Here is a 114130-nt window from a genome sequence, read left to right on the forward strand (position 1 = left end):
CATCGAGGCCAACGTGCCACCCCAACTGGACGTGCATCTGGTGATGGACAACTACGGTACGCACAAGACCTCCTCGATCAATACCTGGCTGGCTCGCCATCCGCGTTTCCATGCGCATTTCACTCCGACCTCTGCTTCCTGGATTAACCAGGTCGAACGATGGTTTGCCACGCTCAGCGAGACAGACATCCGCCGTGGCACTCATCGCTCCACCCGGCAACTCGAACAGGCTATTCGCCAATACATCCAGATCAACAACACTGATCCGAGACCTTTCAACTGGACCAAATCGGCCGACGACATCCTCGCCAGCGTCAAGCGATTTTGTCTACGAATTTCTAACTCGGGACACTAGCACGTGTGCTGCAAGTGCGCGTTCTTACTGCATGAATACTTCCGCTTCAAATCTCCTCGCTGGCCCACCGGTCATTCATGATCTGACCGACGAGCAATGGCACCGCATCGTGCCGCTGCTGCCTGAAATGAAGGACCTTGGACCACGGCGCGGCCGTCCCTGCATCGATATCCGCTGCGTGGTCGACAGCGTGCTGTGGGTGCTGCGCACGGGCAAGGCGTGGAAAGCGCTGCCTGAGCGGTATCCGCCTTATCAAACCTCGCATCGCTACTATTTGCGCTGGAAAAGGTCAGGTGTGCTGGCCAGCATCGCCTTCGCGCTATTCAATAGCGATGCGGTGTTGACCCGCCAGGATTCGCGCAAAGGCAGCGCGAGCACCGTCTGAATCCCGCTTGTGCATCGCAAATGAAAAAAGGCCGTCACTGGGTGGCGGCCTTGGTTTACCGGCGCTGCAAGTACGCCTGTCAATCAGGCCTGCTGTTCGACTTTGAACACCGAAACTGCACGCCGCGGACGGTCGGTCTGCTCATCGAGTGAGCCCCGGCCGTGGCGGCGGATTCTTTATTCCGTTGCTCAATATTCAGGCCGACACGCAGGGCCGACATGCCAAGCCGACATGAGAGACGGCCGCCCCCTTGCGGCCGTTGGAAGAGCGAGAAAGTGCCTGCGCGCCCGCCCTAGATCTGCTCCCGGCCGAACGCGCCCAGACGCTCGAGGTCTAGCACATCGATCTGGTTGTACGAGAGGCGCAAAATTTCCAGTTTTTCGAGGTTTTGCAGCGCCTGGTTGATCCGTTGCCGCGACACGCCGGCCAGCAGGCCGACTTCTTCCTGCGAAATGGCCAGCGTGCGGCCGGTGTCGGGGTACAGATCGGGATTGAACAGTTGCGCGAGCGACTGGGCGACACGCGCATCGACGTCCAGCAGCCGGCTATTCTGGATGGATGCGATGAACTCGCCCATCCGGTTATTCAATTGACGGATCACGAAGCCGGTGAACGGCAGGCTCGATTCGAGCAGCGCATGGAACGTCGCCGACGGCACGAACATCGTGAGCGAGGGTTGAATCGCGGCTACATCATATTTGCGCAACTCGCGCTTGATGACGCTGCCTTCGCCGAACCAGCCGCCGGGCGGTACGCCGGAGAGCGTGCAACTGCGTCCGGAAGCGTTGTAGATGGCGAGTTTGATCAGCCCCGAATGCACACCGATCCAGTAATCCGACGGTTCCTGGCGGCGCGCGATCCACGCTCCGCCTTCCAGGCGCTGCGCGTGCGAACTGGCGAGGACCATTGCCTGGTGTTCGTCGGCCAGCGCCCGGAACCACGCACAGGTGGCGAACAGTTGCGGCAGGTCGGCGTGCGCGACGCGCTCCGGCCGGTGCGAGCGTGCGCCTGCGAGGGGAGTGAGCTGAACGTCGTCCATAGGCGGCTCGGGGGGTGTCCGGGTTTAGGGCAAGGGCGGAAACTGAGGGCAACATGTAGCCGCTCAAGGTCGACCAGGGCGTACCACTCTGTCATTTGAACGACAGACAGTTCAGCATGACAATTGCTAGGCTAGTTCATCAAACAGAATAACCGACGGCGCGGTCCGCGCCTCAGGAGACGATGCCATGAAGCACATGTTCGAAGAAGGGCTCGAGCGCCGCGAGGCCAACTACGTCCCGCTGACGCCACTCGATTTCATCGTACGCGCCGCGGAAGTCTATGGCGAGCGGCCCGCGGTCGTCCATGGGGAGATTCGCCGTAACTGGCGCGAGACCTACGAGCGTACGCGGCGGCTGGCCAGCGCGTTGCAGCAGGCCGGTATCGGGCGCGGCGACACGGTCGCGGCTTTGCTCCCCAACATTCCTCCGATGATAGAAGCGCACTTCGGCGTGCCGATGGCCGGGGCCGTGCTCAATACGCTGAATACGCGACTCGACGTGTCGTCTTTACTGTTCATGCTGCGGCATGGCGAGGCGAAGGCGCTGATCGTCGATACGGAGTACAGCGAGTTTGCACATCGCGCGGCGCTGGAATTCCCGGCGTTGCGGGTAATCAGCGTAGCCGACGCTATGCCTGCCGACGCGGACAAATTCATCCGCGCGACCGATTACGAAGCGTTCCTGCAATCCGGCGACCCTGAGTTCGCGTGCCTGCCGCCCGCCGACGAGTGGGACGCCATTGCGCTGAACTACACCTCGGGTACGACTGGCGATCCGAAGGGCGTGGTCTACCACCATCGCGGCGCCTATCTGAACGCGCTCAGCAACATCCTCGAGTGGGACATGCCCAAGCATGCGGTCTATCTATGGACGTTGCCGCTCTTTCATTGCAACGGCTGGTGTTTCGCGTGGACCGTCGCCGCGCGTGCCGGCGTCAACGTCTGTCTGCGTAAATTCGATGCGAAGACGGTGTTCGACCTGATTCGCCGCGAAGGCATCACGCATTATTGCGGCGCGCCGATCGTGCAGAGCGCGCTCGCCAATGCGCCGGCTGAGTGGCGCGAGGGCATCGCGCATCGTGTGTCGACGATGGTGGCGGGTGCGGCGCCGCCGCCCGCGGTGATCGCGAAGATGAAGGAGATCGGTTTCGACCTGACGCACGTGTATGGACTCACGGAAACCTATGGGCCGGCCGCGGTCTGCGCGAAACAGGATCACTGGGAAATGCTCGACGACAACGCGCGCGCCGAACTGACTGCACGGCAAGGCGTGCGCTATCACCTGCAAGCAGCAGTGGCGGTACTCGACCCCGACACACTCGAGCCGGTGCCGAACGACGGCGACACGCTCGGTGAAATCATGTTCCGCGGCAACATTTGCATGAAGGGCTATCTGAAGAACGAGCGCGCCACGGAAGCGACCTTCCGCGGCGGCTGGTTCCATACCGGCGATCTGGGCGTGCGGATGCCTGACGGCTATATCCGAATCCGCGATCGCAGCAAGGACATCATCATTTCGGGGGGCGAGAACATCTCGAGCATCGAGATCGAAGACACGCTGTACCGGCACCCTGCGGTCTCGGTGGCCGCCGTGGTGGCGATGGCCGATCCAAAATGGGGCGAAGTGCCGTGCGCCTTCGTCGAACTCAAGGAAGGCGCTCAGGTCACCGCGGAAGAGATCATCGCGCACTGCAGGCTGTTTCTTGCGGGATACAAGCTGCCAAAAGCAGTGCGCTTCGGCGAATTGCCGAAGACGTCGACGGGAAAAATCCAGAAGTTCGAGCTGCGTGCGCGGATCAAATCGGAAGGAACCGAATAGATCGCGCGTGATTTTCTAGCGCGCCCGATGGCGCGCAAAGTCGTGCTTAAAGGGGGCACACGCGGAGGCACACGCGCTTAACCGCGCGTGTCGACCCAGTTGCGTGCCCAGCGTGCCGAGTGCTGCAACGCCTGCTCTTCGTTCGCGAAGTAGTCGAGCGAATAGAACTGGTAGCGCCCTTCGGCACGCGCACTGTCGGCGCGTTCGAGCAGCAGGTTGGATGAAAAGCTACCGTCGGGCAAACGATGCGCCGAGGGTTGGACGGCATAGCCGTTGTAGTGATGAATATGTTTGTTTTGCATTTTAATTTTAATGATGTTCGAGTGCGCGCATGCCGTGCGAATCCTGCACGGACGAGCCGATTCAAGCCATTGCGAGCCGAATCTGAACGCAGTCGGAAAGCGAAAAAAGGGCGTTGAAGCCAGAGGGAGAATGAGGTGCAACGAGGCGTTTGGCGCTTGGAGCTTGCTGCTGAAAACCGATGCAGCTAAAAGCGATCGCGCCAACTGTGGGAGACAAAAGCTCCGCGAGGATGTCGCTGCAACCCGGTGTCCGTTGCCGGACACCGAGCCCTTCAAACTTACAGCGGCTTGATGTTAGCCGCTTGCAGACCCTTCGGGCCTTGCTTCGTTTCGAAGCTCACCTTCTGATTTTCAGCCAGCGTCTTGAAGCCGTCGCCGCTGATTTCGGAGAAGTGCGCGAACAGGTCGTCGCCGCCCTTGTCCGGGGTGATGAAGCCAAAGCCTTTGCTGTCGTTGAACCACTTAACGGTACCGGTATCCATGAAGAATCCTTGAGAAAAGAAATAGAAAGATTTGCTCTGCTGAGAGCGAGTGAAGCATCAAGGAGGGAGAGGACAACGAATACCGCTGAGGGAGCGAGCAATTGATGAACAGCAATCGAACTTCTTGAACTTCGGACGTCACAGTAACCGCCCGGCCGTGTCAGCGTCAACATTTAACTTGTAACTGTTTTGCCGCGCACGTCGTATTGCACGCGCCGGCTCGCCCGACGATGTGGCCCTGGTTGCCGGCTTGTCATGTCTGGCGGGACAAGCCGGTGACACACAGACGATGCTTCAGATGCCCGTTTTGTGTGCCGTCAGGATCAGGCGCAATCCGAGCGCCGCAACCGCGCCCGCCGCGACGCGATCGATCCAGGCCTTCCATGTCAGATAGATTTCGCGCGGCCGTTTGCTTGAAAAGCAGAATGCGACCACGGTGTACCAGCCGGCTTCGATGGCGAATATGGCAGGCGGCAGTGCGAAGTAGCACCACAGCGGGGGATGTTGCGGGAGCAGGGCCGCGAAAATGCTGCCGTAGTAGACAGCTGTCTTCGGATTGCTGAGTTGTGTGCTCAAGCCGATCCAGAAGGATTTGCGCACATTGGTGGCGTCGGCTTGTGCGCCGTCGAACGCGAGCGGTTTGGCGGCGCCGCGCCAGATCTTCGACGCGAGGTAGATCAGATACAGGCCACCCGCTACTTTCAAACCGACGTATAGCCACTCGACCGTGGCGAGCAAGGTGTAGAGGCCGAGCAGTGCGATGCCGCTAAAAAATACGCCGCCGATGCCCATACCCGCGGCTGTTGCGAGGCCGTCTCCGCGGGATAGGCCGATGGCATTGCGGGCGACGATCACGAAGCTGGGTCCGGGGCTCATGGCGCCCAATAGCAATGCGGCCAGAATGGTGGCGATGGCGGTTGATGCGGACATTTTGCGTTTCCCCCGACGGTTGAAGGCGATGAGTCACTGGAAAATAGCATGATCGGGAGAGGTTAGGGTCTTTCCCGCATAGCACTAAGAGTTGTACAACCGCCCCGGGCAGGCTGCACTGCGGGCGTCACAAAATGGATGCTAGAATTCCCTTCCATACGCTGAAGCAGCCTCGGAACACCGAGGCGACCAGGGCGCGATTCGAGCCGTTTGAGCTGTTTGAGCCGCTTGCCGGCGAATTCCCCAGAATCCATGATTTGTTGAGCATGATTTCCAGATGCGAATTTCGCGCATCGGGGAGCGGCATCGCGAGTTCGATTTGCACCCACTCATCCGATTCATGCAAAGGCTTCGCGTTGTTTAGCGAAGCCTTTGTTTCTCGAACACGAGCATTATCAGCCGCGAAACCGGGACGTTATGAAAGAGCGAGAAGAACAACGGCTGTTCGACCTCGACGGGAATGCGCGTGAGCGCCTGATCCTGTGGATACGACGCCGCATGGACGAATACGGCATCACAATGGAAGCACTCGCAGATGCGATCGAAAGAGACGCTGCCGCGACCAAAGCCGTGATGTATCGCGATGCCTTCGGCAATACATGGGACGGTTATGGCGATAAACCGGATTGGCTAGCGCGCGCGATTTACGCCGGGCAAAACATCGATCATTTCCGTTGCTAACGGCGCGATTGGGTCTGCGCCGCGCGCTGTTTTCCTGCGTTGCTTCGCTGCGCTTGATGTCCGTATGCCTGCGGGCGGTGGCGTACGGCCCATAGCACCGCCAAAGGCGAAAACCTCAAAATCGCCGAACAAGAAATACAAACCACAAAAACTTAGTTCACCCGCGAGGGCGCCATCTCTATGCTGTGGATCATCTTGTCATAACAAGTGAACAAGGCAACAGCATGCCGAAATCCCCAGCGGGCATTGTGCTCCACCTATCGAAGCCCCCGCTCTACGAGCAGATCAAAGCCGAACTTCGCGCTCGCATTCTGAGCGGCACGTACGCCGCTCACACTCAGATGCCGTCCGAAAACGACCTCTGCGCAATGTTCAGCGTCAGTCGCATCACCGTGCGGCAAGCCTTGGGCGATCTGCAAAAAGAAGGCCTCGTTTTCAAACTTCACGGTAAGGGCACCTTCGTCGCCAAGCCGAAAGCCTTCCAGAACGTCAGCGCACTGCAAGGCTTCGCTGAAGCCATGTCGTCGATGGGCTACGAAATCGTCAACCTGCTCAAACATATCCGTTTCATTCCGGCCACCGCGCGAATAGCCAGTCGCCTGAGCTTGCCGGAAGGTGCGAAAGTCGCCGAAATCCAGCGTGTGCGCCTGCTCAATCGCGAACCGGTTTCGCTCGAAGTCACCTGGGTACCCGAAGCATTGGGCAAACGCCTGGCAAGCGCGGACCTCGTGACCCGCGACATCTTCCTGATCCTCGAGAACGATTGCGGTGTGCCGCTCGGCCATGCCGACGTTTCGATCGACGCCATCCTCGCCGACGATGAAATCGTCGAAGCGTTAAACGTTGAAGAGGGCAGCCCGGTGTTGCGCATCGAACGCCTCACGCATGACGTGGACGGTACGCCGATCGATTACGAATACCTCTATTTCCGTGGCGATGCGTTTCAGTATCGCTTTCGCATCGACCGTCAGAAAGAGAAGAAAGTCGCAAGGAAGACGAAATGAATACGCATGTGATCGAGTACGACCTGGTCGTCGTCGGTGGCGGAACCGCTGGTCCGATGGCTGCGGTCAAAGCCAAAGAGCAGAACCCGAATCTGCAGGTCTTGCTGCTGGAGAAGGCCAACGTCAAACGCAGCGGCGCGATTTCGATGGGCATGGACGGTCTGAATAACGCGGTCATCCCAGGTCACGCGACGCCCGAGCAATACACCAGGGAAATCACCATCGCCAACGACGGCATCGTCGATCAAGCTGCCGTCTATGCCTACGCGCGACACAGCTTCAAGACCATCGAAGAACTCGACCGCTGGGGCGTGAAGTTCGAAAAGGACGGCACCGGCGACTTCGCGGTCAAGAAAGTGCATCACATGGGCTCGTATGTGCTGCCGATGCCCGAAGGTCACGACATCAAGAAAGTGCTGTACAGGCAGCTCAAACGTGCGCGCATTGCGATCACCAATCGCATCGTCGTCACGCGCGTGCTGACCGACGCACAAGGGCGCGCCTGCGGCGTGCTGGGTTTCGATTGCCGCACCGCGGATTTTTATATCGTGCGCGCGAAAGCGGTGATTCTCTGCTGCGGAGCGGCGGGCCGGCTCGGTTTGCCGTCGTCCGGCTATCTGATGGGCACCTATGAAAATCCCACGAATGCCGGCGACGGCTACGCGATGGCCTATCACGCCGGGGCCGCGCTCGCGAACCTCGAGTGCTTCCAGATCAATCCGCTGATCAAGGACTACAACGGTCCCGCGTGCGCGTATGTGACGGGGCCGCTCGGCGGTTTTACCGCGAACGGAAAGGGCGAACGCTTCATCGAATGTGATTACTGGAGCGGCCAGATGATGTGGGAGTTCTATCAGGAATTGCAAAGCGGTAACGGACCCGTGTTTCTGAAGCTCGACCATCTCGCCGAAGAAACCATTCAGACCATCGAACACATCCTGCACACGAATGAGCGGCCCAGTCGCGGACGTTTTCATGCGGGACGCGGCACCGATTATCGACAGCAGATGATCGAAATGCATATCTCGGAGATCGGTTTTTGCAGCGGTCATAGCGCTTCCGGCGTCTACGTGAATGAGCGAGCCGAAACCACGGTGGACGGTCTCTACGCCGCCGGCGATATGGCCGCGGTGCCGCACAATTACATGCTGGGCGCGTTTACCTACGGCTGGTTCGCGGGTCGGAACGCGGCGCAATACGTCGCTGGCCGCGAGCATGCGCCGCTTGATAACGAACAGATCGAGGCGGAGTGGCGCCGTATCTATGCGCCGCTCGAATGCGAGACGGGACTTGCGCCGGCGCAAGTCGAATACAAGTTGCGCCGCATGGTCAACGACTATCTACAACCGCCGAAGGTTACGCGCAAGATGGAAATCGGCCTGCAACGTTTCGCCGAAATCGCCGACGACATCGATCAAGTCAAAGCCGCTAACCCGCACGAACTGATGCGCGCAGCCGAGGTCCGGGCGATTCGCGACTGCGCCGAGATGGCGGCTCGCGCGTCGCTATATCGCACGGAAAGCCGTTGGGGGCTGTACCACCATCGCGTCGACTATCCGCAGCGCAACGATGCCGAGTGGTTCTGCCACACGCATCTGAGGAAAGACGAAACGGGCTGCATGGTCAGCGAAAAGCGCGCGGTGCAACCGTACATCGTGCCGCTCGACGATCAGGACAGCCACGCTTATCAGAATCTGCGTATCGGCGAGCCCGCGCTCGCCGACGCTTGAGGAGCCGCCATGCCCACGACGCCGCACGACATTTTCCAGCGTAGCGCCGCGCCCGTCACGATCGATGAAGACAAATGCATCGCCGACAAGGGCTGCACGGTCTGCGTCGACGTATGCCCACTCGATCTGCTCGCGATCGATCTGAGCAAAGGCAAGGCGTATATGAAGTTCGACGAATGCTGGTACTGCATGCCTTGCGAAAAAGATTGCCCGACCGATGCTGTCAGGGTCGACATTCCTTATCTGCTGCGCTAATCGCCGGACTTACCTCATGACCGACAATTCGCTTCCGTTGACCTTCGACCCCAACGCCCTCGATCCGGAAGCCGCCGAACTCTTGCCGCGTTTGGCGTCTCCTGACGCCGCGGTGCGCCGTATTGCGCTGCTCGCGCTGGCCGATCTCGAAGACGAAACCATGCTCGCGCCGATTGTCGCCGCGTTACGCGACGACATATCCATCGACGTGCGCACCGAGGCGGCGCAGGTGCTGGGCGCATGGGAGCGCGCCGACGTGGTTCAGGCGTTGTGCGCGGCGTTGACCGACCACGCGGACGAGGTGCGCGAGGCCGCCGCGCAGAGTCTCTCGCAACTGAAAGAGCCGCAGTCCGGGCCGCTGCTCGCACCGTGGACTTCGCATGCCGACCCTTTTGTGCGCCGTGCCGCGCTGCGCGGCTTGCGCGAATTGCGCTGTGCCGGTGCGCTCGAACCAGCGCTGGCCGCTTTGGGCGCGGGCGAAGCCGCCGTACGGCTGGAGGCGGTCAGCGTGCTCGGCTGGTTGAAGAACGCCGGCGCGCTCGCTCCGCTGACCACGCTTGCCACCCACGACCCCGACGCGGACGTACGGCGCGCGGCGATCGGCGCGCTAGGTGTCGCGACCGCAGCAAGTGAGCTGACTGTCGCCGCGTTGCTGAGCGCATTGCGCGACGCCGCATGGCAGGTCCGCGAACAAGCGGCGGCGACGCTCGGCAAACTGCGCGCGTCGAGCGCTCGCGACGCGCTGATCGCCGCACTCGGCGACGACTACTGGCAAGTGCGTCTGCAAGCCGTCCGCGCGCTCGGCAAGCTACGCGATGCGCAAGCCGTTGCCGCGGTGGCCGGTTTGCTGACACACCCGATCAGCAACTTGCGCAAGGAGGCGGCGTTATCGCTCGGCGAACTCGGCGACGCGCAGGCGTTGCCGGCACTGCGAACAGCTGGCGCCGACGCCGACCCGGAAGTGCGCAAAGCCGTGCGGATTGCACTGAGCCAGATCGCCGGCGCCAGGCGATGAACGTCCCCGAGCGCATTGGGATCGATGTGGCCGCGCGTCGACTGTCGCTGACATGGAGCGCCGGGCAAACCCAACACATCGACAACGCCACGCTAAGAGAACGTTGTCCGTGTTCGCTTTGCCGCAGGCTGTCGCTGACAGGAGCGCTGGTGCGCCCCGACAAGGACATCGCGATTGTCGACGTGCAAGCGATGGGCTACGGCGTGCAGCTCGTATTCAGCGATGGTCACGATCGAGGCGTTTATCCTTGGGCCTACCTTGCCGCGCTGCCGTAATGGATGGAGCCGGATCGAATACGACCGGCGCACAAAAAAAGCCCGCACGATGCGGGCTTTGAGTTTCACTCGGAGTTTCGCGATGCAGTCGCCAGACGGATCGTATTCAGTGTATGCGGAAGCAATATGCAAGCATAGGCATTCCGCGTTACAGGTCGAAGAACACGGTTTCCTCGTCGCCCTGCATATGAATGTCGAAGCGGTACACATTCGCCATTTTCGGTTCGGGCCGGGCGATCAGCGTGCCGCGGCGGTCCTCGGGCACGGAAGCCAGTACGGGGTCGCGCTCGTTGGCTTCGGCTTCGTCCTCGAAATAGATGCGCGTGAAGGTGTGCAGCAGGATGCCGCGCATCGTGACGATCACATTCAGATGCGGCGCTTCATCCGGGCTCACACGACCGGGTTTCACTGTCTCCACGACAAAGCGCAATTGCGGATCGGTGCCCGTGCCGACCCGGGCGAAGCCGCGAAAACCGCTTGCCTCGACTTCAGCGCGCGATTCCGGATAGCGGCCCTGCGCATCCACTTGCGACACTTCCAGCATCGCATCGCCGACCACCTTGCCGTCGCCGTCGAACACCTGGCCGACAATCGTGATGTGCTCGCCGGCCGCTTCGCGGTCAGCCAGAACGGGCGTGAACAGGCTCTTGAAGGGGAAGTCGTATTGCTGCGGGCACAGACCGTAGGCGAAGTAAGGTCCAACCGTTTGAGAAGGCGTTTGCTTGAGAGTCGTCATGGCTTAGCGCTCCATCGGAGTTTCATTGCGGCCGCGCAGCACGATGTCGAAATCGTAGCCGAGTGCATAGGCCTCTTGCGTCGTATCGAGCGAAAAGTTCGCGATCAACCGGTCGCGTGCATGCTCGGGCGTGCCCTGGAAGATCGGGTCGAAGGCAAGCAGCGGGTCGCCGGGGAAGTACATCTGCGTGACGAGGCGCGAGCCGAAATGATCGCCGAACAGCGAGAAGTGAATGTGGTTCGGACGCCATGCGTTCGGGTGATTGCCCCACGGATAGGCGCCCGGTTTGATGGTCAGGAAGCGATAGCGGCCGTCGTTGTCGGTCACGCAGCGGCCTGCGCCGAGAAAGTTGGGATCGAGCGGTGCGTCGTGCTGATCGTTCTTGTGCACGTAGCGGCCGGCGGCATTGGCTTGCCAGATTTCGACCAGCGTATTGCGCACCGGACGGCCGCCTTCGTCGAGCACCCGCCCTGTCACGATGATGCGCTCGCCGAGCGGTTCGCCGTTGCGCACGGCATTGCGCGTCAGATCGTTATCGAGCGCGCCGAGGTCTTCTGTACCGTAGACGGGCACGCGCTGGTCGCGCAGCTTTTCCTTCAGCGGAATCAGCGGGCGCGTCGGGCCGCGTTTGACCGACGAACCGTAGCCGGGATAGATGTAGGGCGGGTGGGACGCGAAATCGCGGGCGTCGAGAACAGACTCGTCCATCAGTGCCTCCTTCGGGGAATTGTGGGATACAGCGTGTGCAGCGACTTTATCCAATCCTAGAAGTTATGCAAAATGACGTTTTCGCTCTTTTCGTATAACCTTTCGTTATGCAACGCAGCCTCGCGGACAGCCGCGTCAAATTCCGTCATCTCCAGTGCTTTCTGGCCGTCGCGCAGTTCGGCGGCGTGCAGCGGGCGGCCGAAAGTTTGTCGATCACGCAACCCGCGGTCTCCAAGACGGTCGCCGAACTGGAAGCGATACTCGGCGTGAAGCTGTTCGAGCGCGGCCGTCACGGCGCTGTCACGACTCGCGAGGGGCAGCTCTTCATGCCGCATGCGAGCGCTTGTGTCAGGGCATTGCGGCAGGGCGTCGACTTGCTGGCGCGCGCGGAAGGCGCTGCCGCGGCCACGCTGGAAATCGGCGTCCTGCCGACCGTCGCGGCTGCGCTGATTCCGCCCGTGCTCAAGCTCTTTGCCGGGCAGTGGCCGCGCGTGATCGTGCGTCTAGCGACCGGCGCCAACCCTGAATTGCTGGAGCGTCTGAAAGCCGGTGCGATCGAATTTGCGATTGGACGTCTGGCGGATCCGGAGCGTATGGTTGGGCTCAGTTTTGAGCAACTCTTCAGCGAGCCGCTGATTGCCGTCGTACGCGCCGGGCATCCGCTGGCAACGAGTTCCGGCTTGCCGGCCGCTTCGCTGGAAGATTTTCCAGTGGTGCTGCCGCCGTTGGGCACGCTGATCCGGCAATCGGCTGAGAGCCTGTTGAGCGCGTGGGGCGTGCCGCCGTTGTCGGCGTATGTCGAGGTGCTGTCGGTGTCCACGGGGCGCGCGTTGACGCTCGAAAACGACGCGGTCTGGTTCGTGCCGCTGAGCGCGGTCGAATACGAACTGGCGCGCGGTATGCTGGTGCGTCTGCCATTGCCGTTCGCCGGCACCGACGAACCGGTCGGCTTGATCCGGCGTTCGGACACGCAGCCGTCGCCGGTGGGCCGGGCGCTGATCGACGCGGTGCGCGAGGTGGCGCGTCAGCGGATGAGCGCCGCTGCGGATAAGTCCGGCGGCAAGCCTGCGCCGAGGCGCAGCCGTAAGGCGCGCTGAAACGCCCCTTGATGGTCGCGGGGTGGTTCCGGCGCGATTCCGTGGCGATTCCGGCGCGATGGTGCCATGAACCATTCAGTACAAAATGCAGGTTGCGAACGCCCTGCTACACGGTGTACAAACACGGTGCGAAAGCCGTCGCTGAGCGTGTCGTTGCGGCACACCACGACCGCACTGCCGCGTTGCACGCGTATGACGGCCCGCACCGGACATCTGCAAAAGCGTCGAAAGACTGTACAAGGAGAATGCCATGCCCAGCGACTTGCCCACCCCGGAGGCCGCGCTGCGCGCCGTGTCGGTTCCTGAGCACAATCCGCTCGGCACCGCGGGCCTCGAATTCGTGGAGTTCGCCGCGCGCGAGCCGCAGGTGCTCAGCGAGACGTTCACGCAACTCGGCTTCAAGGCGATTGCGCGCCATATCAGCAAGGACGTCACGCTGTATCGCCAGGGCGAGATGCACTTTCTGCTCAACGCCGAGCCGGACTCGTTCGCCGCGCGCTACGCCGAAGAATACGGCGTGGGCATCTGCGCGATCGGCATCCGCGTGGCCGACGCGCAGCGCGCGTTCGACCGCGCGATCGAACTCGGCGCATGGGCGTTCGAAGGCGAGAGGATCGGCGCGGGCGAACTGCTGATCCCGGCGATCCAGGGCATCGGCGATTCGCACATCTATTTCGTCGACCGCTGGCGCGGCCGTGGCGGCCAGCGCGGCGGCCTCGGCGACATCTCGATCTTCGATATCGACTTCCGGCCGATCGAGATCGACACCGCGCACGCCGACTTGAGCCATGCGGGCATCGGCCTCGTGGCGGTCGATCATCTGACGCAAACGGTCGGCGCGGGCCGGATGCAGGAATGGCTCGACTTCTATCGCGATCTGCTGAATTTCCGCGAGATTCACGAACTGCACGCGAACTGGCATGTGTCGGCGGAATCGCGCGTGATGGTGTCGCCGTGCGGCGCGATCCGCATTCCGTTGTATGAAGAAGGCACGCGCCGCACGAATCTGATGCACGAGTATCTGCCGGATCATCCGGGCGAAGGTGTGCAGCACATCGCGCTCGCCACCGACGATATCTTTGCGTGCGTCGAGCAATTGCTGGCGAACGGCGTCGAATTCGTCGAGCCGCCGCCGCGTTACTACGAGCAACTGGATGCGCGTCTGCCGGGCCACGGGCTCGACATCGAACGGCTCAGGCGCACGCACGTTCTGGTGGACGGCGAGATCGGACCCGACGGCGTACCGCTGCTGTTTTTCCAGACTTTTGTGCGGCGTCGCGCGGGGGAAATCTTCTTCGAGATCGTGCAACGGCAGGGCCACCACGGTTTCGGCGAAGGTAATCTGAGCGCCCTCGCGCAGGCGCGCCAGGCTACCGGCGCCTAATCGGCATCGCTCTGGCCGGCCAGTTCGGGATTCACCGCGCTGTAGCTGGCCGCTTCTTGCAAGAGCCATTCACGGAAGCTGGCAAGCGGTTTGCCGTGGCTCAATTCGGTCGGATAGACGAGGTAATACGCCGAGTCCGCGACCGCCGGTGCGTCGAGCGGTATGACGAGTCCAAGCTGCTCGAGTTGCGCGTCGACGAAAAAGCGCGGCACCAGCGCGATGCCGAGGCCGGCCGCGGCGGCGCTGATCAGCATGGTGTGCAGCTCGTAGCGGACCCCTTGCATGGTCCGGTTGTCTTCCACGCCCAGCTTGGCGAACCACGACGCCCAGCCGTCCGGACGAGTAGTGGAGTGCAGCAGCGGATAGCCGAGCAGATCGGCGGCTGACTCGAGCGGCTGCGTCAGCAGACTCGCCGCGCACACCGGCACCACTTCTTCGCGAAACAGAAAATCCGCCGACGTGCCCGGCCATGTCGGTTTGCCGTAGTGAATCGCCGCTTCGAAATGCGTGTCCGCGAAAGGGAAGGTGCCGGTGCGCACGCCCATGTTGACCCGCACGTCGGGGTACTGCGCGTTGAATGCCGCCAGCCGCGGAATCAGCCATTGCGACGCGAAAGTCGGCAGCACCGCCAGTTCCAGATAACCGCCGCCGCTGCCGTGCGCGATGATCGACAGCGTGTCGCGGTCGAGTTGTTCCAGCGAGCGCCGCACCTGCGCGCTATAGACCTTGCCCGCCTTCGTCAGCACGACGCGCTGTTTGACCCGCACGAACAGCCGCACGCCGAGATTGCTCTCCAGCGTATTGATTTGCCGGGACACCGCGCTCTCGGTGAGGGACAACTCACGCGCCGCATGCGTGAAGCTTTCGTGCCGCGCGGCGGCCTCGAAAGCCAGCAGCGCGCCCATGTTGGGGATCTTGAACTTTCGCACGTTGATTCCAAAAACGCATCAAGTGGCGATTTTATCTCGCTTTACGCGAGGCCGGCGAATTTGAATAATCTCGCTCGAAAGATGCCGCGCTTGCGCCTTGAAGCCGCGCCGGCAGGTCCCCTTAAGCACGTGAACGCACGCCTCGAAGCGCCACCTGGAAAACCGCTATGCGAAACATCAAGAATGCGAATGTCGAACAACTGTTGCTGAAACTGCTCGGCGCCGAGCGGACGGCGACGCTGTTCGCCACGTTGAACCATCCGCAGGTATTGAACGAATGGGAAGACGGCGTCGTGACGCGTGCCGAACTCGCCCAGACGCTGAATATGGTGTTGTTCGAAGACCTGCTGGCGCGCTCCGCCAACGGCCGCCAATACACGCAGGAGACGATCGCCGCCGGCGGCAGCGTGTACTTCGACCACGGCGCGCTGCGCACGGTGCGCTGGCCGCACAACGGCGCGCTGCCGCCGGGAGAAGCCGCGTTCGCGCGGATTCTCCGTCCGCTTGGCTTCAGCATCAACGGCCGCTATCCGCTCGACCGTCTCGCCATGACCGGCCGCGCGTGGACCCATGACGACGCGCCCGACGAGATCGCGCAGTTCTTCGTCAGCGAATTGCACCCTGAGCGTTTCTCGGCGGAATTCCAGCAGGCGGTGACGAACGTGCTCGGCGCGTCGCGCGATCCGTTGACGCCGCAAGCCGTCGGCCAGTTGTGGGAGCTCGAGCGCGAAGGCGTGTTGCCGCTCGACGCGGCCCATGCGTTGCTGCCGGTGATCGTCGGTGCGTTTGCGCGGCAGCACGAGATGCCCCGCGAAGCCGATTACGACGTATTGTTGAAGGAATCGGCGGAAATGGCGTGGATCGCGACCGAGGGCAATGCGTTCAATCACGCCACCGACCGCGTCGCGGACGTGTTCAAACTCTCCGACGACGAAAAGGCGAAGGGTCGTCCGATGAAGCCGGAAGTCGAGCGTTCGCGCTCCGGCCGCGTGTTTCAGACCGCGTACCGCGCGGACATCGTGAGACGGGAATTCCGCGCGGCCGATGGCAGCACCGTGACGCGCGACGTGCCGGGCTCGTTCTACGAGTTCATCACGCGTAAGCGCACCTTCGATCAGGACGCACGCCGCTGGGAAACGGACCTGCGTTTCGACGCGGGCAACGCGCAGGGCATCTTCAAGATGACCGCTGGCCAGGCTGCGTGAATGCAGGGCGAGCGTTGGGCACAGGACATGAGAGACGCGGTGGGAACCTCAATCGATGACGAGCAGGGCGCGAGTGTGAACGCGATAGGCGCCGCAGAGCGGCGCGTCGCGCCGCTCGCGCGGCCGTTCAAAGGCACCGCCGCCGTGATGCAGGCGCTCGAAGCCGATCTGCGCCGCAGCGTGCGTGGCGAAGTACGCTTCGATCAGGGCGCGAAAGCGCTGTATGCGTCGGATGCGTCGAATTATCGGCAGGTTCCGCTCGCCGTCGTCGTGCCCGCGGATGTCGACGATCTGCTGGAAACACTCGCCGCCTGCCGCCGCAACGACGTGCCGTTCCTCCCACGCGGCGGCGGCACTTCGCAGAATGGCCAATGCGTGAATGTCGCCGTGGTCGCCGACGCGAGCCAATACGTGAATCGCGTGGTGTCGGTGGATCCGGCGGCGCGCGTGGCGATCGTCGAACCGGGCGTGGTGTGCGACACCTTGCGCGACGCCGCCGAACAGCACGGTCTCACGTTCGCGCCCGATCCGGCCACGCACAGCCGCTGCACGCTCGGCGGCATGATCGCCAACAACTCGTGCGGCGCGCATTCGGTGATGGCCGGCAAGACGGTCGAAAACGTCGAGGCGCTGGAAATCGCGACCTTCGACGGCGCGCGTTTCTGGGTCGGTCCGACTTCGGACGATGAACTCGCGCGCGTCATCGCCGCCGGCGGTCGGCAGGGCGAAATCTACGCCGCCCTCAAACACTTGCGCGACACCTATGCCGATCTGATTCGCGCAAAATTTCCGCGGATCAAGCGGCGCGTGTCGGGCTTCAACCTCGATCAACTGCTGCCGGAAAACGGCTTCAACGTCGCGCGTGCGCTGGTCGGTACCGAGGGCACTTGCGCGGTGACCTTGCAGGCGAAAGTGCGGCTCGTGAAGAGTCCGGCGAAACGCGTGATCGTCGTGCTCGGCTTCACCGACATCTACACCGCCGCGGATGCCGTGCCGCATTTCATGCGCTTTTCGCCGATCGCGATCGAGGGACTCGACCGCGCGATCATTCGCGGTTTGCAGGCGCGCGGTTTGAAGAAGGACGAGATCGCGTTGCTGCCGGAAGGCGACGCCTGGGTCGTGCTCGAATTCGGCGCGGACACGCACGAGGATGCGGTGCGCGAGGCGCAAGCGGCGGCTGCCTGGTTCGCGTCCGGCGAGGCAGGGCCGAACGTCTCGGCGATGCTTGTCGAAGATCGTGCGTTGCAGGCGAAGGTATGGTCGATCCGCGAAACGGGGGCATCGGCGGTGGCGTTGTCGATCGATCCGCGCACGCCTGATCCGGTGGTCGGCTGGGAAGATGCGGCGGTCGATCCCTTGCGCCTCGGCGATTATCTGCGCGCGTTCCAGGCCCTGGTGGATCGCTATGGCTACGAGACGAGCCTGTACGGCCATTTCGGCGACGGCTGCGTGCACGCGCGCATTACCTTCGACTTGCGCAGCGCGGCAGGCGTCGCGACGTGGCGCAAGTTTCTGCGCGAAGCGGCGGATCTGGTGGTCGAGTTCGGCGGCTCGCTGTCGGGCGAACACGGTGACGGCCAGGCCAAGGCCGAGTTTCTGCCGATCATGTACGGCCCCGAACTGATGCAGGCGATGGAGGAGTTCAAAGCGATCTGGGATCCGGCCAATCGATTGAATCCCGGCAAGGTCGTGCACGCCTATCGCGCCGATGAAAACCTGCGCGTGGGTCCGGCCTACCAACCGGTGAGCCTGCAAACGAAGCTGACCTTCGCCAGCCGGGAAGGCGACGGTTTCCAGCGCGCGATCGAGCGCTGTATCGGCATGGGCAAGTGCCGTTCGTTACAAGGTGGCACGATGTGCCCGAGCTATCGCGCGACCCGTGAAGAGAAATATTCGACACGTGGCCGCGCGCATCTGTTCTGGGAAATGCTGCAAGGCGACGTGATCGCGGACGGCTGGCAAAGTCGCGAAGTGAAAGAGGCGCTCGATACGTGCCTCGCGTGCAAGGGCTGCAAATCCGATTGCCCGACGCATACGGATATGGCCTCGTACAAGGCGGAATTTCTCTCGCATTACTACGAGACGAAGCGCCGCCCGCGGCAGGCGTTGTTCATGGGGCGGATCGGCGAATGGGCGCCGTGGGCGGCGCGCTTTCCGCGTTTGACGAACTTCATGACGTCGGCGCCGGGTTTGTCTTCGGTGGGCAAGTGGGTCGCGGGCGTGGCGCAAGCGCGGCAATTGCCGAAGTTTGCGACGCGAACGTTCAGGCAGATTGCGTGGCGCTCGCAGCAGACTGAACGTGCCACTCGCAGAGGCGACGCAGCGAAGAAAGTCATTCTGTGGGTCGATACGTTCAACGATCATTTCACGCCCGACATCGCGCAAGCCGCCGCCGACGTACTGACGCAAATGGGCTGGCACGTGGTGCTGCCGAAGAACCGTTTGTGTTGCGGCCGTCCGTTGTATGACTTCGGCTTGCTCGAACGCGCGCGCGAGTTGCTGACGAACATTCTCGACGACCTCGCCGATGACATCGCTGCGGGCGTGCCGCTGGTCGGACTCGAACCCGGCTGCTTATCGGTGTTCAAGGACGAACTGCTGAAGCAGCTGCCAGATCATGCTTTAGCCAAACAACTGTCGGCGCAGACTTTTCTCTTCTCCGATTTCGTTGCTCGCCAACCGTTCGATTGGCCGAGGCTCGACGCGGACGTGGTCGTGCATGGGCATTGCCATCAGAAGGCGCTGTTCGGCATGCAAGGCGATACCGCGTTGCTGACGAAGCTCGGGCTCAGATGGACGTTGCTCGATACGGGATGTTGCGGCATGGCGGGATCGTTCGGCTTCGACGCCGAACATTACGCGCTCTCGGGGAAGATCGGCGAAGATAAACTGTTTCCTTTAGTGCGTGGCGCGCCGAAGGAAACGATCGTGCTGACCAACGGTTTCAGTTGCCGCGAGCAGATCGAACAGGGCACCGGACGTCACGCGCTGCATATCGCGCAATTGGCGCAAAGGGCGTTGGCCGGCGGCGCGCTCGCAGGCGGCAAGGCGGGTTAGCGCCGCTGATGCGCTGGCGTTACTTCTTCGGCGAGTCGGCGGCGGGCGGTGCCTGGCGGATGTCGACACTGGTCGCCATCCATAGCACTTCGGCGTCTTCTTCGCTGGTGGAGACCGCGGCGTGGCCAGTGCGGCTGTCGAAGTAGAGGCTGTCGCCGGCGTTCAGATGCGTGGGTGCGTATAACTCGGAATAGAGGCACACGCTGCCGCTGATCACATACAGGAATTCTTCGCCTTCGTGGCGGCCCCAGTCGTCGAACGCGTCGAGCGTGTGCGCGGAGATGCGGATACGGAACGGCAGCATCGCTTTGTGCGCGAGGTCCGTGGCGAGCAACTCCATCTGATAGCCGCGGTACGCGTGACGCTGGCCCCCGTCTTTGCGGGTCAGCGCGCGGCGCCCGCTGGCGTTGACTTTCGGCGTCGAGCCGAACAGTTCGCCGATTTCGATCTTCAGACCGAGGACGATTTTCTGCAAGACGTCGAAAGTGGGGGACATCAGGCCGTTTTCGACCTTCGAGAGCGTCGAGCGGGAGACGCCGCACAGGCGGCTCGCGGTTTCCAGCGTCAGATCTTGCGCCTGGCGTGCAGCGCGCACGCGCCGGCCGAGGTCCGTGGTGGATTGCTCAGGCGGTTTGGTGAGATGCGTATCCATGGGGTGTGGGGTCAAATGCGCGCTTTGGGAGGCGTTTGGTGTTTCCGATCATAACATTTGGGCTGGGGTGGAGAGGCTGGCAGGGCTTGGGAGGGAAATGGCCGGCAGCTGTCAGGCGGATCGTCTGATGGTTCACGTGCTGGCTGGATGGCGGCTGAGCCCTACGCCAGGTGGCGCGGGGTGATCGGGTGGCGCGGTGCGAGTGGCTTGCGTGATACGCCTGCGCGTCGCTGCTTGGAACACGCTCGTTCGTCCGACGTATCGACGGATTTTTCCCATCGGAAACGCTCTTCTTCGAGATTCACTTGCCGGACTCGTTTGGCACGCTGTCGTCGCACACCCTATCGGATAAGATACGGCGCGCCACGCATTTTTCCGAACAGAAGGAGTGTTATTAGTGATTCAACCGACCAACGCATTCAAGGATAACCTCGCCCAACTGCCGGCCATAGACGGTATCGAGCGTATCGATCTGGTCGACGGCAAGGGCGCCTTGGTCGCGAGCATCGAGAACAAGCCGGGCAAGCAGGGCTCACTGGCCGTGTACCACTATCTGCGGCAGGTATTCGGCGCACTGGATGCCAAGGCCGCCGAGCACGGCCTCGCGGTGTTCGCCGAGCATACGGCCGACGCGCGCAACCGTCCGGGTGCGCACCCGAACGTCGATCGCTTGCTCGCGATCGCAGCCGGCGGGGCAGCGTTGCGAATCGAAGTCGTCGCGGCAGCCTGAGCGCTTAAACGGACACTCGAACGTCAGGTCCTCAGATGGCGGACATTCATGTTTCCACTCGGACGACTGTGGTAGGTTTGTTCGCCGTGGGCGACACACCTGCGGACAAGGCGATCAACTAGATGCGCCGCTCCTCGATCAACGCCCTGACGAGGTCGTCCGCAGTAGGCACAATCTTGCCGAAGTAAAGCCCGAAGTTCGACAGCGCGGCGTCATGCATGACCGGATCGCAGTCGGCGCATGCGTCCGAAACCAGCACGCAGCCGAATCCGCGGTCCGCCGCATCCCGGGCTGTTGTCTCGACGCAGCAGCTCGTCACCACCCCGGTGAATACCAGGTTTTTGATCCCCATACGATCCAGTACGTTCTGAATCTCGCTACCGTTAAACGCGCCTTGCGTTGTCTTGCGAATCACAGTCTCTCCATCCAGAGGGGCGACCTCCTTCAGGAACGCGTAATCCGGATTTCCCGTCCACCATAAGTGCTCGATACCGCTGGCCCTTTCCAGCATGCGCGACCATTCTCGAAACCGTGCCGGGCAATCGCGCATATCTCTGTATGCCGAACCAATTGCAAGGTGAATGACCGGCCTTCCCGTCCGGCGAAACGCATCGAGCAACGTTCGAATGGCGGGGAGGGTCGTGCGCTCGAGTCTTTCGACGTAGTAATGCATCGAGCCGGGCTCGATCGCCTCGCATGCCTTGACCCAGCCGCGGTCGGGCGCAGCGTCGCTGTACTGAACGTCGACCACGACTAGCGCCGTGGCTGTCCGGTCTGTGACGTCGATGCCCGGGATCGTCGATGACAGGCTTTCAAACGCGGTCTGCGCGGGTACTTGCATGTTCGAGTTCTCCATTCAGGTGGATGTACCGCCGTCGTGCGAGGCAGTACGTGTTGGTCGGCCACGCGGGACATCTGGCCCGCGGCAGCCATTGTGGATGGAGCGGTTGACGCAGGCATGCGGGAAAGCGACGGCCAGTTACGTCGCAGCGACACCCCTACCGGCCGGTTTTGATGATCGACGCGGCCGTGTCGCGAATCATCAAGTACCCGCTTTTTGAGCCTGGGCCTCTTCGAACGCGTCGCGATCGACACTGGCCCAGGCTTTCGACGACCTCGACGGACTTTGGCGGATCAGCGTCCGGTGCGCTCGGCCTCATCCGCCGCCTCGTAGCTGGCGAACAACTGGCATACGGCCCGCGCGTCGAGACAGCCATGTAGCAGTTCGCGAAACTGGTGGTCGCAGAAACGCTGGGCCACATTGGCCAGCAAGCGCAGATGCGTGCTGTTTGCCCATTCCGGAACTAGCAGGACCACCACGTCGCTCACAGGTTTGCCGTCCGGGGCATCGAACGGAATCGGCTTCGCGGGGCGAACATAAAACGCCATGGCTCGGCGCAGCGTTTTGATCTGACCGTGCGGCACGGCTACGCCCTGGCCGAGGCCAGTCGAACCTAGCGCCTCACGTGCCGCGAGCCCCGTCGTCACGCTCGTTGCCGGCAGCCCGTAGTGCTGCTCGAAGAAGTGGCCAAACTGCGTGAATAGCGTCTCCCGGTCTGCGACGTCGAGACCGAGCAGAACATGGTCCGGAGAAAGCAGCTGGGCAACGGTGTCGCCTTCTGCGGCCGTGTCGATTCGATGGCCGGGCGAATCGGCGCGCGGCGGAGACTCGGCATGAATCAGATCGCTCCAGGCGTCGGTGGGCGCTTCGGGGATTTCAAGCAATTGCCCGACCTCGGCGGCCGGCGCCAGATGCGCGACCCGCTGAATGGCGGCGTTGACTGCGTCCTTGGGCAGATAGAGCGATAGCTGCACGCGCCCCGTTCCGTGCAGAGGCGCGACGCGAATGGTCCACGGCTGATCGCCGCAGTCGCGAATCAGCGCCTGACGAAGCGGTGTGGCGTGTTGGGCGTCCAGGGTGACGCGCATCATCACATTGCGGCCCGGCGCGGACCGCGATGGGCCATGGGGCGGGGCTTGGCCCAGCCCAAGAAGAGTCCGCAGACCAACCCGTGCGCGCGTCATATCGGCCCCCCGTCCGCTGCTTGCTATCAGACTAGCCAAATCGGCGTTAAGGCGGCGTAAAAATCGCGGCTACTTGCAGCCGAACGTTGTTCGGCATCGCGTGCGCCGCCTCTTCAGCCGACTCGTTGTGACTGGCTACCTCACTCAGTTCACATCGTGCCGCCGGTGGCGTTGGCTGTGCCGCCCGTGCCGGCTGAAGTTTTGGCCGTCGTCGTGAACGGATGAGCGAGACCGGCCGCTGACAGCAGCGAGACGGCGGCCGGATCGGGCATGCCATTGGTGTCGATCGCGCCTGCTGTCGCCAGTGCGCCGAGGTCGCTGTCGACGCCCGCTTGCCCAACGATAAACGGCGTCGACAGAAACGCCGGTGCCGTCAGCGTGACCGCGTAGTGCTGCTGCAGATTCGTGACGACCGCCGATTGCGCAGCCAGCACATCGGTCTGGTTGACCAGCACCTGCTGGAACTGTGAGTTGTTCGGCAAGTCCGCAATCAGACTGGCCTCGCTCGTGCCAAGTTGCGAAGCGAGGTAGACGAGCATCAGCTCGGTCTCGGGCGTCGTATTGAAGGTGCCGCCGGCAAATGCCAGCGAATGCAGCGTCGTGCCGCCGGAGGTTACGGTGAGGATGCAGGGAAGGGTGGCGTTGAACGTGATGCTGTAGTGTCCGCCGCCGTCCGACAGGGTGGCGCCCGAACTCCGTGCACAACTGAAGCTGACCGCCGCGCTGGCGAGCGCCTTGCCGGTGGCGGCCGTGCCGGATAGCGCGACGTTTTGCAACCCGTTTCCGCCGCCGCAGTTGTCGAAGCCAACACAGAAGCTGCCGCCGCACGCGACGAGCGTTGCGAGCGAAGCCACGCAGAGTGCAGCCAGCACCGGGCGAACGAAACGCGCATGGTGAGTGTTCATGGCTGCCAGCCGTTGATGGAAGGAGATAAGGCGACCGACACCCCACGCAAAGGGACGGCGCTATGCTTAATTCTAGGCCCGATGCGCCGAAACCGTGTGTCGCGTCAATCGCATTTGGCGCGCTATCGGTGCGGATTCAACCGGTGGATGCGACACACTAACGACTGCACGAGCAGCAGGCGTGTTGCAGATGCAGCAAAACGCGGTTCGAACTTACGCCGATCGTAAATTGGCTCCAGTGGAGGGGATTCGTGACGCTTTTCGACGAGATTGCTGGCACGTCTCTGAATAGAGGTCAAGCAAGCAGACGCCTGAACTATCCTCGATTTCTGATTGGAAACTTCCTGATCCTTACGGGTGCCCGAGATAAGGGGCACTCGCATTTGCAGACCACTGGGAGTCTGGTGTCGACTACGGCTTAAGATGGTCAAAGGCTAGAGCGTAAGGGGCGTGGCCGTAAGGCCACGTCTCGCGGTTGGCGAGGGGCGTGCGTAATCCGCTGCGCCGCGTCTCGGTAGCATCGAGGGAGATGCAATCAATGGACACAAGAAAATCCTCGGCATTCAGCGCGCTCCTGCCAGTCAGGTCGGCACGCGATGGCGGCAACGACTCGAACAGCGGCCTGACTGGAACTGACCCAGTCGACATCCCAGCCCCAATCATCCCAGCCCCAATAGTCAAAGGCACCCATACCTTTTCTTTCAGCCTGGACGGCGCAAGCTTCCTGCTCGACGGCAAGCCCTTCCAGATCCGCAGCGGCGAGATGCATCCTGCCCGCATCCTCGCCGAATACTGGCAGCATCGCATCCTGATGGCCAAGGCGATGGGGATGAACTGCATCGCGCTCTACGTCATGTGGAATTACCACGAAACGAGTCCAGGTGTTTTCGATTTCCGCACAGGGAACCGCGACATCGAGGCATTCATTCGACTGTGCCAGCAGGAGGGGATGTGGGTATTGCTGCGGCCGGGTCCCTATATCTGTGGCGAATGGGATCTGGGCGGCATTCCGTCGTACCTGTTGAGTTATCCGGACATTCAGCTCAGGACCGACTCCGCCAACGATCCTCGCTACATGTCGGCGGTAGCTCGCTACATCAGCGAGCTGAGCACGCGCATCGGACCACTGCTGGTGAGTCGCGGTGGACCGATCCTGATGATCCAGATCGAGAATGAATTCGGCTCATACACCAGCAACCCGGCTTATCTCGAAGAGATACGGCAGCTCTGGCTTCAGGAAGGGATACAGGGGCCGTTCTATACCGAAGACGGCATCAGGCAGCTTGAACAGAATCGCACGAACGTCACCGGTGGCGCGATTGCATTGAGCAATGGCGATGCAGCGCAAATCGCGGCTGTCCGGCGGGAATTTCCGGCCGTTCCGGCGATGGCCGGTGAAGTGTATCCAGGGTGGCTCACCCATTGGGGCGACGAGACGCTCAAAGGTACGGCCGTCGATATCTCCGGCACGCTGGACGTGCTCATGCAACTGAAGCTGTCGTTTAACCTCTATGTCATTCACGGAGGCACCAGCTTTGGCTTCTATGCCGGCGCAAACGTGGATGCCGATTCAGGCGAATATCAACCCGACATTACCAGCTACGATTACGCAGCACCCATCAGCGAGCAAGGCGTGGCGACGCCGAAGTACATGAAGTACCGCCGCGTCATCGCCCGCTATCTCGCGACGCCGTTGCCCGATATACCCAAACCTGTCCCGACGATCAGCCGCCAGGGAGGTCGGGCCTTGATGCCGGAACTGTACGCGTCCATTTGGGACAACCTGCCTGCCGCGCTCCCAACCGCGCAAACGGTCGACCCACAGCCGTTCGAGCTGTACGGCCAGGCGTTTGGTTTCGCGCTGTATCGCAAGAAGCTGCAGGGTCATCGCGGTGGTGTGCTGGATTTCAAGGAGGTTCACGACTACGCGACCGTTTTCGTCGGCGAACAATACGTAGGCGGCGTGTCGAGAGCGCTCATGCCGGAGCACTGCGCGCAGCCGCTGAATGTCATGCACCACGCGCCGCTTACGGTTCCGTTTGTGTCGTCGTCGCCGGACAGCGGCGTATCATTGGAAATCCTCGTCGAGGGAATGGGGCGCGTCAACTATGACCACGCGATCATCGACCGCAAAGGCCTTCTCGAACCCGTCACGCTGCAGGATGCGGGAGGCTCGAGCGACACGCTCACCGGCTGGGAAGTCTTCCTGTTGCCGATGGATACCGCCTTTATCGCGAACTTGCGCACCGTCTGTTCGAACCTCCTTAAGGCCGGACTGTTCTTCAAGGCGACCTTGCCGTTGGATACAGTCGGCGACACCTATGTCGACATGAGCGGCTGGACCAAAGGCGTGGTCTGGGTCAATGGGCACAATCTCGGCCGCTACTGGAATATCGGTCCGCAAAAGCGCCTGTATTGTCCAGCACCCTGGCTGAGGCAGGGTGACAACGAGATCCTCATCTTCGATCTCCATCAGATTGAAGCGAAGCCGGTTGAACTGGCGCGCACGCTATCGTAAAGAAGGCGCCTTAAGCCAACACCGGGACATCCGCGGCCACTTCGATTACCCTTCGCCACCGGCCGGCACCAGCTCCAAAGTGAGTACTTCGAAAGGCCCGAGTGGGATAGTGTGCGGCTGGTCCGCGTCTAGCACCGGCGGAACATGCGAGGTATGGCCATGCCATAAGCTGCGCGTCGCGAATCGTCCCGCCGCGCCGGCCGGCAACTCCAATTGGCGCTGCAAATCGAGCACAAAGCGCTTCGCTCGGCGGTCGGGATTGCGCAGCGTGATGATCGCCTTGACCGGCGACCATGCGGCCCAACCGTACACCTCGAGCCGGTCCGGCGCACCGCCAATCCAGTGGCTGTCGCGCAGCACGTCGGCGTTCGCCCGGGCCCACCTGGCAGACTCGGCGAGAACGTCCCAGTCTCCGTCGCTCAGCAGCGACGGCGTGATGTACAGCTCCTGCAGTTGTACGCCGCTGCCGAAGTACGAATGCACTTCATTTGCGAAGTCCTGGGCTCGAGCGGTGTTCAACCGTTCGTTGCATTGCGCGTAGATGACGCCGTGGAGCATCAGCGAGTTAAGCGGAAACAGCGGACTCCCGAGTACGACGTTGCGATAGGTCTGTGCGTCGCGATAGGTCGTCCAGCGTTCGCGGTTGCTGCCTACGCCGTCCAGGTCGTCATCCTTGCCGCCGCGCCAGATCGAGTCGGTGTGGCGCAGCCAGAACGGCGACGGATACGTGCCGACGGTGAGGTTGATGAATGTATCGGGTCTGGCGTCGCGGATGTCCTCGATCAACTGGATCGCCGCGTCCCAGTCGCTGCTGAAGTTGCTGCCTGGGATTACCTTGTCGACATTGCCGGCGCCATCGAACTTGAACTGATTGATGCCGTGCTGCGTGAGCAGTTCCATCACGGCTTCATGGAAGCGTCGATAGTAGATCGGCCCGGACAGCGCGAAGCAGCCATCGATGATCTCGTATCCGGCGGCGCGGCCCCGCGTCACGCGTTCCTGCCGCGTCGCGCCATAGCCACCCCACGGCGATAGCCACACGCCTGGCGCCGCGCCGTACCGGGCGGCGGCGTCGCGCAGCGGCACGAATCCATGCGGAAAATCCTTGCCGAAATGCCAACTGCCGCTGTAGTCGTCCCAACCGTCATCGAACAGGAAGGAGTCGAGTTGTACGCCGCGCTTGTCGTGCAACTCGCGGCCGATGTCGTCGATGCGTTCGAGCGCTTGCTGCTGCGTGTACGGCGTGAGGTAACCGATGTCGTACCAGCAGTTGTAGTGCAGGAACGGGCGGTACGGATGGGCTCGTTCGCGTTCGAGATAGGCCGCGAAATCGCGGCGTAGCTGGCCGTCGCGAGCCACACCCGCCACCGCCGAGAAGACTCTGGTCTTGCCTTTTTCGAGCGGCAAGGCCGGCGACAGGGTGAACCTGACGGTGTTGCCGCGTACCTGGCTTTCCGACAACGGAAGCTCGAAACCGAGGTAGACGTTGCCCGCGACCACAGGTGTTCCCCTGAACTCGCCGGCGGTTTGCGCACCGGACGCCTGCGTCTCCAACAGCGAAACGGTGGCAATGTGTTCGTCCTTGCTGATTGCGGTAATCGCCACTTGCAAGCGCAAGTACTGCGAGCTTTCGCGTTGCTCCACGCTCCACTCCACTCGCAGACGATCCTGTTCGTCACCGAGGATGGCACGCACGCGTCTGCCGACGATCCGTTCGGCCAGTCGAGACGCTTTGGGATTGGCCGTCAGCATTTCTTCGCGCAACGGCGCAAGCAGCTTCAGGTCGGCAATGCCCAGTGTGCGACCGTCGGCCAGCGAGAGCGCGAACGGCGCGGTGACCGTCAGCGTGCGCGAATGCATGCGGTCGGTCAGGGTGAAATCGGCCAGATGCTGTTGCCTGACGGTCCAGTTCAAGGCGATCGCCGCGTTACCGAAAGAATGCCAGGCACCGTTCGTCTGGGACGCGGGCATGCCCGGATGCGTGGACACAGTTTCTTTGGCGTGCATGGAAGGAGCCCAGGATAAGGCGGGTGCCTGATCCATAGAGTACTTCGGGTGGATTCGGCAAGTGCATGAATTCTTGCGGTTTGCATGACTTGGGTGTCTCGAAGCAGTACCCGGCCGCGCTCGAGCAGCTGCACATTTGCTCATCCCTACCCGCCTGTCACTGCACAGTTCATCTGAAAACAGGTATCGCGTGGAGCACCCTTGTTCACATTTAGCGCTGCTCGGGCTGCGGTTTAGCGCGTTTGCCTGTACTGGAAGCGCGAACAGTTCAACTTTTCCCGCGGATCGCCGATATACCGCTCGAGCGTGGCGTTGAGCTGGACGGACGTGACACTTGCTGGAGCGTCGAGCGGACAAGGACAGTTTCCTGCGAAACGCCGCTCGCGGAACGGGCGAGCGGCACCACGCACGCCTCGAAGACGCCTTTTCCCGATCGAAGAATATTCCAGCCCATAGCGCGCATGTCCGCACGACAAGGAAGGCGGCCACAGGAACAATCAGGAAGGCTCATCAGGTTGTCAACGCTGCGAGCATGGGCTAAACAACCGTAATCCCCCGATTCAGGTGCCTCTGGAGGGCACGCTTCACGATCATGAAACGAATCTATGCTACGTTGCTCGCCGCATTGCTGATCGCTACGCTTGCGCCGGAGTGCCAGGGACAGTACACCACCGACTGGGTGGCGAACACATTTGGGACCAACGCCACCCGCGTGGGTAGCGTCGCGCGCTCCATGTGGATAGCGCCCGAGGGCGTCATCTACACGGCTTCCATGTGGGACGAAAACGAAGGTGGGGTCGCGATATACCAGAACGGGCAAAGCCTGGGGTCCATAGGAGGTCACGGCGATTTTCAGGGCAGCGCCATTACGGGTAATGCCACTTCGATCTTCGCCGCTCTGCATTTCACGACCACCAATGGCAGCGGCACGGTGGGACGGTACAACCGAACCACTCAATCTCGCGACTTCCTCATATCGGTCAGCGCGACAACGACTGAGCAGCGGGCTGACGTAATCACGGGACTCGCGACGTCGGGCGCGCTCCTTTATGTGAGCGACTTTCCTGGCAATCGCGTCCGCATCTACACCACCGACGGCGTCTGGCGGCAGGATGTCGCCGTCTCAGGCCCTGGCGCGCTCGCGGTGGACAGCGCAGGAAACATCTGGGTTGCGCAGAAGAGTGCGGGTGCGATCCTCGAATACAATCCGGCCGGCGTGCTCGTGAACACTATCCAGATGTCCGCTGCCTCCCGGCCGTCCTCGCTGTATTTCGATTCGTCCACCGGGTATCTCATGATCGGCGACCAGGGGCCCGACATGAACATCAAGATCTATAACATTTCGGGCACTCCATTTCTGGTCAGTACATTTGGCATTCAGGGGGGATATCTCGATACGACAACGGGAATCAAAGGTCAGGTTGGTGACAAGCGTTTTACCCGCGTCACCGGTATCGGCAAAGACGCCGCCGGCAACGTGTACGTGCTCAACAACCCGTGGGGCGGCAGTTGGGACCTCGGCCGCGACGGCGGCACCGACATTCACTCTTACGACAGTTCTGGCCACCTGCGATGGACGCTTCAGTCTCTCAACTTCGAGGGCGTCGCCGCTTCCGACCCGTCTACTGACGCCGCGTACTTCTATGGAGGCACCCACATCTACGCAGGCACCGCTGGGGGAACCTTCGTAGCGAACACAGTCGATCCGATCGACTATCCATCCGATCCACGCATCAACATCAACGATCGCTCACGGGATGAGCACTTCGGTCAACTTGCCACTGTCGGCACCAACCGGATCCTCGTGGCGTCCGGCCAGAATCCCGATACGTTCTACTTTTTCCACTTCAATGCCGCGAATGGCTACGTCGCCATACCGGACGCCACGCTTCCGGGTACCGCGTTTTATACGACCGCACCGGCCAGGGACGGGTTCTGCCTCGACAGCAAAGGGGACGTCTGGGCCGGTTTGGACAAGACGAATGCCATCTGGCACTATCCGCTGACCGGCTTCGATGCCAACGGCCAGCCGAGTTGGGGAGCAGGAGTCGCAACGCCCATTCCGGGCACGATCACGCCATTGACGCGGATCATCTACCTGCCGGAAAGCGACACGATGATCCTGGCACAGGGCGTTGTCGGCAGCACGGACTGGACGTCGATCGGAACGCGGATCGAGGTGTATCACGGCTGGCTTGCAGGCAACACGATCGTTCCCAATCCGGTGATCAACCTCACCAGCCCCAATCCCAAGTCGATCACGGCGGCAGGCAACTATCTCTTCGTCGGATACGTACACACCGTGCCCAACGTCGATGCCTTCAATCTCATCACAGGCAGCCTGGACACCACGTTGACCAACAGCAACCCCAACGCCGTGTACGTCGGCAATGACGTGGATTCGATGTACGGCCTTAGGTCGTACCGTCGGTCGACTGGGGAGTATGTGATCACGAAGGACAACTACAACGGGTCCAGCGTCATCATTTATCGCTGGACACACTGATTAACCGTGCTCGTCGTGGCGACGCCCCGGCGGGCACCTCACGTCATGTCAGCTTATTGACGTTGTTTCTTTCCACTGGCGGCTGGTCGCGACGGGTCATTTCCCACGCGTAGCGAAGGTCCGTTTGCAGGTGAGAAAAACCGGAGGCGACCCGAAGCGGTCCTTCGGTTTTGCAGATAGCGGAATGCTCAACGGATCGTCGACGCCTTACCGGGGAACCTCTCCTCGAACGACACCTATCTCTTTTCGCGGTCCTTCTCAAAGGCTAATCGCGTCCAGGTCACTCCCATGTCACGGTTCGCTTGCTGAATGGATTGGGTACGGAGATTGAGCACGGGTTGCAAATCCTGGATCCTCGCGAGCTGGATGGTTTCTTCCGCCGAAACGTCAAACATGCGCCTGCCTTGCGGAACGGGCCCATGTCGCAGCGACATGATCAGCACACCACCTGCGCCCACAAGAGAACTTACGTTAGGCATCGCCCGACGACGCTCTTCCTCATCAAGGTGCATCCAGACCGCTGTGAGCATCACCACGTCAAATGTTTCGCTCCTCGAAAGCAGGATGGCAAGATCGGGGAGGCTGTCATCGATCCATTCAATCTCCGTCGACGGATGCAGATCGATTCCGGCGACGCGCAGTTCGTCGACCGGTTCAACGGCTACGACGGTGTGACCCATTGCCGCGAACGCGGCCGCATCCACTCCCACTCCTGAACCAACGTCGAGAATTCTCGACGGGATCTCTGGTATCAGGTGCAGAACTGGCTTGTGTTGGTCGGCAAACGAGATGTTCTGCCATTGCTTGACAAGAGGCTGCGCATTCTCCGCGTAACCTTCTGTGCCGCTTACCTTAACGGACATCGATGGCGCCCCACATTTCACTGGTTTGCGAAGTCAGTCTGCCGGATTGGCCGGAATTTGCCTGCTGGCGATTACCCACGCCTCATTTGCAACGACGTGTCAGTCGTATTGACTACGTGAAACCCAAGACGGTGGTAGAGGTTTATCGCCCTATTGCCTTTCAAAACACTTAGCGCGACGGAGACATGAGCGTCATCTGCCTGCCGTAGAAATTCACCGACCAGCCGGGCCGCGATGCCGCGGCCCTGATAGGTCGGCAAGATTTGAATTTGCAAGATGGTCCATTCATTCGGATCTCGAAAGGACTTGAACAGGCCGATTTTTTCCGACCCGCAACACACTATGTATGCGTCATTGAAGCGATAGCGAAGACGTTGCCAGTGAGTCTGCTCGTCAGCGGGCTCGCCGGCTCGTTCAAGATGCTCGTCCATCGTCGCTTTCCGCAAATCGAACAGGAATGGCTCGTCTACAGGAGTCGCTGGGCGTAACGTGATTTCGGGATTTTTCATATCTCAATACGACCGTTGCTTGATTCCCCACCGATTCGCGTCGTAGGTGACCACCCACAGGTTCTTGTGAAGCGTGATGACTGAACCGTCTGCGCGATTCCTGGTGTACTCGACGAACAAATGAACTTTCCGAGGGCTGACCAGGACGGCATGCTTATCCAGGTAGACCGTTCGGTCCCAGCCGGTGTTCCGCTCGAGGTCATCGAAGAAGCTTGCGGGCAACTGACCTCCGTGTTCCCAAATCACCAATTGTTCACCGGAAAGAATGATGTGCGGGAAATGTAGGCACGCGTCCATGCCGGCGAGATCGCGTGCGTTGAAAGCATCGGTGAAGGAGTCGATGCACGCAATGGCCTGTGACACCGCGGAAGACTCGCTGGAGTCCATGTCTGACGCGGGCAAGAATAGTGAATTACTCATGTCGATGATGGCCTTGATCTGGCAGTCGTCCGTCGATTGTTAACGATCCAGACGACCGTGTCGAACGTCTCAAGATGGCAGCACTGAGCCGGGTGACGACCGCCTCAGCTCAAACGAACTCGGTTCAATGGCGAATTTCTGTAGCCGAGCCACAGCGGGCACTCAATGTTCGCCAGAGCGGACGTTGCGGGCATGCCTGCGCGCTTAACGTCGTATGGAATCTTTACCGACAGTAACCCATTGATACACATTGCCGATAAGCCAGTCGCTAACCTGCTAGCTTGACGACCCACTCCATATCCGCCATGAAAGTGTCCTGCCAATTGCTGGCGAGCGCCTTGCTCCCCGCCCTGCTCGCCGTCGTGTCCCTTGGTGCTCATGCCGACCCGTGGAAGGATGAAAAACATCACGGTGGGGATTACAAGGAAGAATATTGGGATGGGGCGTGCAAGGTTGAGCGCAAATGGAAAGGAAACGGCGAATACAAGGAGAAGAGCAAGTGCAAGGGCGGGCCGTCTCCCGCCGTGATTTATCAACCTCCTCCAGCCGTCATCATCAGCCCTCAGGTGGTGATTGGCCAGTGAGTAGCGCGCATTCGAGCGCCGCTATCGGTGAAGAACGCTTATGACTTCATGGCTTCACTCGATGCGATAAGTGAAAGCGATCAAGCGAAATGTAACGGTCAAGGACAGCTTTTGGCCGAACTCTGCCCGATGTAGAACCTCCAGACCCGACGGGGCGATCGTCAAGTTTTCATGCCGCAGACGCACGCTTCTCGGGAGACGGCCCAGGCATTCATCTAACGAACACTGGTCGCTGCCCATCGGGCCAATCGCGCATGACGATGACGAAACAGAAACTTCAGGATACCCGTCGTAAGGTGCTGCCATCCCGGTATCCACGCACCAGGTCGACGCAATTCAAACGTCAGTTGATCATGCACTTCGCTACCCCCGCCTATGTCACGGACCGTCCGTTCGTGCACCCACATTCGGATCCCAAGCATGCGTGACGTTTCCTTAAACCTATACCCTGGCCCCACCTCGGCCAGTGTTATATCGTCAAAGTCCACTGGGAAGACACCGAGCGCAAGGAACCAGCTCCGGCCCAGACAACGCCCAGTCGGCAACTGATTGATTGCTTTACCCCGCAAATCAAGCGGGATGGTCATCCGCAACCATGGAAGCAACTCGTCGTTAATCCCGTCCGGTGTTGTCACACGGCGCCACACTTCGGTGGCGCTTACCGGAAGCGTAGACTTTTGTTCAAAGGTCGATTTCATGCCGATTTCAGCGGTTTCCGGGATTTCACGTTAATTAAAATTCTCAGGCTATTGTCAACGATTTCCGTGCCAATTCCCAGAGTCACTTCCTGGCCGAACTCAGAAGTTCGATGAAGGATCGAGTCCGACCCATTGCAGCCCTTCCCGCCGCCGTATACCAAACGACGACTGCCAGGCTACAACGGTCATTCAGGCCGGCAGCGGCTGAACCAATGCCGAGCCGCCGCTTTCCTCACTCAGGTAGCGAAGTCAGTCGATGCCGACAGCGACTGCCACGTATCCGTTTCCTGCGTCACGTAAGCGTTTTTCGCAGCGATGGCAGCCAGTGTGTCCGTACCAAGCGGAAGGCGCAACGGTGGGTTCGACGCGTCGACCAGCTTGATCATTGCTGCCGCAAGCTTCATCGGGTCGCCAGGCTGGTTGTGATTCATTTGCACGGCCTTGCGGCGAACCGCACCGGAGGTCTCGTCGTAATCGTCGATCACGTCCGGCGCAACGACCAGCGAAGTCGCATCCAGAAAGTCCGTTCGAAAATACCCTGGCTCGACAACTGTCGCGTGAACGCCTAGCGGTTTCAACTCGGCATGCAACGCTTCGGTGATGCCCTCGACGGCGAACTTCGTCGACGAATACACGCCAAATCCCGCTGCGGCCCGATAGCCGCCAATCGATGAAATATTGATCACGTGGCCCGAGCGGTTCGCGCGCATCGTCGGTAACACAGCACGCGTGACGTTCAGCAAGCCGAATACGTTCGTGTCGTACATGCGACGGACGTCCTTGTCGGCGGATTCTTCCACCGCACCCAGCAGACCGAAGCCGGCGTTATTGACCAGCACGTCGACGCGGCCGAATTTTCCGACCGCCGCCTGCACGGCCGCCTTTGCCTGGGCCTCGTTGGTCACGTCCAGCTCAACCGGCAGCAACGCAACCGAGTCGCCAAGACGCTCGACGATGGCCGGGACGTTACGTCCGGCGGCCACGACCGCGTTGCCGTCCGCGAGCGCCGCTTCGGCAATCAATGCGCCGATGCCTCGCGACGCGCCGGTGATGAACCATACGCGCTTGAAACCACCTTGTTGGACGTCAGCCATGATGTCTCTCCTACGTGTGTGATGAGGTGATGCCATGGTAGGCGCGGCGATTGACACAAACTAGCCGTCCACTACTGGAGTGATAATCAACCTTTATTTGCGAATCTGGAGCCCCGGAAATGAACGGAATTCGTGCGATCACCACTTTCGTACGCGCCGCGACGCTCGGAAGCCTGCGGGGCGCGGCGGTCGATCAAGGCATCTCGCCGCAGGCGGCGAGCCATGCGGTGATGCAATTGGAGAAGGAACTGGGCGTGCGGCTCTTCCATCGGACCACGCGCAAGCTGAGCCTGACAGAGGAAGGCGAACGACTTCTCGACAGCGTGAAGCCGGCGCTCGCGATTCTGTCGTCTGCGCTCGACGAGGCCCGGCGCTCGAAGGAGGAAGTGGGCGGCATGCTGCGCGTGAGCGCGCCGCGCGCACTCGGGCTCCCGGTCCTGTGGCCGTACTTCGAGGAATTCCAGAAGCTCTATCAGAACGTGCAACTCGAAGTGCAATTCGACGATCAGTTCACAGATCTCGTGGCCGACCGCTCCGATGTGGGATTTCGCGCTGGACCGCCGCCATCGGGCGGCTCGATCGCACGCCGACTGGTGCCGATCCAGCTGATCGTGTGCGCATCGCCGGAATATATCGAGCGCAACGGCGCGCCACGGACCATCGAGGAACTGGCTCAGCATCGCTGCACCGGGTACCGGCGCGCAAACACGGGCAAGCTCGCGCAGTGGCAGTTCCGTATCGGCGATGAGATCGTCTATCGCGACGTGCCCGCTGCCATCTGCGTGAACGACACGGAAATGGAAACGCAGGCGGTCCTGTCGGGGCTCGGCATCGGGCAGTTGGGTAGCTTCAACGCAACGACTCATATCAGAAGCGGCCGACTCATTCCGTTACTGACGCGACACGTCACCGAATACGGCATGATCTATATCTACTATAAGCATCGAACCGAACAGTCGTTGCGTGTGAAGACGTTCATCGACTTCATGGTTGAGCGCATGGCCGGCAACCGAAACTTCTTCCTCGATCCGTCCGAGCTTCGCGCTGGGCAGCCGCTGCAGCAGGAACGCGCAGCGAGGAGACGTTGATCGTTGCTGCTTTGGCAGAGGACGCAACGAGCACAGTCGTCGAACAGGAGGCCGCTTTGGTACCGAGCGGACGCTTGAATGTCCGCGAGAGCCCGTGGGCGAACGGCCGCTTGTGTCCGAACTTGCTCACACCGCGCTTCGAACGGAGCAGTCGGGCGATAGATTATGCAATACGCATCAAGCGACGCTCACCGGACATCGGAATATCTCCGCAGCGGCCGTTCGTGTCCGCTGCCTGAACACCACGAAGCCATTGACCACGTCTGGAAAGGTCGGTGACTCCGGGCGTCAACCTTCCACCGGTAGATCAATGGTTCAAATGTCAGAGACGCTCATGGGCACCGTTGCCTGCACGCGCGCGGATCGCCTTCGCAGCACAGTTTCGTCGGTCCACGGGGGCATCCGTTGAACCGCAGGCAGATGCATGGGTGACAGGCCACACGGAGAATAAATGACTGGCTCACTATGGACCTGCTGTCCGCTACGGGCAGCAGCTAACCTTTAGGAGCCGAAATGAAAGCCGCTTTTGACAGCGTGAAAAAAAGCCATACCTCACCATCGCTTCCTGCCTTTGTGGCGTCGCGCATCGAGCAATACTACCGGGAGCGGGTAGCGCAGACGTGGGGAGGCGGGCACATCATGCGCGGTCGCATCCCGGGACCGGATGCGCTGCATCTGTCGAGCAACGACTATCTCGCGATCGCGCGTCATCCCGACATCATTCGCAGTATGAGCCGAACCTTGCGTTCGGACGGCAACGGACTGTTGATGTCGGGCATCTTCCTGCACGGTGATTGCCCGCAGTTGAAGTTCGAGAACCGGCTGTCGACTTTCATGCACGCAGAAGCCGGGGTGCTGTGTCAGTCCGGCTATGCGGCGAATATCGGGCTGATCCAGTCGATCGCTTCGGCACAAACGCCCGTCTACGTGGACATGATGGCGCACATGTCGTTGTGGGAAGGTATCCGCAGTGCGGGCGCGATCCCGATACCGTTCAGGCACAACGACGCGGCGCATCTCGCGCAGCAGATCGCGCGGTATGGGCAAGGGGTCGTGCTGGTGGACTCGGTTTACAGCACGAACGGCAGCGTATGCCCGCTTGTCGTGCTCGCAGATGTATGCGAAATGCATGAGTGCGTGTTCGTGGTCGACGAGTCGCATTCGCTTGGCACGCATGGTCCGCGTGGAGCGGGACTTGTTGTCGAACTTGGACTCGAGTCTCGTGTCGCGTTCCGCACGGCAAGTCTTGCGAAGGCTTTTGTCGGCCGGGCCGGCTTCATCACCTGTCCAGCTGCTTTCCAGGAGTACTTCAAGTTCGAGTCGAATCCCGCGATCTTCAGCTCCACGCTGTTGCCTCATGAGATCAGTGGGCTGGACGCGACGCTGTCGGTGATCGAAGGTGCCGGCCGACGGCGCACGAGACTTGCGTCGAATGCCGCCTGGCTGCGGGAGCGGTTAAGGGAGCTTGGGTATAACCTGAATGCCGGTGAGAGTCAGATCATCGCGCTCGAAGCGGGTACGGAACAGCGCACGATCGTGTTACGCGATGCATTGGAGTCACGGGGCGTTTTCGGTTCCGTGTTTTGTGCACCGGCGACGCCGCGCAATCGTGCGCTGATCCGGTTGTCGATCCATGCTGCGTTGACCGACCCTCAGATCGAAAGGATTGTGAGCGTCTGTCGTGACATTCGCGGCGAGGTCGAGCTTGACAGATGGCCCTCCACCCGGCGCCTTGGAGACCGGCTGTCGTCCTGCGGACACAGCCACGAGCAAAGTACGGCAGACAGTGCGTTAGCGGTTTGATAGCGGCATGACATGGAGTTCACATGTGTGAACTTCATGTTTTCTGCATGTCGCGGTCCAGCCACTCGAGGTAGCGGTCGTAACTCAGCACGTGGCTCAGATCGAACCCGGGCGGGTTGGGAATCACGGCATAAACGTAAGTCTGTTGCCCTGTAAACCGTGTTGCCGGGTGCATATAGCTCTCCCACGCGATGCCGTCCGCAGGGCAGTACCCGCTGGTTTGCCAGAAGTGCGGCAAACTTCCGCCACTGTCCAGGGCGTCGAAAAAGCTCGCGGGTGCGCCTTGTACGCTGGCTATTTCACGCAGACCCCTCAGTGTTTCGTTCGTGTGGACAATCAGCAGATAGGACTTGCCGGTACTGTCGAGCATGAGTAGCCCGTTTGGCGAGTATGAAAGGTAATGTTCAACAATACCGAGCGAATCAAAGAGTTCGCGTACCCGCGCGACCAGCGCTTCGTCACGCAGGAACGTATATTCCGATGTCACCAGCGTGTCGAGGATGGACCGACACCTGTTATCGAAGTATGCCTGCTGCATATCGCGCACCGCGCGATTTAAAGCACTGATGGCCGATGCGTCCTGCTTGCGAATGAAGCGATGAATGATGCCTTCGTTGAAGCTCTCCACCGCGATGTGCTCGTTCGCCTTCCCGGTCAGCATAATCTTGCGTACGGCAGGGTCGGCAATGTGTCGGCAGAATTCAAGACCATTCAGCCCTGGCATGTCGTAATCCACGACGACAACCGATGCCGCCTGAAACCGGTCGTTGTCGAACACCTGATTGCGGACGGTGTCGACGCTCATCGCGATGACCTGCTGAGCTTCGTCCTCATCGGTTCTGTCCCGGTATGGAGCGAAGATCTGGTCGCGAGGCGCACCGGGGCGAGGGCGTTCATTGACGAACCGCAGGGCTTCCCTTGACGAGTTGAAGAGCCGGAAGGCAAGGTTCGGTTCGAGTTGCAGGCACAGATTCGACAGGAATGCAGAGTTGTCGTCGACGAACGTGACCGTTGTCGGAAAATAGAATGGTTTGATCGTATCCATCATCGTGGCCGGGGAAAGGTCAACACAAACTCGGTGTACATGGACTCGATAGACGTACAGTCGATGGAGCCGCCCATCACGCGCATGACGTCACGACAGAAGGCGAGGCCGATGCCGGTGCCGACAGAGGCGTCATCTGCTTCAGCCGACGACGTATAGAAGCGCGTGAAGATGTGGGGAAGTACATGGGATGCGATGCCGACGCCGGTATCGCGAAAGAGGAGTTGGTTCGCGCGTGGTCCGGGCGCAAGCCGGATCGAGATCAGAGCGCTGTCGACATCTGCCATTCCGCGGAACGCATTCTTCAGCAGATTGAAGAGCACATGGACCACCAGCATGCTCGAGCCTTCGAACGTGAAGTCATTGACGACATCCGTGAGCACCCGTTGCTGCTCTCCTGCGCGAAATGGATAGCGATTGAGCGCGGTCTCCACACATTGCCTGATCGAGCAATGTATGGCCTGCTGCGAATGCCCGTCGGTGAACCGTGCGTTCGCGAGCAGCATGTCGATAATGGTATTGGAATGAACGGCCTCCTGCTCGATGCGGGAGAGTACGCCGTCCATGGAATGAAGGTGAGCGGCGCGGATCCTGGGAACACTTAGCCCGCTGTCTTGAGCGATGCGGTACGTTTCGAGCAGCAAAGGCAGGTAGCTTCCGAGGCCCGCGGCGCCGGTGCGGATTGCGAGTAGCGGGGTACGCAGTTCGTGGGCGATGCTGCCGGCGGTTGCCAGCATGGCCCGTTCCTGCTCGACCCGGATACGCTCCGTGTCATAGTTGGCGATGACGCCAATCGCTATCGCAAACGAAAAAATCGCCAGATGGACAAGATACGACGTATTCACGCTGACAACGTCGGTTGTTGCCCAATAGGCGAGGTACGCGAGCGCAATGCCGATCAGGAAATTGAGCAGCAGCATGAGCCAGTCGAGCAGCAACACCATGACGAAAGCAGCAATCAGCGCGCTTTCGACCCAGACGTCCGAGCCATTGTTTTTCAACAGCATGAACGCGAAAAAGAACGGCAGTGAGTAAAAGATTGCCGCGTACCAGTAGTACGGCATGAGCTTTTTCGCCCACGACGGCCAGCGGTCGGAAAATAGAATCGGAATAAACAGCGCGGAGCCGACCAGCCGCAGCGGCAGGTTTTCGTAAGGCTGGGGAAAAAGATCGTTCCAGATGTAGTAATAGAGCGGGAAGCCGACGACCGCAATGATCGAGAAGGGGCGCATCCGGCGGCTCACGTATTGCAGGTTTCGCAAGGCAGGAGCGAACAGCTGGGCGAGGAACAGGCGGATCGGCACCAACGTGCGGGCGTCCCGAGGAGGAATTCTCGTTGTGTCCATTACTTCCAGAATAAAGGATTTACCCGGTTTCTCAGGCAAGGTTCCGGCGTTGAAACTGTGGATGCTTCACGCGGCATCATCTGGATTATGTGGTGCGCGCATTTGTGCGCCCCAATTTACCAACCTGTCGAAGTTATTTGCCGCGGCCCCGGCGCAAATCTTGACCTAAGGTGGCGCCGATGTCACGGCAAATAATTGCGTTCAACCGCTCTGCCCACGGTTATCCGCGTTCATGGTCTTGTAACTGGGGGAAGAATGAGCTGGGTTGTATGCGTATCGAATCAAATGGTGGTTCGTTATTGAGGCTGGAACCACGCGATATTTTCCCCGATATGTGGCGCGCTTCATTCACCTCGGAACGGTTGATTTTGCAAATGCTCATATTCGATTCGCGTCCTACGCGGTGAAACCATAGCGCGCGTCCTCCCCCTATGTTCTGCGCCTGGCCAAACCTGGCGTCGCGCCGCCCCCGCCGCCCGCCACGCGCCTCAAGTTCTCCCTTTTTTCGCCGTAGTCCGTGAAGGTGGCCCTAAAACCGTGGCGCGGCTCGGGTCGTGCCGAAGTGTCGCAGCAGGCGTTCCGATTCGTGCAGCACCTTTCCACTCTTTACGGAAACCATGATTTCCTCACTCCGAACCCGCATCCTGATCATTTCCTCCGCTACCGTCATCGGCGCGCTAGCGCTCTCGGGAGCCGCCGCCTACATCACCGTGCGCGCCAACACGATGGAGACCATCGCGCAGAACCTGAGCGCCATCGCCGGCGCCAATACGCTGGCCATCGACAAGTGGGTGGCTGCCAAAGCGCAGGCCGTGACGGCGACCGCCGAAGAGGTCGAGCACGGCGATCCGCAAGGCTTCGTCAAGCATATGAGTCGCGCGGACGGCTTCCCGATTACCACAGTCGGGTGGGCCGACAAGACCTTTTTCTCGACCAGCAGCACCACGCCCAAGGACTACGACCCGACCGCGCGGCCCTGGTACAAGGCGGCCGTCGCGGCCGGCACGCTGATTGTCACGAAACCGTATGGCGACGCGTCGACGGGCGTGCCCTACGTCTCGTTTTCCGCGCCGATGATCCGTAACGGCGAGCCGACCGGCGCGTTGAGCGGCGCCGTACCGCTCGACGGGGTGCGCGAAGTGGTCGCCGCCGTGCATCCGACGCCCTCGAGTCTGGCCTTCGTGGTGACGCGCGACGGTCAGGTTATCGCGCATCCGGATGCCAAATTGATCCTCAAGCAGGCGACCGACATCTCCGCAGCGCTCACGCCGGACGCGCTGGCCTCGCTCGCACAAGCCGGTGCGCCATTGGAAGTGAATCTGGGCGGGGTTGCGAAGCTGCTCAAGGCGCAGCCGGTGCACGGCACCGACTGGTATCTGGTGCTCGCGCTCGATAAGGCGGAGGCCACGGCGGGTCTGGCCAACGTCCTGCAAGCGCTCGGTGTGGCGATGGTGTTGCTGACGCTGGCGGCGGTGGGCATTGCCGCATTCTTCACCTCGCATTCGTTCCGCAGCCTCTCGCAGGTGCGCGATGCGATGGATACCATTGGCTCGGGCAGCGGCGATCTCACGCATCGCCTGCCTGTGGTCGGCAGCGACGAAGTGGCGCAGATTTCCGCCTCGTTCAACGCTTTCGTAGACAAGATCGGCACGGTGCTGCTGGAAGTGCGGGCCGGCGTGGAGAACATGAAGACGGCGACCAGCGAAATCGAAATGGGCAATCGCGATCTGTCGCAGCGCACGGAAACGTCCGCCAGCAATCTGCAGAACACCTCGGCTGCGCTCACGCAGTTGACTGCCAGCGTCAAGCAGTCGGCCGAGTCCGCGATGGAGGCCACGCGGCTGGCGACCTCGGCGAGCCGGGCGGCGGCGCGCGGCGGCGAAGTCGTGACGAGCGCAGTCAGCACGATGGACGAGATCGCCAGGTCCTCGGCGCGCATTACCGAGATCATCAGCGTGATCGACAGCATCGCGTTTCAGACCAACATCCTTGCGCTGAACGCTGCCGTCGAAGCGGCACGGGCGGGCGAGAACGGCCGCGGATTCGCCGTGGTGGCGGGCGAAGTGCGCACGCTGGCGCAGCGCTGCGCGACCGCCGCGCGCGAGATCAAGGACTTGATTCAAGCCTCGGAAGCCAGCGTAGGCACGGGCGCGCAGCGTGTACAGGCGGCCGGCGCAGCGATGCAGGAAATCGTCGAAGGGATCGATCGCGTGAATCGCGTCATCGGCGAAATCGACGGCGCGATGAACGAGCAGAGCGCCGGCATCAGCCAGATCGACCGCAGTGTTGCCGAGATGGACCAGGCGACGCAGCAAAACGCCGCCCTCGTGGAGCAATCGACCGCCGCCTCCGCGACGCTGAACGAGCAGGCGCACGGCCTGTCGCGCATCGTGGGGCTGTTCAGGCTGCGCCACGCCGACGCACGCGCTTAATGCGCTTAATGCGCTCCGACGACGCTAACTGCGCGGCTTCCGCCGCGCAGACGTCCGACTGTTTTCTGACCGAAGGTGCAGCGCCCCCCTTGATGCGTTGCCGCCACTTCAACGATAACGCGGCTAGTTGCCTGGCGTCGTTGCTGTCGACGTCGCAGGAGACGCAGAGAGCACCTTGATCGACTCCCAATGCGGATGCAGGAGCCGTAACATAGCAAGGATCGCGCTGTTGGTATTCTCTGACACGGTTACGAGGTCGTTTCCTGTCTGCACCGCTTTCTTGCCATGCTGGCAATACTGATATTCGACGTGAACCGTTACTGACATGATTGCGATTTCCTTTCTTTTAAGACTGATGTTTCGTGATTGATAGAGCAACGCAGGCTGCACTCAGTCACCGTCGTAATGCGTGGACCGACACCGTGCGTTTCGCCGTTGTAATCGCGATTGACAGACGCGCCTGCCGGAAGCACGTCCAACGCGGGCACGGCAACGTAATAGTCCGCCATCCTGATTTCAACTTACGCCGTTGATGCAATGGCACCCCTTGAGCGGCGTGACCAGGCCGGCGGCAACAAACTCCTCGCGGAAGCACCCAATATCAGTGAGGCGTTCTGCTTGAACAAAAAAACTTCGCGCGCTCAAGCCCCCTTTCCCTGAACCGGGTCTTCTTGCGGAGACAGTCGAATGTCGTCAGCCAATCCCCGCTCGGCTCGATTGACGAATCCACAGTCCAGCAGGATCTGACAGAAGGTATCGGGAGAGCATGGTGCCCCGGCCAGTTCGCTCAGTCGGGCGAGAACATCAGAGAACGAAGCAAGAACCGACCAACTGTCGTAGTAGGCGTGCAGTTGCGGTACGACCTCGTTGCCCAGATTTTCCCAACGGACGGAAAGCATACCAACCGTTCCGCCGCCCTCCACCCGGTAGAGGCCCAAGGTTACGGCCGAGACAACGCCCATTACCCTGCAATAGGACGCGGTGTTCAAATAGAACTCGCGCCTAAGATGCTCATTGTCGTTCATGGCCTTGTCCTGTCGGAGCGTTTGCGGTTGTAACTCGTATAACGGCGCGCAAACACCGATGCTTGAGTCTCGCGTTATCGACAACCCGACGGGACACCTATAAAAGGACCGGCGGGACCGGCGCGAATGGGCTCCGCTGCCCAGCCTCGACGGTTAGCGCGTCCGCGCCCATTGGGCGAGGCCCGCGCAGGCAATCAGTAAGGTACCCGTGACGAAAAACACCGAATGCAGTCCGAGGTACACACCGATCTGCCCGCCAATCACCGGACCGACGACCTGACCGCTGAATTGGGCGGATTGCAGATAGCCGAGCATTTGCCCCGTTTTGCTTTCATCCACGGAATGTCTGGCCAGCTTGGAGATGGCAGGCAGAAGCCCGGCGAGGCTCATGCCCATCAGCATCCGCAATCCGCCCAGTTGCCACCACTGGGTGACGAAGGCCTGAGGAATCATCGCGAACCCCGTGAGTACCAGGCAGCCGATGATGACGTTCCAGCCACCGATGCGGTCGGCCAATGCGCCGAGCCGGGCTGCCGTCAGCATGCTGCCTAACGCGGAACACGCCATCACCACGCCCGCAATGCGAGTCACGTGATCAGCGCGAACGCCGAGGCCGCCAATGTAGACGGTGATGATCGGCTCGATCGACATATTCGCAAGCAGAACCATCATCGCCGTCGCGAGGAGCGCAGCTACGATGGCGTAATTCGTGCGATGAGTCGGCGCTGCCGTCCTGTTGGCTGCACGCCCCCCGGCGTCGGCCGGATGAAAATCCTCCTGGACGACGACGATCGTGAGCAGGGCCGCCACTGCGATCATCGCTCCGCCGGCGAAAAAGGTGCCGCGAATTCCGATCCATCCCGGCAACACGCCGCCAACCAACGGTCCGATGAGACTTCCCGCGAGCGCGCCGGTCGAGAGAATCCCCAACGCCCAGCCAGCCCGGTCGCGGGGCACCTGAGTGCCGACCATGACGGTGGCGGCAGACGCGTAGCCGCCCACCAGCCCCGCGATCAGGCGCAGCGCGACCAGTTGATGGACCGTATGGGCGACGCCGATCAGCGACATCACCACGGCCATGCCTACCGCTGCCCGAACGAGCATGGGCTTGCGGCCGTACCGATCGGCAAGACGTCCCCAGAGCGGCGCGGTGATGGCTGTCCCGAGAAACGTCGCACCGAACGCGACCCCCGACCATTCGATGATCGCCGACTGCGATTCGACACCGAGTTGCCGAACGTAGAGCGGCAGAAACGGCAACAGCATGCTCAGACTAACCAGCGTGGTGAACGAACCGAACACGCAGACGGCCAGATTGCGTCGCCAGTAGTTCTCGTTGCGTTCGGCATAGCCGAGCGGCGCCGGCTGGCGCGCAGGCGGGAATGGAGAGTGAGCGGTTTGATTCATTTCGTCCTCAGCGCAGGAAGCAGATCGACAGGAAGCGCGAGCGCCAATGAAGCGGTGCCGACCGCGAACAACATCCTGTAGTCATCCCCGCTACCGGAGAACAGGAGGCAACAACAGGCACCCGTCTTTGATGGGGCCACTCTAGATTGAATCGATTGGAGGGAGAATCGCCGACATGCGGAAGACATTCTTCCGCCGTGCGATTCAATCGGCATCGGTAACGAGCCCCAACTGCTTGAAGTGCCGGCGCAGGCGGGGCGCGGCGAAATCCACGAAGGCGCGTACCTTCGGTACCGAAAGGCGTCCATGCGGCGTCAGGAGATGAACCGGTAGCGGCGCCTGCTCGCTATCGCGCAGGACGATCTTCAGCGATCCCTCCTTGATCTCCTGGGCGAGGTGATAGGAGAACATTCGTGTGACGCCGTGGCCGGCAACCGTCGAAGCGACAGCCGCACGGATAGTGTTGACGATGAAACGCGGCGTGAACTGCACGACCTGAGGTATCGGCGAGCCGCTCGACGTCGGGAAGGTCCACGAGTCCACCCCGAAATGCGTCATCGAGATGATTCGGTGGTGAGCGAGATCAGCCGGCTCGTCGATGCGTGGATGTTTGGCGAGGTACCCGGGGGATGCCGCGACGACGCGTCGAACTTCACCGACGGGTATGGCGATCAGCGTCGAATCCGGCAGATGCGCAATGCGCAGCGCCACGTCGATGCCCTCGTCGATCAGACTGACTGGCCGGTCGAGCAGTTGCAGGCGAACCGAAACGGCTGGAAAGCGCTCGATAAAATCGTCGATTATCGGCCGCAGCAGGTCCTCGCCAGCGGCGACCGGGGCAGTGACCGTCAGCAGACCGCGCGGCGCCGAGCGCTCATGCGCAACCAGCATGTCGGCTTCTTCGAGGTCGGTCAGGATGCGTCGGCACGCTGACGCGTAACGTTTGCCCGCTTCGCTAAGCTTGATGGTCCGCGTGGTGCGATGGAGCAGGGCCGTGCCCGTATGCTCTTCAAGGAAGGCAATCGCCCGGCTCACTGCCGCGGGTGAGCGGCCAAGCCGACGCCCCGCGCCAGCCAGACTGCCTTCGTCGAGCGTTGCGATAAACACTTTCATCGCGTCGATTCGGTCCATGTCGCGTCAATAGTCCGGAGCGAGATTGTTTCCGGAAGTCTACCGTGCGACGGACCGGCGTGCGGTGCCGCTCATGCCGGAGAAACGTAATCTGGCTGCGGAATTGCGATGGAACGCTGATGTCCAGATTGACTCTTGTACCGCTAAAGGACCTGAGCCCCTTCATTCACGCGATCGTGTACCTGTTCTGGGGGCCACCGCTATAAAGGCTTCTGGCAAGTTCCAGAATTCGGTCGCGGTTGCGGTCGAAGGCTGCCAGCAACGCGTGCTCGTCAGAACCCATGTCAGGGTTCAGCTTCGTCAGCATCGCATCGTCGACCAGAAAGGCAATCTCGCGAGAATTGTCGTAGCCCCAGAAGCACACACAGTGTCTTGAAGCGTCGTAGATGCGACTGGGATTAGGAAAGTTGATCACCACGCTACTTTTTCCCATCTACTCACCGGAACAGGAATATCGCCACTTGCTCGCGTTGACATTGATGCGGGCATCACTGTCGCGCCGCTTCTGGGCGCGCTCGTTTTCCGCCTTCTCCAGTGCAGCGGCGCGCGCCTTCTGCGTGACGACGAAGTCGCTGTGCCTGCTAGGTGAAGGCGAATACACTTTGGTTTGCTTTGGCATGCTGGTTCCTATAAAAAATTTCAAATATCGAGGCCGATGCGACAACCGCATTTCGCGGACGGCACCCCGTATGAGAGGCGCGATCGGGTGCTTGCGCGCTTACCGCCTGCAACAACTCCTGCGCACCGAATGCCGGGCCGAACCCTACAGCGCCGCCCGGGTTTGCGCTCCTGCAGAAGTAGTCTGAACAAATGCGGCAATCGCTGCGATTTCTGGTCCCTGACAGACTCTGGCCACGAGCCGAACGCGGTGGGGTTCCCGACGCCGGCCCGCGGACCGGCCGGAATCTAGTGCCTGGGCCCCTTCATTCCCTCGGCTTCCATGGCGGCATTGCGCTCCTCGCATGCCTCAATGGGTTCCATTGTCTCGTCGACAGAAGCTGTCGCGCGTTCCGTGGCCGCCCTGGTTTCGTTGACAGTTGCGCCGGATCCTCCGTCTTCGTCGCCCGGGGGCTCCAGCATGTCGTCAAGCATGGCCTCTAACTCCGGCGTGTTCCACGGAGCGCCATGCTGCCTCTTCCTCTTGATGTAGTGCCTGACTTCTGCGTCCTGCTCCGTAGTCAATGGAAGACCGTGAAAGGTGCTTTTGGGGGTAGCTTCAACCATGGTACTGCTCCCGGGTTTGTCCTGTTTCGAGTGTAGTCCTGTTGTGCTTAAGAAGCGCTAACTATCGGTCACCGCATCGACCAACCCTTCCGTCCGCACCAACTTTCCGACGCTCCTCAGGTTCTTCGCAACACCGCCCCGTTTACCGGTCCTTGCCTTGTTACTACAGCAAGCGCGAGGAATCGCATCGCGCAATCTGCCGATGCTACTCCGTGACGCCGCGGTGTTCCATCAGAAAACTCAAAATGAGGACTTTCAACTTTTTATATCCGTGTATGCTGGAAGAAATACCCGTCGAATCGTTCACCCGAGCTGGAAAAGTCGGTTAAGACGCTGTGCATGTCCTTCATGAAGTTGAAGGCCCGATCACACTGTTACAGCAGGTTTCGACAGCAGCAGTGACGCTTGAATCAGGTAGAACGACATGAGTGGGCCGCGATGCCTCACTGTTCGACATAAGAGCACCTATCGCTATTCTGAGCCAGTGAGTTTCGGTGCGCATCGGATGATGTTTCGCCCACGCTCCGGCCACGACCTGCGTCTCGTGAGTTCACAGTTGTGCATTACGCCGACACCCGCCCGCCTGCACTGGCTGCACGATGTGTTCGACAATTCGGTCGCAATCGCCACGTTCTCCGACGAGGCATCTCAGCTCCTGTTCGATAGCACGGTCACGCTCGAGCACTACGAAGCGCCACTGCCCGAATATGCGATCGAGCCTTATGCCGCGACCTGGCCGTTCGCGTACACCAACGAGGAGGCCACAGATCTCGTGAATGCGCGGAGCCGCCGGTACCCTGATGCGGCCGTCGACAGGTGGGCGCGCAGTTTCATTGCGCGAGGTGGCAACACGTCGACGATGGCGCTCCTGCGCGCCATGACGACGGAGATCAAAGACGGATTTCTTTATGTCCGGCGCGAGGAGAAGGGTGTCTACCGCCCGGCTGATACGTTGTGCCGTCGAAGTGGCAGCTGCCGCGATTTCGCCGTTCTCATGATCGACGCAGCTCGCTCCCTGGGTCTCGCCGCACGGTTCGTAAGTGGCTACATCTTTGTCCCGGATCACGACACCACTCAAGGAGGAGGGGCCACACACGCATGGTTACAAATCTTCCTGCCGGGCGCGGGCTGGGTGGATTTCGATCCGACCAACAGCATTATCGGAAATCAGCACCTGATTCGGGTAGCCGTGGCGTGGGATCAGCATCAGGCCTTGCCCTTGTGGGGAACCTGGACAGGGACGCCAGAGTCGTTTCGCGGTTTGGATGTCGAAGTGAGTGTCACCGAGGACCGCTGTTGAATCTTTTTGCGAAAGGCCGCTGCAATGAAACTTCGTGTTGGCTATGAACTGATCTACGAGTGCGTGCAGTACACCCCGATGATGCTGATGCTGAACACGCACTACTCGCGCGTGCAGGATGTATTGTCGGCGGATCTACTTGTCGTCGATCCATCGGTGACCATCCTGCAGTATCGGGATGGTTTCGGCAATCTCTGTAGCCGACTCGTCGCACCGCCGGGTCGAATCGAAATGTCGACGACCGCGTTGCTTGAGATTTCCGACCAACCCGAAGAGCGGGAGCCTTACGGTTACCAGCATCCGGTCGAGGAATTGCCTGACGAATGCATGGTGTTTCTGCTAGGTAGCCGCTATTGCGAGACCGATTTGTTGTCCGATGCCGCGTGGCAGCTTTTTGGCAAATCGCCGCCCGGCCGCGATCGGGTGCAAGCGATCTGTGATTTTGTTCATCGCCATATTGTCTTTGGGTACGAGTTTGCCCGATCGACCAAAACAGCGTGGCAGGTCTACCACGAGCGACGGGGCGTGTGTCGCGATTTTGCCCACCTGGCAGTCACATTCTGTCGGGCCATGAACATTCCGGCGCGTTACTGCACGGGATATATCAGTGACATCGGCGTGGCCCCACCCTATAGCGCTATGGACTTCGCGGCCTGGTTCGAGGCGTATGTCGGCGGCTGCTGGCAGACATTCGATCCGCGCAACAACGTGCAGCGCACCGGACGGGTGTTGATGGCCCGCGGACGAGATGCTGCCGATGTCGCGATAAGCAACACTTTCGGCCCGGCAAAGCTGGTGAATTTCACCGTGCATTGCGCGCCCGAGGTGGGGTGATCGGCCGGGCAGGCCGCCGTCGACGTCATCCTTGGAGCCGCTGAGTAGCAGCGCACCTGCATCGCACTATGCAACTGCGCGACAAGGTTCGCGCGAAACAAGGAGCGTTGTATGAAGATCGCTCCTGCTATTTCTCTGGTTACCTAAAATATAAGCATGGTTCTGACCTCAAGGGAGGCTGCCATGAGCCAGTCAATGATCAGTTTTGTAGTGGGGATCGTGGTGGTGCTGTGCGTCGCGATATTTGCCGCGATACGGTACGGGCGGGCGCACAAAAGCGAGCCGGTTGCCCGTTGGCTGGATACGCATCCGATCCGGGACTGGATGCGCCATAAGCACTGAGTGATTCAACATGATCTTTGGAAGCGCTGGGGCGCGCGCGTGCTATTTCTCTATCGCGCGGTCTGTCGCCTGAAGTAAAGCGAGAACAGATTGAAAAGGATGATATGACGTACGCAATGTGGGGCATCGCGGTCGGGCTGGCACTGATGTTCGGCGTGTCGCTGCGGCGATACAGGCGCAGCCTTCTGCGGAAGCGGGAGATCCGTTGGATGGGTGAGCACCATGTATTGGACAGGTTACGCAAGCAATTGGGATTGTCGTTTGAGAAATGACGTGCGCTCGGCAGATTGGCTGGTTGCAAAAGGCTGTTTTTTGGAGGAGTTGGCGAAATGACCATGAATTACGCAGGCAGGTCGCACGATGAAGCCGTGGCAGCGCGGCACGGGCAGAAGCAGAAGGCGCAGGAACAGGCAGGCGGCGAAATGGCGATAGAGGGGACGGAGGCCGACGCGGAGCATAGTTGCGGCGAGCTCTCCGAGCGGGGAAAGCAGGTATGGCGAAGTGGGAGCGGAATCAACGGTGGGGGAAAGGAGTGATGGGGTCTCGGTGATCTGATGCAACAGGCGGAGCACATCAGGCGCTGGAGCCGGTGGGAGCAGCCAACCGGACCGACGCGAGTAAGGAGACGGCAGCAGAGAAATGCTCTGATAGCCGCGGCACCATGCTGTTATGCAAGTGCGCCGCGGTCAGGGTTGCGCGGCTTACTTCAGACGCGCTTGCAACTCGTTCGCAAGCTGCCGGGTTGCAGCTTTGGTCGGCGCGTCTGCGGCGAGCGCGTTAAGCAGGCCAAAGTCATGGATCGTACCGTTGTAGCGGATCGTGGTGACTTCATTGCCCGCAGCGTCGAGCTTGCGACCGTAGGCCTCGCCTTCATCGCGCAGCACGTCGAACTGCGCCACCTGGATCAGCGCCGGCGGCAGGCCTTTCAGCTGATCCGCTGAAGCACGCAACGGTGAAGCGTAAATCTCGTTACGCTGCTTCGGATCCTTTGTATAAGCATCCCAGAACCACTTCATCATCGGCCGGGTCAGGAAATGACCTTCCGGATAGGCGTTGTACGAGCCGTCGCTGAAATCGTTGTCCGTCACCGGCCACATCAGGCCTTGAAAGCGGATTGCGGGGCTCTGCTTGTTCTTCGCCATCAAGGAGACGACCGCGGCCATGTTGCCGCCGACGCTGTTGCCCACTACCGCGAGGCGGCTGCCGTCGACACCGATTTCATTGCCATGGGCCGCGACCCATTTGGTGGCCGCGTACGCCTGGTTGATCGCCACCGGGTAGCGTGCTTCGGGCGACGGCGTGTAATTGACGAACACCGCCACGGCCCCGGATTGCACGACGAGGTCGCGCACCAGCCGCTCGTGGGTCTGGAAGTCGCCAAGGATCCAGCCGCCGCCGTGGAAGAACATGAAGACCGGCAGCGTACCTGTTGCGCCTTGCGGCCGCACGATCGTGATCGGCACGGTGATGCCGTCCTGCTCGACGGTCTTGTTCGACACCTCGATGCCCGACAGATCGACCTTCACGCTGTTCTGCGCACCGATCAGAACCTGGCGCGCTTGCGCCGGCGTCAACGTGTTGATTGCCGGTCCGGTGCCGCTGTTCAGCGCATGGAGGAACTGGCTGGTCACCAGATCGGGCGAGGTGGGTGTTGCCGGGCTCGCGGCGACGGCGAGGGTGGTGCTGGCCGCAAGTACGGCGGCCAGCAGCAAGGGCTTGAATGTCTTCATGGCTTGGTCCTATGCGAGTCGATTGGGCGCGTCGCGTGGTTAAACGATCGTGAGGGTGACGTCGATGTTGCCGCGGGTGGCATTCGAGTACGGACAGACGATGTGCGCCTTGTCGACGAGTGCCTGTGCCGCTTCGCGCGCCATGCCGGGCAGGGAGATTTTCAGTTCGACTTCGATGCCGAAGCCGTTCGGAATTGCGCCGATGCCGACGCTGCCGTCAATCGAGACGTCTGCGGGGATGGCGACCTTGTCGCGCGCGGCCACGAACTTCATCGCGCCAAGGAAGCAGGCGCTATAGCCGGCGGCAAAAAGCTGTTCGGGATTGGCTCCTTCGCCGCCCGCACCGCCCAATTCCCTGGGCGTGGTCAATTTGAAGTCGAGGTTACCTGCGGGGACGACTGCACGGCCGTCGCGGCCGCCAGTGGCGTGGGCATGGGCGCGGTAGAGGACTTTTTCGAGTGACATGGTGAAGCTCCTTTAAGGAAGGTGACAATTAGATTTTGCTATCTACTACTAGATAGATTTATGTGTAAAAAAACGGATGATTCGACAGCGCATTCATCTTTAATCTATCTACTCAAAGATAGATTAAAGGGTAAAACAAAGAGGTGGCTTACCACCTCACATCGATTGCGTTATCGCGCAATCCTCACCGAAGCCTCGACATCTTCGAGTCGAGCCTTGGTGTGGAACAGTCGGCTTGCCAGCACACTACCCTGGAAAGCCGCAAACAGGGCACGCGCGGCGTTTTCCGGTTTGCCGTTCACTGCCAGCGTATGCTCCTGCGCGCCTTGCGCCAGAACCTTGGCCAACCAGTTTTCGTTGGCCTTGAAAAACGCCTGCACCGCTTGCCGGATGTTGTCGGGCAGCGACTCGATATCGGCGGCCAGCATGCCGCACAGGCAGATCTGATTGCCGTCACCGAGTGTCCTGCCAAACAGCTTCGCGTACTTGCTCAGCTTGGCATCGGCAGGCAACGAAGCGCCGATGGCGTTGAGGCCGTTGAGTACCTCTTTGCTGTACTCGTTGACCGCTTCCAGTACCAGGTCGTCTTTCGACGGAAAGTAGTAATGGATGCTCGAGGTCTTTACGCCAACCAGACTGGACAGGTCACGGTAGCTAAACCCGTTGTAACCACGCAGCATGATGAGCGTGATTGCATGGTCGAGGATCTGCTCGCGCACTGTCGTTGTCGGTTCCATGGATCGAACTATATCTACTCATAGATAGACTGTCAAGCGGCTCGGTCGAAAAATTTTGCTGAGTACGACAATACGAAGGTGCGGGGCAACGCGAGCGATGGGGCAGATACGACTGACGAAACCGGGTTCACGACCCTCGGCGCACGTCCAGTCGAAAACCCGGCAGTCATTTCAGCTGGACTGATGCCGCAGCGGCCGTCCAACCTGAGTCTGACCGTGCGATACACCGTCGAGGCATGTTCGGCTTACCTTTATTCGTGCCCCGTCACGAACTTTTTCGTCGCGTGATAGCCGTGCTTTGTTGCATCGCCGACGGCATGGCCAGCCGTCTTCGCACCGTGGCCGACCGCGTGCGTGGCATCGCGCACAGCATGCCCACTCTTCTTTGCTGCAGTCTTGACATCGTTCTTGAACTCGTGGGCGCCTGTAGCCAGGCTCGCACGCGCCAGTGGGCTGAGCACGGCCAGCACGAACAGGATGATCGAAATTCTCGTCTTCTTCATTACGCTGATTGTTCCCTGTAAGGTTGGTACGCATGATAAGCATCAGGACAGTTTGAGAGCACCGCTCGCATCCAGTACGACGGCGCCTCGTCTGGGGCAACCGCGCGCCGGTCAATATCCTGCGTGCGGGATGCTCCCAGTCGGGCCGGTCGCCATTCAGGCGCCCGGCAATGCGTCGATCTCTGCGCGAAGCACGGCGACTACGCCAGTCCAATCGCCTCGCTTCGTTTGTCGAAACAACCGCGCCGTTGCGTACCACGGACTATCGCTTCGGTCGAGTTGCCATCTCCAGTCCGGCATCAACGGCAAGGCAATCCATACGGGTTTCCCAAGCGCCCCCGCCAGATGCGCAACAGCTGTGTCGACGCTGACGACGAGGTCGAGGTGAGCGATCAGCGCAGCAGTCTCAGCGAACGTGGTGAGCCGCCCGGAAACATCGCGCAGCACCCCGCGCTGTTCAAGCTGCGCGAGGCACGCGCGATCACTATCGCGTACATCCGGTTGTAGTGCGAAGAAATCTGCGTCGGCATCCAACATCGGCTTCAGTTGCTCGAGCGAAATGGACCGATTGTGATCATTCAGATGCGTCCGGCTTCCCGACCACACGATTCCAATTCTCGGCCGTCGAATGGAGCCGGCAGACAAATCGTCCCATTGACGGACAAGCGTGTCGTCTGCCTGCACATATGGACCGGATAGCGCGAGATCGGGTTCGCGAACCTTGAGCGCAAACGGCAGACTCAGGGTTGGAATGTGATAGTCGAAACGTGGCACTTGTCCTGTCTCACCGATGACTTCGGCCGCACCTCGATAATTCTGGAGGAGCGGCAGCAGCGCATCCTGAACACGTAACACGACATGAGCGCCAGCTGCACTGAGCCGATCTACGAAGCGCACGAATTGCAACGTGTCGCCGAACCCCTGCTCATGATGAACGAGGATAGTCCTGCCATCTATCGGTTGGGTGCCGGTCCATAGGGTGTTCTGCGGAAAACCGTGGCTGCAGGTGCCATCGCGCCAACGCCATTCGTATTCGCGCCAGCCGTGTTCGAATTCGCCCAGCAGCAAATTCGTCTGAGCTCGATTGGTGCGTGCGCCGGCGTCGTTCGGATCGATCGAAAGCGCCTTCTTGAATTGAAGCAATGCCTCATCAAAGCGCCGCAGATCTCGCAGCGCGACCCCTAGATTGACGTATGCGCGTACGAAGCGCGGCTTGAGCGCGATCACCTGCCGGTAGGCATCCAGTTCGTCCTCATAGCGTCCCATCGCACCGAGCAGCGTTCCCCGGTTGTAATGCGCTTCGGCTGATTGTGGCTGGATCTTGCACAGATGCACCAACACCTCGAGTGCCCGCTGCGATTCGCCAAGCTGTATCAGCGACATTGCGACACCATGCAACGAGGCAGCATGATTCGGAAACTGGGTCAGGCAGCGCTCGAACAGCGCTATCGCAGCGTCGCGACGCTGCGCCAACTGGCACACCTGCGCGGCGAAGTTCAGTTGATCCGCAGACATTGACATGTGCGCCGATGCCTGTATCAGGTACTCCGCTGCGCGTGCATGATCGCCCTGCCTGGCGGCGATATAACCGAGGCCTGCAAGCGCTTCGCCGTGATCGGGGATGCTCGCCAGAATGCTGCGCAGCAGACCTGTGGCGTCGTCGAGTCGCCCGGCCGTGAGGTTTTCTTGCGCGGCGACGAGAGCGTGTTCGATATCGTGATTCATAGCGCTGGAGGCTGGAGCAACGTGCGATCTGTCGCGAGATTGGAAGCGGCTCATTGTACGGGATCGCCTATAGCGAGTCGCCGGAGCGAAGCGATGGCAGCGTCGGTTACCTGCGTATGGAAACACCAAAGTGTTCCCGCTAGCGCCGAGCCGGTTAATCATCGTTTTCGACTGCTACGCAAGATAGGTATGCCCCAGCGGCTGTCTTGTGTTGAAGCGGATAAGGAAGGCCGCAGGTCAGGTTTCGGTGGCGGGTTCCTGGCCGCCTGCAGCCTTACGCGGCCTGCCGTGCTCGATCCTGAGCGCGTCGTGCCCCACACGTTCGCAACAGCCGCCGCGGGGTTGGCCGAATTTCGCACGTCATCACGCTAAGCTGTCCTGGTATTTGTTCGCCCGCCTGCCGCATTTTTGCACTGCCTTTATATCGAGAGGTCTACTCTAGAAACCGTGTTGAACAACTGCAGTGGCCCTGCCGCATCCCATGGATCTCATTCAATCACTTGACGTCTTCGACGCCGGGCCCCATAGCGCGCGGCCCATCTCGCGCAACAACGTCATCCCGTTCCCCGCGCCGGGATTTTACATTTCGGACTCGCGACACCACAGCGGCTGCTTCGGAGGCGCAACCTATCGTCTGATGTATGGCGATGTCCCGAAGCACACCGCGGATCGCCTAAACTACAGAACCAACGGACACGACCACTCCGCGCGGCTACCCCACCATGGCGCATATCTTCTTCGCGGCTTCGATTCAGCGGCATATCGCAACGCCTGAGCGCGAGATCGACGCGCGCACGCTCGGCGAAGCGTTCGAGGCCGTCTTCGCCGCGCAACCTCGACTGCGCGGCTATATCCTTGACGATCAGGGCTCGTTGCGAAGGCATCTCGTCGTGTTTGTCGACGGCCGGCGGGTGCGCGACCGACAACATCTGTCCGATGCGCTCGGCGAGGAAAGCCGGGTTTACGTCGTACAGGCGCTGTCGGGCGGATAAGGATGTCCCATCCGTATTCGAGCTTTGCAGTCTGATCAACAGCTTTGCATGGGATCGGAGTAGGCGCTAAAGCGCTAACTCTGGTCGACCGCTGCGGGCCTGAAGTAAGTGCTGAAGCACTAACTCCAGGCAACCTCAGCATGGGACCAGAGTAAGCGCTAAAGCGCTGACTCTGGTCGACAGCTTTGCATGGGACCAGAGTAAGCGCTAAAGCGCTAACTCTGGTCGACACCGGAGACACTCGACATGAGCGATCGATTGCTTGTCGCAACCCGCAAAGGACTGTTCGTTCTGCAGGCCGACGGCGAGGGCGGCTGGACGCTCGATGAGCCGTATTTCGTCGGCGAGCCAGTAAGCATGGTGCTCCCTGATCCGCGCGACGGGTCGCTGTATGCCGCGCTCAATCTCGGCCACTTCGGCGTGAAGCTGCATCGCCGGCGTGCGGGCATGGCGGATTGGGAGGAGTGCGCGGTCCCCGTCTACCCGCCGCAACCTGCCGACGAGACGCGTACCGGCGACGGCGCGAACGCGAGTGCGGACAATGCGAGCGCCGCCGCGCCCAGCCCGCCGCCGGCTCCCTGGACGCTTCAGCAAATCTGGTCGCTCGAAACCGGCGGCCCGGACGAGCCGGGCGTTTTGTGGGCCGGCACGATTCCCGGTGGGCTCTTCCGTTCCGACGATGGTGGCGACACCTGGGTGCTCAACCGTGCGCTGTGGGATCGCCCGGAGCGCCGCGAATGGTTCGGAGGCGGCTACGACGCGCCGGGCATCCATTCCGTGATGGTCGATCCGCGCCACAGCCGGCACGTGACGATCGGCGTGTCGTGCGGAGGCGTCTGGCAAACCGCCGACGGCGGCGCGACCTGGCGTGTAAGTGCCGAGGGCATGGAGGCCGACTACATGCCGCCGGAGCGGCGCGGCGACGCCAACGTGCAGGACCCACACCGCGTCGTGCAATGCGCGGCAAACCCGGATGTGCTGTGGACGCAGCATCACTGCGCGATCTTCCGCTCGACCGATGGCGCGGCGCACTGGCAGCGGATCGAAGCGCAGCCATCGAGCTTCGGCTTCGCGGTTGCCGTGCACCCGCGCGAGCCGGACACCGCGTGGTTCGTGCCCGCCGTGAAAGACCAGTGCCGGATCCCGGTGGACGGCCAGTTCGTCGTCACGCGCACACGCGACGGCGGCCGCACATTCGAGCGTTTCTCGAACGGGTTGCCACCTGCACCGGTGTATGACCTCGTGTATCGGCACGGGCTCGCTGTAGATGACTCCGGCGCGCGCCTCGCGATGGGGTCGACCACTGGCGCGCTATGGACGTCCGACAACGGCGGCGAAGACTGGCATTTGATTTCAGCGCATTTGCCGCCTGTTTATTGCGTTCGGTTTGGATGAGGGCGCTGGCTTCATCCATGCTCGATGCCAAGCAGCCGCGCGTCCAGCCGCCGCGCTAGCGCGGCGCCGCCTTCGCGCATCACTGCATCGTGGTTCCATTGGAAAACCGGTCGCAACAACGGCGCCAATGCATTCATCCATGCGCGGTTCGTATGCACGCACCAGTCATAGCGGACCACGGTAAGGTTGTGTCCGTCGGTCGAAAAGCTCCACCGGCCGGCGCCTTCGACGTCGCCACTGGCTTCGCCCTCCAGCGCGACCAACGGGTCGACGCGCGTCACCCGCATATCGAACACGAGGCGATAGGGCAGCCAGCCTTTCCACGTATAGCGTTGTACGACGCCCACGCCCTGATCGGAACCTGCCTCCAGCTGGTCCACGCGCTCGACGTTATTCCACCACTCGGGCCAGTGCGCCGAATCGTGGATTGCCGCCCAAACTTCCTGCACTGGTGCGCCGATGCGCCAAATGGTGGAAAAGCGGTATTCGACCGTCCGCAAGCTGCCTCCATTCTGAATATTCTCCTGGAGATTTTGTCAGATGCTCACTGTACTTGCCATCACCGGCGAAACAGCACTGCGTTTCCGTCCCGCGATACGTCGTCGAGCCATCTGCAACAAAGCGTAGGGCAGCTGGAGGTAGCACGGCCAGTGCACGAGAGCCGACGGCCGAGCGATTCACCTTAGGCAAACCCAGCCGGGTGCTGCGTGACGCGACCACCTTATGTCGACCCAAAAGCGGTCAGATGAGATTTCCAAAAGCCGACGTTCAACGCCGGGGTTCAGGGACTCCCGCGAAGCGGGACGGACTACCGATATTGAGGACGATCGTTGGGCGACCGTTGTTCATTGTGGTGGCGCTGGCACGAGCCCATACCTAAACATGACATCCATAAGTTTCTCGCGATCGGGCGGTCCGCCAACGTTTACGATTGCTCCGACATCACGAAAATACTGAGCACCAATGTCGGGAGTAAGGACGATCAATGCGCGGGCTGTGCCATTGTGCGGATTGCTAAAGTGATGGACCGATCCGCGCGCGGTGAACATCCATTCTCCTGGTGTCAGGTCCCGGACTATCCCATCGACCGAGTACCGAAGCATGCCTTCCAGGACATAGACGAATTCTTCGTTACGTGTATGGCTGTGTGGTGGCGGAACTTGCGAGTTAGGGGGCACGGTCAACTCAAAAACACCCATCCCGCCTGTCGCAGTTCCATCTATCAGGTACTGAATGCTCAATTGACCAACGTTGATTGGTTCGCGTGCCGCCGCGCTGCTGAGAGTCATTTTCAAACTCCTTCTGATTGAGGATTCTCGTCAATCCGCCAACGTTATAGGCGAGGCACGCACCGCTTGCGGCGCGTCCGGCGACGGAAGGGAACTCCGTTCAACTTGGATTATGCGCTTCTCAGGAGCGTATCTTGTCCGAGAGCGACGACAGGCCGGTATTGGCCTGACCCGGGCGCACGCCAAATTCTGAAAAGCATTCATGGCGGGGGGGCGCCAAACACGGACCTTTCACTGGCGTGAAAGGGACACTGTCACCCCAGCTCGATCGGCTGACCATGCGGGGTACGGCGTGCAGCGACCTCCCACGCATTGCGACGCTGCCGGAGCATGTCGTTTGTCACCAGTTCCTTGATGGTGCTGATGCGCTCCAGTGCCGTTAGCCAGTGACTGTAGTAAGTGTTGCCAGGGTCCGGGTCGCCAGCGGCCTGCGCATCACCGATTGCCTGATTCAGACATTCTGCCCATTCTGCCCAAGTGAACATGCCGCGCTCGTGCAAGGTCACGGTCATGGCAAACGCCTGGGCTTCCCATGGCGCATTGAAAACAGGCCCTGCGTCGTCGCAAGGCAACGCCGGCAAGGCGGTACGCAGTTCGGGCATATTCTGCTGGGTGGAAGTCATGTCAGGCAGACTCGGGGTTTGGCTCAAGATACGGCTCCCAACAATCGACGCAGACCGATGCTGCTGTCGTATCCATCCCCCAGAGTTCGGAGCCATCGAAGCGTACCGTATAGAGCCATTGCGGTTGTTCGCCGAGCTCAACTGCGTTGGCATCGGGAAAAACGTGCGCGCCGTGCACGGCGATAATGCGCCCTCTTCTGCCGCGACAGTAGCGCGGCAGACGGGTATGCGTGGATGGATTCATTTGACGGGTCTGCACCTTGTCACCGACCTTAAAGCGTGCAGCGGTGGCCGCGGGGCGATTGACGGGGCTACCCCGGAGCAGCGCGGCGGCAACCTCGTCGGCTCTCAACACGCGGGGGACCTGCGCCGCCGTATTCGTCGACTTGCCAGTCGCGATTTCCTCTGCTGTTGCCAGCTCGGTATTCAGCAGCAGCTTTTTTAGTCCTTCGAACCAGATCTGATAGTAGCTGCTGGAAAGGTATTGCGCAGGCGGCAAGCTCTCCCGTGCGGCACGAGACATGTCGATGTTCCACTTGCCGACTGCGCCCATCGCCAGCGTGATTGCCAGCACGCGCCGCTCCCATTCAGCGTGAAAGGGCGAGACACCGGCTTCCGTCTGTATTGGGCCGAATGTCTGCACGCCGCCAAGGTCTTGTGCACCATTCATGTGGGCTCCCGTTTCGATTCTGGTGTCTTCGGCAATCCTGTGCCGATCATCGAGTCACGTGTCACCAGTTCAGCCAGTGCTTCCTCAGACAAGCCACTGGTTCCGGACGGCTGCATAGGCAACACCAGATATCGGACCTCTGCGGTGGAATCCCACACGCGAAACTCCACGTCGGGTGGCAACTCGAAGCCGAACTCTTTCAATACACCGCGCGGATCGATGACCGCGCGCGAGCGGTACGGAGCCGACTTGTACCAGACGGGCGGAAGTCCGAGCACTGGCCAGGGATAGCACGAACACAGCGTGCAGACCACCATGTTGTGCAGGGCGGGCGTGTTCTCTAGTACCACCATGTGTTCGCCCTGCCTGCCGGTGTAGCCGAGCGAAGCAATCGCGGCGGTGGCGTCGTCCAGCAGCCATTGCCTGTACGCCGGGTCGCGCCATGCCTTGGCGACCACGTGCGCGCCATTGTGAGGCCCGACCTTGTGCTCGTATGTCTCGACCAGTAAATCCAGGGCACGGGGATCGACGTACCCCTTCTCCACTAGCAGGGATTCCAGCGCACGCACACGCAAATCCATCTCCGACAACTCACTACCGCTGTGGTTGTGAGCGTCGACATGCACATGCTCTTGCGGGACGCCCTCTGGATCGTTTTGGCTCATCGAAGTCCGCTCGGAAGATTGCCAGACAAAAACCAGTATGGTCGGTACAGGACGGAAATGCAAAACACACTTGGGTATCCCGCATCGATGCACCGTGCGCCGCTAAGTGCTATGGCTACCGCTACCCTTGAGCGGCTCAAACTGGCCGTCCCCGAAGTTCGTCGCCGACCAGCGATATGATGCACCTCTCGTAGCGCAGAACTTCCGTCGCCGCCGCTGAACAGCGTTTCGAATCCGCCAATAGCAGCCGTGCTTCGCTTTCAGACCCCTTGGGCAAGATGCCATTACAATCCAGCACTTCGATCCGACAACCGTGATTTGCGCCATGAGATACCTCCTTGCATCGACACTCGCAGCAGTCATCGCGGCCGCCAGTATGGCAGCGGCGGCCGAAACATCCGGGGGTGGCGATACGCCCAAACTGCAGTGCGCCATTGGGTATGTCACCGGCATCGGTGGGGCGGCACAGAGCGTTCGTGAATACCTTGCGACCCCCGACAGAGACAGATATCGCTACCTAGCAGACAACCCGATTCAATGCAGGGTCTCCGACGAGGGTCGCGCGTCGGCCTGTACCGGTGTCACAAACCTTCGGCATGAAAAAGTCAGCGTGTACGACGACATCGACAACGCGACGATGGCCGTGGTCGCGCGCGTGGAACTTGACCATGGGACATACCCGGCTATTATCGTGGTGCTAAAGAAGGATGTGAAATGCGAGGAGTGAAAGCGCTCACGGTGCTAGACGCATGGGGCGCTGCCCGGTTGCGTGGGCCGGTAGCGACGCAGGAGCAAGCACCAAAGTGGAGACCTTGCCGTCGTTCTCGACTTCGACAAAACCGATTCTCCTGTACCACTCATAGGCCACGCTGTTGCATACGAAGACATTCAAGTACAGCGGTTTATGTAAGGAATTGGACAACGCCACGACCTTCGCAAGCGCTTCACTGCCGATCGACTTGAGTTGCATCTCCGGCGCGATACAAAGCATCCTCAGCCATACGAGATCCGGTTCGACTTCCCAGTGGACAAACCCGCATCGGTTGCCTTCCAGCGTAACTATCCGACAAGAACCCTGGCGAAGGCTTTTCGCCAATCCCGCTTGTTGCAAGTCCTCATCCCAGCCATACGTTGAGGTCACGAAACCCCTCATCGTTCGCTTGTAGGTGTCAAACAGCCATTCCGAGTCTTCGGATACGGCCTGCCGAAAATCCAGATTCATAACAACAGCCGATCACGATAAGCAGGTCTTTGCCGGAGTAACGGATACAAGAATCGGAATCAGCCCGTTGGAGCCGGCGACGTCTACTGACGCTTGACGCTTTTCACCAGGCGCGCGACCGTGCGGCACGATGTCGGACAGTTGGCGCGTGGCGCTAGCGTCGCTTATTTGGCTTGCTCGGCCGAGTTACGGATGGCCTGGCCACCTTTCGATATGTCCTCACCGGCTCCAGCTATCGTGTTGCAGCCTGCGAGGAGGGCGGTACCGGCGATTAGAAGCAAAGCAATGAGTCGTGTCATGTTGGCTCCTTCGAGAGGTTCTTGGTGTTGGAGGCGGTGCCGACACCAGACCGGCACGAGTGTCGCCATCGCGGGCACCGCAAGCAAGCATGCTTGCATGAATCTTATTTTAAGCGGGACGTGGGCCAGTGGCGGCATCAAACTTACATAAGACTTGCCGTTCGAAACGCGATTCCCTGTGGCGTTCGAGAGAGCGTGCCATCGTCGCCATTAACGGATTATTTACTACGCCGAATCCGGACCGGGGATTTGACTCAGTTGCGCATGGATTGACCAAATGCCGCGTGGCACTGACTGGTGCCGGCGTGCGCTTGCGTCACAGCGTAGTGGCAAAGGCCGACCCTCAACTACGGTGGCGAATAGCCGTTAACCCGGTCGATATCCCGCCCGAAATCAAGGCATTCGCAGCCATAAACGGACCGTACTGGCCCGAATTGCTCGGACCCCAGACTGGAAGCTTGCCGAGACTGCACGTTAAACACTTGCACAGTACGGCAAGTGCTGACGAGAGCACCACTCATGATTGTGAAACGAATCTATACCGCGTTCCTTGCGGCAATCCTGGTCGCAACGCTTGCGCCAGAATGTCAGGCGCAGTACACCACCGCCTGGATGGCGAACACATTCGGGACCAACGCCACCCGCGTGGGGAACACCGCCCGTTCCATGTGGGTAGCGCCTGAGGGCGTTATCTATACGGCGTCCATGTGGGACGAGAACGAGGGCGGCGTTGCGATGTATCAGAATGGCCAGCACATCGGTTCCCTGGGCGCGCACGGTGAGTTTCAGGGTGGCGCCATTACGGGCAATGCAACTTCGATCTTCGCTGCTTTGCAATTTAACAAGACTTACGGCAGCGGCAAGGTGGGCCGATACGATCGAACCAGTCGCACTTCCGACCTTCTCATAGCCGTCAGCGCGACGACCACCGAGCGGCGGGCGGATGTCGTCACCGGACTCGCGACGTCAGGCTCACTCCTCTATGCGAGCGACTTTCCAGGCAATCGGGTCAGGGTCTTCACCACCGCCGGAGTCTGGCAGCGGGATATTAGCGTGCCCGGCCCTGGCGCGCTCGCCGTGGACGGCGCAGGCAATATCTGGATTGCGCGGAAAAGCGCGGGCGCCATCGTCGAATTCAATCCAGCCGGCGCGCCGCTGAACACCATTCAGATGTCCGCTGCCTCCCGACCGTCCTCGCTGTTCTTCGATGCCGTGAAGACGCATCTCATGATCGGCGACGAGGGGCCCGACATGAACATCAAGATCTACAACATAGCGAGTACACCATTTCCGGCCGGCACGTTCGGTATTCGGGCCGGTTATCTCGACACTACGACTGGCATCAAAGGCCAGGTGGGTGACAAGCGGTTTACCCGCGTCACTGGAATCGGCAAAGACTCCGCTGGCAACCTGTATGTGCTGAACAATCCGTGGGGCGGAACCTGGGATCTCGGTCGCGACGGCGGCACCGATATCCACGCCTACGACGGCGCAGGACATCTTCGATGGACGCTTCAGTCTCTCAACTTCGAAGGGAACGCCGCTCCTGATCCAGCCACGGACGGCGCTTACTTCTATGGAGGCACCAGCATCTACGCCGGCATCAATGGAGGAACCTTCGTCGCGAACACCGTCGATCCAATCGACTATCCAGGCGACCCACGAATCGACATTAACGATCACGGACGCGGCGAACACTTTGCTCAACTCGCCACCGTCGGCACGAAGCGGATACTGGTGGCGGCCGGCCAGAATCCCGATATCTTCTACTTCTTCCACTTCAACGCTGCGAATGGCTACATCGCCATTCCGGACGCGACGATTCCGGGTACAGCATTCAATACGAGTGCAAGGATCCGCAATGGGTTCTGCCTTGATAGCAAAGGGGACGTCTGGGCTGGTCTGGACAAGACGAAAACCATCTCGCACTATCCGCTGCTCGGCTTTGACGCGAGCGGCAAGCCGAATTGGGGACCAGCGATTTCAAAGCCCACTCCGGGCACCGTCACACCACTGACGCGTATCATTTACTTGCCCGAGACCGACACCATGATCCTGGCGCAAGGCATTGTGGGAAGCATAGACTGGACAGCGATCGGGTCGAGGGTCGAGGTGTATCACGGCTGGCTCGCAGGCAACACCACCGTGCCCAATCCGGTGATCAACATCACCAGCGCCAATCCCAAGTCGATCACGGCAGCCGGCAACTATCTCTTCGTTGGGTACGTGCACACCGTGCCCAACATCGACGCCTTCAATCTCACCACAGGCAAGCTGGACAACACGCTGGTCGACAGCAGTCCCAATACCGTCTACCCCGGCAATGACGTGGATTCGATGTACGGCCTGAGATCGTACCTCCGCTCGACCGGAGAGTACGTGGTGACGAAGGACAACTACAACGGCTCCAGCATCGTTGTTTATCGTTGGACCCCGAAATCAACCACCGTGCTCGCCACGAAAACGCTGGTTTCTCCTTTCTGACAAGTGCGTCAATCACGACGAGGCTATCGTTGCTGCTTCAGGCACGACCACGACGCTTTCGCGAAACTCGAGCGACCAGACAAACGCAGATAGCGCACCCACAGATGCGCGTGCAGGTGCTCACCACAGGGACCGGAGCATCGTGTTTGATGCGAAATGCCAACGCACGACGTGCGCCTCTTGCGGCGCCGCCAGATGAGGTAGTCGAAATCAGGTGTCGACGATTTCGCTGCATGTGACTCGCACGGGCGGACCTCCTCCTTTCATGAGACCAAAGTCCAATAGCCTTGGAGGCTCACTGCAAATAGCATGTGTTTTGGGCAATTCCACAATCTGCGGAGCAGTTGGCCGGGCGATCTGCTGCCGTCCGTCCGTAAGCGGGCGCGAAGCGAATCGCCCCATTCTGCACGGCAGCATCCGTGATGCCTATAGCTATGATCGTTTTGCGGTTGTTGACGGAGAATGATATGGACAAGAAAGCTGACTGTTGTCCGGCGAAGTCCTCCACCAGTATTGGAAGACGCACCGTCCTGAAGACTGCGCTGAACGTCGCAGCTGTTGCGATGGCGGGAAACATGGGGGGCGTTGAATCGGTCTACGCAGCGGCGCTATCGAAGTCTGAGCGAGACAAGTTGACGCCGGACCAGATTATCGAAAACCTCAAGCAAGGAAATAGACGTTTCCGTTTGGGGAAGATCCTGCCCCACGACTATCTGGCGCAAAAAAGAGCGACTGCCCGTGGACAGTATCCAGCGGCGGTGATCTTGAGCTGCATTGACTCCCGGGCTCCGGCCGAGATCATCCTGGATACGAGAATCGGGGATACGTTTAACGCGCGTGTCGCGGGCAACATCGCCAATGAGGATCTCATTGGAAGCCTGGAGTTTGCTTGTGCGGCGGCCGGCGCTAAAGTCATCCTGGTGATGGGGCACACAGGATGCGGGGCAATCAAGGGCGCCATTGATCACGTTGAACTGGGAAACCTGACTGGTCTCCTGGCCAAGATCAGACCGGCTGTGGATGAAACGCAGTACGCCGGTGACAGAAGCAGCAAGAACGATGAATTTGTCGATGCGGTGGCAAAGACCAACGTCCGGCGCACGATCGATGCAATACGAAATGGCAGTAGCGTGCTGGCTCCAATGGAGAAGGACGGAAAAATAAAAATTGTTGGGACGATGTACCACCTGAACGGTGGGGTTGTCGAATTCCTCGTCTGAGCATGGACGTGGAGCAGGAAATCCAGGCCGTTCGATTGGTGGAATTGCCGGATGTCACACCTCCTCATCGATCTTTCTGATTGATAGATCGCGATTGCGCCTGGCACGCACCAGCGAATCCGCCGATGTGCCTCTTTCATTGGCACGCCCATCAACTCGAATACTCCTACCTGGTTCACGTATCAGAGACGAGCACAAGGCGTCTGCGCCATACGTGCGTCGCGAGTTCGGCAACCTGAAAACTTGGGTGAACAGGACCATTGAGTCAGCTCGGGCTAGCGCTTTTCATAGTGGAAATTTGTTGAAGGCCGCCGACGTATACAGGATGTCTGATGCAAACCATAAAATGATTTAACTTTCACTGATCGCTGTTCTCGCGCAGCATGCACTCAGATTCCGTAAAGACACAACGACCTTTATCAGATCGTTTTGCGTGCCCCCGCAGGTCTTTCGTAGCTGCGATCTCCATTTGACCGGCTATTCGCGCTTCATTGCCGACGCACATGCAAGCGACAACGTGATTCGACTACGTCAGTCGACGCGCCGCTCGGGCGCGATGAGTTCTAAAAAATGAGATGGAGACATGGAACATTTCAACGTAGACGGGTCGGGCAGCGCAGCACCACAGCACCACAGCATAACCGGTGGGTTCAACTGGCGATCGGCATCGTTTGCATCGGGCTGGCGGCGAACACATGGCTACCGTGGAAAATCACGCTGTCTTGAGCGCGTGGATCACCCCATCTTGCGCGCGAGTTACCCGCGATCCGAATCGTTGGGTATTTGCGTTGGGTGCTGAGAATAATCATAGAGCTAATGAATTCTGGATTGGATAAGGCCCCCGCCCGACGAAGGCGGTCCGCGTAGCAGCACATAAGGAAAGTGGAGAGCAACCCGAGTCGACTGATTCTGCGCGTGATTCTCATCGGATCGACATGGAGGTTTTGGCTGTGATATCCATTTTCTTATTGATTAGTATTATTAATTAATAATGGAGGAGATGATGAAAATAAGGAGTCTGAAGCCGCGCTATGCGGCGGCTTCGCTATGCCTGCTTGCGGTTGGCGGTGTGACCTGTTCGGGAGGCGCATCCGCTCAGGCGCTTGCGGCGGATGACGACAAACAACAGATCCAGTTGCTGAAACAGCAAATGGAAGCGCTCAATAAGAAGCTCGATGCGCTTGTGGCAAAGCAAGCCCAGACACCAAGCAGTCAGCAAGCGGCAAGTCCCGCTGTCGCGAGCACCAACAACGCAGGTACGAGTTCGGGTACAGGCGCAAACACGGGTTCAACCTCAGGCGCGCAAAACACATCGGATGCCGACGGCTCCGGATGGGGTGCCGGCATGTCGCCCAAGCTCAAGGCGTTGCTGGCCGCGCTGGGAGATATGGAGTTCTACGGCAATCTCGATCTTTCGGTGGACTACGCAACCAAGGGCCTCAAAGACTCGTATGTCACGCCGGGCGGGACTGTCGTCTCGCCTAGAGGGCATATGGGCTGGCAGCCCGACGTCTCATCCAATCTTTCCTATATCGGCGTTCGCGGCAAGCGGCCATTCGGTTCCGACGCCAGTCTGGCCTTCGTCTATCAACTGGAAACCCAACTGGACATTTCGGCAACCTCCGGGTCTTCTAATTCGAACTCCGCTCAGGATTCGACCGTCAAGGGCGCTCTGACGTCGCGCAACAGCTTCATCGGCGTAGCATCGCCCACCTGGGGAGCATTGAAGATCGGCAAGACCGATGCGCCCTACAAAACGTCGACCGCGCGTATGAATCCGTTTTCCGGCACGCTCGGCGATTACTCCGTCATCGTGAGTAACACGGGCGGCGACAATCGCGTCGAATTCGGTACGCGGCTGGACCATGCGATCTGGTATGAGTCGCCCAGTTTCCATGGCTGGTCTCTCAACGCACTGGTTTCGCCTGGGCAAAACCGCGGTTACGAAAATTCGGTGCAGGCTTCGGGTGAGTCGAGTTGCACGGGCGGCAATGTCCCTGGCAGTGGTGGAAATCCCATTGCGTGTAACGACGGCAGCTACGGGTCGGCCTACAGCGCGAACCTCGCTTATAGCAACGGCCCCCTGTACTTTACGACAGCCTATGAGATACACCTCGGCGTGAATCGCTCGAGCGATGTCCTGAACACGCCTGCTGCGCTGGCTTCGCCTGATGGGACGGACCCCAACGACATCGGCAACGAATGGGCATTCAAGGTTGGTGCGCAATATAAATTTCCCACTCTGACCACGGTGAGCGCAATTTATGAAGTGATGCGCAGAAATATTCCGGCCTACCTGCAAACACAGAACGAGCGGAGCCGTAATGGCTTCTGGCTCGCCCTGACGCAGGAAATCACCCCCAAGGACAGCGTGAGCGTCGGTTGGGCGCACGCCAATCGCACGCCGGGTGACCCGGGGCAACACAACACGGCTCCAGCCGACCCGAACGCTATTGGTATCCCGAATCCTTCCAATGGCGCCAACATGGTCACTGCGCTGTACAAGCATGCGATCGACAAACATGCGACTGTGTATGCCGACTATGCCATCGTCATGAATCAAGCGGCGGCGCACTATGCGCTGGGCGCTGGCGGGCGAAGCGTCACCACCGATTGTCATGACGGCAGCTCGATCTCGCAGGGTGCGCCGTTTTGCTACGCGGGCGGCAGAGAAATGGGTTTCTCCGTCGGGCTGAATTACAAGTTCTGAAAGCGCTGCCAACCTGGCGGAGGCGGGGGCGTAAGCGGTGGTGGGCGTGTCCGGGGCACTCAGGATTCGGCTTCCACCGCTGCAGCCTCTTTGCGCCTTCGTTCTCGCTGCCTGGTTCAGTCGCAGCATTGCCGCCGACATCTTCCACCGGGGTCCGCGGCCCCACTTCGCTAGCATGGCCGCCGCTGCCCTCGTCAGCACTCAGAACACACCGACGATCAACCGATACCGCACGCAGCTCATGTATTCGCGGTAGCTTCTATCCTTGGACAGCACGCGCTCTTCCCGAACGATTCGGCAGATCTGTACGAAGAAGTGCAGCCCGAACACGATGACATTCTGAAGTCCGAAGTTCGGGAGCAGAAAACCGACGTTTCTAATCGTGTACCCGACGTACATCGGATGGCGCAAGACGCGATAAGGCCCGCTCACGACAACCCCCCGATTCGCGGGCAGAAGTCCGAATGAGCGCCGCAGCGTGAGCTTCGCCCAAATCTGGATGACGATGCCGACAATTTGCAATCCGACGGCTGCTGCCTCAGGAATAAGATGGATGCCGGGCTCCATCCGGAAAGCGACGTAGTAGAAGGTCCCAGTCACAGACATCACCACGCTGATGGGAGTCAAGTCGCGCTCGCGCGCGACACGGGTGAAGATCACCAGCCCGATGTCAAGAAGTGAGGTGAACAAAAAGAGCAGCAGCGTGATTCGCGAAGGGTCCTTCAGAACCTGGAGGATCGCGGAAACGAGAAACACGGAAAGTGCCGACACGGCACAGGCGCGCAACGCGATCTCGATCACCAGTTGTTTGGGCGTCAGCCGCGCGGCAGATGAAGGTCGCGATGCGAACACCGGTGCATCGAGGCTGATCGAGGCGGTGACCGCGCCTAACCGCCCTGGGTTTTCTTGTTCCACTCGCATTGCGTCTCGATGTTAGGGAAGGTCCTCGCACAGCTCGCGAGCCGCGTGCCAGAGAGGCCGGAAGTCTATAGCGGAAGTGGGGTTACCGGAGGTTTGCCGCTTTCAGCGGTCGACCTATGTGTCATAACGTATTAACGGCTGCCTGCCTGTTTTCCTTAGCATTATTGAGTGATCCAATTCAAATGCTCATCTAGGGCTATATGGAGGCGAGAAAAGACCCCGGCTCGCGAACGGCGGTCTTGGAAAACTCGAATGCTCGCGTCGGTTCCAAGGCTGTCGGACAGCCCAGCCAGCGTTCGGGAGCGCATCGGGATCACTGTGCGAGGCGTGGTTGGATGTAGGCTCCATAGTTGGGCCCGACGCCGCTTGCCGATGTCGGTATCCTGTAGTTCGCGACGAAATGCCCCTGAATGTATTTATCGCTACCTCCGACCGATGCGTCGACGTAGAACGCGGCGAAAGCGACGATCGGAACATACGTCTTAATGTCGATGTGCGTCGCTACGGGAATGACTATTGTGACGTTCGTCGGCACTGAGTTGTACAGCGTCGTTTTCGCGCCGGGTTCGACCCAGATGCTGTCGCCGATGCTCAGCGGCGTTGGATTGCCGTTTGCGATCAGCGAGCGAACGGTCGGCACGTTGTTCGCGTTGATCAGGAATGACGTCCACTGGCCAGCAGTACACGATGCCCCATAGGTTTGATAGTTCGTAATGTTGAATTCGTAAGGCTGACCCGTCGATGGGTCGATCATGGGTTGATTGGTCTGCGCGTTCCAGTACTGGTCGAAAATACACTGGTCCAGCACGACGGGAAACAGGCCGCCCGCACCGACCGTCCCCGGCGACCCAGCCACGGCTACCGCAGTCGCGCTGCCCGGCGTGCTCAACAGGTTCAGCAGGCCGCCCAGTAACAGATTGATCGCGCCGCCGTTCTGGTTTGCCGCGCGCGTCACGGTGACCTGCACCGCGGGCGCGTCGTCGAGGCCCGGCGAAATCGTTGTCGGCTGGATGCCGGCCGGGCTGCCCGACAGGTTCCAGTAGCCGGTCTGAATCGCGCCCGTCGTCAGCTTCTGTTGATCGGAGCGGTTCAGCGAGACGCTGTTACTTGCTGCGGTTTGCGCCTGAGCCCAGTTCAGCCCGTTAGCGCCGGCAGCCAATAGCGCGGCCGCACCGCTCAGCGCCGCGGCGTCGGCCGCATTTTGCAGTTCGTTGCGCACCACGCTGACACGCGCAAGGTCGACTGCGAACGCGCCGAAGCTCAGCAACGCTACGACGAACAACAGGAAGAAGAGCGCCACGGAGCCGCATTGCCGACTCAGGGGACGGGATGGCCGATCTCGCGACGGGTTGGCAGTGCGCTTCATGTCCGACATCACTCGTAATTCATCGCAGTTGTAGCTGTCAGTGTGACCGGGCCGGTCAGTGAACTGAAAGCAGAACCCACAACAAGCCCCTGATATTGATAAGTCACCGTGACCGTCAATGGACTGCCGGGAGACGTGCCGCCTGACTGATCTACCGTAACGGTGGGGGTGGTAGCCGTGCCTCCAGTGACAAGATTCTGCTGCGTGTAATTCAGCGCGACATTGCTGATCTGGGTAACCGACAACTGTGGAATCCGCACGACCACCCCGGCGCGGGCCGCTTCCCGACTCGCGTTGGTAATGACGGCCTTGTCGCACAACAGCAGGCTCACGTCGACAATGCCGAACAGCACCAGCATGAGGAACGGAAACACCAGAACGAACTCGAGCGCGACCGCTCCGCGCTCGGCGCCGACACGCAACCCCCGTTGCGCCCGGACGGGGCAACGCGACGGGTTGACGGCGAGCGCGCGCTGATTCATTTCGGCGCCTCCGCGGGCGGCGAAACGCTTGCCGCTGTGGCCTTGCCGTCTGTACGCCCGGTATCGGCACGAGACCCGGCAAGCCTGTCGCGCAGCGATTGATAAAAGCGCAGGTTGTCGTCGGCCGAAGACGGCGGCAGATCGACCAGCAGGATCCTCTTCGCCGCCTCTGAGTTGCCGAGCAGCCCGTACGCGAGAGCCAGGTTCTGGCGCGCCTGCAGAGGCGCATCCGGCAGGCCTGCGACGTCGAGCAGGGTGTTGGCGGCCTGACGGAGCTTGTTCTCGAGAATGAGAGACAGGCCCAGGTTGATGCGCAAACCCTGTACCTCCGGGTGCGCCGCGAGCGCGCTGCGATAGATTGCCTGCGCGTCGGCGTGGCGGCCCTGAAGGTCGAGCACCGTGCCGAGACCCTCGCATGCCACAGGATCGTCAGGCTGGCCGGCCAGCAGCCCGCGATATAGCGTCGCTGCATCGTCGAGCCGGCGCTGTCGCAACGCCACGCGTGCGAGACCGAGTTGCGCTGCCGGCTTCACCGGGGTCTGCAGTGCGGCGAGCTGGTAAAGCGCTCGGGCTCGCTCGAGGTCGCCGGCCAGGTACATCGCATCGCCCAGACCGAGTTGCGCCTCGGGCGAGTTCGGGTTTGCCGAAAGCGCTTTTTCGAACAGTGTGCTCGCGAGCTCGACATCACCGCCTCGCAAAGCACTGTCGGCGACGCGCAGATCGCTCATTGCGTCGCCGTTGCGCGTCGACGGGATGGGGCGCGGGTTAAAACTGCCGCCGTTGGCGCAACCCGTCAGCAAAACGGCAGCACACGGCAGCGCGATGGCGACCGTGCGCAGCAACGTTGGAGAGATTTTCATTTGAAGACCGCTATCAGGCGAATGACCGCCGGGCCGGCCGCTATCAGGCCCACCGTCGGCAGGATGAAGAACATCATTGGCATCGTCATCTTGGTTGCAAGTTTCGCGGCCTTTTCTTCGAGCGCCATCATCTGCGCGGTCCGCTCGGCGCGTGACAACATGCGCAGCGAGTGGGTGATGGGCGTGCCGTACTGTTGCGACTGAATCAGCGTGGTCACCAGCGCGCGCACCGAGGGCAAACCGATTCGCGCGGCCAGATGGCGCAAGGCGCCCGCACTGTCGCCGCTGACCTGCAGTTCGTCGCCGGTGACGGCAAACTCGTCGGCAAGCGGCGGACAGATCGTCTTCAGTTCTCGCGCGACGCGCTTCACGCCGACCACCAGACTATTGCCCGCGTTGGTGCAGATCACCAGCAGGTCGAGCGCGTCAGGCAGACACGAAGCGATCGCCTGTTGCCGGCGGCTGATCAGCATGTTCAGCGCAAGCTCGGGCAGCATCATCCCGACGATGAACACACCGCCCATCATCAGCGCGCGAAACACAAAATACTCGCCAATGCGCGGCACATATGGACCGAGCACAATGGCCGCCAGCGCGAACAACGCGCCGACCAGCAGCTTGAAACCGATCATCATCGAAACCGCCCGGCGCTCGCGAAATCCGGCGCGTACCAGCTGCTCTGCCAGCTTGTTGCGCTGCGCCGCACCGCCCACTGGCACGCGCTCGCCTAGCGATGCAAAGCGCTTCAGCAGGCGTTGCCAAAGGTCCGCTACGTGCTCCTCCGCGCGCAATGGTGGATGCGGGTCCGCGCGCATTGCGGCGATACGCGCGCGATGTGCGATGCGACGGCGGGTGCTGCGCGGCCGCATCAGCGCAAGCAGGAGTCCGCCGCAGAGCAGCAGCACCAGCGCAAGGTCGCGCACGGCATCGGAGTCAATAAAGTTCATCGCGACGTGTCCAGCTTCGATATTTTTTGAATCAGCGAAAGACCGATGACGAGCAGCACCGCGGCAAGCGTCAGCATCTTGTGGCCAGCGCGTGTGTGAAACAGCAGGTCGACATACGGCCGGTTGATGATGTACAGGAAGCCCATAATCGCGAAGGGCACGGCAGAAATGATCTTGCTCGCGATTCGGCCCTCGGCGGTCAACGCACGGGTCTTCAGACGGATGTCCCTGCGGGTGCGAATGATTCCAGACAGGTTCTCCAGCGTTTCCCCCAGATTGCCCCCCGTCTCACGTTGCAGCAGCAGACACACCGCAAAGAACGAAAAATCGGCGATCTGCAGGCGTACGACTGCTTTGTCGAGCACTTCTTTCAGGTCCGCACCCAGCCGCAAGCTGTCGCCCATCGTGCGGAAGGTCGAGCGCACCGGTTCCTCGGCCTCCTTGCCGGCGGTGCTGATCGCCTGCACGACCGGTATGCCGGCACGCACCGCCCGGATGATGAGGTCGAGCGTATCGGGAAATACCAGCAGAAACTTCGCGCGGAAACGGGAGATCAGCAAGCGATAGGTGAACCGTATCGCGGCGAGCGGCAGGCAGGAGTAAATAAACAGATGCGACCACCCTGGCAGCGGGGCGAGCTGCACGACGATGAACGCGGCCACTGCGCCGGCTATACCACTCGCGCATACGAGACGGATGCCGCCCCCGCCGCTTACCGCCCTGATCCGCTGCACATGTTGCTGGAACCAGGCCTGGAGTGCGCCGTAGTCCTTCGGCCGTTCGAATAATGCGCCGCTCGTGTCTGCCGGCGCGGACTGCTGCCTTGCGGCGCGCACCTGCTGAAGCTGTCTCATGCGCTCCTGAATGCGCCGCCGCGGCCGACTGCGTGCGAGCTCGCGCAGCGACGACACGAACATGCCTGTCAGCACGATCGCGACAAACGCACCTGCGCCGACAACGTCCGCTGGCGTCATGGCCGCATCGCCTCCATCAGGGTCGTCTCGAGGCCGTAGTAGGCAGCGCGTGTTGCGAACACCGGACGCAGCGACGACGACTCGAAGGTGCCTTTCACGTCTTCCTGATAGGCGCTGGCATCGTAGCGAAACGCGAACAGATCTTGCGTGATGATCACGTCGCCTTCCATGCCCGCCAGCTCGGTCACGCGGGTGAGGCGGCGCACGCCGTCGCGCATGCGTTCGATCTGCAGGATCAGATGCACGGCGCTCGCGATCTGGCGCCTGATCGCCGTCAGCGGCAGGTTCCCGTTCGCCATCATCACCATGCTTTCGAGCCGGGTGATCGCGTCGCGCGGCGTATTCGCGTGAATGGTCGTCATCGAACCGTCGTGACCGGTGTTCATTGCCTGCAGTACGTCGAAGGCCTCGGGACCGCGTGTTTCGCCCAGAATGATGCGGTCGGGACGCATCCGCAACGCATTGCGCACGAGATCTCTCTGCGTCACCGCGCCGAGTCCCTCGCTGTTCTCAGGGCGCGTTTCGAGGCTCACGACATGGGGTTGCTGCAATTGCAGTTCCGCGGCGTCCTCGATGGTCACGACACGTTCGTGTTCGTCGATGTGATGCGACAGCGCATTGAGCAAAGTCGTCTTGCCCGAACCTGTGCCGCCCGAGATGATGATGTTCAGACGGCACGCGCCGGCGATCTTCAGCACGCGGACCATCTCCGGCGACATGTTGCCTTGCTGGGCCATTCTTGCCAGCGTGATATTGCGCCGCGAGAACTTGCGGATCGAGATCGATGCGCCGCGTAGCGCGATCGGCGGCAGCACGACGTTGACGCGGCTTCCGTCGGCCAGTCGCGCGTCGACCATCGGGCTGCTTTCGTCGACGCGTCGGCCAACCGCAGCTGCAATGCGCTGCGCGACATTCGTCACATGCGCGTTGTCGCGGAACTTCAGCGGCGTCAGTTCAAGCCGGCCATGCCGCTCGGCATAGACCTGATCCGGACCGTTGACGAGGATATCCGTCACCGCATCATCGGCGAGCAGCGGTTCGATGGGGCCGACACCGAACATGTCGTTGAGGATTTCGCCGACGATCTGGGTCTGCTCGCCAGGCGTGATGTGCAGCTGTTCGCGCAGCACCGCGTCGGCAGCGATTTCCTCGATGCCTGCGCGCACCTGGTCGCGCGTTTTCATCAGCGCGGCAGACATGTTCATCGATGCAAAAACCACCGCGCGGATTTTCCGGAAGTTTTCCGAGCGAATCACCGTCTCGTTGCCGTCAGGCGGCGTGCGCGGATGCGCCGGTGCAGGCGAGGGCGCCGCGGGCTGCAAGGTTTCTGCGTCGGCGGGCCGCAAAGGCTCCGGGAAGTGTTTTTTTGCGCCGAACATCAGCCGGTTCTCCGCACTTTGAATAACCGCGCGTGCCAGGGAGCGGGCGCCGGCGACTCACGGCCGGTGAGGCTGCTTGCAACGCGTTCGATAGCGGCGGCAAAACCCAGAGGCTTCCTGCGAGCGTCGAGCGGTTCGCCCAGGTTTTCGGCCCGTGCAAGCGGCTTTGGATCGTACGGTAATTCGTGCACGACGGCCCGTCCCAGCGCGCGCTTGAAGTCCAGAGGCTGGACGCGGTCCGCGACGGGTTCGAGCGGATTGTTCAGCAGCACCGAGATCACCTGTTCGCCCGAGCGATCTTCGGTGAAGCGGAGCAGGCGCATGCACTCGCGTGTCGCATACACGGAAGGATCCGCCACGATGCAGACGACCTGTGACGCGTCGAGCGCCTCTTCGACGCTGGGGCCGCTGCGGGCCGGCAGATCGAGCAGCACATAATGGAAACGGCGCTTGAGCGTGTTGATCAGTTCGGCGAGCGCGCCCGGCTGCACGGCGAACTCCGTTTCATAGGGAAGCTCCGACGACAGCGTGAAGAGCCGTTCTCCGGCTGCCACCACCGCGCGATCGAGTGCCTGCGGATCGATGCTGCGCGTGTCCTGTAACAGATCAGTCAGCCCGTTGCCTGCGGGCAGCCCGAGCGTGGAACCGGCAGCCCCGCCGTGCAGGTTCAGGTCGACGTACACCACATGTCTGAGCGTTTCATCCGTCAGATGCCGCGCGAGCGAGACGGCGATTGTCGTCACACCCACGCCGCCTCGTGCGCCAATGAAGCTGATCACCTTGCCGGTGCGTGCCTGGGCGGCCGGATCACGAGCCGACAGTGCGCGCAGCAGCAGTTCGACCGTCACAGGCTTGACGAGATAGTCCTGGATCCCAATCTCGAGCAGGCTGCGATACAGACCGACATCGTTGCGATCGCCGATCACGACGACCGCGACCGACGGCGCACACACTTCGGCTAGTCGAGCGAGGTCCGACAATGGCATGTCGGAGCCGGACACGTCGACCAGCAACTGGCGCGGCGGCCGCGTGAGATTCTGCAGCAGACGGATCGTGTCGTCGATGTTGCCGATCTGCGCGTGCGCATTCGCTATCGCCTGATCGACAATCAGGCTCTTCACGGCATCGACGCTGGCCGCATCGGAGACAACCGCAAGCAGGTCCGCCGCGCGCGCTGCGGCCGAACTGGCAGGACGAAACATGTCGAGCGCATTCATGAGGGGCGTGTCAGTGTGTCAATGGGCTTGTCGTCGACGTGGCGTTCGGCTGCTTCACGCGGCCTTCGTCATAGCGGCGCACCGCGCCTGCGGCCGTCGTTGCGTCGGCGCCGGCGTACGGCAGCGGATCGATGAGATCCGCCGGCCGGGCGAGCATCACCGCGAGATTCGTATAAGTCGCGCAGCCGAATGGCATGCCCGGGCGCGCGAAGCCCGCATCGGTCAGATGCGACGGCTGGACCAGCGTCGCGCAGTCCGGCGCGATCGCTTGGCGGCCGTCGAAGTCGATGACCGATGCATCGGGAAATCCGAATGGCGGAGTGGCGGACATGCAGCCGGGCAGCAAAAGCGGCAGCAGTCCAATACCGATCAGTCGAAGGAGCATGGCAGGTTTCCCGATAGGTCAGTAGACGAAGCCCGCAGCTCCGACGAGGCGCGGCACGTTCCCCGACAGCGGATCGAGCCCGAGCTTGCTCTGCAGCACATACTCGATGTCGCTGCTCGGCCGCACGAGGGTGTCGATCGGTTGCCGCAGACGGCCGGGGTCGGCGGGCTGCACGATGTAAGGCGTCACGATGACCACCACTTCGGACTTGTCGTTGAGATAGTTCTTCGACGAGAACAGCTTGCCCAATACCGGAAGCTTGCCCAGGCCCGGCAACTCCGAGAGGACGTCGCTGGTCTTGCTCTGCAGCAGTCCGCCAATGGCGAAGCTTTGTCCACTCGACAATTCGACGGTGGTCTCGACGCGGCGCACGGTGAGCGCGGGCACCTTGATGCTGTCGATCGTCACGGCGTTGGTCGGATCGATCTCGCTGACTTCGGGGCGCACCTTGAGGCTGATCCGGTTATCCGACAGCACCGTGGGCGTGAAGTCGAGCGACACGCCATAGGGCTTGAACTCGATCGTGATCGAATTGGTCTGGCCTTGCGGAACCGGGATCGGAAACTCGCCGCCTGCGAGAAAACTCGCGGTCTCGCCGGACATCGCGGTGAGGTTCGGTTCCGCGAGCATCGTAATCAGGCCTTCCTGGTCGAGCGCGTCGAGCACCCCGTCAATCGCCCATTTGCCGGCATGGAACCCCCCGAGGATCGAGAATGCGCCGCTTGACGAAAGCGTTGTCGCGGCAGTGGACGCCCGGCCGTTGAACAGGCCGCCGATGAAGTTCCCGCTTTGGCCGAGTGCGTTCCAGTTGATGCCCAACTGCTGTGTCACGTTGCGGTCCACTTCGGTGATGCGCACGCGCAGATGGACCTGGATTGGCCGCGTCAACGTCAGCCGGTTAACCAGCGTCTCCTTGTCGTGCAGATACGGCGTAAGGGACTGCATCACGGCGTCCGCGGCCGCCGCGTCAGGCACGCGCCCAGCGACCATCAACGATCCGGGAGCACCTGTCAGGTTCAGCTGAAAGTGCGGGAAGCGAGCGTCGAGCATGCGCTGTATAGAAGGCGTGTCCGCACTGACCACGACGGTTTCCCGCAGAATCGTGCGATTGTGGGCGCCGAGCGCGAACAAGGTCGTCGTGCCCGCCTTCTTGCCGAGCACAAATACCGTTTGAGGCGTCGGTACGTGCACGTCCGCGACACCCGGATCGGCGACGAACACCGCGACGGCGGGTTCGGGCAGGTGCAGCATTTCGCCCCCGCCTGCCGCGATCGCCAGCGACGGATCGATGCTCCCAGCGAGCGCGCCATGCATCAGTGCGATCGTCAGTCCGAATCCGGCGATCAATCGCACCCGCACTGCCGAATAGACACGATGCAACATGAATCCTTCCTGTTAGTTTCGGGTCTCGCCGCCTGGGCAAGCCGAAGGGTCAGCGTTGAGTAGTGGGCTGTTCCGGCAACGGGTTCTGCCCGGCAACAGTCGTCGGCGGGTTCGGCGGCAGTGGCGGCACACCCGCGGCACCGGTACTGCCTTGAAGTCTTGCCTCCCCGCCTGCGTCCGATACCTGCGAGCCGCGGTAGACGATCACCGGATGCGGGGCAGCCGGGACCGAGCCCGCCGTGCTGTGCGCCGATACGCGTACCGGTGACAGGGCACGCGAGACGTCGCCGGCCCACACTGGCGGTGCTTGCGGCAGCGTCTCATTGCCGGTGACGGGCGGATTGCGATCGCTGGTCGCAAAACTGCGCAGCGCGAGTGACAGCGAACCCAGGTGCGTCGCGACGGCGATCACCTGCGCGGTATGCGGCGTCACCTCGAACGTGACTGTTCGCGCACGCGTATTCGCGTCTGCCGTATCTGCCTTGGGCCGCTGGAAGATCGAGCCGACTGCGAGCACGCGAACGCGGTTGACCACCGTCTCGCTTTCCACGGAGCGAGCGGTGTTCTCCGGCGCGTGGACCGGCCCGTCGAGTTGCTGCGTGAGCAGCACGTCGACGTAGTCCCCTGGCTGGATCAGGCCGGCGTTGCCCGAAACGTCGTCAATGGCGACTGAAATTGCGCGCATGCCGGGCTTCAATGCAGCAGCGAGAAATCCCGGTGCATTGGGCGGAATGACATCCGCAATGCCTAGTGGCGTGCCGGCTGTCACCGCGTGGCGCAGCACATCGCCTTTCAGGTCCGTTGCATCTGCGCTGTCTACATCGCTCTTTACAAGCGCACCCTGCTGGAGTTGCTTGTGAGGCACATCTTTCCAGGCGAGGTCGCTGTCGCGCAGCAACATCCCCTCTGGCAGATCAGCGGCTGCGACGCGCACCCGATCCATCGCCGGCGGCCGCGCCGGGCCCGGCTGCGATGCGGCGACGTATAACGCGCGGAAAATGATCGCGCCGACCGAGGCGAGTATCACGAGGATGACGGTCTTTAAAATTTTTGGCATGGGCGTCGCGATCGGCTGTCGGATCGACTACAGGGAGTTCAGGACGGGCAGCCAGATGGCCGCGATGCCGCCGAACGCAAGCGGGACGCCGTAGGGCACGCTGCACGACGAAGCGGGCTGCGTGGGTGCTGGCGCGGACTGCGTCGCATGTCTGTGGACGAGACCCATGATCAGCGCCGTCAAGCCGAGGACCAGGCCGCCGCAAGATACGATGAAAAACACCGGCCACGCGTAGGCAGGACCTGCCCACAGGAAAACGGCGGCGGCCAGCTTGACATCGCCACCGCCCATCCAGCCGAAGCGGAACAAAAGCGCAAACAGGGCAAAGCCGATGGCGGCGGCACCGAGGTGCTCCGCGAGCGACGCGATGCTTACTCCGGCAACAGCCGCATCGATCCCGTAAAGACAGGCCACGAGCAATACAGCGCGTGTCGGCAAGCGGCGCGAGCGGATATCGCCCACCGCCAGCGATGCCAATACAAGACAAGCCGCTGATTTCGCTGCGTACAGCATGGGTGGCTTTTCCTTATTTTCCGCTGTGCCCGGGACGCCCGGCGCCCCTTGGGGAAGCCGGGCTCACTGATGCAGCCATGTCCGGAGATATCGATTAACCGTTCTGTGCGTTCGTAACCAGCGTGATCATGTGCGTGAACAGCGCAGGCAGACCGGTAGCGCCACCGAAAACAGTGCCGGCCGCCACGACCGCAATAACCACGATGCCGGCGAGCACCGCATACTCGAGCGCACTAACGCCGCGCTCGTCGCGCGACAGAGACTTGATGAATTGAAGCATGACGACTCCGTAGGTGAGGTTGACTTTTGTATGGATGCCGAAAGAACAAAGCTGCGTTAAAACACGAAGCGACGGGTTTCTGAGTCAATTGTTGAAGGCGCGGTCGTGTCAGACCCGGGAGCGAAAAGATCGCATCAGTTTCGGGCTCGTCACACAGGTGAAACGTTTGCGTGCGAGACGGCCCGCAGACAGCATCCGGACCTTCAACACTGCAGAGGATAATGATGACCCCGCACCGACAAACCGGGGAAATGAGGCTGGAAACCCTCGCTATTCAAAGTATTTTTTAGTCTGATGAATAGAGAACTTTCATTTCGGACAAGCATCGTCATCAAAGTGATCGCGGCATGCGAAGTCGAAAAAGCAATCATTCGTTTCTCGACAGAATGCATTTGCAGTTTCACATCACCTACGCTTTAAACTCCACCGAAACAAATATCTTGCGGCACGGGTCGATCACTTCCCACGTCCCTTTAAACCCCGCCGGAATCAGAAAGCGATCGCCCGCCCGCACGGTCTTAACCGTCCCGCTCTCATCGCGAATCACCGACACGCCTTCAAGAATCTCGCAGTACTCGGTCGGATCGAACAGCAGCGACCAGCTATCGATAGGCGCATCGCCGCCGAGCGCTTTCTTGACCGCCTGCACGTTATAGCCGATGCCGTCGGTGCCCCACGCCCAAGGCACGCCGTACTGGTTGCCGGGGTCCGCATCCGCAATCATTTTCATCAAAGCAGGGTCCAGGTTCGCGAGGTTCGGCATCTTCGATTTGTCGATCTTCTGATAGACGCCTGCTTCGATCTGCCTCGCCATGTAGCTCGACGTCGGCACCACGATGTCATATCCGGAACTGCCGGCAAGCAGTTTGGCCTGGAGGGTGTCGTCGCTGTCGTAACTGTCGTATTTCACGCTGATCCCGGATTGCTTCTCGAAGTTGGCAATGGTGTCTTTGGCGATGTAGTCGGACCAGTTGTAGACATTGAGCGAGGCGTCCGCGGCGCGCGCAGCGTTCATCACGGACAAAGCGGTCAGCGAGCACAGCATCGTGCCGGCGAGCGAAACAAGCTTGGCATGACGGATCTTCATTCGACTATCTCCTTGGTTTCGATCTTCAGTTTTCGCCGCAGCGCCGGCGCAGGCAACTGATGGCCCACACGCCCCCCCCACGTCCAGCACGAATGCGGAGGCAAAGAGACGCGACGCCGCCTGCCGCGGCGCAAGCGCACAGCAGAGCTAAAAGGAATGCGGATGGGCGAGCGCTATGAGCCGTCCCGCGTTAGCAAGCAAGCTTGCGATGTGCGGACAGGCAGACGCATTACAGGCATTTGACCGCTTACCGGACGGTCAATCGCATGCAACACCGGCTCGCGAAAAGAGAAGGGGACTAAGGCAGAAGCGACGCGATTTCGTCAGTCCGCACCGCAATGGCTGCGGGTGCTGCAATGACGTTGTGCCGCCGGACGGAGCGACGCGACAACACGGTATCGATGGACAGGGGACGGGATGGCGAAGCGCAGCTGCTCCCCTGATGAGCGATCGGACAGCCGAACAGGATCGTTCTTTCTCGACCGCGCTGGTATCTCACCAATGGACCACGGACTTTCACGATTGAACCCGAAGCGACGTTGAGTAGAAGTCCTCGCTGACGCAGATCGACCGCGTTGCAAGGACCACCGAACTGCCGCCTTAGAATATATGAGCCATTATTTTCGTCAAAGGATTTTGTGACACGGCGCCGCCATAGTCAGACTCACGCACGCAGACATGCGCTCATGCGAGCACATGCGGTGAAGCATGGCTCGCATCGAACTGCGCGACGGGCGAGTCTTACTGGCCACCCATAACAGGCTCTTGCGGCGACGCATTCTCCACATTGGCGTTATGGCCGGCCTGCGACGAGCCACTCGCAGAAGGTCCATAGCCGGTGGTGCCGGCTTGGGCCGTGGCATTTTCCGCGGCAACGCGTGCTTCGGCAGCCTGAATGTCCGCAGGGTAGGTGGCGTCGGTTGACGCGGCCGGGTTGTAGCCGGCTTGCTCGAGTTGTTGCAGTTGCGCCTTGACCTCCGCACGCGTGACCGGTTGATTCGATTGCGCGAACGAAGCGACTGGTGCTGCGACTGGTGCTGCAATAACGGCCGCCAGCGCCACTGCTCTGATCAGCGATCTCATGATGACTCCCTCCGAGAACTGTTTTATCCGCCGCCGCACAACCCGTGCTCGGCGACCGATGAACAAATTCTAGGAAACGGGATATCCTGGGGAAACCCCTGATCACGTAATTCAGTCTTGCAGGAAACAACAAGTCGGAATTGTAAGGACGCGCTTCAAGACATCAGAAATCGGCTCAAACGCCGCTGCGCACGTCGATTCGATACTGGGTCACTTGCCGATACGCATCGCCGGCTCGCACGACGACCTGTTCCTGCTCAGCCATGTTGACCTGATTCGGAAAACCGCCTGCTTCAAGGCAAAGGCCGGCGTGAGGTTGATAGTTGACTCCGCCGCGTCCCGGATCGTCGCGCAGCCAATTGCCCGTATAGAACTGCAAGCCGCGCTGATCGGTCGAGACGGTGAGTTCGCGCCCGCTGCCGGGGTCGTATGCGCAGGCGACCGGGCGCACCGGCGAAGCGCCGGATGGCGTCGCATCGGCCGTGTCGCGCAGCACGTAGCAATGATCGAAGCCGCCCGCCCGCGCGAGCTGCGCATGCGGCCAGTCCAGCCGCGCGCCGATCGGCGCGCTTTGCCGGAAGTCGAAGGCGTTGCCCGCTACGTCGGCGCGCTTGCAAGGAATCATCGCCGCGTCGACTTCAAAAAAAGTATCGGCATCGATGGACAGCACATGTCCGCGAATGTCGGAACCCGGCCGGCCTGACAGGTTAAAGTAAGGATGACTTGTCAAATTGAGCGGCGTCGGTGCGTCGGTGAGGGCTTCATAGGCGATCGTCAACGCGCCGGCGTCGTCGAGCGTATAGCGCACTTGCACCGTCACGTTGCCCGGAAATCCGGCATCGCCCTCCGGCGATTCGAGCCGCATCACGAGCGAGCCGTTGTCCTCGCTGACGTCCCATAGCGCGCGATGAAAACCCTGCGTGCCGCCATGCAACAGATTGGTCCCTTCGTTGCGATCCAGCGTGTATTCGATGCCGTCGAGCGTGAAGCGCGCATCGGCAATGCGGTTCGCCCACCGGCCGATCAGTCCGCCCATGTAGGTGGTCGCGGCGACATATTCGGCGGGCGTGTCGTGCCCAAGCAGGACATCGGCGAGCCGTCCGGCGCGGTCCGGCGCATGCCACGAGACCAGCGTCGCGCCCAGGTCGCTGATGGCGATTTTCATGCCGTGCGTGTTGCGCAGCGTGAAGAGCCGGACAGTATCGCCACCGGGCAATACGCCCCACGGCTCGGAAGAAATCGGTGCGATGCTGATCATGGCGTCGGTCGGGATAAAAGAGAAAAGCCGGTTCAGCCAGGTGCCGCCGCCGAGTTCGCGAGCTCCTGATACTCACGCGGCGTACAGCCCAGTTCCCGGCGAAATACCGCGTACATGTATTGCAGCGACGTGAAGCCGCAACGGATCGCGACCTCCGCGCTCGACGCGTCGCGCCTGGCGAGCAGCGCCTTCGCGACATCGAGTTTGTGACGCAGGATTTCCTGATGCACGGTGCACTGCAATTCGCGCCGGAAATACTCTTCGAGCGACGAGCGCGATACGCCGACGTAATCGGCAACCTGTTCGGTGCGAATCCCCTGGCATGCGTACTGCCGGATGAAGTGTCGCGCACGCATCACATACGGGCTCGCGATCGGCTGGTGTCGGGTCGATTCGAGCACGTTGATGCCGACCGGCGGCACGAGAATGCGGCGCCCCGGAAAGCGCGCGCCGCGCAGCATCTGATGCAGCAGGTGAGCAGCGGTGCGGCCCATTTCCTCGGTGCCCTGAATCACCGAAGAAAGCGGAATCCGGGTCAGCGTGCGCGTGAGCGGATCGTTGTCGATGCCGATGATCGCCACTTCCTCGGGAACCGGAATGCCGGCGATCAGGCACGCTTGCAGCAGATGCCGCGCGCGTGCGTCGGTCACCGCGACGATGCCGACCGGCTTCGGCAGTTGGCGCAGCCACGCGGTGAGTTGCTCGGTCGCCTGATTCCATGACGGCGCGCTGGTCGACAGGCCGCGATAGATTTCGCTGCCGATCTGTTCAGCGCTGTGGCCGTCCGCACGGCGCAGATGAGCGAATGCCAATTCGCGTTGCTGAGCCCAGCGGTTCTCCTGCGCCTGCGGCAGGCTGTACAAAGCGAAGTGTTCGAGGCCCACGCCGATCAGATGCGTGTAAGCGAGTGAGACGAGCTTCGCATTGTCGGTCGCGATATAGGGTAAGTCCGGAGGATAGTGAGCCGGATCTTCGAACGACGAACCGACCGCGACGACCGGCAACGGACAGTCGCGCAGCGATTCGCCCACCGCGGGATCGTCGAAATCCGCGATGATGCCGTCGCCGTCGAAACGTTCGATGCCCGCCAGCCGGCAACGAAAGTCTTCTTCGAGGAACAGATCCCAGGCTACGCGCGTCGACAGCAGGTAATTGCCGATGCCTGTGATGATCTCGCGGTCGTACACCTTGTTCGCGTTGAACAGCAGCGCGATCCGATGGGGCGTCTGTGGCGTTTGAGGGCGGGTCATGGCAGTGGCGGCGTGCGGGCGGTCGGGAACCGCGGCGCCATCGTCTCCTGTTGGGTGGGCGTGAACGCCGCACGGTTTTTAAGCGTCTGGCTATTCTAGGCCCTGAAGTTCGCGTCGGTGTGGACCAAACGCGTGGGCGGTAAGAAACATCAAGCACGCTGCGCAATTTCGCAATTGCCGGTCCATGTCTCTAGCGTCAGCATGGCGTCAACTTGTCGACCCGTGCATGGCGATGCGCAGGTTGCAATGCAGCATAAATAGGAGACGCTGATGCCCTACTTCGAACACATTCCCACAATTCGCTACGAAGGTCCGCAATCGGATAACCCGCTTGCGTATCGCCATTACGACAAGAACAAGCGTGTGCTCGGCAAGACGCTCGAAGAACATTTGCGCATCGCCGTCTGCTATTGGCACACGTTCGTCTGGCCTGGCGTCGATATCTTCGGGCAGGGGACGTTTCGTCGTCCATGGCAGCAGGCCGGCGACGCGCTGGAGCGGGCGCGGCAAAAGGCCGATTCCGCCTTCGAATTCTTCACGAAGCTCGGTACGCCGTACTACACGTTTCACGATACCGATGTCGCGCCCGAAGGCGCGAGCCTGCAGGAATACAGCGAGAACTTCGCGCGTATGACCGACTATCTGGCGCGCAAGCAGCAGGATAGCGGCATCAAACTGCTGTGGGGCACGGCCAATCTGTTTTCGCATCCGCGTTATGCGGCGGGCGCGGCCACCAGCCCAAATCCTGAGATTTTTGCGTTTGCGGCTACCCAGGTTCGCCACGCACTCGATGCGACACAACGGCTCGGCGGCGAAAACTATGTGCTGTGGGGTGGCCGCGAAGGTTACGATACGCTGCTCAATACCGACCTCGTGCGCGAACGCGACCAGCTCGCGCGTTTTCTGCATATGGTGGTCGAACATGCGCACAAGATCGGCTTCAAAGGCGCCTTGCTGATCGAACCGAAGCCGCAGGAGCCGACCAAGCATCAATACGACTACGACGTGGCGACCGTGCATGGTTTTCTGCTGCAATACGGCCTGCAGAACGACATCCGCGTGAATATCGAAGCCAATCACGCGACGCTCGCCGGGCACTCGTTTCACCACGAGATCGCCACCGCGTTTGCGCTCGGCATTTTCGGCAGCGTCGATGCGAATCGCGGCGATCCGCAGAACGGCTGGGATACCGACCAGTTTCCGAACAGCGTCGAGGAACTGACGCTGGCTTTTCACGAGATCCTCAAGCACGGCGGCTTCACGACCGGCGGCATGAACTTCGATGCCAAAGTGCGGCGGCAGAGCGTCGATGCCGAGGATCTGTTTTACGGCCACATCGGTGCGATCGACAATCTGGCGCTCGCAGTGGAGCGTGCCGCAGCGCTGATCGAAAGCGACCGTCTCGGACAGTTCAAGCGTCAGCGCTATGCGGGCTGGGACACGGAGTTCGGCCGCAAGATTCTGTCCGGCGATTATTCGCTGTCGACGCTGGCCACGGATGCGCTGTCCCGCGGCCTGAATCCGCAGCATGCAAGCGGGCAGCAGGAGCGGCTGGAAAACGTGGTGAATCAGGCAATTTATGGCGTGCGCTGAAGTACCGCGCGTGCAGTGAAGACTGCGCAAGACGGCGCGTAAGACATTAAAAAAAATCGCGCGGCCACGCTGACCGCGCGAACAAAAGGAAGCTTTGGGTTGTCGCTTGTCCGGCCTCGTGGCTCGCAGCACAGGCCGTCCAATCCGGTATTCCGGCTATATCAGAAGAGGAGTGAGACATGAAATTCGCAATGCGCCGTACCGTTCTGAGTTCGTTCATATGTGGAGCGATGCTCGCCAGCCTGTCGCTTGTCGCGCCGCTCGCGCATGCAAGCAAGGATCATCCGGAAATCGGCTTCTGTATCGACGATCTGCGCGTCGAGCGCTGGTCGCGCGATCGTGACTACTTTGTCGCGGCCGCGGAAAAGCTCGGCGCGAAAGTGTCGGTGCAATCGGCCGATGCAAGCGAGGAGCGGCAGATCTCGCAGATCGAAAACCTGATTTCGCGCGGCGTCGACGTGATCGTCATCGTGCCGTTCAATTCGAAGACGCTCGGCAACGTGGTCGCCGAAGCGAAGAAGGCGGGCATCAAGGTCGTGTCGTATGACCGGCTGATTCTCGATGCCGATGTCGATGCCTATATCTCATTCGATAACCAGAAAGTGGGAGAACTGCAGGCACAGGGTGTTTACAACGCGCAACCGAAAGGCAACTACTTCCTGCTCGGCGGCGCGCCGACCGACAACAACGCGAAGATGCTGCGCGAGGGGCAGTTGAAAGTGTTGAAGCCCGCTATCGACAAGGGCGACATCAAGGTGGTCGGCCAGCAGTGGGTGCCTGAGTGGAGCGCGTCGACGGCGTTGCGTATCGTCGAGGACGCGCTGACGGCGAATAACAACAAGATCGATGCGATCGTCGCGTCGAACGACGGCACCGCGGGCGGCGCGATCCAGGCGCTGGCGGCACAGCATATGGCGGGCAAAGTGCCGGTGTCGGGCCAGGACGCGGACCTCGCGGCAGTCAAGCGCGTCATCGCCGGCACGCAGACAATGACCGTGTACAAGCCGCTGAAGCTGATCGCGGGCGAAGCCGCGAAGCTCTCGGTCGCGCTTGCGAAGGGCGACAAGCCGGCCTATAACGCGCAATACGACAACGGCAAGAAGAAGGTCGACACGGTCTTGCTGCAACCGACCTTGCTGACCAAAGGCAATGTCGACCTCGTCGTCAAGGACGGCTTCTACACCCAGGCTCAGCTCGCGAGCCAATGAGCGTAACGCGTGCGCGGCGGACCCCGATGCGCGTGACGCGCATCGGCGGCGCCGCGCGCCTTTGCAGCGAGGCATAGCGAATGACGCAACCTTTACTGACGATGCGCGGCATCGTCAAAGCGTTTTCCGGCGTGAAGGCACTCGACGGCATCGACCTCACCGTCGCGCCGGGCGAGTGCATCGGCTTGTGCGGCGAGAACGGCGCAGGTAAATCGACGCTGATGAAAGTGCTGTCCGGCGTGTACCCGTACGGTACTTGGGATGGCGAAATCATCTGGGAAGGCGAGCCGATGAAGGCCGCCAGCGTGCGCGATACCGAGCGGGCCGGCATCATCATCATTCACCAGGAACTGATGCTGGTGCCGGAGTTGTCGGTTGCGGAGAACATCTTCCTCGGCAACGAAATCACGTTGCCCGGCGGCCGGATGAATTACGCCGCGATGTATCAGCGCGCCGATGAGTTGCTGCGTGAACTCGATATCGGCGGCATCAATGTCGCGCAGCCGGTCATGAACTACGGCGGCGGGCATCAGCAGCTGATCGAGATCGCCAAGGCGCTGAACAAACGCGCCAAGCTGCTGATTCTCGATGAACCGTCGTCGTCGCTGACGGCATCGGAGACGCGCATCCTGCTCGACATCGTGCGCGATCTGAAACGGCGCGGCGTGGCCTGCGTGTACATCTCGCACAAGCTCGACGAAGTGGAAGCCGTGTGCGACACGATCAGCGTGATTCGCGACGGCCGGCATGTCGCGACCAGGCCGATGCGTGAGCTGACGACCGAGCGCATCATCGCGATGATGGTCGGGCGGGAAATCAAAAATCTGTTTCCGCGCGAGCCGCATCCGATCGGCGACGTGATCTTCGAAGCGCGCCACGTCACCTGTTTCGATGTCACCAATCCGCGTCGCAAGCGCGTGAACGACGTGTCGTTTGCGCTGCGGCGCGGCGAGATTCTGGGCGTCGCCGGTTTGGTCGGCGCGGGACGCACGGAGTTGATGCAGGCGATCTTCGGCGCGTATCCGGGGGCGAGCGAAGCGACGGTGGTGATGGAGAGCAAGACCTTGAAAATTCGTGCGCCCATCGATGCGATTAGCGCGGGCATCGGTATGGTGCCGGAGGACCGCAAGCGGCATGGCATCGTGCCGAATCTGAGCGTCGGCCACAACATCACGCTCGCGGTGTTGCAGCGCTTTGCGAGCGGCGGCCGGATCGATTCCGCCGCCGAACTCGATACGATTCATACGGAGATGAAGCGGCTCTCGGTGCGCGCCGCGCATCCGATGCTGTCGATCGCGAGCCTGTCGGGCGGCAATCAGCAGAAAGCCGTGTTGACACGCATGCTGCTCACCGACCCCAAGGTGCTGATCCTCGACGAACCGACTCGCGGTGTCGACGTGGGCGCGAAATATGAAATTTATAAACTGATCTTCCAGCTTGCACAGCGCGGCGTGTCGATCGTGATGGTGTCGTCCGAATTGCCTGAAGTGCTCGGTATCAGCGATCGCGTGCTGGTGATCGGCGAAGGCGAATTGCGCGGCGATTTCGTCAACGACGGCCTCACGCAGGAGGACATTCTCAGCGCCGCCATCCGTCCCGTGCAGCGATCCCCGAACCCAACCGAAGCGAGTGCCGCATGACTCCCGACGTCACTTCACAACGCGCCGACAGTGCCGTGCCGCGGGGCGCATTCGGCGGTCCGCAGCGCATTCAGCAACTGTTTGCGCGCTACAAGATTCTCGCGTTGCTGATCGCGGTCGCCGCGATCTGGATGTTCTTTTCGATTCTCACGCACGGGGCGTTCGTCACGCCCCGCAATCTGTCGAATCTGCTGCGGCAGATGTCGATTACCGGCATGCTCGCGTGCGGCATGGTGTTCGTGATCATCGCCGGCGAGATCGATTTGTCGGTCGGGTCGTTGCTGGGTCTGCTCGGCGGCGTGGCGGCGATTCTCGACGTGAACCGTCACTGGCCGATCGGCGTCACGTTGCCCGTGGTGATGCTGCTCGGCGTGGTCATGGGCATGTTCAACGGATGGTGGTCGACTTACCGGCGCGTGCCGTCGTTCATTGTCGGGCTGGGCGGCATGCTGGCTTATCGCGGCATTCTGCTCGGCGTGACCGGCGGTTCGACCATCGCACCGGTCTCCGACAATTTCGTCTTCGTCGGCCAGGGGTATTTGCCGCGGCTTGTGGGCGATGCGCTCGCCGTCGTGTTGTTTGCGCTGCTGACCTTTCTTACCGTGCGGCAACGGCGCAACCGCGAGCGCTATCAGTTGACGGTCGTGCCTGTCTGGCAAGACGTCGTGAAAGTGGTCGGCGCGGGCGTGATTCTGGCTGCGTTCGTCGCCACGCTCGATCGCTATGGCGGCATACCGGTGCCGGTTCTGTTGCTGCTTGCACTGCTCGGCGTCTTTACGTGGATCGCGACGCAGACCGTATTCGGCCGCCGCATCTATGCCGTGGGTTCGAATCTCGAAGCGACGCGGCTGTCCGGCGTGAACACCAACCGCGTGAAGCTGGCGATTTTCGCGCTGATGGGGTTGATGTGCGCGTTCGGCGGCATCGTCAACACGGCGCGGCTTGCAGCCGGCTCGCCGTCGGCGGGTTCGATGGGCGAGCTGGATGCGATCGCGGCGTGCTTTATCGGCGGGACGTCGATGCGCGGCGGCTCCGGCACGGTCTACGGGGCGTTGATCGGCGCGCTGGTGATGGCGAGCCTCGACAACGGCATGTCGATGCTCGACGTCGACGCGTACTGGCAGATGATCGTGAAGGGCGGCATTCTGGTGCTCGCCGTGTGGATCGATGTGGTGTCGGGCTCGAATCGGCGTTGAGCTTGCTGAGGAGCCCGCTCAGCGAAACCCCCATTGGCGGAAAAACGCGACATCTCCGCCCGTTCGCCGACCAGGCCAGTTGCATTGCAGCGTGCTGCCGCGCGGCGAATGACATTTAATGAAACGACACACGGCTTGCGCGCGGTGCTTCGATCACACCGCTTCGCGAGCCGTCCCCATTTGGCGTAAACATCCGGGTTTCAGTCGCACGCACCCTCGCACGTCTTATTACTGTTCCGAAGAAGTGGAAGTAGCCCGGCGCCCACGGCCGCCATTGCAGCCTCGCGCCCTCATCCACGCCTACGAGCCATGTCATGTTAAAGCGCAGAACCTTCCTGCTTGGTGGCGCCGGCGCTGTCGGCGCGCTGCTGGTCGGCTGGTCGGTGCTGCCGCCGCGCCAGCGCCTGACCACATCCGCGCCGCTGCCGGCGGAAGGCGCGCAGGTGGCGCTGAACGGCTGGGTCAAGATCGCCAGTGACAACAGCGTGACGATCATGATGAGCAAGGCGGAGATGGGGCAGGGTATACACACCGGCCTCGCCATGCTGCTCGCCGAAGAACTGGACGCCGATTGGTCCCGGGTGCGGGTGGAGAGTTCGCCGATCGACAAGATCTATAACAGCGTGCAGAACGTCGTCGACGATCTGCCGTTTCGACCGGACGACGACAGCGCCGTCAAGCATGTCGCGGTCTGGCTGACGAGCAAACTCGTGCGCGAAGCCGGCACGATGATGACGGGCGGCTCGTCGAGCATCAACGACCTGTGGACGCCGATGCGCGAAGCGGGCGCGTCCGCGCGCGCGATGCTGATCGGCGCGGCGGCCGCGCAATGGCAGGTGCCGGCCAGCGAATGCCGTGCGGAAGCGGGCCATGTGCTGCACGCTTCGGGCCGCAAGGCGACTTTCGGCGAACTGTCGGCAGCGGCGGCGCAGCAACCGTTGCCACGCAAGGTCGAGCTGAAAAATCCCGCTGACTTCAAGCTGATCGGCAAACCGCTGCGACGCATCGAGGCCGCATCGAAAATCAACGGCACGGCGCGCTTCGGCATCGACGCGCTGCCCGACGGCCTTCTGTACGCCAGCGTCGTCATGTGCCCCACGTTAGGCGGCACCGTATCGAGTTTCGATGCGTCGGCCGCGATGAAAATGCCCGGCGTCTTCAAGGCGTTCTCGTTGAAGCCATACAACGGCGGCAGTGGCGGCGTCGCGGTGATCGCGGACAATCCTTTCCGTGCGATGAATGCAGTCGATGCGGTCACGGTGGAGTGGCACCACGGCGCCGCAGCCACTTTGTCCACCGCCGACGTGAACCTCCGCCTCGCGCAAGCGTTGGATGAGGACAATGGCTACGCGTACTACCGTCGCGGCGACGTGGACGCAGCGTTGCACGGCGCAGCGCGAACCGTCGCCGCCGAGTACTACGCGTCATACCTCGCGCACGGCGCGGTCGAACCGCTCAATTGCACCGTACAGCTCGCGGACGGTGCGGCCACTGTCTGGGTCTCGACGCAAATGCCGGCTCTCGCGCGGCACCACGTCGCGAAAGTGCTGGACATCGACACCGACAAAGTCGATATGCACACGCCACTGCTCGGCGGCGGCTTCGGGCGCCGTCTGGAGCTCGATTTTATTTCGCAGGCCGCGGCGATTGCGCGCGAGGGCGGCGGTGGCCATCCGGTGCAAACCATCTGGTCGCGCGCGCAGGACTTCACGCACGACTTCTATCGTCCGGCTTGCCTCGCGCGCTGCAAGGCGGGTTTCGACGGCGCGGGCAAGCTGGTCGCGTGGCATAGCACCTCGGCGAGTCAGGCGATCGTGCCGGAAGCGCTCGCGCGTTACTACGGCGTGCCGCGTATTCCACTCGACAAGACCACCTGCGAAGGCGCTTTCGATCAACCCTATGAATGGCCCACGGCACGCGTGGGGCACGAGATCGTGGAGCTGCCGGTGCCGGTCGGATTCTGGCGCTCGGTCGGCCATTCGCATCAGGCGTTTTTCACCGAGAGTTTCACCGACGAACTGGCCGCGGCCACAAGCCAGGATCCGATTGCGTTCCGCGCGGCGCTGCTTACGCAGCATCGGCGGCATCTGGCCGTGCTGCGGCGTGTGGCGGCCCTGTCCGATTGGGGACATCCGCTGCCGCACACCGCCGACGGCGTCCCGCGAGCGCGCGGCGTCGCGCTGCACGAGGCGTTCGGCAGCGTCGTCGCGCAAGTGGCGGAGGTGTCGATTGGGCCGGACAAACGGATTCGCGTGCATCGCGTGGTCTGCGTGATCGATTGCGGAATGCCGGTGAATCCGAATCTGATCCGTCAACAGATGGAGAGCGCGATCGTGTTCGGTCTCTCGGCCGCGTTGCAGGATGAAATCACCATCGTCAACGGCCAGGTGCAGCAGAAGAACTTTCTCGAGTTCCCGGTGGTGCGGATGAACGATTGTCCGGTGATCGAAACCGACATCATGCCGAGCGAGCTGCATCCGCAAGGCGTCGGTGAACCCGGCGTGCCGCCGATCGCGCCGGCAGTCGCCAACGCGGTGTTCGCGCTCACCGGCCAGCGGCTACGCACTTTGCCTTTGAAGCTCGCTTGAAGCTAGCTTGAATCTCGCTCGAAGCGCATGAGCATGGACTCGGGAAAGACACGGAGAACAGCATGGGATCGCTGAACATCAACGGCCGGGCGGTGGCCGTGCAAGCCGAACCGGATATGCCGCTTCTGTGGGTGCTGCGCTGCGAACTCGGCATGACCGGCACGAAGTTCGGGTGCGGCGTGGGTATTTGCGGCGCGTGCACGATCCATCTGGACGGCAAGGCGTGCCTCGCGTGCCAGACGCCGATGTCGAGCTTGCACACGCAGAAAGTGACAACGATTGAAGGCGTGCAGGGCGCCGAGGCACAGGCACTGAAGGCGGCGTGGCTCGATCTCGACGTGGTGCAGTGCGGCTATTGCCAAAGCGCGCAACTGATGGCGGCCTGTGCGCTCCTCAAGCAGAAGCCCGATCCCACCGACGCCGACATCGACGCGGCGATGTCGAACATCGTTTGCCGTTGCGGCACGTATCCGCGTGTGCGGGCCGCGATTCACCAGGCAGCGGCAAAACGGCGACCAGCTTGAGGCCGCCGCGCTAGCGCCGGCCGTCGTCAGAAGCGATCAAGGCGTGCCGGTTTTGACGACGGTGGCCGGCACTACCCTGGCGGGCGTTGCCGCGGCCGGCGCCGTCTGCGCAGGGGTGTCCCAGCCGCCGCCGAGCGCGAGGAACAGATTGACCTGATCGATCGCCACCTGGCCTTCCGCCGCCGCCACCTGAGACTTCGTCGATGTCAGCGTGCGGGTTGCGTCGAGGTCCGAAATGAACGACTCGCGTCCGGCGAGATACAGCCGGTGCGTTTCATCCGCCGACTGTGTGGCCGACTTCAGCGCGGCACGCAATGCATCGGCGCGGTTGTAGTCGGCGGCGTAGGTGGCGAGGCTGGTCTCGGTCTCGCGCAAAGCGGTCAGCACTACGCCGTCGAATTTCGCCAACGCCACGTCGCTCGACGCTTGCGCTTCGCGCACGCGGCCGCGCGCGCCGGTGGTCGGAAAGGTCCAGCTGATCAGCGGACCGAAGCCCCAGCGCGCGGTCGGCGAGGTGCCGAGGTCTTCGAGGACCCCGGTCAAACCGGCCGATGCGCCGATGCTCACCGTCGGATACAACGCGCCGGTGGCGACACCGATCCGCGCCGTCGAAGCCGCCAGTTGACGCTCGGCCTCGCGTACGTCCGGACGGCGCTTGAGCAGCGCGGCGCCGTCGCCGATAGGAAGCGGTTGACGGATTGCCGGCAGCTTGTTGCAGGCCAGCACCGCCGGCGGCAAATCGGAGGGTGCGCGTGCGAGCAGCGCGGCCAGCCGGTATTGCGCGATCTTGCGGCGCGCCGTATAGCGCGGAATATCCGCGGCCAGCGTATCGACCTGCGTCTGGCCGCGCGTCACCTCGGTCTGATTGCCGCGGCCCGCGTCGCGCAAACGGCGCGACACGTCCACACGCTGCTTCTGCAATGCCAGCGACTGCTGCGCGATCCTGAGTTCCTCGGCCGCCGAGCATTGTTCGACATAGGAGTGCACCACGTCCGCGACCACCGTGATGCGCGCGAGATCGCCGGCAGCCTGCACGGACTCGGTGTCCGCCTGAGCCGCCTCGACACCGCGCCGCAGCTTGCCGAACAGATCGATTTCGTACGAGATGCTGATGCCGATGTCGCCTTCATTGACGACCGGCAGTTTCTTCGTGAGCAGAAATTGCTCGGCCGAGTCCTGCGCGCGTTCGATCACCGCCGAAGACTTGCCGGAGAAACCGCCCTGCGCTTGCGCGACACCTAACGCCTCGCGTGAGCGCGCCAGATTCGCCGCGGCGACGCGCAAGTCGGTGTTCGATTGCAGCGCTTCGTCGACGAGGCCGTTGAGCACCGGATCGTCATAAAGCTTCCACCACACGGCGGGCACATTTTGCCGTGATGTCAACGCTGAGTCGGCGCCTTCGAGCGGCGCATCGGCGAGCGGCGCGTTGATCAGCGCCTGCTTCGGCAGCGAGTAGTCGGGGCCGACGTTGATGCAGCCGTTCAACGCAAGGGTCAAAGGCAACAGCGGCAATAAGGGCAGGGCGCGCGGCAGCTTCATTGCGAGGCGCCCGACATGACAGCGGTGGACGCCGCCGGTGCGGCAGAGGCAGCCGGAACAGCGGGCGCAGACGATGCCGGCTGGGCGTCCACGGCGCCGGACGTACGTGCCGTGTCGGAAATCCGGCGTGGCTTGCCGCCCGGCGACAGATCGCGCACCGACACCGTCGCGGTACGTCCGGCGATCATGCGGAAGTCGGCGGGAATGTCGTCGAGTGCGACGCGTACCGGAATCCGTTGCGCGAGCCGCACCCAGCTGAACGCCGGGTTCACGTTCGGCAGCAGGTTCGAGCCTTGCGTGCGGTCGCGGTCCTCGATCGCGGCGACGATGCTCTGCACGTGACCGCGCAGCACGTTCGGCTCGCCCATCACCTGGATATCGACCTGCTGGCCGATGTCGATGCCGCGCAGCTTGGTTTCCTCGAAGTAGCCGTCGACGCGGAACGAATGCATATCGACCACCGACAGCACCGGCCGGCCCGCCGCGACGAACTCGCCGGTGCGCGGCGCGCGATCGTTCAGATAACCGTCGACCGGACTCACGATGGTGGTGCGTTGCAGATTGAGCCGGGCCGTATCGATTGCGACGTTCGCATCGGCGAGCGCGGCTTCGGCCTGCTCGACGCGTGAACGGCTTTCTTCGGCGGCTTCCGCCGCGACCAGGTTGCCCAGCTTGCGGTTGCGCGCATCTTCGCGGCGCGCCTGATCGAGCGTCGCGCGGCGTTGCTGCGCGGTGGCCTGTGCCTGACGCAACGCAAGCGTGTAGCGCGCCTGGTCGATGACGAACAACACCTGGCCTTGCTTGACCTGCTGGTTGTCCGTGACCTCAACGGATGAAATCAGCCCGGAGATGTCCGGTGCGACCTGGATCACGTCGGCGCGCACGTGCCCGTCGCGCGTCCACGGCGCGAACATGTAATAGCCGACCAGTTTCCACAGCACGAGAGCCGCAATCACGACGACGATCAGGGTCAGCAGAATCTGACCGACGGAGAACCAGGTTTTTTTCACGTTATTAGTCTGTGCGAAACGACGACGACAAGGCCCAGCACCAGCACGTAGATGCCGAGATCGAAGATGGAACGGTGCCAGACGAAGCGGTAAAAGCCGACGCGTGCGAGTGCCGTGCGGATGACCAGATTGATCAGATAGGCGACCAGCATCAGCACCAGCACGGCCGGCACGAACACGCCGAAGATATCGATTTCACCGATCATCGCGGGGAGTGGGCAAAGAGTGAATGAAGGAGCGCAACAGCTTGCTGGACGGGCGCATCAGGCGGCGGTCTCCGGTTCGGGCGGCGTGGGCGTGGTCAGCGTGGCCGGAAACAGCGACAGACGCAAGCCGACCAGCGCGTGCAGCGCGTCACGCAACAGGCGTGCCGAGGTCTGCGAGGTCGCGCCCGGCGCGCCGGCATTGGCGAGCCCTTGGGCCGTGACGCGCGCCACCGCTGTATCGATCGACGCCATCAGGCCGGCGGGCACCGGCTGGCGCACGCGCTGATCGACGCAGGTTTCGAAGTGTTCGCGCACCCCTTCGAGCACGTGGTCGATCGCGGCCGGCACTTCGCCGCCGAGCTTGCGGGTCAGGCGGCGCAGGTCGAGCGCATTGAAGGCGATGCGCAGATCGCGGAAGCTTTCGATCGACGGATGGCGATGGTCGTCGGTGGCGGCAAGGCGCGGGATCAATTGCATCAGACGGTCGAGCATGCGCGCGGCGAGATTGCGCGGATCGTCGATCGGCCGCGTGGAGGCGGTCAGCGCGACGTCGGCCCAGCTCGAGCGCAACAGCCGCGCCGCCGCGAGTTCGGCGCCGAACGGACGCGTCACGCGGGTCCACAGGAATGCGTACAGCAGCCCGGCCAGGCCCGCGAGGTTGCTGTTCACGAACACCAGGAAGTCGGCGTCGTAAGCATTCTGAATGCTGATGAAGGTGGCCGTATTGACGGCGACCAGCATCGCGGCGAGATTGAATTGCGGGCGCGGAATCAGCGTGCCGGCGAAGATGAACGGCGCGGCGAAGATGATCACCAGCATCGGAAAATCATGCACGTGCGGCAGCACGGCGAACAGGTAGATGCCCGCGAACACCACGCTGGCCGCCGCCGACGTAAAAAACTTGAACACCATCGGCGCGGGTTCGTCGAGCGCGGCGAAGAAGCAGCATGCGATCGCTGCGAGCGTCACCGCGCCGGCTCCGTCCGCCCAGCCTGAACTGATCCACAAGCTGCACGCGAGAATGATCGCGCCAACGGCCGAGCCGGTCGAAAACAGCATGATGCCGCGGTCGAAGTAGCGCTCGGTGCCGCCCAGGCGCCAATGGCGAAAGCGCGGCCGCCATGAACCTTCTTCGCGCGTGATGATGATGCGCAGCGTGCGGCAGTCCTGCCAGACATTGACCACCTGCTTCAGGCGCCACAACGCGCTCGACAGCAGCGCGCCGTCCCAGCTCGCCATGGCTGCCGGCGGCGGTTGCATCGCCGCGATCCGCGCTCGCAGCGCGTCGGCCGAGGGGTCGGGGTGGTAGCCCAGGCTGGCAGCGGGAAGCGGCGCATTGAACCACTCGATGACATCGGCGAGCAACGCTTCGAGACCGTCGGGCCATGAATGCCGGCCGCTGTTGTAGAGCGCGATCAGCGGATCGGCCAGCGCCGACATGAGCGGCAGCAGCAACTGCATGCGCCCGCGCAGTTCGTGAGCGCGCGCCAGAATGTCCGGCCGCGTGTGGTCGTAAGCGAGCTGGCTCAGCAGCAGTTCCAGCCCGTTGATGGTGGCCGCGAGCCGCTGGCGGGCCGCCGAAATCGCCGAGCCGGCAATGCGTCCCGATAGCGTTTCGGTCGAGTAGAACGCGGCGTCGCGAAACCACGTGTCGGTCCGCTCGATGATGGTGGGGGCGAGCCGGCTCGGAAACACCGCTCCGCCGACAATGCTCGCGCACACGATGCCGAGCGTGATCTCTTCAGTGCGGGTGATCGCCAGATCGAACACGCCGCCCGGATTGGTCACGGAAGGCAAGGCGATCATCGGCAGGGTATAGCCCGCCAGCAGGAACACGTAGCTGCGCGCGGTGCGCTCGGAGATTGCCAGATACAGCAGCGTGCCGGTCCACAACGCGACCACGACGCTGAACAGATACGGCGATTCGACGAACGGCGGCACCACCAGAATCGCGCCCGCCGCGCCGATCGCGGTGCCGAACACGCGATAGAGCGCTTTCGATCGGGTCGCGCCGACAAACGGATTCGACACGATGTAGACCGAGGCCATCGCCCAGTACGGCCGCGGCAGTTCGAGCGCGAGACCGATGTAGAGCGCGAGCATGGCCGCGGCAAAGGTCTTGACCGAGAACAGCCAGTCGCGGATGGAGGGGTAGACCATAAAGCGTTACGCCGTATCCCTGATGTGGTGTGACGCTGCTGAGTTTGCCCGGCCTTTGTTTAACTTGTTGGTCTTGTGCGCCGCCATTTTCTGGCGGCGAGGACCAAGGTGCTGCTGACCGTGCGGCGTAAGGTGTCCAGGTTCGTCATGGGCGCTATTGTATTTCCAAAATGTTCGCTAGCAAGCTATTGAATCTTGGGTTTTGATTTTGACCTTTGCCGTTGGCGGGGCTTTCGACATACTCGACGATGCGCCGCGTTCAAGACCGCGCACGGCTATCAGGAGCAAGCTGCATGATTGGCAATTTCTCACGACGTCTCGCGATACTGGGCACCGCGACGCTGATGACCCTCGCGCAAACGGCTTTCGCGACACCTCCTGACGAGCCGCATCTGAAGCCGGTTGCGACGATCTCGGACACGCGGTTCGCGACATCGCCGCGTTGACCGACGAGGGCATCGACGTGCGCTATGTGGTGGCGAGCCCGTCGACGTATGCCTATTTCGACGCGCTACGGCCGGATGCGCAAGGCGTCGCCGCACCGTTCGATGCCTCGCAATGCGCCGATTTCAACCAATGGAAATACGGCATGGACAACCGGCCGCCGTATCTCGACGACCGTTCGCCCGCGCAACTGGAAGCGGCGTGTGCCGCGCGCCGCATCGACTACCTCGTCGGCGGCGCGGACAGCGATCCCCGGCAAAAGGCGCTCGACAAGACCTGCGCGGCTAAAGCGCAGGGTCCGCAACGTGTGGCGCGGGCGCAAGCGTATTACCGCTATATCGCCGCGCGTCACCCGGACGGTCTGCGGCAGAGCTTTCATATCGTGCCGGGCGTTGGTCACAACGGCGCGCGCATGCTGACATCGGTGTGCGCGCTGGCGGCGATGTTCGACACCAAAGGATGCGAGCCGTGAGCGAGGCGGACTTGAATAGATGCGGCGGCGCGCCGAGTGGCGGAGCAGTCGGCTTACCTTTGATGCGGGAGGTACGGCCCCGGAAGCGGTCGCGCCGGCGCGCAGTGCGCAAGAGTTTATTTGCATCAAGCACTTGGCGCGGTTGTGTGGATGTTATCCACAGGCTTGCGAACATTTTCTGTGGACAAGTGAGGTGGTGGTCAAGCTCAGGGCAAGCTCAGGTCGCGTCGTGGAAAATCACCCCCAGCGTATGCCGGTGGCCGGAGCGCAGCCGGCTCACGCCATGCCGCAGATTCACCCTGTACGGCCCGCGCGTGCCCTGCACCGGCCGGTGATGAACCGCGAACACCACCGCGTCGCCCTTGCCGAGCGGCACGACTTCCGCGCGAGACTGCATGCGCGGGTGCTGCTCCGTCATCACGAATTCGCCGCCGGTGAAGTCCTTGCCCGGCTCGGAAAGCAGAATCGCCGTCTGCAGCGGGAACACGTGCTCGCCGTACAGATCCTGATGCAGGCAGTTGTAGTCGTCCGCGGCGTATTGAAGGATCAGCGGCGTCGGACGCAACTGGCCGGCGGCGTGACAGCGAGCGATAAATTCCGCGTGCGTGGCCGGATAGCGGACGTCGATCTCCATTAGCGCATTCCACCGATTCGCGACGGGCGCGAGGTGCGGATAGAGCACGCTGCGCAAATCGCCCACCAAGGGCAGCAGCGGATACGCGTAGTACTTGTATTCGCCACGGCCGAAACCATGCCGCGCCATCACGATGCGGCTGCGGTACAGATCGTCTTGCGGATAGCGCGCGGTCAGCGCGTCACATTCGTCATGAGTGAGCAGATTGTGCAGGGTCGCGCAGCCATATCCGTTCAACTCTTCTTCGACATCGAACCAGTCGATCGCATCCACGCGCTGCGTCAGCGAACCGATGCCGGCATCGTGCTCAGCCGGGTGTTTCGGCTTCAGGGGTTCCAATTCCAGTTCGAGTGAAAGCGCGCACTTCGCAGCAGTATTCATCAGCATTCTCCGACAGGCGATCATCGAGCGATGATGGAGTGTAAGCACGCGTCCGATCCGGCGTACTCCGACTCTTGCTCTCCAATTCGCCGCGCTGCGCGAGCATCGCCGCCGCGCCCGCCCGCCGCGCGGGCGCCTTAAGCACGGACAAACGCCCGGATCGCAAATGCAGACTTCGCGAAACACATCGTCAGGTTCATAGTAAGGCCCTACCCAACCTAATCAGCGTATTCGGAGACTTCGCCTATGTCTGCCTCCCACGAGAAACTCGACGACTGGCTCGGCAAGGAGGTCGTGACCGAGGATGACATCACGGCCTTTCCGCTGGCGGCAATGGCTGCCACGCTCGATCGGACGGAAAACGGCGATACGGTGCCGCCCTTGTGGCACTGGCTGTATTTTCTGCCGACCGCGCCCTTGTCCGAGGTCGGGCCGGACGGCCATCCCAGGCGCGGTGGTTTCCTGCCGCCTGTGCCGCTGCCGCGGCGCATGTGGGCGGGTGGCCGGCTGACCTTTCACGCGCCGCTCAAAGTCGGCGAGCGCGCCAAACGCACCTCCACCATCGCCAATATCGACGACAAGACCGGTCGTGCGGGCCGTCTCGTGTTCGTTACCGTGCAGCACGCGATCGAGGCAAACGGCGAACTGAAGCTGGAAGAGGAGCACGACATCGTCTATCGCGACGCGCCGCAAGAGGGCGCTCGCCCGCCGCATCCGGCGCTCGCGCCGGAAGGCGAAACGTGGCGGCGCACCATCGACGCCGACGCGGTCATGCTGTTCCGCTACTCCGCGCTGACCTTCAACGGTCATCGAATTCACTATGACTACCCGTACGTCACGCAGGTGGAAGGCTATCCGGGGCTGATCGTTCACGGCCCGCTGATGGCAACCTTGCTGGTCGATCTGGTGCGCCGCGAGCAGCCCGATGCAACGCTACAGAGCTTCGCGTTCAAGGCAGTACGGCCGACCTTCGCCGGCCAGCCTTTTACGGTGTGCGGCAAACCCTCCGCCGACGGCAAGACCGTCGACCTGTGGGCCAAAGACCACGAAGGCTATCTGACGATGAGTGCAGCGGCCACGCTGGCCTGAGCTACGCGGGATGTTGAAGGCTCCAAGGATCGCGGAGGGGGATAGGTATCGGTTTGTTTTTTTATGCCTACAGGGTTAGGCTTTGCTTCTGGAAAGTCGTGCCCGTATCATTTCAGGGTGCCTGCCTGAAACGTGTAGGCAACCCATGTCATGAGCAAAATGAGCACTAGCGATGCAACTAGCGCCAAGGCTACGTTTTTCAAACGGCCTTTCTTTGTTGATTGACGAAAGATAAAGACCGATAGCATTCCCCACGCAAGCGGCATTCCCAGATATACCAGTATCGAGCCTACCCGAAACATCGCAGGACATGACTCTCGGCATATATCGACGCGCATGGCGATCTCTACCGCATGAGGAATCAGGTCTAGCGAAAAACCCGCTAGACATCCAATTAGGAATGCGGCGAGTGACCCTATCACTTAATTTCCCAGAATAGAATTGACTTTGATTTTCTGAGGTCGGAATAGACGGGAATCCACGGATCGTTGACGTGAAGGGTAAAGCGCAAAAAGTTTTCCAAGGTTCCCAGCACCCCATTGTTCGTTAACCGCGAACCGTTCCATAGATCAATGTGTCCGCCGCTTGCATTGACGTCACTCTCGCCCGCGCGGGACCAGTATCGGGAAAACTCGATGATACCTGTGCGGCCTCTAACCTTGCTCTCCCAATCTGCACCGGTAATATTCTCTGCTTTGGGCAGACCGGCGAATGGGCGCAAGTTTAGCCATTCGCCTAGTTCGTCGGCCCGCGTCGCGGTGGCCTTGCCATCAAGCAGGATTCGTCCAATCGTTGGCGCACCGGAAAGTGGCTTCACCAGCTTTTGCGAAAACGACTTCATTTCGATCCCTACCTGGTGGAACGTTACGCTCATGCGAATGGCGCACTGGTTTGTGTATGCCGGGTTATCGTATGGGTTACCAATCGGATAGTTGTCCCACAGTTCCTGGAAGGTAAGCACCTTCAATTGCACTTCCTTGATGGAGCCGGGCGTTGAGTTTGTTCGAACAACGGTTTTTTTATTGGGCATGCTTCAAACTCCTGCTTGTCTTGCGAGGGCTTCATCGCCCCAATGAACGGTGTACTCGCCGGCTGAATCAGTAACGACACGGGGCAACCTGCCGTTCGCTTCAGTACGTCCGTTGAACGCGCGACCGTCAGTCGTTTCGATGAAGTACGGATAGCCGTCAAGGGTCGTGCCGGTCGCAACAGACCAGACCTGTTCGTCGAAACTTCCCGGCTCCTGGAACGATTCACGGGACGAATCCGCAGCAGTCGCGTTGCCGACGCCACCCGTATCGTCAATGACCATCCAGCTGCGGCCATAGACCGGAATGATGCGCGGGGGCGACGAGCACTTGCAGAGCACCTTATCGCCGCCTAATGCCTGGTATCGACCCAAGGTGGCATCGAACATGCGCCAGTTGTCGCGACATCCGGCAGCAGCAACGATCTCACCAGCACTCTTGCACCAGTCGCACCACGCCATATGTCCAAGAAACGTCATTCGTCTGTGGCGTGCGTCCGGGCCTTCAATCGTGCAGTTAGCGAGCCCATCTATGACGTGGCTATTTTCTCCACTGTCGAGCGGGTCCCCTTCAACAACGCTATAGAAAATCGCCGTTGGGTGAGGCTCCCGCATGTCGTGCCAACGCGTCGGCAGATCCGTGAACCGGAACATGGGGTCGGACTGGAACGAAGCTCACGGTATGGTTCTCGCGATCGGGGCTATCGGTAATCACGTCGCCGTTATCGAGCAGGCTGCCAACAACAGCAATTGGCCGGAAACCTGGCCTGTCGGGCAGTCCAATGCCCGTGACGATTTGTGCCCGCGTACCGTTTTCGTACGCGATGAAATCACCGACGCAGGCGGCATTACGATGAATCTCTCCTCGCTCAGTCAGTGAACCGATCGTGACGAACGGATAGGTTGTTTCGTTCGCTGCGTTATCTTTCATGCGCCAGTCCCCTTCAGGGTTGAAAAAACGTGTAGAAGGCGCCTGGCTTTGGCTGTCGCCGCTGTGAATCAGATGTGTCTGAAAAATGTGTGAGGCGTTGATGTCCGTGCCATTGGCACCTCGCCCCGCCTATCCAGCACTAGTGAAAGCAGCTGTCTACAACGATGGGAAAGGCAGTGCACGTGTAAAAAAGCCCGCACTTGGCGGGCCTCGAAAACAGTCATTAGGTTGAGGAGCGGTCACTTCACCCGCATCAACTTGTACATGCGAAGCGTTTCGCCCTTGCCGGAATGGTGAACCGCGTACCACAAACTCAGATCGCACTCACGCACCTGATGCTTATGGGTCACCACGCTAACGGCGCGCAAGCTCGAGCGGTGCATTGATTCTCCGGCATTGGGCTTCAGGACGAACTCGCCGCGTTGTAGCTGCTCGAGCTGCCACGTGAGAGAGCCCGTGACGAATTCACCGGCACCCGCGCCGTCACCCGAATCCGGGAGCCTGCCCCGGCGAACTTCGTTGGTCTGACTGTTCGTGTTTATCCCTGTCTGACGAATAAGCGCCGCGCGGCTCACCGCCTAATGCAAAAAGGCGCGCTAGTGCATCTCCGTCATTGCTCCGCAGACGGAGGGAGCGCCCGGCGCCCGAACCACATCCGGCCAAGCAGGCGATCCTTCTTGCCGAGCTGGTGATAAAGCGCGGCCACCCCATGCAATGCGATAAAACCGACCAGCACAACCGCCAGATAACCATGCGCCACGCGAGTCGGATAGATCGTAAAGCTTGTCGGCAACGGCGCCCCCGAACCGGCGAACACGATCGCCGGCAGTCCGGCGAGAATCCCCGTCGCGTAGCCGGTCGCCACCATCGCCAGGATCAGCGCATAGAATCCGTAGTGAAAGAGCGGCGTGATTCGATCGAGCGACGGATGCCCACTGGTTGCGCGCGCCGGTTTCGCGGTCAGCATCCGCACGATCAGGCGAATCGCCATCAAGCCGAGAATCAGCATGCCGCCTGCCATATGCACGCGCAAAATGCCGATCTTCTGTGGATCGGTGTTCGGCATCGCGGCGAGTCCGAAGAATCCGACAGCCAGCGCGCCGGCGATCAATAGCGCAAGCAGCCAGTGCAGCGTCACCAGCAACGGGTGATAGCGGAATACGCGTGTCTTCATGTTTGTCTCCTCCGCGAATTGCCGCGTGTCTTGTCAGTCCAGCCGCGCCACCACCTCTTCCAACCCGCCGAGGAACCGTTGCCAGCCGTAATTCGCGCCCTGGTAGTTTTGTTCATCTTCAGGCCGGAAGCCGCTTTGTTCCATCCGCACGAGCACGCCGCGCGGGGTCGGCGTGAGCGTCCAGGTGACGACGGTCTTCAGTCCGTTGGCCGCTTCTTCTCCTGACGCGTTCCAGCTATAGGCAAGCGTTTCATTCGGCTCGACGACCAGTACTTCGCAGTCCGTCACGCCGTTCCAATGCGCCATCGGCGCGGCGCGGAAGGTGAACTGGTGGCCGACGACCGGCAGAAAATCATTCGCCATCAGCCATTCCTCGATTAGCGGCCCCTGAGTGAGGGCGCGCCAGACTTTCTCCGGCGAATGCGGCATTTCCCGTTCGACGACAACGGAGCGCGTAGCGGCAGGGTTCGTGGTCATTGATCCATCCGTTTCAGTAGCGTTTCGAGGCGATCGAACCGGTCGCGCCAGAAGGCGCCATAAAGACTCATCCAGTCGATCAACGGGGCCAGGCTTTGCGGGTCGGCGGTGTAGTAGACGGAGCGCCCTTGCGGACGATCGCGCACGAGGCCCGCGAGTTTGAGAATGCCGAGGTGCTTGGAGACCATGGGTTGCGACACGCCCGCTACCTCGGTCAACGCGCGCACGCTTTGCTCGCCGTCACGCGCGAGGCGCTCGAAGATCGCCCGTCGAGTGGGGTCGGCGAGCGCCTTGAAGAGATTGTCGGGATCGGCTTGCATGTTTTAATCATAACCATTGGGTTATTGATTGGTCAACAACGGGCGAACGGACGACGATACGGGCGCTTGCCAGGCGGCTTGCCGCGCAGGCCTATTATTTCCAATAAGAAACGAAAGGGTTCGCATCGATGGGTCGCCGATGTGCCGCCGCCGGCCGGACCGATGGCCGTTCCGTACCCGTATTATGTATGGCTGGCAAAGCTGGAGCGGGGCGCCAGTGTGCTCCGTCGTTCAGCCTCGGGCAAATACCCTTGCCGCCATAAAAACCCGCGTGTATAGTTTCCGAACTTACTCTTGTTTCGCATTGGAAATTAAAGGGATTCTCATGGACGCTTCGACCATCCTCGCCGACCTCGGTATCGCCCACGCTGCGCAAGCCGGCGACATCGCGGTCCATTCGCCGATTACCGGCGAACTCATCGGCCGCGTGGCCAGCAATACCGTGGCGGAAGTCGACGCGGCCCTCGCCCAGGCGAAACACGCCTACGCCGCCTGGCGCAACGTGCCGGCGCCGCGCCGCGGCGAACTGGTGCGCCTGCTCGGCAACCGTCTGCGCGAGAAGAAGCAGGCGCTCGGCAGCATCATCACGCTCGAAACCGGCAAGATCCTTCAGGAAGGCATGGGCGAAGTGCAGGAAATGATCGACATCTGCGACTTCGCGGTCGGTCTGTCGCGTCAGTTGTACGGCCTGACCATCGCATCGGAGCGCCCCGGTCATCGGATGGCCGAAACCTGGCACCCCATGGGCACCTGCATCGTCATTTCGGCGTTCAATTTCCCGGCCGCCGTGTGGTCGTGGAATGCGGCGCTCGCGCTGGTGTGCGGCAACGCGGTGATCTGGAAGCCGTCGGAAAAAACGCCGTTGACCGCGCTCGCCGTCAATCAGATTCTCAACGAGGCGCTGCAGGAATTCGGCGACGCACCTGCCGGCCTGACCGCGCTGATCAACGGCGGCCGCGATGTCGGCGCGAAGTTGGTGGCCGACCCGCGCGCATCGATCGTCAGCGCGACGGGCAGCACCGAAATGGGCCGTACGGTCGGCGTGGAAGTGGCGAAGCGCTTCGGCCGCTCGCTGCTCGAACTCGGCGGCAACAATGCGGGCATCATCACGCAAACCGCGGATCACGAACTCGCGATGCGCGGCATCCTGTTCTCGGCGGTCGGCACGGCAGGGCAGCGTTGCACGTCGCTGCGGCGTCTGTTCGTGCACGAGAGCGTCTATGACAAGACCATCGAGCGTCTGAAGCAGCTGTACAGCAAGGTGCCGATCGGCAATCCGCTCGAAAAGGGCACGCTGATGGGGCCGCTGATCGACAAGCAAGCGTATGCCCGCATGCAGGAAGCGCTGCAACAGGCCACGGCCGAAGGCGGCACGGTGTCCGGCGGCGAGCGCGTCGAGGTCAAGGGCTATGAAGGCGGTTATTACGTGCGCCCGGCGATCGTCGAAATGCCGTCGCAAACCTCGGTGGTGTTGAAGGAAACCTTCGCGCCGATTCTTTACGTGCTGCGCTATGCGGATTTCGCGGATGCGGTCGAGGCGAACAATGCGGCCGTGCACGGTTTGTCGTCGTGCGTGTTCACGACCGATCTGCGCGAAGCGGAGCGCTTCCTGTCCGACTCGGGCAGCGATTGCGGTATCGCCAACGTCAACATCGGGCCGAGCGGCGCGGAAATCGGCGGCGCGTTCGGCGGCGAGAAGGAAACCGGCGGCGGACGCGAGTCGGGTTCGGATGCGTGGAAGGCCTACATGCGCCGCGCGACCAACACGGTCAACTACTCGTCGGCCTTGCCGCTTGCGCAGGGCATCGACTTCAATATCGGCTGACAGCGTTCGCTGTATCCGGGGCAAAGCAGCGGCGCATGCACGCGCCGCTGTGCACGGCCTATTTCAGCAATCCGTTTGCGCCGCCCGCCGTTCGAAGGCGGCCACGCTATTCGTGGAGTAAGACGTGAGTTCCAAAGTCGTGATCGTCGGCGGTGGGGTGATCGGCAGCTCGATTGCGTATTTTCTGCGGCTTGCCGACCCGACGGTCGGCGTCACCGTAATCGAACGCGATCCGACTTACGCGCGCTCGTCGTCGGCGTTATCGGCGGCGTCGATCCGTCAGCAATTCTCCACACCGCTGTCCATTCAGATGTCGCTGTTCGGCATCGAATTTCTGCGCTCGATCGGCGAGCGGCTCGAGATCGACGGCGCGAAACCGTCGATCGATCTGCACGAAGGCGGCTATCTGTTTCTTGCAACGCCCGCCGGCGAGGCGACGCTGCGCGAGAATCACGCGCTGCAACGAAGTCTGGGCGCCGATATCAGTCTGCTCGACAAAGACGCGTTGCAAGCGCGCTTTCCCTGGCTCAATACGGAGGACCTCGCAGCGGGCGCATTTGGCGAAAGCGGCGAAGGCTGGTTCGACGGTTACGGGCTCGTGCAGGCGCTGCGCAAGAAAGCGCAGGCGCTCGGCGCGCGCTATGTCGCGGCCGACGTCACAGCGTTGCATCGCGATGGCAAACGTGTCACGCAGGTGCGGACGGCGAGCGGCGAATCCTACCCGTGCGATGTCGTAGTGAACGCGGCAGGAGCATGGTCACGCAAAGTCGCGCAGATGATCGGCATCGACCTTCCCGTGTTCGCGCGCCGCCGCAGTATTTTCAACGTCAGTTCGCCCGCGCGGCTCGAACGTTGTCCGCTGCTGATCGATCCAGCGGGCGTGTATTTTCGTCCCGAAGGCCAATCGTTTATCTGCGGCACCTCGCCTTCAGCGGATAACGATCCCGACGATTTGCCACTCGACGAAGTCGATCACGCGCTCTTCGACGAAGTGATCTGGCCGACGCTCGCGCACCGCGTGCCGCAATTCGAAGCGCTGCGCGTGCAGAACTGCTGGTCCGGCTATTACGAGTACAACGTGCTCGACCAGAACGCGATCATCGGTCATCACCCGGACGTCGATAACTGCATTTTCGCCAATGGTTTTAGCGGCCATGGTTTGCAGCAAGGCCCGGCAACCGGCCGCGGCGTCAGCGAATTGATCCTGCACGGCCGCTATACGACGCTCGATCTTGGCGCGCTGAGCTTTGTCCGCGTGCTCGAGAACCGGCCGATTGTGGAAAAGAACGTGGTCTAGGCGTGCCTGGCGCATTCGGCAGATGATGCGGTAAACGCAATACGTAGTGCATAGATATCGTTTGCCGCCCACCCGGACGATGGCCACAATCGATGCCGATCTTCCATCGACAGATAAACGGCCCGTCATATGTTCACGTTCAACCCTGCATTCGAGGCGCCGACCGGTTCGCCGATCCGCGAGCTGTTCAAGTATCTGGCGCAACCCGGCATGATCTCGTTTGCCGGTGGCTACCCGGCAAGCGACCTGTTCGACCGCGAAGGGCTCGACGCCGCCGCATCGCGCGCATCGCAGCAGGCCACGCTTTGCCTGCAATATGGCCCGACCGATGGGCTCGCGGTCCTCAAGGATCAGCTCGTGCAATTGATGACGCGCCGCGGCACCGCCTGCACGCCGCAGGCGTTGCTCGTCACGACCGGTTCGCAGCAAGGCTTCGATCTGCTGTTGCGCGTGATGGTCGCCCCGGGCGACGTGGTGCTGGTCGAACAGCCGGCTTATCCGGCGACCTTGCAAGCGCTCAAGCTGCAACAAGCCGATGTGGTGACGGTCCCGGTCGATCAGGACGGACTCGACGTCGCCGCGCTCACTGCGCTGCTCGAAAGCGGGACGCTGCCCCGGCCGCCGAGGCTGCTGTACACGGTGCCCACGTTTGCCAATCCGACCGGCGCGACCTTGTCGCTGGAACGGCGCGCGGCGTTACTGAAACTGGCGGCGCGCCACCACTTTCTGCTCGTCGAGGACGATCCCTATGGCGATCTGCGTTTTGGCGGCGCGGCGTTGCCGTCGCTGCTCACGCTCGCCGACCAGGTGCCGGGGTCGCGCGACTGGGTCGTGCATTTTTCGAGTCTGTCGAAGATCGTCGCGCCTGGCTTGCGGATCGGCTGGATGGTCGCGCATGCGGAGATCTTGCGCCGCTGCGTGGTCGCGAAGCAGACCGTCGACCTGTGCAGTTCTCCGTGGACCCAGGCGATCGCCGCCGAATACCTCGCGAGCGGCGCACTGGAACGTCACCTGCCACGGATCATCGATGCCTATGCCGTGAAGTGCCGCGCGCTGTGCGACGCGCTCGACGCGCACTTGCCCGGCAGCATCGCGTTTCATCGTCCCGCCGGCGGGATGTTCGTGTGGGCGCGGCTGGCAGGCGGGCAGGACGCGTCCGATTATCTGCGCGCGTGTATCGAGCGCAATGTGATGTTCGTGCCGGGTGTCGCGTTCTATAAGGACAATATCGATGCGGCGGCGTTGCGACTGTCATTCGCGGCGCCGGGCGTGGCCGATATCGAAAGCGGCGTGCAGCGAATGAAACAGGCGCTCGAAGGCTTTTGAGCGCGGCTTACGCGTAATCGCTGGAAAGCGGTACCAGCAATACTTGAAATAGCCCGGCGCGCGATACAGTGCAGCCGGGCTTTTTTATGTATGCGGTTAATCTTATCGATTTGGCATAAGCGCACCAGTCGGTTAATGCCGGAGAAAGCCACGTCTTAATCGAGGGCTCGACGCGGTTCGGGCCCGCGCTCCAACCCCGCTCAAGCGCATGCCGGGCATACTCGTCACATGACGTGTCATCTCAAACTACTGCTTCCGATAGAAGAAGCGACCAATCGATTAATACGAGTTAATGAAAAACCACACAATTCTTTCGTCAAATTCGTGAAATGCGATTGACTGTTGAATGCGGAACGCCGCTGGTTTTACGTTAAAAATCTCAGGTATCATCCTTGCCTTCGGCGAATGATTCCGGCGAGTTAATCCTCGCGTCCGTCATCGTTAATACCGTCGCATCGAACCAGAAAAAATCAGATGAAGATGTCGCGTAAAAAGATTGCAATCCTGGTGGTCGGTCTTCTGGTCGTGGCCGGCGTGATCATTCAGGCGGTGTGGCGTCCATTTGCGCATCGCAAGGCCGCCGAAACCGGCGAAATCGTGCTCGATATTCATCACCCGGATGCGGTGATCGACAGTGAAGCGCTCTCGCGTCTGCCGCGCGACATTCTGCGCGTGCCGCTGTTGCACGACGTGCTCACGCAAGACTTCGTCGACTATTACGAGTCGGACAATACGCGGCTTTCCGCCGAGGGCGCGCTGCGGCGTCTCGCGTTCGAACATCAGCTCGACTGGCGCGACGAACTGATCCGCCGCGTGTTCGACGAACCCGCGCACGTGCTGCTGTGGCGCTCGCCGGATGGACGCCTCGGCTACTGGGTGATGTCGATGCGCCGCAACGGGCTGGCGAAGCTGCTGCAAGGTTTCGGCAACGTCGCCGCGAGCGACGCGCAGTTGAGCCAGGTCGCCAGGCTGTCCGGCGGCGTGCCGGTCTACGCATTGAAGCTGGCAGTCGGCCGCACGATATTGTTCGCTACCAAAGACGATCGCCTCGTCGTGCTGTCCGCTCCCGGCGTGCTGCTCGATGCGAAGGGCGGCTTGCTCGGCGAGCGGGCTGACGCGGTGTCGGAGATGCTGTCGTCAGGCCGCGACGACGCAGCGCGCGTCTATCAGCTGGACGCGCCCGGCGATGCACCGAAGGGGCATCGGCTAGTGGTGTCGGCCAATTACCTGTCGTTCGGTTATCAGGCGTTCTTCTCCGGTATCGACGCGTTGCGCTTCGACTTTTCGCCGAATGGAAGCGCTGCGGCGAACTGGCAAACCGCCGCGCTGATCGAGCCGGGCAAGTTGCCGCAGCATTGGAACAGCGCTGACTTGTGGCGCGCGCTGCCGGCCAACCCGGCGGCGTGCACGAGCTTGCCGGCGGACTGGAAGGAAGCGTCGGGTCTGCTCGGCAAAGTGGCCGATGCGGGTGCGCAAGGCGCGACGGCGATCGGCGACCAGCTCGCGGGTCCCGCGGCCGTCTGCTGGTATGCGAAGTCCACGCTGGTCGCACCGTTGTTCGTCGCGCGCGTGAAGACGCAGGATGCGGCGAGCAGCGCCGCGCTGAAGGCTGCGCTCGGCAAGACCTTCGGCAACGTGATCGGCGCGTATGAAGCCAAGGCCGCTCAATCCGGCGAGGCCGGCGGGGACTATCGCCGCCTGCCGGTCACGACGCGCGAGCAGGGCGCCGACGTCACCGTGTGGCAACGGCCGGTCAGCGCGCGTGCGGGCACTGCGCTGTCGAGCAAGGCGCCGTTCGCTTCGCAACTGTCGGCGGAACGCTATTTCCCGGTGACGCTCGCGCTGGCGCGCGGCTATATGGTCTTCTCTCCCGATGCGCGTCTGGTCGACGATACGCTCGCCGTGCTCGACAAGCGCTATCCTGCGCTCGCCGACACGCTTGCGCCGCAGCGTCTGCCGCGCACGATGCTCACGCTGACGCCTTCGTCCGCGGCTGCGCTGATCGAGCGCGAAGCGGGCGCGGCGTTGCCGCCCGATCAGGAGTCGGTGTTCCGCAACGCGTCGCGCACCCACCTCGTGCCGAAGCTGCATGCGCTCGCGCACTATCCGCCGGTGTCGTTGACGTTGCCGCAGGACCTGCCGGGTTCGACGGGCTGGGTGCCGGTCGAATGGTGGTTCGATCGTGCGAAGGTGGGTGCCGGTGCGGATGCCGGTGGCGCAGCGGGTGTGGCGACGGGTGGTGCCGATACGCCAGCGGATCTGCCCGGCACCGAGGGCGACTAAGTGCGCGGTCTTCACGTCCCCGGCGTGGCGTTCGCGGCGGATGCGCGCGCCAAGGCGTACGCGCGTGAGCGTGCGCCTGAGCGTGCGCCTGAGCACGCCTCTGGACACGCGCCCGCAGCACATGCAGACGCCCACCCGTACACCATGCCTGCCGCCACTCGCCGCGCCTGGCTCGCGCGTGCCGCCGCAGCGTTCGTCATGGCGAGCCTCGCGCCGTATGCGAGCGCGCTCACCAGCACCACCGCCGCGCCCGATCCCGATGCACTCTCGCCCCAGCAATCGGCGGCATTTCGCGCATGGTTCGTGCGCATCGTCGATCAGCAGATGCGGCGCGGCCCGACGCCGCGGTGGACGCAACGCGATTGCGCGGGTCTCGTGCGCTTTGCCGTCGGCGAAACCCTCAAGCCGCACGACAGCAAATGGCTGCGTGCGAACGGCATGACCAGTCTCGCGGACACCAGCAGCATACCGCCCGAATTGCAGCTGTCCGCATCGCAACGCACGCTCGCCAATCGCTGGACTCAGCTCGACGGTTCCACCGGCGCGTATGCGTCGGCGATTGCGCTGATTCAACGCAACAGCCGTTTTGTTTCGAAGGACGTCAATCAGGCGCTGCCTGGCGACCTGCTGTTCTTCGACCAGGGCGACGACCAGCATCTGATGATCTGGCTGGATCGCTACATCGCTTATCACACAGGCACCGTTACGCCGACCGATACGGGTCTGCGCGCCGTGGCCGTCTCCGACCTGATGCAATGGAAAGATTCCCGCTGGCAGCCGCTCGACGGCAATCCGAATTTCGTTGGCGTGTTTCGTTTGGACTTTTTGACACCATGACCCGAATGATTTCCGTCACCGCTTCGAGCAGCTGGCTCGGCAACGCGCGGCGTCGCGCGGCTTTCACGTTGGCGGCGCTCTTCGCCGCCATGACGCTGGCCATCGCGCCGGCCTATGCCGACGACGCCGCGGCGAAGGACGACGATGCATCGAGCGCCTCGGCGGATAACAACATCGCCGCGAACCCCACGCTGCGAACCGCGCCGTCGAGCAATTTCGCTGCGCAGAAGGTCGATGGTCAGCCGTTCTTCCTGCTCTCGGATGCGAGCTTCGGCAGCGATCAACTGGCGCAGGTGCGGCTGGAGGCGCCCGGCCGCGAGTTCAAGGATGCGCTGCAAGCGTATGGCGGCGCGGACATCGTCGTGTACCGCGTGCCGAAGCCGCTGGACTTTCTGAAGGCGCAGAAGAATCTGCATCGACTGAACGTCGCGCCGAATTATCAGGGCGAAGGGCTCGCGAACACGCTGGCCTATCTCTGGGACCGTTGGTTCACCGAAGCACGCCGTGCGTGGCAGCGCGTGCTCTCGTTCGCGACGCGCAGCAAGGCGACCGAGGCCGCGCCGCAATTCAGGCTCGGCGAGCAGACCGGCAAGCAGACGCAGTTCCAGCCGAACTCGCAGTTCGCGCCGCTCAAGGGCTACGACCTGGTCGCGCGCTTTCGCTATCCGATCTGGGACGCAAAGGTGATCCAGCCGCCGAAGGGCGTCAATCTCGAAGGCAGCAGCAGCAACTTTATCGAGGCGAGTTCGGGCAACGTGATGATTCCGGTCGGCAAGCTGCCGCCGGGGCTGTACATCGTCGAGGCGGTGATCGGCAACTATCGCGCGCATACGCTGCTGTTCGTGTCGGATACGGTCGCGGTCGTCAAGGCGGCGTCGAGCGGGATGCTGGTGTGGACCACG

111 protein-coding genes and 3 pseudogenes (1 of these 114 cut by a window edge) are annotated in these 114130 nt (G+C 61.5%); 46 read left to right on the forward strand and 68 right to left on the reverse strand.

The genetic code is table 11. The features are described 5' to 3' along the window. From DLM46_RS28865 to DLM46_RS41015, 3 genes are all read left to right on the forward strand, one after another. Window positions 1-355: transposase (locus DLM46_RS28865; RefSeq protein ID WP_208866345.1), on the forward strand; the 355-nt coding region annotated here is incomplete at its 5' end. Window positions 356-386: 31 nt separating this feature from the next. Continuing rightward, window positions 387-740, forward strand: coding sequence for a transposase (locus DLM46_RS28870; RefSeq protein WP_115106216.1), 354 nt, complete (start codon window positions 387-389; stop codon window positions 738-740). Between the two features lie 20 nt (window positions 741-760). Beyond that, on the forward strand, window positions 761-892 hold the full coding sequence (locus DLM46_RS41015; RefSeq protein WP_279635236.1) for a hypothetical protein: 132 nt from the start codon (window positions 761-763) through the stop codon (window positions 890-892). Window positions 893-1032: 140 nt separating this feature from the next. Here the strand turns inward: DLM46_RS41015 and DLM46_RS28875 are convergent, their stop codons facing one another. Then, the gene (locus tag DLM46_RS28875) at window positions 1033-1779 is read right to left on the reverse strand and encodes a Crp/Fnr family transcriptional regulator (protein ID WP_115106219.1); all 747 of its coding nucleotides are present in this window, start codon (window positions 1777-1779) and stop codon (window positions 1033-1035) included. Window positions 1780-1966: 187 nt separating this feature from the next. Here DLM46_RS28875 and DLM46_RS28880 point away from each other — a divergent pair, with 187 nt between their 5' ends. After that, the gene (locus tag DLM46_RS28880) at window positions 1967-3598 is read left to right on the forward strand and encodes an acyl-CoA synthetase (protein WP_115106221.1); all 1632 of its coding nucleotides are present in this window, start codon (window positions 1967-1969) and stop codon (window positions 3596-3598) included. 77 nt (window positions 3599-3675) lie between these two features. Here DLM46_RS28880 and DLM46_RS28885 read toward each other — a convergent pair whose 3' ends face one another. From DLM46_RS28885 to DLM46_RS28900, 4 genes are all read right to left on the reverse strand, one after another. Continuing rightward, entirely contained in the window at window positions 3676-3900 is a 225-nt protein-coding gene (locus tag DLM46_RS28885) for a hypothetical protein (RefSeq protein WP_115106223.1), read from the reverse strand. A gap of 278 nt (window positions 3901-4178) precedes the next feature. Continuing rightward, the gene (locus DLM46_RS28890) at window positions 4179-4382 is read right to left on the reverse strand and encodes a cold-shock protein (protein ID WP_012428559.1); all 204 of its coding nucleotides are present in this window, start codon (window positions 4380-4382) and stop codon (window positions 4179-4181) included. Window positions 4383-4676: 294 nt separating this feature from the next. After that, the gene (locus DLM46_RS28895; protein ID WP_115106226.1) at window positions 4677-5312 is read right to left on the reverse strand and encodes a LysE family translocator; all 636 of its coding nucleotides are present in this window, start codon (window positions 5310-5312) and stop codon (window positions 4677-4679) included. A 127-nt stretch (window positions 5313-5439) separates the two neighbouring features. Further along, complete coding sequence (locus DLM46_RS28900) at window positions 5440-5637, reverse strand: hypothetical protein (protein WP_133300389.1); 198 nt, start codon at window positions 5635-5637, stop codon at window positions 5440-5442. A 92-nt stretch (window positions 5638-5729) separates the two neighbouring features. On the opposite strand from DLM46_RS28900, the gene DLM46_RS28905 reads away from it, so the two are divergent. The 6 genes from DLM46_RS28905 to DLM46_RS28930 all read left to right on the forward strand — a co-directional run bounded on the left by DLM46_RS28905 (window position 5730) and on the right by DLM46_RS28930 (window position 10272). Then, on the forward strand, window positions 5730-5993 hold the full coding sequence (locus DLM46_RS28905; protein ID WP_115106230.1) for an H-NS family nucleoid-associated regulatory protein: 264 nt from the start codon (window positions 5730-5732) through the stop codon (window positions 5991-5993). Between the two features lie 224 nt (window positions 5994-6217). Beyond that, entirely contained in the window at window positions 6218-6997 is a 780-nt protein-coding gene (locus DLM46_RS28910; protein WP_115106232.1) for a GntR family transcriptional regulator, read from the forward strand. Further along, entirely contained in the window at window positions 6994-8727 is a 1734-nt protein-coding gene (locus tag DLM46_RS28915) for a fumarate reductase/succinate dehydrogenase flavoprotein subunit (RefSeq protein ID WP_115106235.1), read from the forward strand. Before DLM46_RS28910 ends, DLM46_RS28915 begins: the two co-directional genes overlap by 4 nt. A gap of 9 nt (window positions 8728-8736) precedes the next feature. Beyond that, window positions 8737-8982 (forward strand): 4Fe-4S dicluster domain-containing protein, encoded by a 246-nt coding sequence (locus DLM46_RS28920; protein WP_115106238.1) that lies wholly within the window; start codon window positions 8737-8739, stop codon window positions 8980-8982. 16 nt (window positions 8983-8998) lie between these two features. Next, window positions 8999-9997 (forward strand): HEAT repeat domain-containing protein, encoded by a 999-nt coding sequence (locus DLM46_RS28925; RefSeq protein WP_115106240.1) that lies wholly within the window; start codon window positions 8999-9001, stop codon window positions 9995-9997. Continuing rightward, complete coding sequence (locus DLM46_RS28930; protein ID WP_115106243.1) at window positions 9994-10272, forward strand: DUF971 domain-containing protein; 279 nt, start codon at window positions 9994-9996, stop codon at window positions 10270-10272. The genes DLM46_RS28925 and DLM46_RS28930 overlap by 4 nt, the downstream gene beginning before the upstream one ends. 148 nt (window positions 10273-10420) lie before the next feature. On the opposite strand, the gene pcaG is transcribed toward DLM46_RS28930, so the two are convergent. Together pcaG and pcaH are read right to left on the reverse strand one after the other, a co-directional pair. Beyond that, window positions 10421-11008 (reverse strand): protocatechuate 3,4-dioxygenase subunit alpha, encoded by a 588-nt coding sequence (pcaG, locus tag DLM46_RS28935; protein ID WP_115106245.1) that lies wholly within the window; start codon window positions 11006-11008, stop codon window positions 10421-10423. Window positions 11009-11011: 3 nt separating this feature from the next. After that, a complete protein-coding gene (gene pcaH, locus DLM46_RS28940; protein WP_115106248.1) occupies window positions 11012-11716 on the reverse strand; it encodes a protocatechuate 3,4-dioxygenase subunit beta in 705 nt (234 codons plus the stop codon). A gap of 107 nt (window positions 11717-11823) precedes the next feature. On the opposite strand from pcaH, the gene pcaQ reads away from it, so the two are divergent. Then, the gene (gene pcaQ / locus DLM46_RS28945) at window positions 11824-12813 is read left to right on the forward strand and encodes a pca operon transcription factor PcaQ (RefSeq protein ID WP_115106250.1); all 990 of its coding nucleotides are present in this window, start codon (window positions 11824-11826) and stop codon (window positions 12811-12813) included. Between the two features lie 250 nt (window positions 12814-13063). Then, the gene (locus tag DLM46_RS28950; protein WP_115106253.1) at window positions 13064-14197 is read left to right on the forward strand and encodes a 4-hydroxyphenylpyruvate dioxygenase family protein; all 1134 of its coding nucleotides are present in this window, start codon (window positions 13064-13066) and stop codon (window positions 14195-14197) included. Here DLM46_RS28950 and DLM46_RS28955 read toward each other — a convergent pair. Then, window positions 14194-15126 (reverse strand): LysR substrate-binding domain-containing protein, encoded by a 933-nt coding sequence (locus DLM46_RS28955; protein ID WP_208866346.1) that lies wholly within the window; start codon window positions 15124-15126, stop codon window positions 14194-14196. The two genes, DLM46_RS28950 and DLM46_RS28955, sit on opposite strands and share 4 nt — an antisense overlap. 167 nt (window positions 15127-15293) lie before the next feature. On the opposite strand from DLM46_RS28955, the gene DLM46_RS28960 reads away from it, so the two are divergent. Both DLM46_RS28960 and DLM46_RS28965 read left to right on the forward strand, forming a co-directional pair. Next, entirely contained in the window at window positions 15294-16331 is a 1038-nt protein-coding gene (locus DLM46_RS28960; RefSeq protein WP_115106257.1) for a DUF1338 domain-containing protein, read from the forward strand. A gap of 39 nt (window positions 16332-16370) precedes the next feature. Continuing rightward, entirely contained in the window at window positions 16371-19388 is a 3018-nt protein-coding gene (locus DLM46_RS28965; protein ID WP_115106454.1) for an FAD-binding and (Fe-S)-binding domain-containing protein, read from the forward strand. A gap of 19 nt (window positions 19389-19407) precedes the next feature. On the opposite strand, the gene DLM46_RS28970 is transcribed toward DLM46_RS28965, so the two are convergent. Further along, window positions 19408-20040, reverse strand: a complete 633-nt coding sequence (locus DLM46_RS28970; RefSeq protein WP_115106260.1) for a helix-turn-helix domain-containing protein — start codon at window positions 20038-20040, stop codon at window positions 19408-19410. 397 nt (window positions 20041-20437) lie between these two features. On the opposite strand from DLM46_RS28970, the gene DLM46_RS28975 reads away from it, so the two are divergent. Further along, window positions 20438-20770, forward strand: a complete 333-nt coding sequence (locus DLM46_RS28975; RefSeq protein ID WP_115106262.1) for a DUF2322 family protein — start codon at window positions 20438-20440, stop codon at window positions 20768-20770. A gap of 118 nt (window positions 20771-20888) precedes the next feature. Here DLM46_RS28975 and DLM46_RS28980 read toward each other — a convergent pair whose 3' ends face one another. The 3 genes from DLM46_RS28980 to DLM46_RS28990 all read right to left on the reverse strand — a co-directional run bounded on the left by DLM46_RS28980 (window position 20889) and on the right by DLM46_RS28990 (window position 23700). After that, a complete protein-coding gene (locus DLM46_RS28980) occupies window positions 20889-21611 on the reverse strand; it encodes a cysteine hydrolase family protein (RefSeq protein WP_115106456.1) in 723 nt (240 codons plus the stop codon). 293 nt (window positions 21612-21904) lie between these two features. Next, complete coding sequence (locus DLM46_RS28985) at window positions 21905-22702, reverse strand: PTS sugar transporter subunit IIA (protein WP_244306404.1); 798 nt, start codon at window positions 22700-22702, stop codon at window positions 21905-21907. Between the two features lie 242 nt (window positions 22703-22944). Further along, window positions 22945-23700, reverse strand: coding sequence for a hypothetical protein (locus DLM46_RS28990; protein WP_115106267.1), 756 nt, complete (start codon window positions 23698-23700; stop codon window positions 22945-22947). A gap of 661 nt (window positions 23701-24361) precedes the next feature. Here DLM46_RS28990 and DLM46_RS28995 point away from each other — a divergent pair. Beyond that, window positions 24362-26218, forward strand: coding sequence for a beta-galactosidase (locus DLM46_RS28995; protein ID WP_244306411.1), 1857 nt, complete (start codon window positions 24362-24364; stop codon window positions 26216-26218). A 45-nt stretch (window positions 26219-26263) separates the two neighbouring features. Here the strand turns inward: DLM46_RS28995 and DLM46_RS29000 are convergent, their stop codons facing one another. Further along, the gene (locus tag DLM46_RS29000; protein WP_425274024.1) at window positions 26264-28225 is read right to left on the reverse strand and encodes an alpha-galactosidase; all 1962 of its coding nucleotides are present in this window, start codon (window positions 28223-28225) and stop codon (window positions 26264-26266) included. 592 nt (window positions 28226-28817) lie between these two features. On the opposite strand from DLM46_RS29000, the gene DLM46_RS29005 reads away from it, so the two are divergent. Next, entirely contained in the window at window positions 28818-30731 is a 1914-nt protein-coding gene (locus DLM46_RS29005; protein WP_115106272.1) for an SMP-30/gluconolactonase/LRE family protein, read from the forward strand. Window positions 30732-30967: 236 nt separating this feature from the next. Here the strand turns inward: DLM46_RS29005 and DLM46_RS29010 are convergent, their stop codons facing one another. The 3 genes from DLM46_RS29010 to DLM46_RS29020 form a co-directional block, all read right to left on the reverse strand. Continuing rightward, entirely contained in the window at window positions 30968-31594 is a 627-nt protein-coding gene (locus DLM46_RS29010; RefSeq protein WP_115106274.1) for a class I SAM-dependent methyltransferase, read from the reverse strand. A 71-nt stretch (window positions 31595-31665) separates the two neighbouring features. Then, window positions 31666-32103 carry a GNAT family N-acetyltransferase gene (locus DLM46_RS29015; RefSeq protein ID WP_115106277.1) on the reverse strand — a complete coding sequence of 146 codons (438 nt, stop codon included), beginning with the start codon at window positions 32101-32103 and terminating at the stop codon, window positions 31666-31668. Between the two features lie 3 nt (window positions 32104-32106). After that, entirely contained in the window at window positions 32107-32490 is a 384-nt protein-coding gene (locus DLM46_RS29020) for a hypothetical protein (protein WP_115106279.1), read from the reverse strand. Window positions 32491-32828: 338 nt separating this feature from the next. Between DLM46_RS29020 and DLM46_RS29025 the strand changes: the two genes are divergently transcribed. Next, window positions 32829-33107, forward strand: a complete 279-nt coding sequence (locus tag DLM46_RS29025) for a hypothetical protein (protein ID WP_115106461.1) — start codon at window positions 32829-32831, stop codon at window positions 33105-33107. 934 nt (window positions 33108-34041) lie between these two features. On the opposite strand, the gene DLM46_RS29035 is transcribed toward DLM46_RS29025, so the two are convergent. Next, the gene (locus DLM46_RS29035) at window positions 34042-34899 is read right to left on the reverse strand and encodes an oxidoreductase (RefSeq protein ID WP_115106284.1); all 858 of its coding nucleotides are present in this window, start codon (window positions 34897-34899) and stop codon (window positions 34042-34044) included. A gap of 119 nt (window positions 34900-35018) precedes the next feature. Between DLM46_RS29035 and DLM46_RS29040 the strand changes: the two genes are divergently transcribed. Both DLM46_RS29040 and cqsA read left to right on the forward strand, forming a co-directional pair. After that, window positions 35019-35987 (forward strand): LysR family transcriptional regulator, encoded by a 969-nt coding sequence (locus DLM46_RS29040; protein WP_115106287.1) that lies wholly within the window; start codon window positions 35019-35021, stop codon window positions 35985-35987. A 513-nt stretch (window positions 35988-36500) separates the two neighbouring features. Then, entirely contained in the window at window positions 36501-37790 is a 1290-nt protein-coding gene (gene cqsA, locus DLM46_RS29045; RefSeq protein ID WP_115106289.1) for an alpha-hydroxyketone-type quorum-sensing autoinducer synthase, read from the forward strand. 34 nt (window positions 37791-37824) lie between these two features. Here cqsA and DLM46_RS29050 read toward each other — a convergent pair whose 3' ends face one another. Both DLM46_RS29050 and DLM46_RS29055 read right to left on the reverse strand, forming a co-directional pair. Then, window positions 37825-38838 carry a response regulator gene (locus tag DLM46_RS29050; protein WP_244306405.1) on the reverse strand — a complete coding sequence of 338 codons (1014 nt, stop codon included), beginning with the start codon at window positions 38836-38838 and terminating at the stop codon, window positions 37825-37827. Next, complete coding sequence (locus DLM46_RS29055) at window positions 38835-40220, reverse strand: sensor histidine kinase (RefSeq protein WP_244306406.1); 1386 nt, start codon at window positions 40218-40220, stop codon at window positions 38835-38837. The genes DLM46_RS29050 and DLM46_RS29055 overlap by 4 nt, the downstream gene beginning before the upstream one ends. Window positions 40221-40798: 578 nt before the next feature. Between DLM46_RS29055 and DLM46_RS29060 the strand changes: the two genes are divergently transcribed. After that, on the forward strand, window positions 40799-42613 hold the full coding sequence (locus DLM46_RS29060; protein WP_115106295.1) for a methyl-accepting chemotaxis protein: 1815 nt from the start codon (window positions 40799-40801) through the stop codon (window positions 42611-42613). 641 nt (window positions 42614-43254) lie between these two features. Here the strand turns inward: DLM46_RS29060 and DLM46_RS29070 are convergent. The 6 genes from DLM46_RS29070 to DLM46_RS29095 form a co-directional block, all read right to left on the reverse strand. After that, the gene (locus DLM46_RS29070; RefSeq protein WP_244306407.1) at window positions 43255-43638 is read right to left on the reverse strand and encodes a hypothetical protein; all 384 of its coding nucleotides are present in this window, start codon (window positions 43636-43638) and stop codon (window positions 43255-43257) included. A gap of 153 nt (window positions 43639-43791) precedes the next feature. Then, window positions 43792-45045, reverse strand: a complete 1254-nt coding sequence (locus DLM46_RS29075) for an MFS transporter (RefSeq protein WP_115106300.1) — start codon at window positions 45043-45045, stop codon at window positions 43792-43794. 204 nt (window positions 45046-45249) lie between these two features. After that, window positions 45250-46176 (reverse strand): LysR family transcriptional regulator, encoded by a 927-nt coding sequence (locus DLM46_RS29080; protein WP_115106302.1) that lies wholly within the window; start codon window positions 46174-46176, stop codon window positions 45250-45252. 166 nt (window positions 46177-46342) lie between these two features. Then, window positions 46343-46609: a DUF1488 family protein gene (locus tag DLM46_RS29085; protein ID WP_115106305.1), complete on the reverse strand. Its 267-nt coding sequence runs from the start codon at window positions 46607-46609 to the stop codon at window positions 46343-46345. Next, entirely contained in the window at window positions 46610-46795 is a 186-nt protein-coding gene (locus DLM46_RS29090) for a hypothetical protein (protein ID WP_115106307.1), read from the reverse strand. A gap of 287 nt (window positions 46796-47082) precedes the next feature. Further along, window positions 47083-47400: a hypothetical protein gene (locus DLM46_RS29095; protein ID WP_115106310.1), complete on the reverse strand. Its 318-nt coding sequence runs from the start codon at window positions 47398-47400 to the stop codon at window positions 47083-47085. A gap of 424 nt (window positions 47401-47824) precedes the next feature. Here DLM46_RS29095 and DLM46_RS29100 point away from each other — a divergent pair, with 424 nt between their 5' ends. The 4 genes from DLM46_RS29100 (at window position 47825) to DLM46_RS40565 (ending at window position 50412) form a co-directional block, all read left to right on the forward strand. Next, complete coding sequence (locus DLM46_RS29100) at window positions 47825-48700, forward strand: transglutaminase family protein (protein WP_115106312.1); 876 nt, start codon at window positions 47825-47827, stop codon at window positions 48698-48700. 24 nt (window positions 48701-48724) lie between these two features. Beyond that, window positions 48725-49534, forward strand: a complete 810-nt coding sequence (locus tag DLM46_RS29105; protein ID WP_115106314.1) for a transglutaminase-like domain-containing protein — start codon at window positions 48725-48727, stop codon at window positions 49532-49534. 183 nt (window positions 49535-49717) lie between these two features. Then, window positions 49718-49876 carry a hypothetical protein gene (locus tag DLM46_RS39660; RefSeq protein WP_165848077.1) on the forward strand — a complete coding sequence of 53 codons (159 nt, stop codon included), beginning with the start codon at window positions 49718-49720 and terminating at the stop codon, window positions 49874-49876. 329 nt (window positions 49877-50205) lie between these two features. Continuing rightward, window positions 50206-50412 (forward strand): hypothetical protein, encoded by a 207-nt coding sequence (locus tag DLM46_RS40565; RefSeq protein ID WP_115105828.1) that lies wholly within the window; start codon window positions 50206-50208, stop codon window positions 50410-50412. 165 nt (window positions 50413-50577) lie between these two features. Here DLM46_RS40565 and DLM46_RS29120 read toward each other — a convergent pair whose 3' ends face one another. The 6 genes and pseudogenes from DLM46_RS29120 to DLM46_RS41165 all read right to left on the reverse strand — a co-directional run. Beyond that, the gene (locus tag DLM46_RS29120) at window positions 50578-51606 is read right to left on the reverse strand and encodes an alpha/beta hydrolase (protein WP_115106320.1); all 1029 of its coding nucleotides are present in this window, start codon (window positions 51604-51606) and stop codon (window positions 50578-50580) included. 39 nt (window positions 51607-51645) lie between these two features. Next, entirely contained in the window at window positions 51646-52071 is a 426-nt protein-coding gene (locus tag DLM46_RS29125) for an organic hydroperoxide resistance protein (protein WP_115106322.1), read from the reverse strand. A gap of 170 nt (window positions 52072-52241) precedes the next feature. Next, entirely contained in the window at window positions 52242-52808 is a 567-nt protein-coding gene (locus DLM46_RS29130; protein ID WP_115106325.1) for a TetR/AcrR family transcriptional regulator, read from the reverse strand. A 251-nt stretch (window positions 52809-53059) separates the two neighbouring features. Continuing rightward, window positions 53060-53311 carry a hypothetical protein gene (locus tag DLM46_RS29135; protein WP_115106327.1) on the reverse strand — a complete coding sequence of 84 codons (252 nt, stop codon included), beginning with the start codon at window positions 53309-53311 and terminating at the stop codon, window positions 53060-53062. Between the two features lie 156 nt (window positions 53312-53467). Next, window positions 53468-54694, reverse strand: coding sequence for a tetratricopeptide repeat protein (locus DLM46_RS29140; RefSeq protein ID WP_244306412.1), 1227 nt, complete (start codon window positions 54692-54694; stop codon window positions 53468-53470). A gap of 216 nt (window positions 54695-54910) precedes the next feature. Beyond that, window positions 54911-55198 (reverse strand): annotated as a pseudogene (locus DLM46_RS41165) (hypothetical protein); the annotation flags it as partial. A gap of 560 nt (window positions 55199-55758) precedes the next feature. Here DLM46_RS41165 and DLM46_RS29145 point away from each other — a divergent pair. Both DLM46_RS29145 and DLM46_RS29150 read left to right on the forward strand, forming a co-directional pair. Beyond that, on the forward strand, window positions 55759-56028 hold the full coding sequence (locus tag DLM46_RS29145) for a MoaD/ThiS family protein (RefSeq protein ID WP_115106332.1): 270 nt from the start codon (window positions 55759-55761) through the stop codon (window positions 56026-56028). Window positions 56029-56274: 246 nt separating this feature from the next. Further along, a complete protein-coding gene (locus tag DLM46_RS29150) occupies window positions 56275-57423 on the forward strand; it encodes a WD40/YVTN/BNR-like repeat-containing protein (RefSeq protein ID WP_115106335.1) in 1149 nt (382 codons plus the stop codon). Between the two features lie 11 nt (window positions 57424-57434). Here DLM46_RS29150 and DLM46_RS29155 read toward each other — a convergent pair whose 3' ends face one another. From DLM46_RS29155 to nthA, 5 genes are all read right to left on the reverse strand, one after another. Next, on the reverse strand, window positions 57435-57923 hold the full coding sequence (locus tag DLM46_RS29155) for an SRPBCC family protein (RefSeq protein ID WP_115106338.1): 489 nt from the start codon (window positions 57921-57923) through the stop codon (window positions 57435-57437). A 345-nt stretch (window positions 57924-58268) separates the two neighbouring features. Further along, window positions 58269-58712 carry a cupin domain-containing protein gene (locus tag DLM46_RS29160; protein ID WP_115106341.1) on the reverse strand — a complete coding sequence of 148 codons (444 nt, stop codon included), beginning with the start codon at window positions 58710-58712 and terminating at the stop codon, window positions 58269-58271. 254 nt (window positions 58713-58966) lie between these two features. Continuing rightward, a complete protein-coding gene (locus DLM46_RS29165; protein WP_115106343.1) occupies window positions 58967-59335 on the reverse strand; it encodes a nitrile hydratase accessory protein in 369 nt (122 codons plus the stop codon). Between the two features lies 1 nt (window position 59336). Continuing rightward, window positions 59337-60005 (reverse strand): nitrile hydratase subunit beta, encoded by a 669-nt coding sequence (nthB, locus tag DLM46_RS29170; protein WP_115106345.1) that lies wholly within the window; start codon window positions 60003-60005, stop codon window positions 59337-59339. Continuing rightward, window positions 60002-60670 (reverse strand): nitrile hydratase subunit alpha, encoded by a 669-nt coding sequence (gene nthA, locus DLM46_RS29175; RefSeq protein WP_115106347.1) that lies wholly within the window; start codon window positions 60668-60670, stop codon window positions 60002-60004. Before nthA ends, nthB begins: the two co-directional genes overlap by 4 nt. 325 nt (window positions 60671-60995) lie before the next feature. Here nthA and DLM46_RS29180 point away from each other — a divergent pair, with 325 nt between their 5' ends. Beyond that, the gene (locus tag DLM46_RS29180; protein ID WP_115106349.1) at window positions 60996-61397 is read left to right on the forward strand and encodes a hypothetical protein; all 402 of its coding nucleotides are present in this window, start codon (window positions 60996-60998) and stop codon (window positions 61395-61397) included. A 6-nt stretch (window positions 61398-61403) separates the two neighbouring features. Here the strand turns inward: DLM46_RS29180 and DLM46_RS29185 are convergent, their stop codons facing one another. Both DLM46_RS29185 and DLM46_RS29190 read right to left on the reverse strand, forming a co-directional pair. Continuing rightward, on the reverse strand, window positions 61404-61892 hold the full coding sequence (locus DLM46_RS29185; protein ID WP_115106352.1) for a GNAT family N-acetyltransferase: 489 nt from the start codon (window positions 61890-61892) through the stop codon (window positions 61404-61406). A gap of 164 nt (window positions 61893-62056) precedes the next feature. Next, window positions 62057-62191: an entericidin A/B family lipoprotein gene (locus DLM46_RS29190; protein WP_115106469.1), complete on the reverse strand. Its 135-nt coding sequence runs from the start codon at window positions 62189-62191 to the stop codon at window positions 62057-62059. Window positions 62192-62713: 522 nt separating this feature from the next. Between DLM46_RS29190 and DLM46_RS29195 the strand changes: the two genes are divergently transcribed. From DLM46_RS29195 to DLM46_RS29205, 3 genes are all read left to right on the forward strand, one after another. Further along, window positions 62714-64675, forward strand: a complete 1962-nt coding sequence (locus DLM46_RS29195) for an SMP-30/gluconolactonase/LRE family protein (protein WP_165848081.1) — start codon at window positions 62714-62716, stop codon at window positions 64673-64675. A gap of 467 nt (window positions 64676-65142) precedes the next feature. Then, window positions 65143-65895 carry a carbonic anhydrase family protein gene (locus DLM46_RS29200; RefSeq protein ID WP_115106471.1) on the forward strand — a complete coding sequence of 251 codons (753 nt, stop codon included), beginning with the start codon at window positions 65143-65145 and terminating at the stop codon, window positions 65893-65895. Window positions 65896-66895: 1000 nt separating this feature from the next. Further along, window positions 66896-68605 carry a porin gene (locus DLM46_RS29205; protein WP_244306408.1) on the forward strand — a complete coding sequence of 570 codons (1710 nt, stop codon included), beginning with the start codon at window positions 66896-66898 and terminating at the stop codon, window positions 68603-68605. Between the two features lie 201 nt (window positions 68606-68806). On the opposite strand, the gene DLM46_RS29210 is transcribed toward DLM46_RS29205, so the two are convergent. From DLM46_RS29210 to DLM46_RS29295, 17 genes and pseudogenes are all read right to left on the reverse strand, one after another. Next, the gene (locus tag DLM46_RS29210; protein ID WP_244306409.1) at window positions 68807-69526 is read right to left on the reverse strand and encodes a methyltransferase family protein; all 720 of its coding nucleotides are present in this window, start codon (window positions 69524-69526) and stop codon (window positions 68807-68809) included. Between the two features lie 313 nt (window positions 69527-69839). Beyond that, complete coding sequence (locus tag DLM46_RS29215) at window positions 69840-70892, reverse strand: pilus assembly protein TadG-related protein (RefSeq protein WP_115106479.1); 1053 nt, start codon at window positions 70890-70892, stop codon at window positions 69840-69842. An 8-nt stretch (window positions 70893-70900) separates the two neighbouring features. Beyond that, the gene (locus DLM46_RS29220) at window positions 70901-71374 is read right to left on the reverse strand and encodes a TadE/TadG family type IV pilus assembly protein (protein ID WP_115106358.1); all 474 of its coding nucleotides are present in this window, start codon (window positions 71372-71374) and stop codon (window positions 70901-70903) included. Then, window positions 71371-72234, reverse strand: coding sequence for a tetratricopeptide repeat protein (locus DLM46_RS29225; RefSeq protein ID WP_115106360.1), 864 nt, complete (start codon window positions 72232-72234; stop codon window positions 71371-71373). The genes DLM46_RS29220 and DLM46_RS29225 overlap by 4 nt, the downstream gene beginning before the upstream one ends. Next, a complete protein-coding gene (locus DLM46_RS29230; RefSeq protein WP_115106362.1) occupies window positions 72231-73181 on the reverse strand; it encodes a type II secretion system F family protein in 951 nt (316 codons plus the stop codon). Before DLM46_RS29230 ends, DLM46_RS29225 begins: the two co-directional genes overlap by 4 nt. Then, complete coding sequence (locus DLM46_RS29235; RefSeq protein ID WP_115106365.1) at window positions 73178-74155, reverse strand: type II secretion system F family protein; 978 nt, start codon at window positions 74153-74155, stop codon at window positions 73178-73180. The genes DLM46_RS29230 and DLM46_RS29235 overlap by 4 nt, the downstream gene beginning before the upstream one ends. Continuing rightward, window positions 74152-75534, reverse strand: coding sequence for a TadA family conjugal transfer-associated ATPase (locus tag DLM46_RS29240; RefSeq protein ID WP_115106368.1), 1383 nt, complete (start codon window positions 75532-75534; stop codon window positions 74152-74154). The genes DLM46_RS29235 and DLM46_RS29240 overlap by 4 nt, the downstream gene beginning before the upstream one ends. Further along, a complete protein-coding gene (locus tag DLM46_RS29245) occupies window positions 75534-76751 on the reverse strand; it encodes a CpaE/TadZ family protein (RefSeq protein WP_115106370.1) in 1218 nt (405 codons plus the stop codon). Before DLM46_RS29245 ends, DLM46_RS29240 begins: the two co-directional genes overlap by 1 nt. Before the next feature lie 10 nt (window positions 76752-76761). Further along, entirely contained in the window at window positions 76762-77136 is a 375-nt protein-coding gene (locus DLM46_RS29250; protein ID WP_115106372.1) for a CpaD family pilus assembly lipoprotein, read from the reverse strand. Window positions 77137-77154: 18 nt separating this feature from the next. Next, on the reverse strand, window positions 77155-78450 hold the full coding sequence (locus DLM46_RS29255; RefSeq protein WP_115106482.1) for a type II and III secretion system protein family protein: 1296 nt from the start codon (window positions 78448-78450) through the stop codon (window positions 77155-77157). A 118-nt stretch (window positions 78451-78568) separates the two neighbouring features. After that, the gene (cpaB, locus tag DLM46_RS29260) at window positions 78569-79576 is read right to left on the reverse strand and encodes a Flp pilus assembly protein CpaB (protein ID WP_115106375.1); all 1008 of its coding nucleotides are present in this window, start codon (window positions 79574-79576) and stop codon (window positions 78569-78571) included. Window positions 79577-79603: 27 nt separating this feature from the next. Continuing rightward, the gene (locus DLM46_RS29265) at window positions 79604-80089 is read right to left on the reverse strand and encodes an A24 family peptidase (RefSeq protein ID WP_115106378.1); all 486 of its coding nucleotides are present in this window, start codon (window positions 80087-80089) and stop codon (window positions 79604-79606) included. Between the two features lie 94 nt (window positions 80090-80183). After that, entirely contained in the window at window positions 80184-80369 is a 186-nt protein-coding gene (locus DLM46_RS29270; RefSeq protein WP_115106380.1) for a Flp family type IVb pilin, read from the reverse strand. Window positions 80370-80811: 442 nt separating this feature from the next. Next, window positions 80812-81414 (reverse strand): annotated as a pseudogene (locus tag DLM46_RS29275) (extracellular solute-binding protein); the annotation flags it as partial. Window positions 81415-82197: 783 nt separating this feature from the next. Beyond that, window positions 82198-82539 carry a DUF4148 domain-containing protein gene (locus DLM46_RS29285; protein WP_115106388.1) on the reverse strand — a complete coding sequence of 114 codons (342 nt, stop codon included), beginning with the start codon at window positions 82537-82539 and terminating at the stop codon, window positions 82198-82200. Window positions 82540-82714: 175 nt separating this feature from the next. Next, entirely contained in the window at window positions 82715-83797 is a 1083-nt protein-coding gene (locus tag DLM46_RS29290) for an aldose epimerase family protein (protein WP_115106391.1), read from the reverse strand. Window positions 83798-83829: 32 nt separating this feature from the next. Beyond that, on the reverse strand, window positions 83830-85047 hold the full coding sequence (locus tag DLM46_RS29295; RefSeq protein WP_115106393.1) for a XylR family transcriptional regulator: 1218 nt from the start codon (window positions 85045-85047) through the stop codon (window positions 83830-83832). A 270-nt stretch (window positions 85048-85317) separates the two neighbouring features. Here DLM46_RS29295 and xylA point away from each other — a divergent pair, with 270 nt between their 5' ends. From xylA to DLM46_RS29325, 6 genes are all read left to right on the forward strand, one after another. Beyond that, on the forward strand, window positions 85318-86640 hold the full coding sequence (gene xylA, locus DLM46_RS29300) for a xylose isomerase (RefSeq protein WP_115106396.1): 1323 nt from the start codon (window positions 85318-85320) through the stop codon (window positions 86638-86640). A 179-nt stretch (window positions 86641-86819) separates the two neighbouring features. Then, on the forward strand, window positions 86820-87848 hold the full coding sequence (gene xylF / locus DLM46_RS29305) for a D-xylose ABC transporter substrate-binding protein (RefSeq protein WP_115106398.1): 1029 nt from the start codon (window positions 86820-86822) through the stop codon (window positions 87846-87848). 80 nt (window positions 87849-87928) lie between these two features. After that, window positions 87929-89488, forward strand: coding sequence for a D-xylose ABC transporter ATP-binding protein (xylG, locus tag DLM46_RS29310; RefSeq protein ID WP_115106401.1), 1560 nt, complete (start codon window positions 87929-87931; stop codon window positions 89486-89488). Further along, window positions 89485-90684, forward strand: coding sequence for a sugar ABC transporter permease (locus tag DLM46_RS29315; protein WP_115106403.1), 1200 nt, complete (start codon window positions 89485-89487; stop codon window positions 90682-90684). The genes xylG and DLM46_RS29315 overlap by 4 nt, the downstream gene beginning before the upstream one ends. A 314-nt stretch (window positions 90685-90998) precedes the next feature. After that, a complete protein-coding gene (locus DLM46_RS29320; protein WP_115106405.1) occupies window positions 90999-93272 on the forward strand; it encodes a xanthine dehydrogenase family protein molybdopterin-binding subunit in 2274 nt (757 codons plus the stop codon). Between the two features lie 62 nt (window positions 93273-93334). Beyond that, window positions 93335-93796, forward strand: a complete 462-nt coding sequence (locus tag DLM46_RS29325) for a (2Fe-2S)-binding protein (protein ID WP_115106408.1) — start codon at window positions 93335-93337, stop codon at window positions 93794-93796. A 36-nt stretch (window positions 93797-93832) separates the two neighbouring features. Here the strand turns inward: DLM46_RS29325 and DLM46_RS29330 are convergent, their stop codons facing one another. The 5 genes and pseudogenes from DLM46_RS29330 to DLM46_RS40580 form a co-directional block, all read right to left on the reverse strand. Further along, a complete protein-coding gene (locus DLM46_RS29330) occupies window positions 93833-95335 on the reverse strand; it encodes an efflux transporter outer membrane subunit (protein WP_115106410.1) in 1503 nt (500 codons plus the stop codon). Continuing rightward, complete coding sequence (locus DLM46_RS29335; RefSeq protein ID WP_115106413.1) at window positions 95332-96345, reverse strand: efflux RND transporter periplasmic adaptor subunit; 1014 nt, start codon at window positions 96343-96345, stop codon at window positions 95332-95334. The genes DLM46_RS29330 and DLM46_RS29335 overlap by 4 nt, the downstream gene beginning before the upstream one ends. Beyond that, a complete protein-coding gene (locus DLM46_RS29340) occupies window positions 96342-96551 on the reverse strand; it encodes a DUF1656 domain-containing protein (RefSeq protein WP_115106415.1) in 210 nt (69 codons plus the stop codon). The genes DLM46_RS29335 and DLM46_RS29340 overlap by 4 nt, the downstream gene beginning before the upstream one ends. A 57-nt stretch (window positions 96552-96608) precedes the next feature. Beyond that, window positions 96609-98711: an FUSC family protein gene (locus DLM46_RS29345; RefSeq protein ID WP_115106418.1), complete on the reverse strand. Its 2103-nt coding sequence runs from the start codon at window positions 98709-98711 to the stop codon at window positions 96609-96611. A gap of 74 nt (window positions 98712-98785) precedes the next feature. Further along, window positions 98786-98860, reverse strand: a pseudogene (locus tag DLM46_RS40580) (MarR family transcriptional regulator); the annotation flags it as partial. 144 nt (window positions 98861-99004) lie between these two features. Here DLM46_RS40580 and DLM46_RS39665 point away from each other — a divergent pair. After that, a complete protein-coding gene (locus DLM46_RS39665; protein WP_165848078.1) occupies window positions 99005-99157 on the forward strand; it encodes a hypothetical protein in 153 nt (50 codons plus the stop codon). Then, a complete protein-coding gene (locus DLM46_RS29355) occupies window positions 99154-99627 on the forward strand; it encodes a hypothetical protein (RefSeq protein ID WP_244306410.1) in 474 nt (157 codons plus the stop codon). The genes DLM46_RS39665 and DLM46_RS29355 overlap by 4 nt, the downstream gene beginning before the upstream one ends. 217 nt (window positions 99628-99844) lie before the next feature. On the opposite strand, the gene DLM46_RS29360 is transcribed toward DLM46_RS29355, so the two are convergent. Beyond that, on the reverse strand, window positions 99845-100642 hold the full coding sequence (locus DLM46_RS29360) for a 2OG-Fe(II) oxygenase (protein WP_115106484.1): 798 nt from the start codon (window positions 100640-100642) through the stop codon (window positions 99845-99847). A gap of 246 nt (window positions 100643-100888) precedes the next feature. Here DLM46_RS29360 and DLM46_RS29365 point away from each other — a divergent pair, with 246 nt between their 5' ends. Further along, window positions 100889-101731 carry an HTD2 family dehydratase gene (locus DLM46_RS29365; RefSeq protein ID WP_115106420.1) on the forward strand — a complete coding sequence of 281 codons (843 nt, stop codon included), beginning with the start codon at window positions 100889-100891 and terminating at the stop codon, window positions 101729-101731. Between the two features lie 418 nt (window positions 101732-102149). Here DLM46_RS29365 and DLM46_RS29370 read toward each other — a convergent pair whose 3' ends face one another. The 7 genes from DLM46_RS29370 to DLM46_RS29400 all read right to left on the reverse strand — a co-directional run bounded on the left by DLM46_RS29370 (window position 102150) and on the right by DLM46_RS29400 (window position 105660). Continuing rightward, window positions 102150-102761 (reverse strand): type VI secretion system amidase effector protein Tae4, encoded by a 612-nt coding sequence (locus DLM46_RS29370; protein ID WP_115106423.1) that lies wholly within the window; start codon window positions 102759-102761, stop codon window positions 102150-102152. 3 nt (window positions 102762-102764) lie between these two features. Beyond that, window positions 102765-103238, reverse strand: coding sequence for a PAAR domain-containing protein (locus DLM46_RS29375; RefSeq protein WP_133300391.1), 474 nt, complete (start codon window positions 103236-103238; stop codon window positions 102765-102767). A 100-nt stretch (window positions 103239-103338) separates the two neighbouring features. After that, window positions 103339-103689, reverse strand: a complete 351-nt coding sequence (locus DLM46_RS39175; protein WP_133300392.1) for a hypothetical protein — start codon at window positions 103687-103689, stop codon at window positions 103339-103341. A 239-nt stretch (window positions 103690-103928) separates the two neighbouring features. Beyond that, window positions 103929-104072 (reverse strand): hypothetical protein, encoded by a 144-nt coding sequence (locus DLM46_RS39670; protein WP_165848079.1) that lies wholly within the window; start codon window positions 104070-104072, stop codon window positions 103929-103931. A 227-nt stretch (window positions 104073-104299) separates the two neighbouring features. Continuing rightward, window positions 104300-104863: a cytochrome b gene (locus DLM46_RS29390; protein WP_115106433.1), complete on the reverse strand. Its 564-nt coding sequence runs from the start codon at window positions 104861-104863 to the stop codon at window positions 104300-104302. 33 nt (window positions 104864-104896) lie between these two features. After that, window positions 104897-105340, reverse strand: a complete 444-nt coding sequence (locus tag DLM46_RS29395; RefSeq protein ID WP_115106435.1) for an SRPBCC family protein — start codon at window positions 105338-105340, stop codon at window positions 104897-104899. After that, entirely contained in the window at window positions 105337-105660 is a 324-nt protein-coding gene (locus DLM46_RS29400) for an ArsR/SmtB family transcription factor (RefSeq protein WP_115106438.1), read from the reverse strand. The genes DLM46_RS29395 and DLM46_RS29400 overlap by 4 nt, the downstream gene beginning before the upstream one ends. Window positions 105661-105985: 325 nt before the next feature. On the opposite strand from DLM46_RS29400, the gene amaB reads away from it, so the two are divergent. From amaB to DLM46_RS29430, 6 genes are all read left to right on the forward strand, one after another. Continuing rightward, a complete protein-coding gene (amaB, locus tag DLM46_RS29405; protein WP_115106440.1) occupies window positions 105986-107485 on the forward strand; it encodes an L-piperidine-6-carboxylate dehydrogenase in 1500 nt (499 codons plus the stop codon). A gap of 124 nt (window positions 107486-107609) precedes the next feature. Next, complete coding sequence (locus tag DLM46_RS29410; RefSeq protein WP_115106443.1) at window positions 107610-108782, forward strand: NAD(P)/FAD-dependent oxidoreductase; 1173 nt, start codon at window positions 107610-107612, stop codon at window positions 108780-108782. A gap of 129 nt (window positions 108783-108911) precedes the next feature. After that, window positions 108912-110108 (forward strand): aminotransferase-like domain-containing protein, encoded by a 1197-nt coding sequence (locus DLM46_RS29415; RefSeq protein ID WP_115106445.1) that lies wholly within the window; start codon window positions 108912-108914, stop codon window positions 110106-110108. A gap of 474 nt (window positions 110109-110582) precedes the next feature. After that, a complete protein-coding gene (locus DLM46_RS29420; RefSeq protein WP_115106448.1) occupies window positions 110583-112391 on the forward strand; it encodes a DUF2138 domain-containing protein in 1809 nt (602 codons plus the stop codon). Between the two features lie 144 nt (window positions 112392-112535). After that, window positions 112536-113228 (forward strand): DUF1175 domain-containing protein, encoded by a 693-nt coding sequence (locus tag DLM46_RS29425; protein WP_115106486.1) that lies wholly within the window; start codon window positions 112536-112538, stop codon window positions 113226-113228. Further along, window positions 113225-114130 carry the beginning of an alpha-2-macroglobulin family protein gene (locus DLM46_RS29430; protein WP_115106450.1) on the forward strand. It continues 3921 nt past the right edge of the window, so the window shows 906 of its 4827 coding nt (coding positions 1-906); its start codon is at window positions 113225-113227; its stop codon lies beyond the right edge, outside the window. Before DLM46_RS29425 ends, DLM46_RS29430 begins: the two co-directional genes overlap by 4 nt.

It is taken from the genome of Paraburkholderia lacunae (assembly GCF_003353175.1).
GTDB classification, from domain to species: Bacteria; Pseudomonadota; Gammaproteobacteria; order Burkholderiales; family Burkholderiaceae; genus Paraburkholderia; species Paraburkholderia lacunae.

Coding starts and splice junctions, on each gene's coding strand:
- DLM46_RS28870 (WP_115106216.1), top strand. CDS start 387: ATGAATACTTCCGCTTCAAATCTCCTCGCTGGCCCACCGGTCATTCAT.
- DLM46_RS41015 (WP_279635236.1), top strand. CDS start 761: ATGAAAAAAGGCCGTCACTGGGTGGCGGCCTTGGTTTACCGGCGCTGC.
- DLM46_RS28875 (WP_115106219.1), bottom strand. CDS start 1,779: ATGGACGACGTTCAGCTCACTCCCCTCGCAGGCGCACGCTCGCACCGG.
- DLM46_RS28880 (WP_115106221.1), top strand. CDS start 1,967: ATGAAGCACATGTTCGAAGAAGGGCTCGAGCGCCGCGAGGCCAACTAC.
- DLM46_RS28885 (WP_115106223.1), bottom strand. CDS start 3,900: ATGCAAAACAAACATATTCATCACTACAACGGCTATGCCGTCCAACCC.
- DLM46_RS28890 (WP_012428559.1), bottom strand. CDS start 4,382: ATGGATACCGGTACCGTTAAGTGGTTCAACGACAGCAAAGGCTTTGGC.
- DLM46_RS28895 (WP_115106226.1), bottom strand. CDS start 5,312: ATGTCCGCATCAACCGCCATCGCCACCATTCTGGCCGCATTGCTATTG.
- DLM46_RS28905 (WP_115106230.1), top strand. CDS start 5,730: ATGAAAGAGCGAGAAGAACAACGGCTGTTCGACCTCGACGGGAATGCG.
- DLM46_RS28910 (WP_115106232.1), top strand. CDS start 6,218: ATGCCGAAATCCCCAGCGGGCATTGTGCTCCACCTATCGAAGCCCCCG.
- DLM46_RS28915 (WP_115106235.1), top strand. CDS start 6,994: ATGAATACGCATGTGATCGAGTACGACCTGGTCGTCGTCGGTGGCGGA.
- DLM46_RS28920 (WP_115106238.1), top strand. CDS start 8,737: ATGCCCACGACGCCGCACGACATTTTCCAGCGTAGCGCCGCGCCCGTC.
- DLM46_RS28925 (WP_115106240.1), top strand. CDS start 8,999: ATGACCGACAATTCGCTTCCGTTGACCTTCGACCCCAACGCCCTCGAT.
- DLM46_RS28930 (WP_115106243.1), top strand. CDS start 9,994: ATGAACGTCCCCGAGCGCATTGGGATCGATGTGGCCGCGCGTCGACTG.
- pcaG (WP_115106245.1), bottom strand. CDS start 11,008: ATGACGACTCTCAAGCAAACGCCTTCTCAAACGGTTGGACCTTACTTC.
- pcaH (WP_115106248.1), bottom strand. CDS start 11,716: ATGGACGAGTCTGTTCTCGACGCCCGCGATTTCGCGTCCCACCCGCCC.
- pcaQ (WP_115106250.1), top strand. CDS start 11,824: ATGCAACGCAGCCTCGCGGACAGCCGCGTCAAATTCCGTCATCTCCAG.
- DLM46_RS28950 (WP_115106253.1), top strand. CDS start 13,064: ATGCCCAGCGACTTGCCCACCCCGGAGGCCGCGCTGCGCGCCGTGTCG.
- DLM46_RS28960 (WP_115106257.1), top strand. CDS start 15,294: ATGCGAAACATCAAGAATGCGAATGTCGAACAACTGTTGCTGAAACTG.
- DLM46_RS28970 (WP_115106260.1), bottom strand. CDS start 20,040: ATGGATACGCATCTCACCAAACCGCCTGAGCAATCCACCACGGACCTC.
- DLM46_RS28980 (WP_115106456.1), bottom strand. CDS start 21,611: ATGCAAGTACCCGCGCAGACCGCGTTTGAAAGCCTGTCATCGACGATC.
- DLM46_RS28985 (WP_244306404.1), bottom strand. CDS start 22,702: ATGATGCGCGTCACCCTGGACGCCCAACACGCCACACCGCTTCGTCAG.
- DLM46_RS28990 (WP_115106267.1), bottom strand. CDS start 23,700: ATGAACACTCACCATGCGCGTTTCGTTCGCCCGGTGCTGGCTGCACTC.
- DLM46_RS29000 (WP_425274024.1), bottom strand. CDS start 28,225: ATGCACGCCAAAGAAACTGTGTCCACGCATCCGGGCATGCCCGCGTCC.
- DLM46_RS29005 (WP_115106272.1), top strand. CDS start 28,818: ATGAAACGAATCTATGCTACGTTGCTCGCCGCATTGCTGATCGCTACG.
- DLM46_RS29010 (WP_115106274.1), bottom strand. CDS start 31,594: ATGTCCGTTAAGGTAAGCGGCACAGAAGGTTACGCGGAGAATGCGCAG.
- DLM46_RS29015 (WP_115106277.1), bottom strand. CDS start 32,103: ATGAAAAATCCCGAAATCACGTTACGCCCAGCGACTCCTGTAGACGAG.
- DLM46_RS29020 (WP_115106279.1), bottom strand. CDS start 32,490: ATGGACTCCAGCGAGTCTTCCGCGGTGTCACAGGCCATTGCGTGCATC.
- DLM46_RS29025 (WP_115106461.1), top strand. CDS start 32,829: ATGAAAGTGTCCTGCCAATTGCTGGCGAGCGCCTTGCTCCCCGCCCTG.
- DLM46_RS29035 (WP_115106284.1), bottom strand. CDS start 34,899: ATGGCTGACGTCCAACAAGGTGGTTTCAAGCGCGTATGGTTCATCACC.
- DLM46_RS29040 (WP_115106287.1), top strand. CDS start 35,019: ATGAACGGAATTCGTGCGATCACCACTTTCGTACGCGCCGCGACGCTC.
- cqsA (WP_115106289.1), top strand. CDS start 36,501: ATGAAAGCCGCTTTTGACAGCGTGAAAAAAAGCCATACCTCACCATCG.
- DLM46_RS29050 (WP_244306405.1), bottom strand. CDS start 38,838: ATGATGGATACGATCAAACCATTCTATTTTCCGACAACGGTCACGTTC.
- DLM46_RS29060 (WP_115106295.1), top strand. CDS start 40,799: ATGATTTCCTCACTCCGAACCCGCATCCTGATCATTTCCTCCGCTACC.
- DLM46_RS29070 (WP_244306407.1), bottom strand. CDS start 43,638: ATGAACGACAATGAGCATCTTAGGCGCGAGTTCTATTTGAACACCGCG.
- DLM46_RS29075 (WP_115106300.1), bottom strand. CDS start 45,045: ATGAATCAAACCGCTCACTCTCCATTCCCGCCTGCGCGCCAGCCGGCG.
- DLM46_RS29080 (WP_115106302.1), bottom strand. CDS start 46,176: ATGGACCGAATCGACGCGATGAAAGTGTTTATCGCAACGCTCGACGAA.
- DLM46_RS29085 (WP_115106305.1), bottom strand. CDS start 46,609: ATGGGAAAAAGTAGCGTGGTGATCAACTTTCCTAATCCCAGTCGCATC.
- DLM46_RS29090 (WP_115106307.1), bottom strand. CDS start 46,795: ATGCCAAAGCAAACCAAAGTGTATTCGCCTTCACCTAGCAGGCACAGC.
- DLM46_RS29095 (WP_115106310.1), bottom strand. CDS start 47,400: ATGGTTGAAGCTACCCCCAAAAGCACCTTTCACGGTCTTCCATTGACT.
- DLM46_RS29100 (WP_115106312.1), top strand. CDS start 47,825: ATGAGTGGGCCGCGATGCCTCACTGTTCGACATAAGAGCACCTATCGC.
- DLM46_RS29105 (WP_115106314.1), top strand. CDS start 48,725: ATGAAACTTCGTGTTGGCTATGAACTGATCTACGAGTGCGTGCAGTAC.
- DLM46_RS39660 (WP_165848077.1), top strand. CDS start 49,718: ATGAGCCAGTCAATGATCAGTTTTGTAGTGGGGATCGTGGTGGTGCTG.
- DLM46_RS40565 (WP_115105828.1), top strand. CDS start 50,206: ATGACCATGAATTACGCAGGCAGGTCGCACGATGAAGCCGTGGCAGCG.
- DLM46_RS29120 (WP_115106320.1), bottom strand. CDS start 51,606: ATGAAGACATTCAAGCCCTTGCTGCTGGCCGCCGTACTTGCGGCCAGC.
- DLM46_RS29125 (WP_115106322.1), bottom strand. CDS start 52,071: ATGTCACTCGAAAAAGTCCTCTACCGCGCCCATGCCCACGCCACTGGC.
- DLM46_RS29130 (WP_115106325.1), bottom strand. CDS start 52,808: ATGGAACCGACAACGACAGTGCGCGAGCAGATCCTCGACCATGCAATC.
- DLM46_RS29135 (WP_115106327.1), bottom strand. CDS start 53,311: ATGAAGAAGACGAGAATTTCGATCATCCTGTTCGTGCTGGCCGTGCTC.
- DLM46_RS29140 (WP_244306412.1), bottom strand. CDS start 54,694: ATGTCGCTGATACAGCTTGGCGAATCGCAGCGGGCACTCGAGGTGTTG.
- DLM46_RS29145 (WP_115106332.1), top strand. CDS start 55,759: ATGGCGCATATCTTCTTCGCGGCTTCGATTCAGCGGCATATCGCAACG.
- DLM46_RS29150 (WP_115106335.1), top strand. CDS start 56,275: ATGAGCGATCGATTGCTTGTCGCAACCCGCAAAGGACTGTTCGTTCTG.
- DLM46_RS29160 (WP_115106341.1), bottom strand. CDS start 58,712: ATGACTCTCAGCAGCGCGGCGGCACGCGAACCAATCAACGTTGGTCAA.
- DLM46_RS29165 (WP_115106343.1), bottom strand. CDS start 59,335: ATGACTTCCACCCAGCAGAATATGCCCGAACTGCGTACCGCCTTGCCG.
- nthB (WP_115106345.1), bottom strand. CDS start 60,005: ATGAATGGTGCACAAGACCTTGGCGGCGTGCAGACATTCGGCCCAATA.
- nthA (WP_115106347.1), bottom strand. CDS start 60,670: ATGAGCCAAAACGATCCAGAGGGCGTCCCGCAAGAGCATGTGCATGTC.
- DLM46_RS29180 (WP_115106349.1), top strand. CDS start 60,996: ATGAGATACCTCCTTGCATCGACACTCGCAGCAGTCATCGCGGCCGCC.
- DLM46_RS29185 (WP_115106352.1), bottom strand. CDS start 61,892: ATGAATCTGGATTTTCGGCAGGCCGTATCCGAAGACTCGGAATGGCTG.
- DLM46_RS29190 (WP_115106469.1), bottom strand. CDS start 62,191: ATGACACGACTCATTGCTTTGCTTCTAATCGCCGGTACCGCCCTCCTC.
- DLM46_RS29200 (WP_115106471.1), top strand. CDS start 65,143: ATGGACAAGAAAGCTGACTGTTGTCCGGCGAAGTCCTCCACCAGTATT.
- DLM46_RS29205 (WP_244306408.1), top strand. CDS start 66,896: ATGATGAAAATAAGGAGTCTGAAGCCGCGCTATGCGGCGGCTTCGCTA.
- DLM46_RS29210 (WP_244306409.1), bottom strand. CDS start 69,526: ATGCGAGTGGAACAAGAAAACCCAGGGCGGTTAGGCGCGGTCACCGCC.
- DLM46_RS29215 (WP_115106479.1), bottom strand. CDS start 70,892: ATGAAGCGCACTGCCAACCCGTCGCGAGATCGGCCATCCCGTCCCCTG.
- DLM46_RS29220 (WP_115106358.1), bottom strand. CDS start 71,374: ATGAATCAGCGCGCGCTCGCCGTCAACCCGTCGCGTTGCCCCGTCCGG.
- DLM46_RS29225 (WP_115106360.1), bottom strand. CDS start 72,234: ATGAAAATCTCTCCAACGTTGCTGCGCACGGTCGCCATCGCGCTGCCG.
- DLM46_RS29230 (WP_115106362.1), bottom strand. CDS start 73,181: ATGAACTTTATTGACTCCGATGCCGTGCGCGACCTTGCGCTGGTGCTG.
- DLM46_RS29235 (WP_115106365.1), bottom strand. CDS start 74,155: ATGACGCCAGCGGACGTTGTCGGCGCAGGTGCGTTTGTCGCGATCGTG.
- DLM46_RS29240 (WP_115106368.1), bottom strand. CDS start 75,534: ATGTTCGGCGCAAAAAAACACTTCCCGGAGCCTTTGCGGCCCGCCGAC.
- DLM46_RS29245 (WP_115106370.1), bottom strand. CDS start 76,751: ATGAATGCGCTCGACATGTTTCGTCCTGCCAGTTCGGCCGCAGCGCGC.
- DLM46_RS29250 (WP_115106372.1), bottom strand. CDS start 77,136: ATGCTCCTTCGACTGATCGGTATTGGACTGCTGCCGCTTTTGCTGCCC.
- DLM46_RS29255 (WP_115106482.1), bottom strand. CDS start 78,450: ATGCATGGCGCGCTCGCTGGGAGCATCGATCCGTCGCTGGCGATCGCG.
- cpaB (WP_115106375.1), bottom strand. CDS start 79,576: ATGCCAAAAATTTTAAAGACCGTCATCCTCGTGATACTCGCCTCGGTC.
- DLM46_RS29265 (WP_115106378.1), bottom strand. CDS start 80,089: ATGCTGTACGCAGCGAAATCAGCGGCTTGTCTTGTATTGGCATCGCTG.
- DLM46_RS29270 (WP_115106380.1), bottom strand. CDS start 80,369: ATGCTTCAATTCATCAAGTCTCTGTCGCGCGACGAGCGCGGCGTTAGT.
- DLM46_RS29285 (WP_115106388.1), bottom strand. CDS start 82,539: ATGAGATCGCTGATCAGAGCAGTGGCGCTGGCGGCCGTTATTGCAGCA.
- DLM46_RS29290 (WP_115106391.1), bottom strand. CDS start 83,797: ATGATCAGCATCGCACCGATTTCTTCCGAGCCGTGGGGCGTATTGCCC.
- DLM46_RS29295 (WP_115106393.1), bottom strand. CDS start 85,047: ATGACCCGCCCTCAAACGCCACAGACGCCCCATCGGATCGCGCTGCTG.
- xylA (WP_115106396.1), top strand. CDS start 85,318: ATGCCCTACTTCGAACACATTCCCACAATTCGCTACGAAGGTCCGCAA.
- xylF (WP_115106398.1), top strand. CDS start 86,820: ATGAAATTCGCAATGCGCCGTACCGTTCTGAGTTCGTTCATATGTGGA.
- xylG (WP_115106401.1), top strand. CDS start 87,929: ATGACGCAACCTTTACTGACGATGCGCGGCATCGTCAAAGCGTTTTCC.
- DLM46_RS29315 (WP_115106403.1), top strand. CDS start 89,485: ATGACTCCCGACGTCACTTCACAACGCGCCGACAGTGCCGTGCCGCGG.
- DLM46_RS29320 (WP_115106405.1), top strand. CDS start 90,999: ATGTTAAAGCGCAGAACCTTCCTGCTTGGTGGCGCCGGCGCTGTCGGC.
- DLM46_RS29325 (WP_115106408.1), top strand. CDS start 93,335: ATGGGATCGCTGAACATCAACGGCCGGGCGGTGGCCGTGCAAGCCGAA.
- DLM46_RS29330 (WP_115106410.1), bottom strand. CDS start 95,335: ATGAAGCTGCCGCGCGCCCTGCCCTTATTGCCGCTGTTGCCTTTGACC.
- DLM46_RS29340 (WP_115106415.1), bottom strand. CDS start 96,551: ATGATCGGTGAAATCGATATCTTCGGCGTGTTCGTGCCGGCCGTGCTG.
- DLM46_RS29345 (WP_115106418.1), bottom strand. CDS start 98,711: ATGGTCTACCCCTCCATCCGCGACTGGCTGTTCTCGGTCAAGACCTTT.
- DLM46_RS39665 (WP_165848078.1), top strand. CDS start 99,005: ATGATTGGCAATTTCTCACGACGTCTCGCGATACTGGGCACCGCGACG.
- DLM46_RS29360 (WP_115106484.1), bottom strand. CDS start 100,642: ATGAATACTGCTGCGAAGTGCGCGCTTTCACTCGAACTGGAATTGGAA.
- DLM46_RS29365 (WP_115106420.1), top strand. CDS start 100,889: ATGTCTGCCTCCCACGAGAAACTCGACGACTGGCTCGGCAAGGAGGTC.
- DLM46_RS29370 (WP_115106423.1), bottom strand. CDS start 102,761: ATGCCCAATAAAAAAACCGTTGTTCGAACAAACTCAACGCCCGGCTCC.
- DLM46_RS29375 (WP_133300391.1), bottom strand. CDS start 103,238: ATGACGTTTCTTGGACATATGGCGTGGTGCGACTGGTGCAAGAGTGCT.
- DLM46_RS39175 (WP_133300392.1), bottom strand. CDS start 103,689: ATGAAAGATAACGCAGCGAACGAAACAACCTATCCGTTCGTCACGATC.
- DLM46_RS39670 (WP_165848079.1), bottom strand. CDS start 104,072: ATGCACCGCTCGAGCTTGCGCGCCGTTAGCGTGGTGACCCATAAGCAT.
- DLM46_RS29390 (WP_115106433.1), bottom strand. CDS start 104,863: ATGAAGACACGCGTATTCCGCTATCACCCGTTGCTGGTGACGCTGCAC.
- DLM46_RS29395 (WP_115106435.1), bottom strand. CDS start 105,340: ATGACCACGAACCCTGCCGCTACGCGCTCCGTTGTCGTCGAACGGGAA.
- DLM46_RS29400 (WP_115106438.1), bottom strand. CDS start 105,660: ATGCAAGCCGATCCCGACAATCTCTTCAAGGCGCTCGCCGACCCCACT.
- amaB (WP_115106440.1), top strand. CDS start 105,986: ATGGACGCTTCGACCATCCTCGCCGACCTCGGTATCGCCCACGCTGCG.
- DLM46_RS29415 (WP_115106445.1), top strand. CDS start 108,912: ATGTTCACGTTCAACCCTGCATTCGAGGCGCCGACCGGTTCGCCGATC.
- DLM46_RS29420 (WP_115106448.1), top strand. CDS start 110,583: ATGAAGATGTCGCGTAAAAAGATTGCAATCCTGGTGGTCGGTCTTCTG.
- DLM46_RS29425 (WP_115106486.1), top strand. CDS start 112,536: ATGCCTGCCGCCACTCGCCGCGCCTGGCTCGCGCGTGCCGCCGCAGCG.